The following is a 109493-nucleotide window of genomic DNA, read 5'->3' on the forward strand; positions in this document are numbered from 1 at the left end:
GGCGGTATCCGTAGGCTGGGCGTTTTGGCGAACATCAGCTTACTCGGATTTACCGCCGTTTCTCTATCCTGCCTTTCCCTAAGATCACTTCGCCTTCACGCCAGAATGCGTAGAACCTTTTATTAGAGCCTCTGTGACTGGAATCTGTGCCTAGAACGCCTTTTCGAGATCGAAGCGCGGTACTGGCTCGCCGCGCACTTCCACGGTCTCGGTGAACATGGACAGCGGTCGCACCCACAGGCCGTAGTCGCCGTACAGCGCGCGGTAGACCACCAGTAGCTCTTCGGTTTCGCTGTGATGAGCGACACCGAGCACCTCGTAGCGGTTGCCCTTGTAATGGCTGTAGATGCCGGGAACGGGGAGGGGGTGGATCATCGCGTTGGGCTCCAGTTCAAGGGTTCTTGGCGTTATTGGCTGTCACTCTGGGCGGCTCGTTTGGCCAAGCGTGCCAGCACCCTCGAGGCGGCAACGAAGCCGAAGCCGCCGGTAACGAAGGTGGCCGCGCCCACGCCGGAGGCGCAGTCGAGCCGGGTTGACTCGCCGCTGCCGGGCTTTTGCAGGCAGACTTCGCCATCCGAGCCCGGGTAGACCAGTTGTTCGTCAGAATAGACGCACTCCACGGAGAAGCGGCGCTTGGGATTACGCGAGAAGCCGTAATCCCGGCGCAGGCGAGCTCGCACCTTGGCCAGCAGCGGATCGTGCTCGGTACGCGCGAGATCCGCTACCTTGATACGCGTGGGGTCGGTCTGGCCGCCGGCGGCGCCCGCCACCACGATGGGCGTCTTGCGCCGCCGGCACCAGGCGATCAGCGCGGCCTTGGCCATCACGCTGTCGATAGCATCGACCACGTAGTCGGCATCCACGGGGATGCGCTCGGCCAGGTTGGTCGGGGTGACGAAGGCCGTGTCCGCTACCACCTCGATGCCCGGCTGAATCGCCCGGCAGCGCTCGGCGAGTACGTCTACCTTGGGTCGGCCGATGGTACCGTCGAGAGCCGGGAGCTGACGATTGACGTTTGACACGCAGACATCGTCGAGATCGATCAGGGTGAGCCGGCCAATGCCCGAGCGGGCCAGCGCCTCCACTGTCCAACTGCCCACGCCACCCACGCCTACCACCACGACATGAGCGCGGCGAAAGCGCTCGAGGGCGCGGGTGCCGTAGAGGCGCCGAATGCCACCGAAGCGAAAATCGTAGTCGTCCTGGGGTGGCGGTGCGGCATGCGGTGAGTGTGACGAAACAGTCATGGCAGTGTCGCAAATCTCCGGCTGAAGTGTCAGATGGGAAGCGTGTCGGCTTCGACACGTCGGGCCGAGTCGACCGGCAGGTGGCCGGCCCAGCCGAAGCGCCGGAACAGCGCCTCCATGACGCTGTCCAGGCGACAGCCCACGGCCAGCCGGTAACCCTCGACCGGGTGCTCGAAACTCAGGCCCACGGCGGCCAACAGCAACCGCGGGCAATCCAGGCGCTCGGCGAAGAAGCGGTTGTGGTTGCCCTTGCCGTGCTTGGCGTCGCCGATGATCGGGTAGCCACGCCGCGCGAGGTGGCGGCGGATCTGGTGGCGCCGCCCGGTGAGTGGCAGGACCTCCATCAGCGAATAGCGGCTGGTGGGGTAGCGATCCACTTGGACGGGCAGCTCCACGCTGTCGAGCCGTCTGATCTCGGTGAGAGCCTCCAGCGCGGGCATCTCCGCCTTGGGACGGCTGCCGTCCTCCTCGCGTAGGGCGTAGTCGAGACGCTCATGTTCCGGGCCGGTACCGCGCACCACGGCCAGGTAGCGCTTGCTCGTCTGGCGCTGGGCGAAAGCCTCGCCTAGCCGAGCCGCGGTGGTCGGATCCAGGGCAAAGACCATCACGCCCGAGGTGGGGCGATCGAGGCGGTGCACCGGATAGATACGCTGGCCCAGTTGGTCGCGTAGCCGCTGCAGCAGGAAGACGCTCTCGCCTTGTGCCAGCTTGGAGCGGTGGACCAGCAATCCCGACGGCTTGTGCACGGCCACTAGGTAGTCGTCCCGATATAGAAGGGTCAAGGGTTCCGTCATGGCGGCCCGGGTCGTCTTGCAAGGGGTCGCCATTGTCGCCTTCCGCTACCGTTCTTGTCACCTTGCGTCGAACACTAGCCCGAACGGGAGCCGCAGCGTTCATTCGCTATCCTGGCAATTTCCGCGCAGTTGAATGGCTTCGGCAATGCGCTCGATGCCTTGGCGGTAGGCAGCCTTGCGATAGGAGATTTCCTCTCGCTCGGCACGCTCGAGGACCAACTGGCTCTGGCGCTCCAGGCGCTCGGCCAGCCGCGCGTTGATGTCCTCCTCGGCCCAGCGTTCCCCGCTGCGATTCTGTACCCATTCGTAATAGCTGACGATCACCCCGCCGGTATTGGCCAGCACGTCGGGTAGTACCGGCACGCCGCGCTCCTCGAGGCGCTCATCGGCCTGGCTCGTGACGGGGCCGTTGGCGATTTCCAGTACGGCGCGGGCCTTGACCTGGTCGACGTTATCCTCATGGATCTGGTTCTCCAGCGCCGCGAGGGCGAGGACATCGACTTCGAGGGTGAGCAGTTCGTCGCGCTCGAGTTTGTCCACGTCCTCGGCGATGCATACCGAGTCGTCGCAGTAGACCATGTCGTGCAGGCGCTGGTTGCGGGTCTTCTGCTCCATGATGGGGTCGGGGTCGAGGCCTTCGCGACTGTAGATTGCCCCCTTGGAGTCGGAGACGGCGACGATACGGTAACCCCGCTCATGGGCCAGGCGGGCGAAGTGATAGGCGGCGTTGCCGAAGCCTTGGATGGCCACGGTGGTTTCCTCGGGTTTACGCCGTTCGCGGGCAGCCCACAGGTCCAGCACGTGCAGGGCACCGCGCCCGGTGGCGGCGACACGGCCCAGCGAGCCGCCCAGGGCGGGTGGCTTGCCGGTGATGGCGGCAGGCACCTTGCCGCGGGCCAAGTGGTCGAATTCATCGGCCATCCAGCCCATGACCGTGGCATTGGTATTGACGTCGGGGGCGGGGATGTCGCGGTCGGGCCCCATGATGTCGGCGATGGCGCGTACGTAGCCGCGTGCCAGGCGCTCCAGCTCCAGTTTCGACAGCTGCTTGGGGTCGACCTTGACGCCTCCCTTGCCGCCACCGTAGGGCAGGTCGACTACGGCGCACTTGACCGCCATCCAGAAGCTCAGCGTGGTCACTTCCTCCTGGCTGACCTCCGGGTGGAAGCGAATGCCGCCCTTGGCCGGCCCCAGGATGTTGCTGTACTGCACGCGCCAGCCGGGAAAGACTCTGAGGCTGCCGTCATCCATGCGCACCGGCACACTCATCTGCAGGGACAGGCTGGGCTGCCTCAGGCGTTCCCTGGCATCGCCCTGTACGCCGATGGCGTCGAACACCTCCTCCAGACGGGAACGGGCATCGTCGAACAAGTTGGCATGATCCATTTGCCCAGGCATCGGTTTCCTCCTGATGAACGTGATCCGTCGTTGCCAAGTTCAGCGTAGCAGGCTCGAGTCACGAGAGGTTTACCGTGGGCATCGTCGTGCCCGGCGCTGGCCCCTGTTTCCAAGGATCACATCATGCGGTACTGATTATGCTAGACGATGGTGGATGCGAGCGGATGGCTTCAGCCTGTCGAGCTGTGGCGGTGATAGGTGCGTTACGCTGAAATAGGGTATGGCTCGCATCCAGGGGCGTGAGCGTGTGGCGGGTCTCTCCATTGTGGCGGCTCAGGTTCTGCTAGGTGACGATGGCAGGGCGAGTCGCCATTGCCCGTAGCGCGTCAACCTCACTCGCGCTCGTTGGGCTGGTGCTTACGCGTCGAGCGCCGCCGCTCGCACTCACGACGGCGATGACGGGCCAGGGCGTTGCCGTTTGCCAACTGGGCCAGGAACTCGATCTCTTCGTCACTGAGCGGTTCGCGCTGGTGCCGTGGCATCGGGGTTTCTCCTGTTGAAGCGCTAGGAATCTCCGACGCTAACGATGGATGATGACAGAAGGGTGACGATGTAGGCCGGGCGAGCGTGAAGTGTGCCGAGGTCTTCAGCCTGCCTGTCGCAAGGCGTCGAGCAGTTCACCGTGCCGCCCGGCACGGGCCACCAGCAGGCTCCGCCACTCGGTGGGGTTGGCGTTGCCCTCCAGATCGGTGACGACGAGTCCCGCCTCACGGGCAAAGACGATGCCGGCTGCAACGTCCCACAGATCGAGTCGTGCCCCCTGGGACCAGAAGGCATCGAAACGACCAAGGCCGGTATAGGCAATCTCGAGAGCTGCCGAACCGGGGCTGCGGATCCCTGCTACGGCCGGCATCAGTGCCGTGAGCTGACGTAGGCTGGTGGGGCAGTCGCCCTTGGCATGATAGGGCAGGCAGGTGGCGAGGAGCATCTCGGTCAACGGCCGCGCCGGGGGCGGGTCGACAGGTCGGTCATTCAGGAAGGCCCCTCGACCGTGAACTGCCCACAGCGTCTCGTCGAGCAGCGGCTGGTAGACGACCCCATGGGTCAATCGGTCGTGCTCGCACACGGCGATGGAAACCGAGAAGTGAGGCACCCGGTGCAGGAAGTTGTTGGTGCCGTCCAACGGATCGATGACTACCGTGACGTTGCCGTCCTGGGTTGACGTTGCGCCCGTTTCCTCGCCCAGGAAACCCACCTCGGGGTGAACGCTGCGTACGGTGTCGATGATCGCATGCTCTGCGGCCCGGTCGTAGTCGGTCACGAAGTCCGAGGCGCCCTTGCACTGGAAGTCGATCGTGCCGGCGGCTCGGTAGCCCTCGCGCAGGATCTCGCCGGCCGCCTGAGCGGCTTGCTTTAGCGTGTCGATCAGGGCGGGAGAGGTAACGTCTGTCATGCCGAGCCTCGTGGGTCATGGCCAAAGTCACTATGTTACTGCCGGCAGATGTCGAAAAATTGACGGTGTCTCACATGACTGGTGTCTGTTCCTTTTCATTGGCTTCGGAGGTCAATGACTCTGTCGCAGACGATACCGTCAGTTGGGTACTGGAGGCCGCCAGCGTGGTGAGCGGTACCGCCCTGGCGTTACCGTTCCCTGCTATTCGAGCATAAAGCCCGGCCAGTTCGGTGGCCTTGGCGTCCTCGTGCCAGCCTGCCGCATGAGCCATGGCCCCCTGCGCCAGTTCGCCGCGCAGCGCGTCATCGCCAAGCAGTCGGTTCACCTTGGCGGCGAAGTCGTCGAGATCCTCGTCGGCGATCAGGCAGCCCGAACCGTCCACCAGCACGTCGCGGGTGCCCATCATGGCGGTGGACACAACCGGGGTGCCCAGCGCCATGGCCTCCAGCAACACCAACCCCTGGGTTTCGGTGCGTGAGGCGAAGATGAAGGCATCAGCCGCACGGTAGGCGGCCTGCAGCGGGCCGTTGCGGTCCAGGTAGCCAAGAAAGTGCACGGCGTACTCCATGCCGATCTGCCGTGCCCGGCGTGCCAAGGCTGCTCGGGCCGGTCCTTCGCCGGTAATGATCAGGCGCGTATTGGGGTGCTCGGCCAGCACACGGGGCAGCAGGTCGATCAAAAAGGCAATGTTCTTCTCGAAGGCGAGGCGTCCGACGAACAATAGCAGGCGGGCGTTTTTCGGCAGGTGGTAGCGGTCGCGGAAATCATCGTCCTCGACGGGGTGACGGAAGTGCTCCAGCGCCAACCCGGTGGGGATGACTGCCATGGGCGTCTTGACGCCATAGCCCAGGAGTGTGTCGTGCATGGCATGCGACGGTGCCACCAGCGCTGCCAGCCGGCGGCACTGCCACACCGAGAGGCGCCGGGCGAGGAAGCGCAACCAACGGCTGGGTACGCCGCGAACATAGAGGGGGAGATACTCCTCGAACAGCGTGTGGTAGGTGGCCAGGGCCGGAATGCTTAGCCGCCTTGCTAACGCCACGCCAGCATAGTGGGCGACGAATGGAGTGTGAATGTGCACCAGGTCGAATTGCTCTGCGGCGAGACTCGGCGTCAGCTTCATCACCTCGCGATAGTGCATCATGCGATCTTCGGGGGAGCCTGGAACGCCGCGCGAGGAGATCCTCAGTACGTTCGGCTCATCCACTTGCCCCACGGGATAGCCGGGGCAGACCAGGGTGACGGAATGGCCGAGCCTTTCCAGCGCATCGCGGAAGCTGGCAATCGAGGTGGAGACACCGTTGATGCGGGGAAAGTAGACGTCGGACAACATCAATATGTTCATGGCTTGGCTCGGCATGGCGGTGGCCTCCCCATCCTGCGCGGTCTGAGTGACGTCATGGTGACAGTGTGATGCTCTCTTCCTGCCACGGTGGGAGCGGGTGTTTACGCTCAATGCTTCGGCTAGCCTGTGGAGTATCGGCGTGTTGTCCCTTGTCACTTCGATGAGCCAGGGTGATACGCTTTATTTTCATGTGTCTACAAGGCGGCGAAGTGTCATGAGGGAAATGGAACAGCACGTCTATCAAAGCCTGAGCGAGGCACGGGCGGCACTGGATGCCTTACTGGATGATGGAGAGACCCTACGCACACTTGCCACAGCTGGGCAGCAGCTCAGTAATACGTTTCGTCGTGGTGGACGTGTATTCAGCTGCGGCAACGGCGGCTCCATGTGCGATGCCATGCACTTCGCCGAAGAGTTGTCGGGCCGTTATCGGTTGCATCGCAAGGGGTTGCCAGCGGCTTCCATCAGTGACCCGAGTTACTTGAGCTGTGTCGGTAACGATTATGGCTATGACCGGGTGTTTGCTCGCTACTTGGAGGCCCATGGCCGTGAGGGGGATTGCCTGTTGGCCATCAGCACCAGTGCACGAGTACCAATGTGCTCGCCGTGGCGGATTACGCGAGCCGCCATGGGATCCATGTCATCGCGTTAACCGGTCGTCCCAGCTCTACGCTTGGCGAGCTGTCGGACACTGAGATCTGCACTCCAGCAGGGCAATATGCCGATCGAGTTCAGGAGTTGCATATCCAGGTCATTCACATCCTGATCGAGCTGGTGGAACGGGAGCTGTTTCCTGAAAACTACTGATTTCTCGCTTTTTCACTTGTATGGCTACTTATCGGGGCCATCGAGATGGACATAGCCGCTCTTGGTTGCGCAATGGGTGTCATGCCCTTGTCACTGGAATGACGCAGGCTACGGGGCTTCTTGGAACCCAGGCTTGTGGAGGATGCCATGCACCTTGCCCTGTTCGATCTCGACGATACCTTGCTGGATGGCGATTGCAGCGCGCTCTGGAATGCCTGGATGGTAGAGCGTGGCTGGATTGACTCACCGGGCGAGTTTCTGGCCCATGCACAGGCTATGGATGCGGCCTACCACACTGGCCGCCTGCGTCTGGAGAAGTATCTGTCCTTGACCTTGGCTCCCTTGGCCGGGCGCCATATGAATGAGGTTGATGCCGAGGTGGCGGACTTCGTCGCGGCGCGCATCCTGCCGCGGCTGTTTGCTCAAGGGCGGGTGCGCATCGCCGAACACTGCGCTCGGGGTGAGACGCCGATGATCATTTCCGCTTCGTCGCGGCACCTCGTGGCACCGATTGCTGCCGAGCTGGGTATCGAGGCGGTGATCGCCGTGGAGCCGGCATTGCAGGGAGGGTATTTCACTGGTGGCACTACTGGAATACTTTCCTATCGGGATGGCAAGATTGCTCGTCTCGAGCAGTGGCTGGCGGAAAAGGGCGCTGCCAGCCATCTGACGTTCTATTCCGACTCCCAGAACGACTTGCCGCTACTTGGCCAGGTGGACCGCCCGGTGGCGGTGAACCCCGACGCGGTACTTGCCGAAGTGGCTCGGGTAGAGGGCTGGGAGCGGCTGGACTGGCGCCCGTGTAAGGCACGGGTCGGTTGATTCTGCGTCTCGCTCAGGCACGAACATTCCGCAGCGTCAATCAATGCAGCGATCTTGATCTCGTACTTCCTGGGCACGTTCTCTATTAGTCGATGCCTTGCTGGCTGACAGGGAGTGCCATATGAGTGATGCCTACTATCTGCGCCTCACTGATCATCTGCGTGAGCTGCTCAGCGGCCCGGAGGCCTTCGAAGAGGGGCGCCTGCCCGCCGAGCGGACCCTGGCGGAACGCTTTCGAACCACTCGGGTTACTTTGCGCCAAGCTCTGGCTCAGTTGGAGGGGGAGGGGCTCATCCATCGCAGTAATCGGCGCGGTTGGTTCGTCTCCCCGGCGCGCCTCGACTACGATCCTACCCGGGATGCCGGCTTCAACGACTATGTCCGCGCCCAGGGGCGTCGCCCTCGTACTGAGGTACTGCATACCGATACCCGGCCTCATCGCCCCGCTGCCGAGGCGCTGGGGCTGCCCGTCGACTGTTCCTTTCATCACATTCGCCGGCGTCGCTTCGTCGATGACCGAGCGGTACTGGCAGAGTCGCTTTGGGTGGTGCCGGCACGTGCGCCGGATCTGTTGCAGGGAGATTTTGCGGCCAACTCGCTATGGGGCGAACTGCGCAGTCGATGGGGGTTGACCCTGGCTCATCGCTCTCTGCGTCTCTACTCCGAAGCCTTGGCGGAGCGCGAAGCCGCTGAACTGGGGGTAGCCCCCGGTACCGCGGGGCTCAGTGTGCGCCGCGCCATCTTCGATGCGCAGCGTCGTCCAGTGGAGTATGACGAAGAACATTGGCTGCACGATGCACTGTGCATAACCGTGGAGCTCGAGAACAAGGCTTAGAAATTTGTTTGGCGTCTCCTTGGTCGCGCTTGGCCGTTTCTTCACGCATCCTTCAGGCAACCGTCACTGGGTTGTCATGCGAGGTCGTCAAAGTCTGGTCTATACCAGTTTGGCTTGTTTACCTCAGACCCCCGGAGACCCCCTCATGACCCTGTTCAGCCGATCCTTGCTGGGTGGCACTGTCGCCCTTGCCATGGCCACTGCCGCCCAGGCCGCCACCCAGCTCACCGTCTACACCGCGGTGGAGTCCGACGATCTGCAGAAGTACGCCGAGCGCTTCAACCAAACTCATCCTGACATTCAGATCAACTGGGTGCGTGACTCCACCGGAGTGATCACTGCTCGCCTTCTAGCCGAGAAGGATAATCCCCGTGCCGACGTGATCTGGGGGCTGGCCGCGACCAGCCTGCTGGTGCTGGAGGAAGAGGGGTTGCTGGCGCGCTACGCGCCCAAGGGCGTCGAAGCGCTGGATCCCAAGTTCGTCGATCCGTCCGCCCAGAATGGCCACGATCCGGCTTGGGTCGGCATGGACGCTTGGGTGGCAGCCATTTGCTACAACACCATCGAAGGCGAGCGCCTGGGCGTACCCATGCCCACCACTTGGGAAGACCTCACCCGCCCTGAGTATCAGGGGCAGGTGGTCATGCCTAACCCGAGCTCATCGGGCACCGGCTACCTGGACGTGGCCAGCTGGATGCAGCTATGGGGTGAAGAGGCCGCCTGGGACTATATGGATCGGCTCCACGACAACATTGCTCGCTACACCCACTCCGGTTCGGCGCCCTGCAACCTGGCCGCTTCCGGCGAGGCGGTGGTGGGTATCTCCTTCGCCTTCCGCGGCGCTCGTCTCAAGTCTCAGGGGGCGCCCATCGAGCTGGTCTTCCCCGAGGAGGGGATGGGGTGGGACATGGAGGCGGCCGCCATCGTAGAGGGGGGCGGCAACCGTGAGGCCGCCGAGACGCTGCTTGATTGGGCCGTCTCGCGGGAGGCCAACGAGCTTTACAACGAGGGCTACGCGGTGGTGGCTTACCCCGGCGTGGCTCAGCCCATCGAAAATTACCCTGAGGACATCACCGAACGCATGATCGATGCCGACTTCGCCTGGGCTGCGGTCAACCGCGAGCGTCTCCTCGAAGAGTGGCAGCGCCGCTACGACGGCAAGAGCGAGAGCCGCTGAGTATCGTCGTATCACCTGTCAACGCCCCGGCGTCTGGCGCCGGGGTCAGGAGTATCTTCATGACTACCCTTACCGCGCCCTTGCCCCGCAGGGCAGCCGCAGTGGGGCAGGCCGCAGATACCGAGACGGACATCCATCTCGGTATCTGCGGTCTCACCAAACGCTTCGGCCATTTTACCGCCCTGCACGAGATCGATCTGACCATCCGTGAAGGTGAGTTCGTCTGCTTTCTAGGCCCTTCCGGTTGCGGCAAGACCACCCTGTTGCGGGCCATCGCCGGCCTCTCGCCACAGAGCAGCGGAAGTATCGTCCAGCGTGGCCAAGACATCTCGCACTTGCCACCCCAGGCCCGGGACTTCGGCATTGTCTTCCAGTCCTATGCGCTGTTCCCCAACCTGACGGTGTTCGACAACATAGCCTATGGGCTGCGCAATCAGCGTGACGACCGTCAGGCCATGCGCAAGCGTGTCGATGAGCTCCTGGCTTTGGTTGATTTGACCGGCAGCGAGTCCAAGTACCCGGCGGCGCTATCCGGTGGGCAGCAGCAACGGGTCGCGCTGGCCCGTGCCTTGGCCACCGAACCGGCACTGCTATTGCTCGACGAGCCGCTCTCGGCCCTGGATGCGCGGGTGCGCGTGCACTTGCGGGGGCAGATAAAGGCTCTGCAGGCCCGTCTGGGTGTCACTACCATCATGGTCACCCATGATCAGGAGGAGGCTCTGACCATGGCCGACCGCATCGTGGTGATGAATCATGGTGTGATCGAGCAGGTGGGAACTCCCGCGGAAATCTACCGCCAGCCTGCCAGCGCCTTCGTGGCCGAGTTCATCGGCAGCATGAATTTCCTCACGGTTTTCCCCGAGGATGGGGATGTTCTGCGCCTGGGGAGCCATCTCCTCGACTGCCCCAGACATGACGTTGCCGGGTGTGAGCGGGCCCGGCTGGCCATTCGTCCCGAGGCGGTGGAGCTGTGTGATGCGGAACAGGGATTACGGGCCCGGGTCGAGCATGTCGAGTTCCTCGGTGCCTTCCAGCGGATCAGTTTGACCCTGGAGGAGTGTGGGCAAACGCTGGTTGCGGACATCAATGCTCGGGAGGCCGATGTCTTGATGCCGGGCCAGACGCTTGGGGTTAGATTGCCGCCTCAAGCACTGCGCCTGTTTGCCGATCCGGGAGCGCGGGCATGATGGCTCGTCCCGCGATCCTGACCGGACGCCTCGGCAGCGAAACGCTGGTTCGGTTGGGGGTGCTGCTGTTCGCACTTGTCTTCCTGTCGCTGGGGCTGTTGTTTCCGCTTGCCGCCATGCTGATCAAGAGCGTCCAGGACCGCAGCGGCGACTTCGTCGGTCTGGCCAACTTCGTGCGCTACTTTCAGACGCCAGCCTTGGCGGGCTCCATCGTCAATTCCCTGGTGGTCGCATTGAGCAGTACCGTCATCGTGGTGGGGCTGGCATTCCTTTGTGCCTACGGCATTACCCGCACTTGCATGCCTGGCAAGCGGCTGTTCCGCATGCTGGCCATCCTGCCGATCCTGGCACCATCGCTGCTTCCGGCTATCAGCCTGGTCTATCTGTTTGGCAACCAGGGTTGGTTTCGCGAGGCCCTGATGGGGCAGAGCATCTACGGTCCGATCGGCATCGTCATGGGCATGTGCTTCTGGATATTTCCCCATGCGCTGATGATCCTCACCACCGCACTGTCCACCAGCGACGCGCGACTCTACGAAGCCGCCGAGACATTGGGAACCGCCAAGTGGCGCAGCTTCCTCACCATCATCCTGCCCGGGATTCGCTATGGACTCATCTCCTGCACTTTCGTGGTCTTCACCCTGGCCATCACCGACTTCGGCGTGCCCAAGATCATCGGTGGACAGTTTCACGTGCTGGCCACCGACGTCTATCGGCAGGTGGTAGGGCAGCAGAATTTTCAGATGGGCGCCGTGGTCAGCGTCATCCTGCTGCTGCCGGCGCTGGCCTCCTTCGCGGTGGATCGTTGGGTACAGCGTCGCCAAGTGGCCCAGCTGTCGTCGCGTGCGGTGCCCTGGCAGCCCACTCCCAACCCGCTGAGGGATTGGGTCTTCACTTTGATCTGCTACACGGTGGGGGCGGTGATCCTGACGGTGATCGGCACCGCCATCTATGCCTCCCTGGTTCAGTTCTGGCCCTACAACCTGTCCCTGACCCTGCGCCACTATGCCTTCGAGGGGCTGGCTGGCGGCGGTTGGGCAGCCTGGCTGAACTCCGTGAAGCTCGGCTTCTCGGTGGCGGTGGTTGGTACCCTGGTGATCTTCGTCAACGCCTGGCTGGTGGAGAAGAGCGACGGCTATCGGCCGCTGCGCCAGGGGCTGCACTTGCTGGCCATGCTGCCCATGGCGGTACCGGGCATGGTGTTGGGATTGGCGTACATCTTCTTCTTCAACCAGGCCGGCAACCCCCTCAACTGGCTCTATGGCACCTTGGCGATCCTGGTGCTCAACACCCTGGTGCACTTTTATACCGTCTGCCATCTCACCTCTATCACCGCGCTCAAGCAGCTTGATTCGGAGTTCGAGGCGGTGGGAGCCTCTCTCAAGGTGCCATTCTGGACCACGCTGCGCCGGGTGACCCTGCCAGTCTCGCTCCCAGCAGTGCTGGATGTTTCGGTCTACCTCTTCGTCAACGCCATGACCACGGTCTCGGCGGTGGTGTTCCTGTATACCAGCGACACCCGGTTAGCCTCGGTGGCGGTGATGCACCTGGACGAGGCGGGCTATTTCGCCAGCGCGGCGGCCATGGCAGTGCTGATTTTCTTCACCTCCCTGGGGGTGAAGCTCGTCCATGCGACCCTGAGCCATCTACTGCTGACCCGCGCCCAGCGCTGGCGCCAGGCGGGCTAGGCCCGCCATCCCCAACGCTTTCCCAGATCCACTGGAATAAACCAATGCGCGATGCCATGACCGATCCCTACTTGCTGCCCCCGGGGCCGCTGACTACCAGCGCCACCGTCAAGGCCGCCATGTGCCGCGACTGGGGCTCCTGGGCGGTGGCGGCCTTCCTTCAGGCGCTCGATGAGCATGACGCCGAGGGCGGGGTAAAGGGGTGTCTGGCCCGCGGTGAGCGACCGTGAGCCCGGTTGCCCTGGCTTTGGTGCTGCTCTCGGTTTGCCTGCATGCCGGCTGGAACCTGCTGGGCAAGCGACGTGCGCCGTCGCTGGCTTTCTTCACTCTGGCAATCGCCGCGGGCGGCCTGGTGCTGAGCCCTCTACTGGTCCTGGGACCGCCCCTGGCAAGCTTACCGCCTAGCTTCTGGGGCTGGTTGGCCGCTTCGGGGCTGTGTCAGATGCTTTATATGGGCGGCTTGGCCTGGGCCTACGCCCGGGGAGAGGTGAGCGTGCTCTACCCCCTGGCTCGGGCCCTGCCGGTGGTGCTGGTGCCACTTGTGGCGGTTGGCCTGTTGGGCAGCCAGCGCTTGACCCCCATGGAAGTGGCCGGCATGGGCCTTATCCTGGTTGGTGCTCTCTGCCTGCCGCTGGCCGGAGCACCTCGGCTTGCCAACTACCTGACGCCCGCGCTGGCCTTTGCCCTGTTGGCAGCCCTGGCCACGGTAGGTTACTCGTTGATCGATGCCCGGGCCCTGGCGCTGATGGTCGAAGCAGGCTTCTCGGCGCTGAGTGCCGGGGCGGTCTTCATGGTGCTCCAGGCCTTGGTGACTCCGCTGTGGGCCTTGCCGTTGCTTCTTGCGCTGCCTTCGGAGCAGCGTCAGTTCACACGGCTCTGGAGTGAGGCGCGTGGTGCCATGTTACTTACCGGTCTGATGATTACCGTCACCTATGGCTTGGTGCTGGTGGCCCTGGCGCAGAGCGAGGCGGTCAGCCAGATCGTCGCCCTGCGCCAGCTCTCCATTCCCCTCGGGGTGGTTCTGGGCATTCTGTGGCTCAAGGAGCGTCCGTCCCTGGCCAAGCTGGGAGGTACCGCCATCATGATGGCGGGGCTCTGGTTGGTGGCTCTGGGGTGATCCAGAGGCCAGGTTATTGGAAAACCCTTTTTCGTTAGCCCTTTCCCTCTACACCGTCCGCTTGCCGCTCGCGCTATTGAATGGATGCAGCGCCTCGCGGACGACATGGAACCGCAGCGTTTCGCCCTCGGCCACCGGCGATTGACCGGCGGTGCGGATCACGCTGGGCTGGTCGCTGCCGGCGAGGCGCACGTAGAGATGGCTTTCGGCACCGGCGGCTTCGAACAGCTCCAGGGTCGATTCCACCACCAGGTGGGGCGCGTCCGGCGGCTGAATGCGCAGGTCGTCGGGGCGGATGCCGACGAGATCGGTGTCCGGCGGCAGGTCGTCGAGCAGGCCATTGCCTCTCTCCTTCAAGTACGCCACCGGGATCAGGTTCATCGCCGGCGAGCCGATGAAGGTGGCGACGAAGATCGAGGCCGGGCGGGCGTAGATCTCCATGGGCGTGCCGACCTGTTCGATGCGTCCGCCGTTGAGCACCACCAGGCGGTCGCCCAGGGTCATGGCCTCAAGCTGGTCGTGGGTGACGTAGAGGCTGGTGGTCTTGAGACGGCGCTGGAGCTGCTTGATCTCGACGCGCATCTGCACGCGCAGCTTGGCGTCGAGGTTGGAGAGCGGCTCGTCGAACAGGAACACCTCCGGCTCGCGCACCAGGGCGCGGCCCATGGCGACCCGCTGACGCTGGCCGCCGGAGAGCTGGCGAGGCTTGCGCGGCAGGAACTCCTCGATTTCGAGCATGCGTGCGGCCTCGCGCACCCGGCGTTCGATCTCGTCGCGCTTGAAGCCGCGGTTCTTCAGGCCGTAGGCGAGGTTGTCGTACACCGTCATGTGCGGGTAGAGGGCGTAGTTCTGGAACACCATGGCGATGTCGCGCTGGGCGGGTTCCAGGTCGTTGACCTTGCGCTCGCCGATGGTCAGCTCGCCCTCGGTGATGCTCTCCAACCCCGCCACCATGCGCAACAGGGTGGACTTGCCGCATCCCGAGGGACCCACCAGCACCACGAACTCGCCGTCGGCCACGTCCAGGTCGATGCCCTTCACCGCCTGCACGTCGCCGGCGTAGGTCTTCTTCAGGCCTTCCAGTTTCAAGCGCGCCATCTTATTTCTCCGTTTCCGTCAGGCCCTTCACGAACAGCCGCTGCATGCACAGGATCACCAGCACCGGGGGCAGCGCGGCCATCACCACGGCGGCCATCACCAGGTGCCAGGGGGTATTGCCTTCGTCGGCGGTCATGCTCTGGATACCCATCACGATGGTGTAGTAATCCGGGTCGGTGGTGATCAGCAGTGGCCACAGGTATTGGTTCCAGCCGTAGATGAACATGATCACGAACAGCGCGGCGATGTTGGTGATGGAGAGCGGCAGCAGGATGTCCTTGAAGAACTTGAAGGGGCCGGCGCCGTCCACCCGTGCCGCCTCCAGCATCTCCTCCGGCACCGTCATGAAGAACTGGCGGAACAGGAAGGTGGCGGTGGCCGAGGCGATCAGCGGAATCGACAGCCCGGCGAAGCTGTTGAGCATGCCCAGGTCTGCCACCACGCGGAAGGTGGGGATGATGCGGACCTCCACCGGCAGCATCAGGGTGATGAAGATCAGCCAGAAGAAGAACAGCCGGAACGGAAAGCGGAAATAGACGATGGCGAAGGCCGAGAGCAGCGAGATGGTCAGCTTGCCGATGGTGATCGCCAGCGCCATGATCAGGCTGTTCCAGAGCATCTGGCCGGCGGGCGGGGCGCTCGAGCGGGACAGGCCGCTCTCCCACATCAGGCGGTAGTTGTCCAGGGCGTGGCCGCCCGGCAGCAGCGGCAGGGTGCCGCGCAGGAACTCACCGGGGCCCTGGGTGGAGGCGACGATGGCGACGTAGACCGGAAACAGCACCAGCGCCACGCCGAGGATCAGGATCAGATGGGTAAGCGCATTACCCAAGGGGCGATGTTCGACCATGCCTCTTCCTTCAATAGTTGACGCGCCGCTCGATGAAGCGGAACTGGACCACGGTGAGGGCGATGACGATGATCATCAGGATCACCGACTGGGCGGCGCTGCTGCCGAGGTTCATGCCCACGAAGCCGTCGGCGTAGACCTTGTAGACCAGGATGTTGGTCGCCTGGGCCGGGCCGCCCTGGGTGGTGGCATGGATGACGCCGAAGGTGTCGAACATGGCGTAGACCACGTTGACCACCATCAGGAAGAAGGTGGTGGGCGCCAGCAGCGGGAAGACGATACTCCAGAAGCGCTTGACGGGACCGGCGCCGTCGATGGCGGCGGCCTCGATCAGCGACTGCGGTATCGATTGCAGGCCGGCGAGGAAGAACAGGAAGTTGTAGGCGATCTGTTTCCAGGCGGCGGCGAAGATCACCAGGATCATGGCATCCACGCTGGAGGTACGGTGGTTCCAGCGGTAGCCGAGCATCTCCAGCACATAAGGCAGGATGCCGATGGTGGGGTGGAAGATGAACCACCACAACACCCCGGCGATGGCCGGGGCGATGGCGTAGGGCCACACCAGCAGGGTGGTGTAGAGATTGCGGGAGCGGAGCAGGCGGTTGACGGTCACCGCCAGCAGCAGGGCCACGCCCATCGAGAGCGCCGTGGTGCCTACCGCGAACACCGTGGTGACGCTCAATGAGTTGAGATAGAGCGGGTCGCCGAGCAGGCGGCGGAAGTTGTCCAGGCCGACGAAGGTGGAGCTCAGGCCGAAGGCGTCTTCACGCAACAGCGATTGATAGAGGGCCTGGCCCGCTGGCCAGATGAAGAAGATCAGGGTGACGATAACCTGGGGCGCCAGCAATGCGTAGGGAAGCCAGCGACCGGGGAAGGTCATGCGCTTGGTTTGCATGAAGGACTCATACCCATCCGTTCCAATAAAGAGCGCCGCCCTCGTGGGAGGGCGGCGCAAAGCGTGTTGTTATCGGTTGGCTTGTTCGAAGTCACGCAGCAGGACGTTGCCGCGGCGTACCGCGTCGGCGGTGGCTTGCTCGCCGCTCTTGGCGCCGGTCATCACCGCTTCCATCTCTTCGGAGATGAGGTCGCGGATCTGCACGAAGTTACCGAAACGCAGCCCCTTGGAGTTCTCGGTGGGCGGATTCAGGTTCATCTGCTCGATGGAGATGTCGGCGCCGGGGTTGTCGGCGTAGAAGCCCCGCTCCTCGCTCAGCTCCCAGGCCGCTTGAGTGATCGGCAGGTAGCCGGTGCGCTGGTGCCAGTCGGCCTGCACGTCGGGCTGGGAGAGATACTCGAAGAAGGCGGCCACCGCCTCGTACTCCTCGTCGCTGTGGCCCTGCAGCGCCCACAGGGTGGCGCCGCCGATGATGGAGTTCTGCGGCGCGCCCTCGATATCGGTGTAGTAGGGCAGCATGCCGTAGCCCACCTCGAAGTCGGCATTGGCCAGCACGCCGGCGCGGGAGGCCGAGGAGCCGAAGAACATGGCGCACTCGCCGGCGTAGAACATCGGTGCGGCGTCGTCGCCCGGGCCGGGGCCGCCCCAGCGGAACAGGCCTTCGTCCTGCCATGCCTTGAGATTGTCCCAGTGGCGGGCGACGTGTTCGTTGTCGAAGACGAACTCCGTCTCCAGGCCGCCGAAGCCGTTTTCCAGGGTGCCCAGCGGCAAATCGTGCATGGCGGAGAAATTCTCCAGCATCACCCAGCTCGGCCAGGAGGTGGTGAAGCCGCAGCGGGCGGCGCCGCTGTCGACGATGCGGCGGGAGTACTCCTCCATCTCTTCCCAGGTCGTCGGCGCTCCCTCCAGGCCAGCCTCGGCGAAGATCTCGCGATTGTAGTACATGATCGGCGTGGAGGAGTTGAAGGGGAAGGAGAGCATGTTGCCGCTGGTGTCGGTGTAGTAGCCCACCACCGCCGGCAGGAAGGCCTCACGGTCGAAGGCGCGGCCATGCTCTTCCATCAACCGGTAGATGGGATAGATGGCGCCCTCGGCGGCCATCATGGTGCCGGTGCCGACCTCGAATACCTGCAGGATGTGCGGTTGCTGGCGGGCGCGGAAGGCGGCGATGGCACCGGTCATGGTCTCGGTGTAGTTGCCGCGATAGCTGGGGCGTACCCGGTAGTCGTCCTGGGAGGCGTTGAAGTCCTCGGTGATCTCCACGAGGATGTCGCCCAGTTCGCCGCCCATGGCGTGCCACCATTCGATCTCGGTGGCGGCTTGGGCGGAAAGCGACAGGGTGGTGGCGAGGGCGCCCGATAGGACGGCGATGGAACGAGGCGACATGGAGACTCTCCTAGGCATGATGGTCGCCAACTACGCTAGGCCCGTTGCGTGTCAATCAGGTTTCATGAATGTGAAAAAGCGTTACATTACGTGTCATGGTGCTGTCACCGATGCGTTGCAATCTCTCCATGACGAAACCACGGGGCTGACCATGACGACCTTCGACACAGATGAGTGCGAACTCAGGGCGATCATAGAGGGCGAGCGGCTTACGCCATGCTTTCAACCCATCGTCGATGTCGCCAGGCAGTGCGTGCACGGCTACGAGGCGCTGATCCGTGGTCCCGAAGGCTCCAGGCTGCACTCCCCGTTGGCCCTGTTCGAAGTGGCCATCCAGTCGGGCCTGCTGGTGGAGCTCGATCTGCTGTGCCGTCGCCTGGCGATTGCCGCCTTCGTGCGGCTAGGCTTGCCCGGTAGGCTGTTCCTCAACGTGATGCCGTTGACTATCGTCGAGCGGGACTTCAGCGAGGGGTTGACCCTGGGCTATCTGCGCGACCATGGGCTGGCTCCCAATCGTGTCGTCATCGAACTCACCGAACATCTGCCGATCACCGATTACGTGCTGATGCGCCAGGCGGTGGAGCACTATCGCGACATGGGCTTTCAGGTCGCGCTGGACGATCTGGGGGCCGGCCATTCGAGTCTGCGTCACTGGGCCGAGCTGCGCCCCGACTTCGTCAAGCTCGACCGCCACTTCATCACCGGCATCGATCAGGATCCCGACAAGCGGCAGTTCCTGCGCTCGATTCTCGATGTATCGCGCAGCCTCGGCTGTCAGCTGATAGCGGAAGGCGTGGAAACCGCCGAGGAGTACCGCTCACTATGGGAGCTGGATCGCAGCCTGTCGCTGTTGCAAGGCTACTACTTTGCCCGTCCCAGCCAGACCCCGTCGAGAGATATTGGCCGCTCACTGCCGGTCGGAGCCTCGGCCCGTCACGGACTGGTACGCAGCGCCCACGCCATCATGAAGCCGCTGGTACCGATCGAGCCGCGGATGCCGGTACTGGAGTTGAGCGGGCGGTTTCGTAGCGAGCCGGACCTGCGCTGTGTGGCGGTGGTGGAAAACGACAGGCCGGTCGGTGTGGTGCGGCGCAGCGAGTTCCTGACGCTGTTCACCAATCCCTACAGTCATTCCTTGTTCGCCAGGCGTCTGGTGCGGGACATGTGCGATTCGCGCTTCGTTGTGGCCGTCGATGAAACGCCGCTGACTCTACTCAGCCAGCAGCTCACTGACAGTGCGGATGTGCCCCAGGAGGATTTCGTCATCGTCGACGGCGAGGGCCGCTATCGCGGCATGGGTAATATCGTCGACCTGCTGCGCGAAATCACCGCCATTCAGGTGCGTCAAGCGCGCCATGCCAACCCTCTCACCGGCTTGCCCGGGAACTTGATGATCAACGAGACGCTGGGCGAATGGCTGGAGCATGGCAAGGCCTTCACCGCTGTCTACTGCGATCTCGATAACTTCAAGGCCTATAACGACGCCTACGGCTATGCGCGGGGCGACCGGGTGATCCTGGCGCTGGCTCAACTGCTCGACGAGCAGGTCGGTAAGACAGGGTTTGTCGGTCACGTCGGCGGCGACGACTTCATGCTGCTGCTGGACGATGCCGGTTGGGAGGCGTGCTGTCACCGTATTCTGACAGTATTCGGCGCCATGGCGCCGGACTTCTACGATGCGCAGGATCGTCGAGCCGGCGGAGTACGGGTCGAGAATCGGCAGGGCCGCGTGACGTTCTATCCCTTCGTCAGTCTGTCGCTGGCGGCAAAGCCGGTAAGTGATGGTCGCGGCCGCGACGTTCTGGCGATATCCGAAGATCTTTCCGAGCTCAAGCACCAGGCCAAGCGGCGATCCGGTAACAGCCTTTTCATTGAACGGCGAGGCGGATGAGAACCGGCCCCACGACACGCGAGGCCGGCTGTTGCGTTATTCGGCGCTGAGCGACAGCGTGAAGCTTCCACTCTCGCTGTCGCCGTAGGCCCGGGCGGTGGCGCGGTAGGTGCCCGCCTCCAGGTGAGTGGCGATGCGAGAGTTCATCCCCTCGCCACCGTCATCGTCGCTGAGAAAAAGCCCCGCACCTTCGAGTTCTAGATACGCGTCGAAATCGTTGGATTGTAGATCCAGGCGATAGTTGCCGGCCTCCTCGATCACGATTTCATAGACGTTGCGTTCCCCCGCCTCCAGCCACGCCTGCAGTGCACGACCGCTCTCCAGTTGTCCTTCGCTGACGAGTTCGTCGAGGGCGATGGCGGCGGCATGCAGCTCGAACAGGCCGCTGCCCTGGCCGCTGTGGCTGCGAGCCAGTACGGTGTACTCGCCGGCTTCCAGCGAGCGGATCAGCCGCGCGTTCAGCCCTTCGCCGCCATCGTCGTCGCTGGCAAAGACCCCATCGCCGTGCAGCTCCAAAAAAGCATCGAAGTCGGTGGAAAGCATGTCCAGCGTCACCATCGCCGGCGCCTCGAGAGTGAGCTGGTACTCGAGGCCGTTGCCACTGAACCAGCCGAACAGCGGCTCGTCGACGATCAGTGCACCACTGTTGCGCAGCGTCTCATCGCTGGCCAGCTCATGGAGACCCAGTTCTAGGGTGTAGAGACCGCTGTCCTGTCCGTAGGCGCTGCGGGCGGTGAGGCGATACTCCCCGGGCTCCAGGAAATCGGCGATGCGGGCGTCCAGGTTGCCGGCGCTGTCGTCGTCCTCACGGCGATAGCCATTGGGACCTTCGAGCACCAGGTAGGCGTCTACGTCGCTGGAGCGCATCTCGAACTGATAGAGGCCGCTCTCCTCAATGGTTACGCTAAAGGTATCGCCACCGTCCTGCAGCCAGCCGTCGGCGCGGGAGGGCATGGCCAGCGTATCGCTGGTCGTCAGCTCCATTTCCCGGGTAGTGAGGGTGAAGGGGCCGTAGCTGTGCATGTCCTGACCGCTGACCACCACCATGTATTGGCCGCTCTCGTCGATCCGGCGACGCAGCGAGGTTGCCGACGAGACGTCGTAATACATGGGGCCTGCGCTGGCGGCAAGCAGTTGCAGCTCGGAATCGTAGAGCGAGAGCGTGCCATGCAGAGGGCCGCCGAGCTCGATCTCGATCAGGCTTCCCTCTTCCAAGGGAAGGTGAAAACGCTCGAAGCGGCTGCCATCCTTGCCGTTGAGCTCGCTGGACGAGGTGAGTTCGCTGCGCAGTCGTTCGCCAAGTTGTAAGGCCGGTGTTGAGACGGTGTCGTCCGCTACGGCCTGGTCGACGGCCGGGACGGGGGCGGTCGGGCTATTTGGTACTTGCCAGCCAACGATCAAACCGATGGCGGCGCCGCCTAGGGCGGCAAGGGTAATGGTGGAGGCGCGATTGGCCATGAAAGCGTCCTTGTTCGATGGCAAGCATCGGTAAGAGGGCCCGCGAGGGGTTACATTGCGTAACCATTATATGCCGGGTCTGCGTTGAGGGATATGTGCTGAATAGGCGCTGACTTTGGAGAGCAGAAGGGCGGTTTCTGGCACGGTAATGGCGAGGCGTTGCTTTGGTAACGGGCATCGAGCGGTGGGCATGACGAACGCAGCCTTCGTCAATGGCGTTGGCTAAAGTGGAAAATTTGTGTGTAGGCTAACGGTTTCCATGCCGCTGCCGGAGCCGCTCCATGCCAATCCCGCCATCCACAGCGATGCCTGTCACTTCCCGAGCGGAGGGCTGGTGGGTGCTGGCGGCAACGACCTGGATACAGGTGCTGTGCAGTGGTGGCATGCTGCTGGTGCCTACCTTGGCGCCCCAGATCGCGGCAGCCTTCGGGGTAGCCACGAATCTGGTCGGGCTCCAGGTCAGTCTGCTATATGGCGTGGCGATGCTGGCCTCGCTGCAGTCGGCGGTGGTGGCGCGCCGCCTGGGCGGATGTCGTTCCAGCCAACTGGCGATGGTGCTGGTGATGGTGGGCTGCCTGCTGGCCCTGCTCGGCAGCCCTTTGGCATTACTGGCCATGACGTTTCTGCTGGGTTTGGCCTATGGCATGACCAGTCCCGCGGCGGCGGAGCTGCTGACCCGCTTCACGCCCGCCGAACGGCGCAACCTGGTCTACTCCATCAAGCAGACCGGTGTACCTCTGGGCGGGGTACTGGCCGGCCTGTTGGCTCCGCCGTTGGCGGCCCTTTGGAACTGGCAGGCGGCCTTTCTGGCAGTGGGAGCTGCCTGTCTCGTCACCTTGCTGCTGCTTCAGCTCCGGCGCGCCTTGTGGGATGCAACGCGGGATGCCAGCGTACGCATGCAGGGGGGCGGAAGCCTGACCGTGCTGTACCGCTCCCGGGCCATGCGCTGGCTGGGTGCCACCGGCTTCTGCCTTTCGGCAGCACAGCTTTCGCTGCTCAGCTTTGCGGTGGCTTACATGGTGGAGGAGCTGCTGCTGTCCCTGGTGGCAGCGGGTGCGGTCGTATCGATGGTGCACGTGGCGGGGGTAGCCGGACGTCTGGCTTGGGGTGCTCTGGCGGACCGATTGAGGGCCGGTCTGCCAGTATTGTTCGGCTTGACGGGCGCCATCGCTTTGGTCTTCCTGTTGCTATCGGTACTGAGCGGCGCGCTTCCTACCTGGCTGATCATCGCCCTGATGGTGATCGCCGGTGCCACGGCCGTGGGCTGGAACGGTGTCTACCTGGCCGAGGTGGCCCGGCGCTGCGAGCCGGGAGAGGTGGGCGAAGCTACCGCCGCGGTACTCGTGCTGACCTATATGGGGGTGCTGGTAGGGCCGGCACTGTTCAGCCTGATCGTCTGGCTGAGCGACAGTTACGCCATAGGGTTCCTGCTGCCGACAGCGACTGGTGCACTGGCGGTGATCTGTCTGCTGCGCTGCGTACGCAGCAGCAGGGTGGTGGACGGCGATGCCTGACGACCGTTACCGGCCGATCCACTCCACCAGGCTGGTCCCGCCCAGTGCGTGGCGCTCATGGCGAAGGCGGCAGGTAGCGGCATAGGGAAGATCGAAGGCCAGGATGCGCGAGAGTGGCTGTTCTAGCACCTGGCGCAGCATGGCATTGGTCACGAACAGATGGCAGACCACCAGCAAGTGGCGGCCGGGTGGCGTTTCCACCAGCTCCTGCCAGGCCGCGCCCACGCGCTTGTCGAAGGCCTCGACGCTTTCTCCACCGGGTGGCGACGTCCTGCTGGGGTCGGCCCACAGGGCGGCCTGGAGGTCCATAGCCTGTTCCAGGGCCCGCACCTCGGCATGGGTCTTGCCTTCCCAGGCGCCGAGGTCCATCTCCGCGAGCCTCGGGTCCACCGTCACTGGCAGATCATGGGTCTCGCCCAGCCACAGGGCAAACTCGCGACAGCGGGCCAGCGGCGAGGTAACGATGGCGTCCCACGGCGGAGTGCCTTCGATCAAGAGTTCGTCGGTGGCGCACTGCATCTGCTGCCAGCCCCGCTCACTGAGCGGGTGGTCGGTAGTGCCGCGCAGCATGCGGCCGCCCACCGGCTCGCCGTGGCGGATCAGGTCGAGAGTGGTCACCTCGGCGTCGATAAAGCGCATGGTCGGTTTCCCGTGGCGGTGGATCAGATGATGGCGTGGCGCACCCGGGCGGATATCCACTCCGAGGCGAGCACGGTGACGAAGATCAACACGAAAATGACGCTGACCTGGTTCCAGGCCAGACTGTTGATCGCGGCATTGAGCTGTAGCCCGATGCCCCCGGCGCCCACCAGTCCCAGCACCGTGGATTCGCGGATGTTGATGTCCCAACGATAGACGCTGATGCCGGCGAAGGCGGGCATGATCTGGGGCAGTACGCCGTAGCTCATCACCTGCAGACGCCCGGCGCCGGTGGCGCTGATCGCTTCCACCGGGGTGGGATGGATCTCCTCGATGGCCTCATAGAGCAGCTTGCCGATGAAGCCGATGGAGCGCAGGGCGATGGCGATGATACCGGCGAGCACGCCCGGGCCCAGAATGGTTACCAGCAGCATGGCCCAGATCAGCGAGTTGATGGAGCGCGACGAGACGATGATCACCAGCGCGGCGCTGCGCACCAGCGGGTGTGGTGAGGTATTGCGGGCCGCCAGGAAGGCTACCGGGAAGGCCATGGCGATGCCCAGCAGCGTACCCAGGGTAGCGATGTTGAGGGTATCCCACATCGGCTTCCACAGCCGGTGGGCGTAGCTCCACTGGGGCGGCAGCATGCGGCTGATGAGGTCGCTACCCTGGCGGCCGGCGTCCTCGACGAAGACCCACATGGTGTTGTCGGAGATCACCTTCCAGCACAGCAGGAAGAGGCAGGCGCCGGCCAGCCAGCCGAGATACTGCAGCCACTGGGCGCGGGTGGTGCGCAGGCGCCAGATCGGCGTACCTTGCGAAGTCGTCGAAACGGGCATGGAGATTTCCTATTGCGTCCAGCGGCGAATATGGCTCGATGAGTACTCGCACAACAGCACGATCGCGATAATGATCAAGAGTATTGCCGCCGAGGTGTCGTACTCGTAGCGGCTGATCGAGGTGTTGAGGGTGGCGCCGATGCCGCCCGCCCCGACGATGCCGATCACCGCCGATTCGCGGAAGTTGATGTCCAGGCGATACATCGAGAGCCCGATCAGGCGGGGCATCACCTGCGGCTGCACGGCATGGTTCATGATCTGCCACCAGTTGGCCCCGGTGGCGCGGACTGCCTCCACCTGGCGCCAGTCCAGGTCCTCGATGTCCTCGGCCAACAGCTTGGCCATGAAACCGATGGTGGCGAAGGCCAGGGTGATCATGCCGGCCAGGGGGCCGAAGCCGAACATCACCACGAACAGTATGGCGATGATGATCTCCTGGAAGGTACGCGATACGGTGATGATGCCGCGGCACAGATAGTAGATGGGCCAGGGCGCGATGTTGCGCGCTGCGCCAAGCCCCACCGGGATCGACAGAGCCACGCCGATCACCGTCGAGGTGACGGTCATGGTCAGGCTCTCGAGAATGCCGTCGATGATGTCGCCGCGGCGGCTGATGAAGTCCGGCTGGGTAAAGGCCGCTAGAAAATTGAGGCCGCGGCCGGCTCCTTCGGCGACCCGTGCCCAGTTGACCTCCACCGAGGCCAGCGCCAGCACCAGATAGACGGCAAGACCTAGCGCCAGCCCCCAGCGCAACTGCGGATTCTCGATCAGCGGCAGACGCCGCCACTGGCCTGCCCGGGCCTGCTCCTGGCGGCTCATGAAGCGCCACCGGTGGCCAAGTTGAGGTGAGCGGTGGGCGCCGGCGTGGCGGGCTCGCCCTCCGTTTCTTCCTCTTGAACCCGGGTGTCCCACTCCTCCTCGCCGTAGATAGTGGTCAGGGTCTCGGCATCCAGCTCGCCGGGTTTGCCGTCGAAGACGATCTGGCCGGCGCGCAGGCCGACGATGCGATCGGCGAACTGCTGGGCGAGAGCCACGTCGTGGATGTTGATGATGGCAGCCAGATTGCGCTCGGCACACAGCTCGCGGATCAGGCGCATGATCTGGCGTGAGGTCTTGGGGTCGAGGCTCGCGGTGGGCTCATCCACCAAGAGCAGGCGCGGGCTCTGGATCAGGGCTCGGGCGATACCCACCCGCTGGCGCTGCCCCCCGGAGAGCGCATCGGCGCGTTTGTCCAGGGCGTGCGGCAGGCCGACCCGATCGAGCAGGCGGAAGGCTTCGGCAATGTCTTCCTGCGAGTAGCGACGCGTGAAGCTGCGCCAGAAGCCGACGTAGCCGAGACGGCCAGAGAGCACGTTCTCCATCACCGTGAGACGATCCACCAGGGCGTACTCCTGAAAGATCATGGCCATGGAGCGGCGTGCCCGGCGTAGCGCCGCGCCGGAAAGCCGGGTCAGCTCGGTATCCTCCAGGCGGATGCTGCCGCTGGTGGGTTCCACCAAGCGATTGACGCAGCGAATCAGTGTGCTCTTGCCGGCCCCGGAGGGGCCGATCAGGGCCATGACCTGGCCGCGTGGCAATGTCAGGTCGATGTCGGACAGAGCGCGGTCCCCGGTGGGGTAGCGCTTGGAGACCTGGGATAGAGTCAGCATGGTGCAGCTCCCTTCTTTCATGCACGGAGCAGCCGGGGCGTTTCCCCGGCCACTCGTGTGGTGTCAGGCTGCGATGCGCAGCCGTTCCCGCATCAGTCGCAGTCGTAGGTGACGCCATTGGCGTCGGCGATGGTGCGGATCACCGACCAATGCTCTTCATAGGTGATGGGAATGAACTGAGCTTCCCCGGAGTTGGCGAATTCGGCTTCCAGCGGAGTGCCCGACCAGTCGTAGCTGAAGAAGGCCTCCTGGATCTGCTCCTGGAGTTCCGGCTTCAGGTTGTGAGCAAGGCCGTAGGCGGTGGTGGGAAAGGTTTCGGAGGTATAGATGACCTCGTAGTCGCCTTCGTTGATCACACCGCGGGCCAGCATGCGGTGGGCGACCGAGTTGGCAATGGCGGCGGCGTCGTAGTCACGGTTGATCACGCCGAGGATGGAGTTGTCATGCGAGCCGGAGAAGGCGGTTTCGAAGTCTTCGTCGGCCTCCATGCTGTACTCGCTGCGCAGCAGTGCCGAGGGGGCGCGGAAACCGGAATTGGATGTGGGCGAGGTGAACGCCAACTGACGACCGGCCAGGTCCTCCATGCTTTCGATGCCGCTATCCGGGTGCGTGATGATCTCCATCTCGTAGCCGTAGCTGCCGTCCTCGGCGGCCATGATGGCGAAGGGACGGAAGCCGCCGCAGTTCACTGCCACCGGCACGCCGCCAGTGTTGAAGCCGGCCACATGCAGACGACCAGCACGCAGTGCCTCCTGCTGGGCGGCGTTGGACTGTACCGGGAAGAACTGCACCCGCTTGCCGGTCGCTTCGCCCAGATGATCGAGGAAGTCGGCCCAGACGTCGGCATAGACGGCCGGGTCTTCCACCGGGGTGTAGGCGAACACCAGCGTGCTAGGGTCGACCCACTGAGATTCGTCACTGGGAATGTCGGCAATCATGTCGCCATCGGTATCGGTATAGCGCGAGGAGAGGTCGGCGCTGGCCTGAAACGCCATGGTGGCCAGGACGCCGGTAACGGCGGTACGCAGCAGCAGAGGGGAGAAACGTTGGGACAGCATTGTCGATCACCTGTTTTGCGGAAGGGTAGCGAACTGTTACGGCTGCCATCCTGCTGTCTTGGCATTACGACTTGCGGTCCATTGCGTGACGGTTGGGTGACGGCTCTGTGAATGCGACCTCAACCCGCCAGGTAGAGGCTCATCAGGCCGAAGGCATAGCCGATGGCGGCGCCAGCGGCGACATCGCTGATGTAATGCAGGCCCAGGCCTACGCGCGAAAGGGCGATCAGGGCCGCCAGAGGGACCAGCAGCGGCAACAGCCAGGGGGCATGGGCCGCCGTCATCACGCAGAACATTACCGCGTGCATGGTGTGCCCACTGGGAAAGCTGTAGCGGTCGCGAGCCGGCTCACCGCATTGAATCAGGTTGACGAAGGTGATGAAGGGGCGCTCCCGGCACAGGCGCGTCTTGATCAGGCGATAGATCAGGATAGCGGCGAGCCCAGTCACGGCGTACTGCAGGAAAAAGGCGAGCCCCGCCTGGGGCTGGAGCCACGGTTGGGCGGCGATCAATGCCACCCACAGTGGCCAGTCGCCCAGGCGGCTGGCCAGGCGCAGGGTGGCCAGCCAAGGCGCGTACAGGCTGAGGTTGGCGAAGCGCTGGCACAGCCGCCACTCCAACAGGTCGAGGCGATCAAATACGGCAGGGGCGCGTGGTCTCATGGTCTATCTCCCGGGCCTGTTCTAAGACGGACAGGAACTTGTCTGCAATGGCGGGCCAGCGGCAGGCCTGGCTGCGCAGGTGAGCGGCGCGGCCCATCTGGGCGTAGCGGGCAGGATGCTGACAAAGCGCCACGGCGGCGTCGCGAAACGCTTCGGCGTTGCCGGCGGTCACCGTCACGCCATTGGTGCCGCTGTCGATCAGTTCTGCGGCGGCAGCGTGGCGATAGGCCACCACTGCCAGGCCGCTGGCCATGGCTTCCGGTACCACGTTGCCCCAGGTCTCGGAGAGCGAGGGGAACAGGAACATATCGGCGCTGGCGTAGTGACGAGCCAGGTCTTTAGGCGAGATGAAGCCGGTGAAATGCACTTCCGGCAACGCCTTCTCCAAGGAGCGCCGTGCCGGGCCGTCACCGACGATTACCTGTGCCATGTCGGGGCGGGCACTGCGCATGGCGTGCAGCGTCTCGCGCAGCAGGGTGAGGTTCTTCTCGGCCGCAAGGCGGCCGACATGCAACGCCACCGGACTGTGCTCGTCGACCCCCCAACAGCGACGCAGCTCGGCGCAGCGTAGCCCGGGTGAGAAGCGAGTCTGGTCGATGCCGCGCCCCATCACTTCCAGACGCTCGAAGCCATGGCTGGCCAAGTCATCCGCCTGCTGTCGGGTGGGTACCAGGTTGGCCTGGCAACCGTTGTGAAAGTGGCGCAGCCCACGCATCAGCAGCGGGGCGAGCCAGGGTACACCGTAATCGCCGCAATAATGGTCGAAATTGGTGTGCCAGCCGGCCACCAGCGGAATGCCCAGGCGTCTGGCCACACGCCGCGCCGACCAGCCCAGCGGTCCTTGCGTGGCCAGGTAAACCACGTCGGGGCGCTGAGCCTGCCATAGGCGCTGGATACGACGACCGGCCGGTATGCCGATACGCACGGCACGGTAGCCGGGAATTGACATGCCACGCACTCGCAACTCGGCCTGTATGCCCGGGGTGGGCTCTGAAGCGCTACCGTCTGCCGGCTGCGGGCGGATGAGCTGCAGTGCCATGCCGCGTGCCTGCAGCTCGTGGCTCAGTTGAGTCAGGGTGTGGGCCACGCCGTTGATTTCCGGTGCCCAAGTCTCGCTGACAAGACAGATACGCATGGAATCCTCGCCATCGTGAGCATGATAGCGAGAATGTCAGACGTGTATGACGAACTGGGGTCTTGGATATGATGAAAGCATGACAGCGTATGGAATCGGTACGGGTGTGTGGCGCTGTTTTACTTCACGTTGATTCCATGTTGTTCGATCACCCCTATCCCTTTTTGGTCATACCATAATGTTACCCGGGCACAATCGCCGATGGAAAATTCCCCGAGTCTCAGGATGTCGCGGAACAATAGACGAAATACGCCTCCATGAGTCACTAAGGCTATCTCTCCTTTCGAGCCGTCGTTAAATAGCCTTTCGAAAGCGGCCGTCACCCGCTGTTTGAAGTCGCGATAAGATTCTGCGCCCGTGACAGTATCCTCCAGGCCTTTTAGCTTGGCGACTTCTTGTGGGTGATGCTGTTGCGCCTCATGCTTGGTCATGCCTGACAAGATGCCGTAGCGGTTACATTCCCTGAATTCCGGGAGGACACCACGTGGCACGTCAAGGCAGTCCGCAATGATGTCTGCCGTCTCCAGCGCGCGGTTGAGGGAGCTCGAATAGACCATCGACAACGGTGAATTGTTCAAGTCCTGCGCAACTTGCCGGCTCTGCTCTTTGCCGAGATCGGTCAGATAGTCGTCGTAGGCGCCCCCAAATCTGTTCTCGATGTCTCCTGTTGTCTGGCCGTGACGGATCAGATGCAAGGTTGAACCGTTCAATGGTTGCGGCATGCCCATCAACTCCTGATTAGAGAATCTTTCCTATTGCCATGTCTCAGCGACCGGATCTGCCGCTCGCCTCAACCGGCAATCGGCAGACGTTTTCTGCTGAATACGGTCAGCGCCACCAGCAGCGCCGTGGTGGTGAAGATCGCCACGGCACTCATCGCCATGCCGACTCCTGGAGAGCCCTGCTCGAACTGACCGAAGACGAAGGTCGAGACCGTGCGCATACCGGCCGGCGCCACCATCAGCGAGGCCACCAGTTCGCGGGAGGCGATGGCGAACACCAGTAGCATGGAGACGATCAAACTCGGCGCCAGGGCGGGCAGCAGAATGCGGCGGAAGGCGGTGAAGAAACCGGCGCCACAGACCCGTGCGGCGGCCTCGAGGCTCTCACCCATCTGGCGGAAGGCCGCCGAGGCGTAGCGTACCGGGTAGGGCAGCAGCAGGCAGGCATAGGCGAGCAGCAGCATGGCGCCGGTATTGTAGATCTGGATTGGCCACCAGCTCTGGTTCCAGGCCAGGATCAAGCCCACCGCGACCACGATGCCGGGCATGGTATTGGGCAGTAGCGAGAGCAGATCGAGCAGCCCTTTGCCGCGCAACTGGGCGCGTACCACCAGATAGCCGACGAGAGCCCCTAGTATGCCGGTGAGCATGGCGGCACCGATGGCCAGGCTCAGGCTGGTGGAAAGTGCCTGCAGCGCACCGCCGCGGTTGGCCAGCAATGCCTCGAAGTGGCGCAGTGAAACATTCTCCAGGGTCAACCCGCCGGAGAGGGTGCCGGTGAAGGCGGTGGCCAGCACGGCAAGGATCGGCACGCCCACCGAGATCAGTCCGACCAGCCCGAAGAGTGCCAGCACCGGCCAGCGCCAGAGTCCGAGTTCGATGCTCTCCGGGGCTGCAGGCTTGCCTGTCTGGCTGATGAAGGAGCGTCGTGTCACCAGCCAGTGCTGCAGGTAGAAGGCGGCCATGGCCAGCATTACCAGAAGCAGAGACAACACCGCAGCCCCCGGGATGTCGATGGGCCAGTCGGAGAAGCGCTCATGAATGGCGGTGACCAGAACCTCGTAGCCAGCTTGTGCACCCAGCGTTGCCGGTGTCCCGAACTCCTCGATGGTCAGGGCGAAAACCAGCAGCAGGCTGGCCGCGATGCCGGGAGTGGAGAGCGGCAGCGTGATGCGCCAGAAGGCGCGCCAGGGACCGGCGCCGCTGACCCGGGCAGCGGCGGCATAGCGACTGCCGACGCTCATCATGGTGCGCGAGACAGCGAAATAGACGACTGGGAAGACGTTGAGCCCCATCACGAAGACGATGCCGGAAAACGAAAACAGAAATGCGCCGCCGGGAAGTCCAGTGAGCTGCTCGGCATAGCCCCGAGGCTGCAGCGTCAGCATCCAGGAGAGTGCCGCGATATAGGGCGGGATCATGAAGGGGATCAGGAATATCAGATCCCAGGCAGCACCGCCAGGTACTCGGGTCAGGGCCCGCAGTGCGCCCAGGGGAATGGCCAGAAGGGCGCAGACGACCACCACGGCTAGGCCCAGGCGCAGGGTGTTGCCAAGCAGCCCGAGCAGCGCCGGATCGGAGAGTAGCGGAGCGAAAAGAGTGAAGGCACCGCTTAACTCGCCCCGCGACCAGCCGGGGAAGATGGCCTGCAGCATCACGTAGAGTAGCGGCAACCCCACCAGCAGCAGCAGGGCCATCGCCGTCAGCAGCATGATGGCGCCTGCCCCGTTGATTCGGGGCAGGCGCCAGGCAATACGCTCAGACATCAACTGCCCGTGGCCTCGCGGAAGCGCTGCAGGATGGCATCGCGCTGAGCATTCATCGCCTCACTGTCCACTTCGATCAGGGTCAGCTCCTCGATGGTGGGACGCAGCGCCTCGATGTCGGTGCGGGCCGGCATCAGGTAGCGCTCGGCGACCCGCGCCTGCCCCTGTTCGGAGAGCACGAAGTCGACGAATTGCTCGGCCTCGCTGGGCATGTCGGTGGAGGCGAGAATCATCATCGGGCGAGGGGCGATGACCGTACCGCTGCTCGGAAAGATCACCTCGATGGCCTCGCCATCGGCCTGTTGGCCAAGCGAGATGTAGTCCACTGCACCGAAGACCACCGACTTGGCGCCCTGCAGCACCGGGTTGAGGGCGCGGGCGTTGGGGCCGGGCACGATCATGCCGTTATCGGAGAGTTCTTCGACAAGAGACCAAGTGGCTTCATCGCCCATGGCAGTGAGCAGGCCCGTGATCAATTCGAAGGCGGCTCCCGACTGCGCGGGGTCGGGCATCGTCACCTGGTCGCGGTAGGCCGCATCGGTGAGATCGCTCCAGTCGCCTGGTTGGGGGACGTCGCTGTCGCGATTCCACACGAGCGCCAGAGCCGAAACGCCTTGGGCGACGTAGTGTTCGGTCTTGAGGAAGTCAGGTACCGTCTCGGCATTGGGCGAGAGATAGGGGTGCAGCAGGTTCTGCTCATGCAGCGATTTTGCACTGTCCCAGGAGGCGGAGATCACCACGTCAGCCAGCGGATTGGATTGCTCTGACTCCAGCCGCGCCATGACCTGGCCGGTCGTGCTCTGGAAGACGTTGACCTCAATGCCGGTCTCTTCGGTGAAATCCGCGGCGAGATGCTCGATCAGTGCGCCAGGGCCGGCGGAATAGACGGTCAGGGCGTTGGCCGAGGCCAGGCCGGGCAGGGCGACAAGACAGACACCCAAGGCAAGGGGTTTCAAGATATGCATGGCGGACTCCAGATTACAGCGATGGTCGAGGTGGATCAGGCAATGGCGCTAGCGGTCACGCTGGCGCCTGGTACCAGGTCGAGCAGATGAGCGCCGTCACGCCACGCGCGCAGGGCACTGATGTCGATGTCGACGCCGGCCTGGCAACCACGCTCCGGGGCGTGAGGCGCATGCAGCTTGAGCGTGGCGCCATCGGCAAGGGTTAGTTGTAGCGACAGGTGCTCGCCCTGAAACAGGCGGCCGCTAAGATGACCGCGCAGTTGGCCCTCGTGGGGGGCACAGAGCCGCAGCGCGCGGCGCGGCAGCAGTAGCGTGACCGTGCCACGGTACCCGCAGGCGGCCGCCAATGGCAGGCAGGTATCGGCGATCACCAGGCCCTCGGTCTCGAGCCGACCCTCGAGAAGGGTGCCGGCATCGACGAAGGCGGCGATCTCCGGCGTGGCCGGGGTATGAAAGAGTGCCTCCGGCGAGTCGATCTGCTGTAGGCGACCCTGCTGCAGCACGGCGACCCGGTCGGCCAAGGCGAAGGCCTCATGCTGGTCATGGGTGACAAAGACTGCGGTCAGGCCGAGTTCCTCTATCAGGCTGCGGATCTCCAGCGCCAGGTTTTCGCGCAGGCCCTTGTCGAGGTTGGAAAGCGGCTCGTCCATTAGCAGCAGGCGCGGTTTGGCCACGATGGCCCGGGCCAGCGCGACTCGCTGTTGCTGGCCCCCCGAGAGAGCACCGGGAGTGCGCTCGGCGAAATCGGCAAGCCCCACCAGCTCAAGCGCCCATTCCACCTGGGGGCGACGGGCGTTGGCCTTCACCCCCTGCATTTCAAGCGGAAACGCCACGTTCTGGTACACGCTCATGTGTGGCCAGAGGGCGTAATCCTGAAAGACCATGCCCAGTCGGCGATCATCGGGACTCAAATGGCGGCCCGGTGCCGCGACGCATTCACCGTCGAGAAGAATCTCGCCTTCATTCGCTTCGGAGAGGCCGGCGATGCAACGCAGCAGTGTGGTCTTGCCGCAACCGGAAGGGCCGAGCAGGGCGAGTACCTGGCCTCTGTGCAGCATGAGATCTATGCCGTCGAGCGCCACGACTTGGCCGAAACGTTTATGCAGGCGGTCGATCCGGAGCGCAGGGGTGGGCATGACGCAGCCTCTCTGAAAAAGTCCAGATTAAAGAGGAGTGATGACAGCGGGATGACAATCGTCCTGGGGCGCCTCTTCCAGTGACGCTGCAACGGGACGAGGAAACCGTCAGGCAGCCCCTGAGAGCAAGGCAAGGCCGCTCGAGGCGGCCTTGCCTTGCTGGGTACTTCTCGGGATCAGATTACCCGCTTGCGAATCCAGGCGCTGACCTGCTCCACGCCGATGACCACCACCAAGATGGAGAGGATCACGGTGAGTGCCTGGTCGTAACGGAACAGATTCATGGCGGCGGAGAGCTCCACGCCGATGCCGCCAGCGCCGACCAGGCCCAGCACCACGGCACTGCGCACGGCCTTTTCCACCGAGAACAGGCTGGTGGCCACGAAGGAGGGGGTGCATTCGGGCAGGATGGCGCCGCATACCACCCCGCTGCGCGAGGCGCCGGTAGCGGCCAGTGCCTGACCGGGGCCGGGGTCTACCTCCTCGATGCGTTCCGAGAAGAAGCGTGCGCAGAAACCGATGGTGTCCATGACGATAGCGAGGATGCCGGCCAGCGGCCCGAGCCCCACCGCGACCACGAAGATCAGTGCCCATACGAGGTCCGGCACGGTTCGCAGGGTGGCGACGATGTTACGTGCCACCACCCGGACCAGCGGGTGCGGGCTGGTGTTGCGCGCGCACAGCAAGGCCATGGGCAGACTCAGGATCACCCCGAACACCACGCCGACGATGGCCATCTGGAAGGTTTCCAGCATGGCGATGGCGATCACGTCCCAGCGATCGAAGTTCGGTGGCATCGCTTCACCGAAGAAAGTGCCGAGATTGATGACGCCGCGGAGTAGCCGGTCCGGATGGATGTTGGCACTGGTGAAGCCGCTGATGAAGAAGGCCGCAAACGCCAGCAGCAGGATGAAGGCGATGGGAGAGGGGCGCTCAAGCCTGGGCGGCGCGCTGTAGCGGTGAGATAACTCGCTCATCTGTGTCAGCTTCCTGGGGCGTGTCGGTGTGGTAGAGCGTCGTGATGTCGGCGTCACTGATGGCATCGGTCGGGCGGTCGAAGGCGAGAGTGCCGGCTTTGAGCCCGATCAGCCGCTCGCCGAACGCCCGGGCCAGCTCGATCTGATGCAGCACGCAGAGCACCGTCATCCCGCGCTCACGCACCACCGACCACAATAGCTCCATGACCTCCTGGCCGGCCTTGGGGTCGAGGCTGGCTACCGGCTCGTCGGCCAGCACGATCTCGGCGTCCTGCATCAGCATGCGAGCGATGGCCACGCGCTGCTGCTGGCCGCCGGAAAGGGTGTCGGTGCGACGCGCCGCCAGATGGGCGAGGCCTACCCGGTCGAGAGCCTCCATGGCCGCCAGGCGGGACTCACGACTGGCGGTGAGGGCGTGGCTGGCCAGGAGGCCGCGGCGCCCCATCAGACCGAACAGCACGTTTTGCAGCACTGAGAGGTTGCCGACCATGTTGAATTTTTGGAAGACGCAGCCGATGCGTTGGCGTAGCGTCCGTAGTTCGCGGCGTGAAGCGCGGGCCAGGTCGACGCCATCCAACACCAAGCGCCCCGACGTGGGGCGCTCCAGGCCAGTGAGACACTTCATCAGCGTCGACTTGCCGCAACCGTTGTGGCCGAGAATCACCACTCCCTCCCCTGGGGACACCGAGAAGGAGAGGCCATTGAGGGCCTGAGTGCCATCGGGGTAGACCTTTGCCAGGTCCTGGATGGTCAGTTGCATGACAAAACCTTCAGTCGGAGAGGCCGAGCAGGGCGTAGGAGTCGCGGACCACGTCATACTCGGCATCGTCCACGCGCACCATCTCGGCGCCGATGTACTTGTCGCGTTCGCCAGGGGCGAGAATCGCCTGCAGCAGGCCGTCAGGATCGTTCATGAAGGCCTCCTGAATCTCGGCCACGCAGTCGGCAGAGATATGCGGGCCGGCCACCATGGGGTCGCCCGGCATGTCCTGGCCGCGGGCGATGATGCGGTAATTCTCCTCGCCGTGCTGCTCCGCGAAGGGGGCGAAGTCGCGTACGCCTGTGCCCACCGCGTCGACTTCGCCCGAGGCCAGTGCCTGCATGCGGGCACCATCGAGCAGCGTGATCTGCAGGTCCCGATCGATGTCCAGGCCAGCCTGGTGCAGCATGTGGCTGGGCATGATGTGGCCGGTGGTAGAGCCATGATCCTTCATGGCGACGTGCTTGCCGCGCAGGTCTTCCAGTGTCTCGATGCCGCTGTCGGTGGGGGCGATGAACACCGAGTAGTACTCGGAGCGCACGATGGCGGTGACCGGCTTAATGCCTTCGACACGCTCTGCCATCAGCACGTATTCGGAGGGGCCAGCCAGCACGATGTCGACCTGCTCGAAGCGCAGGGCGTTGATGGCGGTGGTGCGGCTGCCTACCGGGAAGAACTCGACCTCGACGCCGAGACGTGACTCGACTTCGTCGACGAACTCCTGGTAGGCGCGCTGCAGCTCTTCAGTGCCCTCGATACCGGTATCGGCGAAGCGCAGGGTAGTGGGGCAGGACTCGGCGGCCTGAACCTGAGTAGCGCCGGCCATGGCAATGGCGGCGGCCAGGGAGAGCAGGGGACGAAGCATGACGGACCTCATGGAAGTAGTCGGGGCGTATGGCTCTGGATGCGCTACTACCCTGCCAAGTCCATGTGACAGATCGACGGCAATCTTATGATGGTCTCGTGACGGCGAGGTGACGCTCGCCATGTCGCCGAACTACAGCGCGGCCCACCATGGTCGGCTCGCGCGGCCGGCGAGAATTGGCGAAGCTGGTGGCCTATGCTGCCCGGAGTCTGCCATGAAGCATTCGCCTGCCTATCGCCTCGCCGCCACCATCCTGCACGGCTTCGACGAGTATCGTACCCGCTTCAAGGTAATCACCGCTGATGCCAGCCGGCGTTTTCGCGATGCTGCCTGGCGCGAGGCTCAGCAGGCCTCGGCCGAACGTATCGACCTCTACGAGGAGAAGGTCGGCGAGACTCTGGGACGGCTTAAGCGGGCCCTGGACGAGGACGACCTGACCCACTGCGAGTGCTGGCGCGAGGCCCGCAATCATTACGCCGAGTTGATCAGCGAACGGCTCGATTACGAGCTCGCCGAGACTTATTTCAATTCGCTGTTCTGCTCGATCTTTCACCACCGCCACATCCGCAACGACTGGATGTTCGTCTACAGTTCGCGGGACGCTGCGGCCCATCACTCGGGGCTGGAGCCCTGCCGTCGCATGACCGTCAAGGGCGATTGGGCGGCGTCGATCCGCTGGGCGCTGGCCGAGGCCCCCTTCGAGACGCCGTACGAGGACCTGGAGCGTGACGTGCGGCTGGGTGCCGAGTTCCTGCGCAATCATCTGCCCCGGACGATCCTCGACGCGCCGAATGCCGAGGTCGAGCTGCTCAAGAGCGTGTTCTATCGCAACAAGGGCGCCTACCTGGTGGGGCGGATTCGCGGCGATGGTGCCCAGGTGCCGCTGGTGCTGCCGATCCTGCACGACCAGGGCGAGGGGCTGCACCTGGATACCGTGCTGATCGAATCAGACGAGGTATCGATCATCTTCTCCTTTACCCGCGCCTACTTTCAGGTCGACGTCCAGGTGCCGGGTGAGTTCGTCGACTACCTGCAGCAACTCATGCCCGACAAGCCGGAGGGCGAACTTTATTCGGCGATCGGCTTCTTCAAGCACGGCAAGACTGAGTTCTTCCGCGCTCTCAATCGCCAGGTGGCCAAGCGCGAGGATCAGTTCATCATCGCCCCGGGGGTACGCGGCATGGTCATGGCGGTGTTCGTGCTGCCCTCGTTTCGCACCGTGTTCAAGATCATCAAGGACCGCTTCGACCCCTCCAAGGAGATGACCCACGGCACCGTGCGCGAGAAGTACCGACTGGTGAAGCGCCACGACCGGGTCGGGCGCATGGCCGATACCCAGGAATTCTCCAACTTCATCGCACGCAAGGACCACTTTGCCCCGGAATGCCTCGAGCACCTGCTCGAGGTGGCGCCCTCCACTGTGTACCTCAGGGGTGACAAGGTGATCATCAAGCACTGCTACACCGAGCGCATGATGACTCCGCTCAACCTCTATCTGGAACAGATCGGCGAGGAGGAGACCCAGGCGGTGCTCAAGGACTACGGCAACGCCATCAAGCAAATGGCCGCAGCCAATATCTTTCCCGGCGACATGCTGCTGAAGAACTTCGGCGTTACTCGCCATGGCCGGGTGATCTTCTACGACTACGATGAGGTGGGCTACCTCACCGAATGCAACTTCCGCCACATTCCCGAACCGATGTACCCGGAGCAGGAGTTATCCGGCGAGCCTTGGTACTCGGTGGGGCCTAATGATATTTTCCCCGAGGAGTTCGGGCCCTTTCTGTTCGCCGACCTCAAGCTGCGCAAGCTCTTCTATCAGCTCCACCCCGAGCTGTTCGACGCCGACTACTGGAAGAGCGTGCAACAGGCGATCCGCGATGGGCGAGTGATCGACGTCTACCCCTATCGCAACAAGCAGCGCTTCAGCGCCAGCGAGGTCTATTAGGCCGAGCGCATTTCAACGACATGAGGAGGCTCATGGCTGACGACAGGCGGCCTCATCTGGTGGTTTTCAGCGGCTCGGGCATCAGTGCCGAGAGCGGCATCCAGACCTTTCGTGCCGGTGATGGCCTGTGGGCCGAGCACCCCATCGAGGAGGTCGCCACGCCCGAGGCCTGGCGCCGCGACCCCGCTCGTGTATTAGGCTTCTACAACCTGCGCCGTGAGCAGGTGCGCCGGGCACGCCCCAACGCCGCGCACAAGGCGCTGGCGGATCTCGAGCGGCAGGGCTTTCGGGTCAGCATCATTACCCAGAACATCGACGACCTGCACGAGCGCGCCGGCTCGCGTAGCGTGCTGCACCTGCATGGCGAAATTCTCAAGGCGCGCTCCACGGTGGATGCCCGCATGCAGTATCCGCTGCCCCGCGGTGGGATCGAGCTGGGTGACATCTGTGACAAGGGCAGCCAACTGCGCCCCGACGTGGTGTGGTTCGGCGAGAGCGTGCCTTATTTCGGCGAGGCTTGTGCGCTCGTCGCCGAGGCCGATCTGCTGCTGGTAGTGGGCACATCGCTTGCCGTAATGCCCGCGGCCTCGCTGCTCGAACACACGCCGCTGGATGCGCCCAGCGTGCTGGTCGACCCTGAAGCCGAGACACTGGCTCCGCCCGGCGTGACCCGCATCAGCCAGCCCGCCGGCAAGGGTGTGCCGGCACTGACGCGCCACTGGCAGCGCGAGGGGAGGCTGTGGGTGCCGGAAACTCTGCTGGGATGAGGGCCAGGATGCTAGAATGCCGCCCCCGCTGCCCCTGGATACGTAATGATGCTGGATGAGACTGGCCAGGCCGACCTTGCCGAGCATGACTCCACCACCGGGTTGGGCCAGGGGCCCGCTCCCGGTCTCTTTCATGACCCCGCAACTGGTCATCCACGCCCGCCGCGGCGTGAGTTCAAGGCGCGCGGCAGTTTTACCGAGCGCTGCCCCGGCTGTAACCTCCCGGTGCTCAACTGTCTCTGTCCCTACCAGGCCAGCACCGAGAGCGAGGCGCGGGTGTGGCTGATCACGCATCCGCTCGAGCACCTCAAGCCGACCAATACCGGACGCCTGATCCGCGACGTGCTGCCGGATACCGAGGTATTCACCTGGTACCGCACGGCACCGGACGAGCGCCTGCTGGCCTTGCTTGAGGACCCGCGCTTCGCGCCTTTCGTGATCTTTCCCGATGACCAGCCCGACTATGCCGGGCGGGTCGTGGGCATGGACGCAGTCGGCGAGGTCAAGGCCAGCGGCAGAACGCCGGTATTCATCCTGCTGGACGGCACCTGGCGACAGGCGCGGCGGATCTTCCGCAAGAGCCCCTACCTCGACCGGCTGCCGGTGCTGCCGCTGGCTACCTCGCGGTTGACCCGCTACCAGTTGCGCAAGCCCGCTTCCCAAGCCCATCTTTGCACCGCCGAGGTGGCCGCCGAACTGCTGCGCCAGAGTGGCGACACCACGGCGGCCCAAGTGCTGGACGACTATTTCGACGCCTTCAACGTCAGCTATGCTGCCAGCCGGCGCTACGAGAAGATCGAGCAGCCGACGCCGGCGATGCGTCGGCTGCTGGCATATCGTGACGACGACCGCTAGCAGGCCTCCTGCGTGCGCACGCAGGCGCGCCCCGCCCGCTTGGCTTGGTACATTGCCTGATCGGCACGCTGCACCAGCCGCCTGGAACTGTCGCCGGGCTGGCAAGCAGCGACACCGAAGCTGGCGGTAACCTGACCCACGGGGGCGATAGGGCTCTGAGCGAGGGCGTGGCACACGCGCCAAGCCAGTTCCTGCGCTTGGGTTAGATCGCAGCCGGGCACTACGGCGATGAATTCCTCGCCGCCCCAGCGTCCGAGATGGTCGCTGTTGCGCAGATGCGACTGGGCCTCCTGGGCCACCTGATGCAGTACCTGATCGCCTACCTCATGCCCATGGCTATCGTTGATCGCTTTGAAGCGATCGATATCGAACAGCAGTACTGCCAGGGGGCTGCCATTCCGGCAGGCCGCCGCCAGCTCGGTCTCGAGCACCTGTTCGATACGGTGACGATTGGCCACCTGTGTCAGCGGGTCGGTATAGGCGAGCCGTTGAAGCCGGGTGTTGCGCTCATGCAGCAGCCGGTAACGGTCCTGGGTCTGCTGCTTTTCGTGCAGCAGTGCCCGGCGTAGCGTGGCCACCTGAGTGAGCTGAAGCAGCAGGTGTCGCAAGGGCGGTGACAGATGACGCGGCTGACGGTCCCGACATACCACCAGGCTGCGGCCCGGAGTGGCCTCGTGTAAGTCGAGTATGAGCGCCGCGCGGGCCTGCCGGCCGCTCAGCCAGTTGCGTAGCTTCGGAGGAGGCAGGCATAGCGGGCAGCCGGACAGATCGGGAAGCGGGCCGGGCGAACCGAACAGTTCGGCTGGCTTCGCCTGGCCATCGACCAGCATGAGCGGTACGCGGGCGCTGCGATCCACGGTGCAGGGAACGGATTCGATGGGAATGCCCTTCTGCTCCAGGCGCAGGTCGTGTCCGTCGTGGTCCTGGCCGAGCAGGGTGCATGATGCAAAGCCGGTCAGCACGTGGAGAGCCTGCAGGAGCTGGGCGTAGAGCTCGCTGGTGCTGCTGGCGCGAGCGATACGCGTTCCCCATGTGTAGCCGAGCCCTGGCAGGTCGTGGCCTGTCTCCTCCTCCTGCGGTTCGACTTCGAGAATCACGTGTCGCCCTGTCGCGTGGAGAGAGAGATAGAGCGGCTGCAAGGTGCCGTTCCCGGAAGAGATCGTGATACCGGGTGCCCCCCTGGCCAACGCCCGGGCCAGGGCCGTTACGGTATCGGCTCCCAGCACTTGTTCGGGCGGACGGCCAAGCGCCTCGGCAGGAGATAGCCCGAAGAAACGGGACAGATTGCTGCTGGCCAGGCACACGCTCTGCCAGTCGTTGTCGAAAGCAAGGAGACAACCATGCGGCTGGACCGTGGCATCAGTGTGCGGCACCGTCGGGCAGACGCTCGCATCATCGAGTTCCTCATCAAGCGAGTCCGGCATGGGATTCCCTGTTGTGTGTTACGGCAGCCAAGTTGGCTGCCGACCCTCCTGTTGCATGCCATGTCATCCGGACGGTCGGCATGGCCCAGAGGGTACCCTGACGTAAAGGAAGTAAACCATTTGTTGTCGTTTAAAAGCAACCTGAGGTTTAACTGTGGGGATGGCGCGCGCGGCACATTTGGCCGATGAATGAGAAGATTGCGTTTGCCGAACGGCTAGTCGCCGCCATGCGTGCTGCCGGCTACGAGCCGCGGCCAGCCGTGCTGGAGCGCGAATTCAACCTGCGCTACTGGGGAAAGCCCGTCACGCTACAAGGCGTGCGGCGTTGGCTATGCGGCGAGACCCTGCCTCAGCAGGAAAAATTACAGGTGCTGGCTGAATGGCTGGGAGTCGAGCCGCAGGCGCTGCGTTTTGGCGATGACGGCAAGAGCCGGATAGGCGAGACGCGCGGTGATTGGGAGTTGCCGATCAGCGCCGAAGAGCGCCGCGTGCTGCGGCGCTACCTGGCCCTGCCGGTGGAGCAGCGCAAGGTGGTGGCTCAGGTCATCGAAGCGTTCTCCCTCGCCGAACGCAGCGACTCGAAAGAACGCCAGGCCAGCTATGCGGTGAAGCGCGACGAGGAAGGCGAGGAGGGAGGCGGTTAGCCCCCGCTCCCCAACAATGCTCCGGCGATGCGGAAGCCTGCCACCCAAGTGCCGGCGGCGGAACCCAGGGTGGCGAACAGGAACACCAGCAACGTGCGCGAGACGCGGTTGCGCCACCAGCCCTTCAGCTCGGTGACATCGTGGCGCAGCATCGAAAAATCCTGCACCTTGGGTTTGCGCATCCATAGTTCGACCCCGGCGGCAACGAAGCCGGCGCCGATGGTGGGGTTGAGCGAAGTCAGCGGCGCGGCGAACATGGTGGCCACGACGGTGAGCGGGTGGGCCAGGGCGATCAGCGTGGCCAGCCCCGAGAGCACACCGTTGATCAGAAACCACTCTGCGACCAGTTGCCAACCGAGTTCGGTATTGCGCGAGAAGCCAATGGCGAACCCGGTCAATACCAGCGCCGTGATCAGCCATGGCAGGGCGCGCCACAGTTTCGACGGCGGCGGCGTGGCTTCCAGGGCTCGACGTTCCACTTCCGGCTCGGCGGGCAGGGGGGCGTCGAAGTGCTCGACCATACCCTTCATGTGCCCGGCGCCGATCACTACCAGCACGTTGCGGTAGCGCCCGGGAGGCGCCTGCTCCGCCAGACGCAGCACCATGTAGCGGTCGCGTTCGGAGATCAGCGGGGCGTAGAGCGCTTCCGATTCGGCGGCGAACTCGCTGAAAGTCGATTCCAGCACGTCTCCTTCCTTGAGTCGCTCGATCTCTTCGGGTTTGATCTCCTGGCGCGACATCACGCTGCCGAGCAGTCCGGTGAACAGCGACATGCGCTGCCACCACGGCACGCTGTGGTAGATGCGCTTGAGCGTGATGCCGACGTCGCGGTCGATCAGCAGCAGCGGCAGCTCATGGTCACGCGCCTCTTCCAGAGCCGCGCGCATCTCGGCGCCCGGTTCGATACCGGACTGCTCGGCCACGCGCTGCTGGAAGGCGCCCAGCGCCAGGTTGGCGGCAACCATGCCGGCCTTGCCCTGGCGGAAGATCTCGAACAGATCCTGCTGGGCCAGAGCGTCCGGGTTGCTGAGGTTGTGGTGGCGCGCATCGCACAGCTCGATGGCGACGGCGTCGAACTCGCCGGAGCGGATCAGCCGACGCACGTCCTCGGCGCTCTGGGCCGAAACGTGCGCGGTGCCCAGCAGGGTATAACGGGTGCCGCCCACCTCGACGACGCGATGGGGGCCGCTGAAGGCGCCTTCCTGGCGCGGGTCGGTCACGGGTTCCTGGGAGTCGGTCATGAACGCTCGGGTCGCAAGGGATGAAGACCCGATTATCCACGAAGCTCGCTGACGGGCCAAACCAGAAGCGTTCGTCAATGCTTCGCCGTAGCTTCCTGTGGAAGGGCTGATTTAGGTCGCGAGCGCAGCAATAAATCAGTACTACCACTACTACTTGCGCCAAAAGGCGGGCGTAAACAGTACCAGCACGGTAAAGATTTCCAGGCGGCCGAGCAGCATGGCCACTACCAGGATCCACTTGGCGAGCTGGGGAAGTTCGCCGTAGTTCTCGGACGCCTCGCCGAGGGCAGGGCCGAGATTGTTGAGCGTTGAGGCCACCGTCGACCAGGCGGTGACCTGATCGACCCCGGTGGCCATCACGCCCACCAGCATCAGGAAGAACAGCATCAGGTAGGCCGAGAAGAAGCCCCACACTGCCTGGGCGATGCCGTCGGGGACGCTCACCTTGCCCACTTTTACCGCAATCACCGCGCTGGGATGGATCAGCCGCATCACCTCGCGCATGCCCTGCTTGAGGATCAGGATGATACGGATCACCTTCATGCCGCCACCGGTGGAGCCGGAGCAGCCGCCGACGAAAGCGGCCATGAACAGCAGGAAGGGCAGTGCGCCCGGCCAAGCCGAGAAGTCGTCCACGCCGAAGCCGGAGGTCGTGGCGATCGAAACCGCTTCGAACAGCCCGTGTCGCAACCCGCGTTCGGTGTCGTGGGTGCCGGTCAGCCACAGCGAGACCACGGCGATGACGGCGAGCCCGGCGAGGAAGAGCAGCAGGAAGCGGGCCTCGGGGTCTTGCAGATAGTGCTTCAACTGACGGCCGCGCCAGGCCAGGAAGTGAAGACTGAAACTCATGGCCGAGACGATCAGGAAGAACATGCAGATCAGCTCGATCAGGACGCTGTCGAAATGGCCGATGCTGGCGTCGTAGGTGGAAAACCCGCCGATGGCCACGGTGGAGAAACTGTGCCCGAGAGCATCGAACCAGTTCATGCCGGCGGCCATGTAGGCCAGGAAGCAGGTCAACGTCAGTGCCGCATAGATGTACCACAGCGCCTTGGCCGTTTCGGTGATGCGAGGGGTCAGCTTGGAGTCCTTCAGCGGCCCCGGGATCTCGGTGCGATAGAGCGCCATGCCGCCGACCCCGAGCGTGGGCAGGATCGCCACCGCCAGCACCACTATCCCCATGCCGCCGAGCCACTGCAACTGCTGGCGGTAGTAGAGCACCGACTCGGGCAGGAACTCGATGCCGGTGATCACGCTGGCGCCGGTGGTGGTCAGCCCCGAGAAGGATTCGAATACCGCATCGGTGGGGCTCAGGGCGGCATCGCCGGTGAGCATGAAAGGCAGCGAACCGAACAGCCCCAGCACGCTCCAGAACAGCGCGGCAATGAGAAAGCCGTCGCGAATGCGTAGCTCCTTGTGAGCGTTGCGGTTGGGCAGGTAGATCACCATGCCGGTCAGCACGGTGATCAGGATGGCGATGATGAACGCCTGCCACTGCTCGTCGCCGAACAGCAGCGAGACCAGAACTGGCGGCAGCATGGTCAGACTGAACATCATCAGCAGCAGGCCGAGGATGCGCAGGATGACTCGCAGGCTCATCGGGCGGCGTTCCTTGCGTCGCGAAGTATCATGTGACCAGGCATCAGAAGAAGGTCAGGCCGACCTGGAACAGGCGCTCGACGTCGCGAATGCGCCGCTTGTCGATCACGAACAGAATCAGGTGATCGCCGGTTTCCACCACCACGTCATCATGGGCGATCAGCACCTCCTTGCCGCGCACGATGGCGCCGATGGTGGTGCCGCGAGGCAGGTCGATCTCACCGATGGCGCGTCCCACCACCTTGGACGATTGCGTGTCGCCATGGGCAATCGCCTCGATCGCCTCCGCCGCGCCGCGGCGCAGCGAGTGCACGTTGACGATGTCGCCGCGGCGCACATGGGTCAGCAGACTGCCGATGGTGGCCTGCTGCGGTGAGATGGCGATGTCGATCTCGCCGCCCTGCACCAGATCCACATAGGCGGCGTTGTTGATCAGCGTCAGCACCTTCTTGGCACCCATTCGCTTGGCCAGCATCGATGACATGATGTTGACCTCGTCGTCGTTGGTCAGCGCACAGAAGATATCGCACTCCTCGATGTTTTCCTCCTCCAGCAGGCGCTTGTTGGTCGCGCTGCCGTGCAGGACCACGGTGCGGTTGAGACGCTCGGAGAGGACGGTACAGCGCTCCAGGCCGTGTTCGATGATCTTGACCTGGTGGCTGTGTTCGAGATGTTCGGCGAGTCGCTCGCCGATGTTGCCGCCACCGGCGATCACCACCCGGCGGAAGTTGCGGTCGACCCGGCGCAGCTCGCTCATCACCGCGCGGATGTCGCGTCTGGCGGCGATGAAGAAGACCTCGTCATCGGCCTCGATCACGGTATCGCCATGTGGGATGATCGGTCGGTTGCGGCGGTAGATGGCCGCCACCCTGGTGTCGACGCTGGGCATGTGGCGGCGCAGGAAGCCGAGGTCCTGGCCCACCAGCGGGCCGCCGTAGTAGGCCTTGACCGCCACCAACTGCACCAGGCCGCCGGCGAATTCCAGTACCTGCAGCGCGCCGGGATGCTCGATCAAACGGCGAATATGATCGGTGACTACCTGTTCGGGACTGATGAGCACGTCGATGGGCACTGCGTCGTGGGCGAACAGCCCCTTGCGGGTCAGGTAGGCGGTGGCGCGCACTCGGGCGATCTTGGTCGGCGTGCGGAACAGCGTGTGGGCGACCTGACAAGCGATCATGTTGACTTCGTCCTGGCTGGTCACCGCGATTAGCATGTCGGCGTCTTCGCAGCCGGCCTGGCGTAGCACCACCGGATAGGAGGCGGGGCCGGTCACGGTACGGATATCGAGGCGGGTGTGCAGCTCGCGCAGACGCTCGCCGTCGACATCCACGACGGTGATGTCATTCTCCTCACGGGCCAGGTGCTCGGCCAGCGTGCCGCCGACCTGACCGGCGCCCAGGATGATGATCTTCATATGCTATCGGGCCTTCGAACGACTCTGCGACGCCGATATGGCGCCGCAGCATCCGTGGCTAGCATAAACCAGCCGAAGGTGATGTAACAGGTTCACGCGGCAAGGCCGTTGTCAGTCGAGAGTGAAGCCCACCTTGAGGGTGACCTGCCAATGACCGACGCGGCCATTCTCGATGTGTCCGCGGGTATCCACGACCTCGAACCAGCGCATGCCGTGAAGGGATTGGGAAGCCTTGTCGAGGGCGCGCTGGATGGCGTCCTCGATGCCTTTCTCCGAAGAGCCGGTCAGCTCGATGTGCTTGTAGACGTGGTCGCTCATGGGGGCTCCTTGCTCAGTGAACGAATGATGGGGGCCGGGTCAGCCCCGCTTCCTCAGTCTGGCATAAAAGAAGCCGTCATGACTCTCGGGTTCCGGTAACAGTTGTCGTCCTGGTCCGGTCAAACGTCCCCAGTTCACTTCCTCGGGTGTAGTGACCGCGGCATTGCCGGTGCGTTCGAGGAAGGCGCGCACCTGCTCGTCGTTTTCCTCGCGCAGTACCGAGCAGGTCGCATAGAGCAGCGTGCCGCCTGGGCGCAGCAGTGGCCACAGGTTGTCGAGCAGGTGCGCCTGCAGCTCGGCCAGTTTGGCGATATCGGAAGGGCGCCGCAGCCGCTTGATGTCGGGGTGGCGACGGATCACGCCGGTGCCGGAGCAGGGAGCGTCGAGCAGAATGGCATCGAAGGGCGTGCCGTCCCACCAGTCGCGCTGTGTGGCATCAGCATGTACCAGCGTGGCCGAAAGGCCGAGACGTTCCAGCGTCTCCTCGACCCGGGCCAGGCGTACGGCATCGCTGTCGAGTGCCAGCAGCTCGATGTCGAACAGCTCGAGCAGATGGGCCGTCTTGCCGCCGGGGGCGCAGCAGGCATCCAGCACGCGACCGCCGGGGCGCGGTGCCAGGGCCGGCCCGAGCAACTCGGCGGCGAGCTGTGCGGCTTCGTCCTGCACGCTGACGTCACCCTCGGCGAAACCGGGTAGCGCCTGGACGTCGCAGGGTTTCTCCAGTACCAGCCCATCGGGAGAGTGCGCACACAGGCGTGCTTCGATACCGCTGACCTGAAGCCTGGCCAGGTAGGCTTCGCGGTCGCCGTGCCGGCGATTGATGCGCAGGGTCATGGGGCCGGGCTGGTTGTTGGCCTCGGCAATGGCTTGCCAGTCGCTGGGCCAGGCCTGGCGCAGGGCCTTGAGCAACCAGCGCGGATGCAGCAGCGCTACGGCGGGATCCTGATCGACCTCGGCCTGCAGTGCAGTGGATTCCCGGGTCAACCGGCGCAGACAGCCGTTGAGTACTCGGGTCGCCCACTCCTTGCCCAACTGGCGGGCGGCGCCGGCGGTTTCGCCCACTGCGGCGTGCGCCGGGATGCGTAGGTAGAGCAATTGGTAAATGCCCAGCAGCAGCAGAGCCTGGATGTCGGCGTCGCGAGCCTTGAACGGGCTTTTCAATAGGCGATCGGCCAGCGCCTCGAGGCGCGGCAGGGTGCGACACACGCCGTAGCACATCGCCTTGAACAGTGCCCTGTCGCGTATCACTACCTGGTGATCGTCCAGCTCACTGAGCGATCCCTTGCCGGTGATGACGGGCACCAGGGCTCGTGCGGCGCTGACGCGCACCGCCTGACCGCCGTCCTGGACGCTCTTGCCGGCACGGGTGGATGGGGTGGAACGATGCATCAGACGCTCTCCTCGTTCGCACTGCCCAGGCGGCTGCCGGCTCGCAGGCGTTCGCTACGAGCATTGAGCAGGTCGCGGGCCGGCAGTGGCTTGCCGCCTGGCAACTGGGCGCGCGTCACGCGCAGCACTTCGTTGCCCTGCGGGCCGCAGGCGATGCGCAGGGCGTCGGCTTCGGGCTCAAGCAGGGTGCCCGGTATCACGGCGGGTTCGCCCTCGTGGCGTGGAGCCGCCTCGGCCATCAACAAACGCAGGCGTTCATCGCCGCAGGCGCACCAGGCGACCGGCCAGGGGTTGAAGGCGCGCACCTTGGCGGCCAGTTCGACGGCGGGGCGGGAGAAGTCCAGCTCGGCCTCGGTCTTGGAGAGCTTGGCGGCATAGGTCACGCCCTCCGCCGGCTGTGGCGTGGCGGCAAGCCCCTTGCCTGCCAGTGAGTCCAGTGCCTCGACCAGCGCCTCGCCTCCGAGTTCGGCCAGGATGTCGTGCAGCTCGCCGCCGGTGGTGGCAGCGGTGATCGGTGTGCGTCTTGCCAGCAGCATGTCGCCGGTGTCGAGCCCGGCGTCCATCTGCATGATGGTCACGCCGCTCTCGCCGTCGCCGGCCTCGATGGCTCGCTGGATCGGGGCGGCACCACGCCAGCGTGGCAGCAGCGAGGCATGAACGTTGAGACAGCCGAGCCGGGGGGTGTCGAGCACTGCCTGCGGTAGAATCAGCCCGTAGGCCACCACCACCATGATGTCGGCGTCGAAGGCGGCCAGCTCGGCCTGCACCTCGGCGCTCTTCAGCGTCTCGGGCTGAAGGATCGGCAGCCTGTGCTCGAGGGCGAGCGATTTGACGGGGCTGGCAGTCAGTTTGCGGCCCCTGCCGGCCGGGCGGTCGGGCTGGGTATACACGGCGACGACCTGATGCCGGCTATCCCACAGGGCTCTCAGACTGGCCGCGGCAAAATCAGGGGTGCCGGCGAAGATGACGCGCAGAGATCGGGACATGTTTCGAGCCTTGCCAGTGGACGATTGCCCTCATCATAACGGAGGCAAACCACAACGACGAAGGCCGACGCAGGACGTCGGCCTTCTGAAGCGTATCGTGAGGTGAATCAGGCGGACTGCATCAGCTTGTGGCGCTTCTGCATCTTCTTCAGCACGCGGTCGCGCTTGAGCGGCGAGAGATAGTCGACGAACAGCACACCCTCGAGATGATCGCATTCATGCTGGATGCAGTGGGCCAGCAGGCCGTCGGCCTCGAGTTCGTAAGGTTTGCCGTCGCGGTCCAGTGCCTTGAGATTGACCTTGAGCGCGCGCGGTACCTCGGCGTAGTACTCGGGAATCGACAGGCAGCCCTCGGACATCAGCTCGCGTTCTTCGCCAATGGGCGTGTACTCGGGGTTGATCAGCACGAGGGGGCTGGCCCGCTCTTCGCTGACATCCATGACGATCACGCGCCGGTGAACGTCCACCTGGGTGGCGGCCAGCCCGATGCCGGAAGCGTCGTACATGGTCTCGAGCATGTCATCGACCAGCCGGCGCACCTCGTCATCAACCGTCTCGACCGGCGCTGCCTTGGTGCGCAGCCGCTCGTCGGGAAATTCGAGGATAGTCAATTTGGCCATGGCGTTGGAACCACCGTTTATGCTGTCATTCGGAACTTGCCCCTATATTCTAGGGGGTGGCAAGCCAGGGGGAAACCGCTGGCACGCGTTATCAATTCGATAGCATTGGACTATAACACGGCATGCCAGTTCCCGGTGGGGTGAAGCGTGCCGAGTAGGACATCTCGGACAAGGGAGTGGGGGATGGTGGGGAATGCGCAGCGGCGCCAAGGCAGTGCTTGGAACGGAGGGTGGATCTGGCTTGGTGGCTTCGTGCTGCTGATGACGACAAACATGGCCCAGGCCCAGGGGAACGTGGCGCTTTCCCCCGAGATGCAGCGCGTCCCGGCACACGAGGCGGTGGAGCCGATTCCACTGGATGCCGTACGCCATTTCCTGCGCGACCACCGCGTGGTTGATGACCCGGCGGCGTTGGATGAGTTGGCCTACGTGGTGGCCGGTCACGATCGGCGTATCATCAGCGGCCCCGGCGACCGCATCTATGCCCGTGGTGAGCTGCAGCACGGACAGCGCTATGGTCTTTACCGCGTTGGCGACCGTTACAGCAATGCCGCGACAGGCGAGATCCTGGGACTCGAACTGATCGGCATCGGCCAGGCCCTGGTCGAGCGTAGCGTGAACGGTATCGCCGTGATCGAGATCCTGTCCGCCAGCCAGGAGGTGCGCAACGACGATATCCTGCTGCCGCTGGAAGAGCGGGAGTTGGTCAGCGAGTTCATGCCCCGTGCACCGGACCGCGACGTCGACGGGACCATCCTCGCCGTACCGGGTGGGGTACGCTTCATTGGCCGGCTGCAGGTAGTGGCGCTGGACCGGGGGCGGCGTGACGGTCTCGAAACGGGGCATGTGCTTGAGGTCGAGCAGCAGGGCGAGCGCGTCATCGACCCCCGAACCGGTGAGTCGCTGCGCCTGCCGGGCACGGATGCCGGATTGATCATGGTGTTCCGGCCCTTCGAGAAGATGAGCTATGGACTGGTGATGCAGGCGAGCCGCACGCTGGAGGTCGGCGATCGCATTCTCAATTCTCGTCGCGGGATGGCATTGCGATGAGTACCGCGCAGCAAATGCCGACTCAGCGCGACTGGCTGGCGCTGATACGGCTGCCGGGCATGGGCACGGCTCGGCTGGCCGAGATGGTGGCTGCCGCCCCGGACTGGCCCGAAGGGTGGTTGGGTTGCCTGCCACGTCAGGCAGCGACGATGCTGCGCCTGTGGCTCGACCATCCTGCCCGCAGCCCGTTGCTCCAGGCAGTCGAAGCCGACCTGGCCTGGCTGACGGCTGCGCCCGGGCGCCATCTGCTCCACCCGGGCCACTCTGCCTGGCCGGCACTGCTGGAGCAGATCGGCGATCCGCCGCTGGTGCTTTGGGCGCTGGGCGACCTGGCTGCCCTTCGGCCGCCCAAGCTTGCCATCGTCGGCTCGCGTCGGCCCACTCGTGAGGGATTGGCCAACGCCGCCGCTTTCGGTCGCGAGCTGGCCAGTCGCGACTGGTGCGTCGTCAGCGGCTTGGCGCTGGGTGTCGACGGGGCGGCGCAGCAGGCCGCGCTGGAGACCGGCGGGCGCAGCGTGGCGGTACTCGGCTGCGGTGTCGACGTGATCTACCCGCCGCGCCATGCGCGCCTCTACCAGCAACTGCTCGAGCGAGGCGGGCTGATCCTCTCGGAGCATCCGCCCGGGACTCGCGCACGGGCGGGTTTCTTTCCCCGTCGCAACCGCATCGTCACCGGCATTTCGTTGGGTGTGCTGGTGGTGGAGGCTGCCGAGAAGAGCGGCTCGCTGGTCAGCGCACGGCTGGCCATGGAGCAAAACCGCGAGGTTTTTGCGCTGCCCGGCTCGATCCACAATCCCCAGGCCAGGGGGTGTTTGAAACTGATTCGTGATGGTGCCGTACTGGTGCGTCATGTCGACGACATGCTCGAGGAACTGAGCCAGTGGGCGGTATCGGTCGCCCCGTTCGCCTCGGTCGAGAGATCGGATCACGTGAATGACGTTGGCGATCCGCTACTGCGCTGGCTCAGCGACGCGCCCTCACCGCTCGATGCGCTGGTAAACCTGACTGGCTTGAGCGTGCCCGATTGCCAGCGACGGTTGCTGGAGCTTGAACTCGAGGGGCGTGCCGCTCAAGCGCCCGGCGGCTGGGTACGTCTGCCTGAGAACGCCCAGGCGTGCTAGCATGACGACCCTCTCACGGGCTGCCGTGGCAAGGCGATGGCACCTCAATTGACGAATCAGCAGGCAGGAGAGCCATGACCGTGGCCGAATCACTCGATGCCGCCGTTGCTGCGCTGCGTGCCGGGGGCGTGATTGCCTATCCTACCGAGGGCGTATGGGGCTTGGGCTGCGACCCCGATAACGACGAGGCCGTGGCGCATTTGCTGCGTCTCAAGGAACGCGACCCTGCCAAGGGGTTGATCCTGGTGGCGGCATCCATCGAGCAGTTCGGCCCCTGGCTCGAGGGGCTGGCGCCGGAGTTGCATGCCCCGCTGGTGACCAGTTGGCCGGGTCCCAATACCTGGCTGGTCCCGGACAATGGCCGTACCCACCCGCTGGTGCGTGGTGCGCACGACTGCGTGGCGCTGCGCGTCAGTGCTCATCCCGACGTGGCGGCTCTGTGCCGGGCCTTCGGTGGGCCGGTCGTTTCGACCTCGGCCAACAAGGCCAGCGAGCCCTCGGCCATGAGCGCCGCGGAGGTCCGCGAGATCTTCGGCGATGAACTCGACGCCATCGTCGAGGGTGAGCTGGGCGGGCATGACAAGCCCAGCACTATTCGTGATCTGATCAGCGGCCAGGTGCTGCGCGCCTGACCGGTAACGCTGCCGAATGGCCGTGCCTGGCCATTCGGCAATGAACGGCGACATGAGCGGGGAGTGACATGGCGCGAGCCAATCTCGAAACGGTGAAGAGCTATCTTCTCGACCTCCAGGATCGGCTGTGTGCCGGCCTGGCCGGGGAGGATGGCGGTGCCGGCTTTCGCGAGGAGAGCTGGCAGCGCGAAGCGGGAGGGGGAGGGCGCTCGCGGGTGATCGAGCACGGCCGGGTATTCGAGAAAGGCGGGGTCAATTTCTCCCACGTCTACGGCGACCAACTGCCGCCCTCGGCCACGGCGGCACGGCCCCAGCTTGCCGGGCGTGGCTTCCATGCGGTGGGGGTCTCCTGGGTGCTGCATCCCGAGAACCCCCACGTGCCGACCAGTCACGGCAACGTGCGCTTCTTCATTGCCGAGAAGGAGGGCGAGGCGCCGGTGTGGTGGTTCGGTGGCGGCTTCGATCTCACCCCCTACTATCCGGTACACGAGGACGTGGTGCACTGGCACCGGGTGGCCCGTGACGCCTGCGCCCCCTTTGGCGCAGAGGTCTACCCGCGTTTCAAGGCGTGGTGCGACGAGTATTTCTACCTCAAGCATCGCGAGGAGACCCGCGGCGTGGGTGGGTTGTTCTTCGATGACTTCAACGAGTGGGGCTTCGATACCAGCTTCGCCTTCCAGCGTGCGGTGGGAGATGCCTTCCTCGATGCCTACCTTCCCATCGTACGGCGCCGGCGCGATACACCATGGAGCGAACATGAGCGCGACTTCCAGCTCTACCGCCGCGGACGCTACGTGGAATTCAATCTGGTGTGGGACCGCGGCACCCTGTTCGGGTTGCAGAGCGGTGGACGCACCGAATCGATTCTGATGTCGATGCCACCATTGGCGCGCTGGGAGTATGGCTGGACGCCCGAACCGGGCAGCGCCGAAGAGGTGCTGTATCGGGAGTATCTACACCCCCGCGACTGGCTGGGGGAAAGCGCTGACTAAGCATCTGCGCGACCGAATCGCTGCGTTACGCGGTGCCGAAGCGTCGGACCGTCGCAATCCTCACCTATAACCCATAGGCTCCGGTTGCTGCGCTCCGGGCGCCTTGCGCTTCATGTCGCTCGATAGCTATTCAGACGCTTCCCCATGTATGAGGAATCTCTTCATGACTGACCGTTACTGCGTCTTTGGCAACCCCATCTCGCACTCGAAGTCGCCGGCGATCCACGCCGCCTTCGCCGCGCAGACGGGAGAGGCAATCGAATATACCGCCATCGCGGCGCCACTTGACGACTTTACCGGCGCCTGGCGCAGGTTCACGGCCGAAGGTGGGCGGGGGGGCAACGTTACCGTGCCGTTCAAGGAGGAGGCCTTCCGCCTCTGCGACACCCCGAGCCAGCGCGCCCGTCGGGCCGGCGCGGTGAACACGCTGTTGCTGGGCAAGAACGGTCTTACATACGGCGACACCACCGATGGCATCGGCCTAGTGCGCGACCTGACGCGCCACGGAGTGAACCTGGCCGGTGCTCGTATCCTGGTGCTGGGAGCCGGTGGGGCGGTGCGTGGCGTGCTGGAGCCGCTGCTGGCCGCCGGGCCGGCGAGCCTGTTGATCGCCAACCGCACCGCCGAGAAGGCCGAGGCACTGGCTGCCGACTTCGGAGATCTCGGCACGATTAGTGGCGGCGGCTTCGGCGCTGTGGTCGGCCCCTTCGACCTGGTGATCAACGGCACCAGCGCCAGCCTGGCCGGCGACCTGCCACCGTTGCCTGACGACCTGTTCGCCGAGGGCGCCACCGCTTACGACATGATGTACGGCGCCGAACTCACCGTTTTCCTGCACTGGGCCGCCGAACACGGTGCCCGCTCTATCGACGGTCTCGGCATGCTGGTGGAGCAGGCCGCGGAATCGTTCTTCCTGTGGCGCAATAGGCGTCCGGAGACGGAGCCGGTGCTGGCCGAGCTGCGCCGCTCGCTGTAGGCAGCATGCCCGTTTCGACCTTGTGCTGGCATCTTGCGCGGCGTCCGGAGGGTATCCCTGAAACCTCCGATTTCGTACTACGTGAGATGCCGCTGCCACCGCTCCTGCAAGGCCAGGTGGAACTCGAAGTGCACGGGCTCTCCGTGGACCCCTATATGCGTACCCGCATGCAGCCCGAAGGCTACGGCTATCTGGCCAAGTGGGGGCCGGGAACGCCGCTCTCCGCCTGGGGGCTTGCCCGTATCCGGCGTAGCCGTGGGCGCTGGCGGGAGGGCGACTGGGTGGTGGGTCACCTGCCGGTAGCCGATCGGGTGCACTTGAGGGTACCCAAGCCGGATGCCCTGTTGCCGCTCTGCCTACCCGCCATGACCCCGCTCCCCGAGCGTTGGCTCCACGAACACGGCATGACCGGTTTCACTGCCTGGCTGGGCATGCGTCACTATGGCCGGCCGCAGCCCGGCGAGACGGTGTTGGTGTCGGCGGCTGCCGGCGCAGTAGGGCAGTTTGGCCGTCCAATTGGCCCATCGGGCCGGCGCCCGAGTGATAGCGAGTGCCGGCAGCGCCGCCAAGCGTACCTGGCTGCGCGAGAGACTGGGCGTGGCGGCGACTCTCGACGATCGTGATCCGGAAGGCTTTGCCGAGGCCTTGGCCGAAGCGGCCCCGGAGGGAATCGACCTGGATTTCGAGAGTCTGGGTGGGGCCGTCTTCGAGGCGGCCATCGAGCGGCTGCGACCCTGCGGGCGGGTGGTACTGTGTGGCTTGATCAGCCAGTATCACGACCCCGAACCGCGCCGGGCGCCGCCCAACCTTGCCCGCCTGCAAGCGATCGGAGGACGGCTCGTGCCCTTCGTGGTGCCGGGCCATGAGCCCGAGCATTGGGCCCGCTTCCAGGCCGAGATGGCTGGGCTCGATCCGGTGGCGCCGCTTGATGTACTCCACGGTCTCGAGGCCTGGCCCCGCGCCTTCTGCGGGCTCTTTACCGGCAAGGGCATCGGCAAGCGGGTGGTATGGCTCATGCCCGCCCGTTGCGAAGATTGACGAAGTAGGCGTCTGAGCCTATCTGCCCTCCCTTGAGGGCGATCTCGAGCCCGTCGAAGGTTGGGTCGTCGCTGTAGGCACGACACAGCGGCGAACCGGGGGTCTCCGGCAGTGGCAGGCGGGTCGTCAGGGCGTGGATGTTAAGCTCGCGCAGGGCGTGGCTCGAGGTATCCCCTCCGGCGATGGCGACCCGGCGCAGCCCGTGAATCTCGACCAACCGGCGCAGCAGTTGGCCCAACGAGCGCCCAATGCGATGACGTGCCTGCGGGTCCCCCTGTGTCACCGCCGAGGCATTCGTCTCCGGTCCCATGGCGGTATGCACGATAACGCTCATGCCATCGGCCAGGGCGTCACCGGCCGCTTCCAGTACCGCCTGCATGACGCCTTCCCCATGTTCGTCACCGATCAGGCCGGCTACGTCCAGGCCAATGGCGCGAAAGCCGTTGGCTTCGGCCCAGCGGATCTGGCGGGCGGTGACCTCAGAACAGCTACCCGAGACCACGGCGAGCTGATCCACCGCGCCCGGCGGCGTGAAGGAAGGCACCGTGGCCGGAACCCGCTGCTGCCGGCGCCAGGCTTCGAGCAGTGCGTATTCGACGCCGGATGAGCCCACCACGTAGCTGCCTCGGGGCTGGCGGGTACGCCATAGCTGGTGTCCAACCTCGGCCTGATGTCGGGTGTCGAGTACATCGTAGAGCAGCACTTGATGGCCTGCGCTCAGTCGGTCGATGCGCTCATCGATATCCGGCTGCGCAAGACACAGCAGGTCTGCCAAGCCGATGGAGAGTTCGGTCTGGCCAGCCAGGTGGCGGCGCAGGTCGGCCTCTCCCATGGGAGTGACCGGATGGCGGCTCATCACCGGATGCCGGTCGAGGCGGTGCACGTCGCCCTGGAACATGGCGAAGTGTTGGCCGAAGACGGTATAGCGTTTCAGCTGCGGCGCTCCCACCACCAGCGGCACGCATGACTGGCCGAACAGCGCCCGGCCGATCTCCAGGGCGCGGCCGATGTTTCCCACGCCTGGTGCGCTGTCGAAGGTCGAGCAGACCTTGTAGTGACAGAGGTCGGCCCCGAGCGAGCGCAGCCAGGCGAGGGCGTGATGTAGGTGGTCATCCATCCACTCGGGCGTCTCGCTGCGGCTGGTGCCGGCCAGCCCGATCGCTTGGCAATCGGCGAAGCATGCCAATTGCTCGGCGCTGGGCGGGTCGAGGAACAGCACGGTGGCAATGCCACCGAGGCTCAGGGCCTCCATGACGTCGGTGGAGCCGGTCAGGTCATCGCCGTAGTACGACAGCAGCAGGGAAGAAGGCATCAGCGGAAGGTCTCCATGGCCTGGGCGAGTTCGATGTGATCACGCGAATAGATTTCCGGGGCGATGCCGGCTGCGGCCGCTTCCCAGGCCTGGCGCAGGCTGGCTACCCCGCCGGCGATGCCGCCAGGGTGGGCCATGATGCCGCCGCCGCAGCAGTAGATCAGGTCACTGTTGCCCAGGGCGGCATGGGTATCTGCCACCTGGACGGCGCTCTGCCCCGACGAGAAGACCGGCATCACCGTGTAGTCCGGCGCGGACGCTCCGAACAGCGGAGCCTGGCACGCCTGGGCACTGGCGATGACGCTATCATCTTCCTCGCTGAACTTGTTGCGCAGGCCGTTGACGTGGATGTGGTCGACGCCGGCCAGGCGCCACAGCTTGTGGTAGGCAGCGAAACCGATGCCGATATGCGGCGAGCGGCTGTACAACCCCCAGCCGGCCCGGTGACCATGCAGGGCGACCTGGCAGTGGCGGCGCAACTGGGCGACGCCGGCCAGGCCGACGCTGTTGATCGCCACCATGACGCAGGTGCCGCCAGCGGCGACCACGTAGTCGTGATGCGCGCGCATCTCGTCGATGTCGCCGCTGATATTGAAGGCGTACATGACCTTCTTCCCGGTGCGCTCGGCATGGGCGTTGATCAGCGGCATGATCGCATCGACCCGCGCCTTGAGCGGGCTGTGGGGGCCGTTTGCCTGGAGTTCGTCATCCTTGATGAAGTCGATGCCGCCCTCGATCAGCTGCTCGACCATCTCGGCGGTCTGCTCGGGCGTCAGGCCGACGCTCGGCTTGATGATGGTGCCGATCAGTGGCCCCAGCTCCACGCCGCTGAGCCGACGCGTCCCCGCGGTGCCGAACTGGGGGCCTGGATAGGCGTCGGCGAAGGCCGGGGGTAGCTCGAGATCGAGCAGCCTGAGCCCCGAGAACTCCTTCAGCTCGAAGAGATTACCGGCTACCGTCGAGACCAGGTTGAGCAACGACGGGCCGAAGTTCTCGAGAGGCCAGGAGAGTTCGACGAGGGCGCGCTGGTAACCGTGTCGGACTGTTGGAGTCAGGTCGGCACGCATCGGCAGCGAGGGGCGATCGACGACTTCCAAGTGTTGAATGGACTCGACCCGGGCACCGTGCGCCGTGCGCAGTGCATCGGTTTCGCTGGCCAGACGGGTAAAGGTGCCCGAAGACTGTTCACCCGCCATCACCTGGGCGGCATGCTCGAGGTCACAAGGGGTTTCGACGAAATAGCGGGCGTGGATTCTGGCGCTCATCGTGAGGCTCCGGTGGTAGGGGACATGGCTCAATAGAGCAGGTCGCGCAGCAGCAGTGAGATCGACGGCACGTAGGTGATCAGCATCAGGCAGGTGATGATGGTCAGTACCGGCGGCAGCAGGTAGCGGAAGAGTTGTTCCACCGGCAGCTTGGCGACCTGGGCGGCGGCGAACAGGTTGACGCCGAGCGGGGGTGTGAACATGCCGAGGGCCAGGTTGACCACGATGATGATGCCGAAATGCACCGGGTCGATGCCGAAGCCGATGGCGATGGGGGCCAGGATCGGCGCCAGAATCAGGATGGCGGCGGAGGTCTCGATGAACATCCCCACCACCAGCAGCAACATGTTGATCGCCAGCAGGAAGGTATAGCGGTTGTCGAAGGCGCTCTGGGCCCAGGCGCCGATATCCGAGGCCAGCCCTGAGCGCCCGATGACGAAGCTCAGGGCCGAGGCCGCGGCAATGATCAGCATCACGGCACCCGCGGACAAGGCGCTCTCGCGGAAGATCCTCGGCAGGTCCTGCAGGGTGATGGTACGGTAGACCACCATACCCAATAACAATCCGTAGGCCACTGCCACGGCTGAGGCTTCGGTGGGTGTGAAGATGCCGCCATATATCCCTCCGATGATGATGACCGGCATCAGCAGGGCGAGAAAGGCGCGGCGAAAGGCGGGCCAGATGGGGCTGCGCAGTTCGCCGTCCCGTGTGCCGTAACCCTTGATGCGACACCAGATCGCGATCATCAGGATCAGTGCCGCGCCGATCAGCAACCCGGGGCCGAAGCCGGCCATGAACAACTGGGTGATCGAGGTCTCGGTGCTGACGCCATACAGGATCAGCGGCACCGAAGGGGGAATGATGATGCCGAGTTCCGCTGAGGAAGCCTGGACCGAAGCGGCCATGGGCGGTGGATAGCCCCGTTGCACCATGGCAGGAATCAGAATGGCGCCAATGGCGAACGTCGTGGCCACGCTGGAACCGGATATTGCCGCGAAGAGCATGCAGGTGACCACGCAGGTGCAGGCCAGCCCCCCCTGAATGCCACCGATGAGAGAGCGAGCGAATTCCACCATGCGCGCGGCGATGCCGCCATTGCTCATGATGTTACCGGCGAGAATGAAGAAGGGCACGGCCATCAATGGAAAGCTGTCGAGCCCGACGAACATTCTCTGTGGTACGACCTGCAGCGGGACGTTGGTGAAGAAGTAGAGGCCGGCGGCGGCGGCCAGGGCGATGGCAACGGCGATGGGGACCGACAGGGCGAAAAGCCCGACCAGCACGGAGCCGATGGCAAAGTTCATGGGTGTTCTCCTGCTTGCCGCTCACCAATGGCTTGGGCGTGCCGGGCGCGGCGGTGTTCCAGCTCCCGTGCGAGTTGGCGGGCGATGACGGCAATGGCGGCAACGGCGCAGCCCACGGGGATGGCGGCGTAGAACCATGACATGGAAATCTCGAGCATGGCGATCTGTTGGCGGGAGACCCTCACCGTGATGAGGTAGCCTTGCCAGACCAGCAGGCTCAGCAGAGTGAGCACCGCGGCGCATACCAGGCGGTGACCATGGATGCGCAAAGGTTCGGGAAGGCGTGAAATAAACAGTCCGATGGCGATCATGGCGCCATGCCAGAAGGCCGCGGCACTGACCAGGAAGACACTCCAGATGATCAGACCTCGAGCGAGAATTTCCGACCAGGAGGCAGGGTTGCCGAGAATGAAGCGGGTGAAGACCTGATAGAAGACCAGGCCCACGGCAATGGCCAGCAGGAGAGCGGCAAGATTATGGGTAAGCCTGACCAATCCCTGTGCCAGGGCACTGAAGAGAGAGAACATGAGGGCGCTCCTCGTCATTCAGGAGAAGGCGCCTCCTGGGAGCCTGCCGGACGTGACGCTGGTCGTCGAATCGACAGGCTCCTGGATGAGGCGCTCGGTCAGGAGTCACTGGGTATTGCGGATGCGCTCCAGTAGGTCGCCATTGAACTCACCAGCGAAACGGTCGTAGACGGGCTGTACGGCGGCGCGGAACTGCTCGTAGTCGATCTCTTCGATCACCTGCATGCCGTTCTCGCGTAGCAGCTCGACGCCCTCGGCTTCGATGCGCGCGACCGATTCGCGGGAGGCTTGGGCTGCCGCCTGTGCCGCCTGGCGGAACCAGTCCTGCTGTTCCTCGCTTAGGCCATCCCAGTAGATTTGGGACATGACCACGGCGGTCGGTGAGTAGACGTGGCCGGTCAAGGTCAGGTAATCCTGGATTTCCCAAATGTTGTTGACGGTCAGGATCGGAGTGGGGTTCTCCTGCCCGTCGATGGTGCCCTGTTGCAGGGCGGTAATTACTTCGGTCCATGATAGTGGGGCGGGTGCCGCACCCAGCTCGCGGAAGGTTTCCAGATGTACTCGGTTCTCCATGGTACGGATCTTCATGCCCTGTAGGTCTTCGGGTGTCTCGACAGGACGGACGCTGTTGGTCAAATGACGGAAACCGTTCTCGGCCCAGGCCAGGCCGATCAATCCCTCGCTCTCGAATTCGGCCAGCAGCTCCTGGCCGATTTCACCATCGAGAACGGCATGGGCGTGCTCGTAGTTACGAAACAGGAAGGGGAAATCCAAGGCATAAATCTCGGGAATGAAGTTGCCGATGGGCCCTGTCGAGGTCAGAGTCAATTCGACGGAACCGATCTGCAAGCCTTCCAAGACATCGCGCTCTCCTCCCATGGCGCTAGCAGGCTGAAGCACGATCTTGAATTCTCCGTCGCTGAGACGTTCGATCTCCTCGGCGAAGGCGCGACCGGCATCGCCATAATGGGAGTTCAGTGGCGGGGTGAAGGCCAGGTTCATCTCCTGGGCGGCGAGGGCTAGACCGCCCGGTATCAGGGGCAGGGCAAGCGTTGCGATAGCTGTCTTTTTGAGGAAGTGAGTCTTCATTGGTTGGCTCCATATCATTGTCATTGTGCTGGGTGGGACTGGAGGGTGGCCTCAGGTGATACGGCGAATGCTTTCGGCGATTTCGTCGGGCTCGAAGACCCGCTTCCAGTCATCGCGCATCAGCTGGGGCTTGGCATTCTCAATGGCTTTGTTGCAGGCATCCGAGAACACCCCGGGCTGCTCCTCGAAGATTACGGCGGCAAGGATGTTCATATGGCCGAGCAGGAAGTCGCGAGCGCACTGCTTGTCCACACCGCGCGCCACGACTTCGTCCATGGCCTCACGCATCACCGCCAGTAGAGTGGCGCAGACGGTTTCCGACAGGCCCGGCTCGAGTAGTGCCATCTGCTCCACCGAAACCTTGTGCGCACGCACCACGGGGGCATAGATGATCTTTGCTACCTCTTCGCCGAGAGCGAACATCTCCTCAGGTCCCTGCATCAGGGCGCTGACGATATGCTGCTTGGCCAAATGGCCACCAAAGAAATCGCGTTTGGCTTGTGGATCAGTCTCGTCATTGAAGATCGGCGGGTGACAGGGGTGAGTTACGAAATAGGCCAGGTCGTCGCGTTCCGGCAGATGGCCGGCGAAAGGAGCGGCGGCATCAAGGGTAACCACCATGGTTCCGCTGGCCATCAGCGGTGAGAGGTCCTCGGCGATGCGGCCGACCAGATTGTCAGGAACCGCCAGGATCACCACCTCGGCACCGGGAACGGCTTGATCGACTTCCACGCAGTGAATGCCGAGGCCTTGGGCAAGACGTTCCCGCCCGGCGTCACTGACTTCCACGTGGCTAACTTTGTAATCGGATCGTTGCAGGTTACTGGCGAGGCGATAGCCCATCTTTCCACCGGCACCGATCAGCGCAATTCTGGTCATGTGAGGCTCCAGGATGAAATGAGTGGCCGCTGTCAAATGCGGCAAGGGGAGGACAGGCCGTGCATCGATACCAGTTTGCCTGCCAACTGGTATAATGACATAATATCAATACCAGTTGGTCAAATACTGCTTTAGTCGCATTTGAGCGCTAGTGGCAGGTATCGATAGACTTGCCAACGTGCCTGGCACCGCTGGATTCCATCTGGATTGGCTGCTCGTCCAGGGTTTGCGAGGAGAAGACTCATGCACCTAACACCCAAAATCGCCCGGCGTAAGCTGTCCGACGAAGTCTTTGATCGCCTCTATGAGTTGATCGAGTCCGGGCAGTACCGTCCAGGCGATATGCTGCCCTCGGAGCGTGAGCTGATGGATACATACGGAGTGGGCCGGCCGGCGATCCGAGAGGCGATGCAGTCGCTTGATAGGATCGGCCTGGTTGAGATCAACCATGGCCAACGCCCCAGGGTGCTACAGCCCACAGCGATGGGGCTCATCTCACAGATAGACCTGACGGCGCGTCATATGCTGGCCAGCTCACCGCAGGCGCTGGAACAGTTGAAGGAGGCGCGAACTTTCTTCGAGTTGGGCATGGTGGACAAGGCGGCACGCCAGGCGACGTCTGAGAATGTGGCGAGGTTGCGTGAGCTGGTGGGAGAGCAGCGACGTCACCTGAATAAGGATGCCGCCGCTTTCGTGCAGGCCGACATGGCTTTCCATACGGCGATCGCTGCCATGACGCGCAACCCCATTTTCACTGCTACCAGTCAGGCAATGCTGGGTTGGCTCGCTCGGTTTCATGCCGGCATTCTGCACTGGGAAGGTAATGAAGAAACTACGCTGATGGAGCATGAACGGATCATCGACCGTATCGAAGCGGGTGAGTCCGATCAGGCAGTCACGGAAATGAAGAAGCACCTCGAACGGGCTAGAGCGCTCTACACAACCAACAATTGACAAGTCGACAGTAGCAGTCCCCTCGAGCCTGCCTTCAGCGCCTTTTGACGTACAGCCCCAACATGCACATTACCATGCCGGCTACCGACAGCAGCATGCCGCCGTTGACCAGCCAGGGCTGACGCTCGATCCAGGGTACGAAGGGCTGGGGCGACTCGCGGCATATGCCCGCCAGGTAATCCCAGTAGCCGCCCTGGATCAGGGTGCATTCACGCACGCTACTGAGTTCCCAGAAATAGATGCCCATCAGTATGAAGAGAGGCAGGATCAACAGCAGCAGTCCGAGTCGTAGCATCAGCATTCCAAAGTCGAAATAATGTGCAGCAATCAATCAGCGTTTCCCTAGGGGCGCGGGCAGTTGGGCTGCCTCCCCGCCTGCCGTGCCTGCTCGTAGCGGGCCATGGCGTTGTCCATCTCGGCTTGCAAGCCCTGCATGCGCTGGCCATGGCTGGGGTGGGTAGACATCCAGGCCGGTGGGCGGGCACCGCCCTGAGCACTCATGTTGTCCCACAATTCCAGGCTGGCACGCGGGTCGAAGCCGGCTTCGGCCATCAGCCGCAGGCCGATGATGTCGGCTTCGCTCTCGTGACGGCGCGAGAAGGGTAGCAGGATGCCATACTGGGCGCCTAGGCCCAGCGCGCCCATCAGTTGTTCACCCCCTGGTCCCCGCATGCCGGCGGCCGACGATAGCACCGACAGAGCGAGCTGTGTCGAAGTCTGGGTCGAGACGCGTTCGTTGGCATGGCGGGCAAGCACGTGACCGACCTCGTGGCCAATGACCGCAGCGAGCTGATCCTGACTGACGGCCACGTCGAACAGCCCGGTATTGACCCCCATGTAGCCGCCGGGCAGGGCGAAGGCGTTGGCCTGCTCCGACTCGAACACATGGATCTGCCAGTCCTGGTTACGCTCTTGCTCCGGCAGCACGGTGATGATGGCACTGGCCACGCACTGGGCGTAGCGCTGTTGGGCCTGACCGGCTGAGGGGAGATCCTGCTGGTATTGATCGTAAGCCTCGCGGCCCATCTGGTTGAGCTGCGCATCGGACATCAGCGTGAACTGCTGGCGACCGGTCGGCGAGGTGGTACAGGCGGTAATGGTGAGGGCCAGGGTGGCCACGGCAGCACAGCGAATCCAGCGCATCTTCAGATACCTCGTTCGTTCAGATCCCTTGAGACCCTGGACGGGGGGGGCGGTTCGCCACAAGATACCTTGAACCGTAACAAGGTCAACATCAAACCGAGCAAGAGAACCCCAAGGAGATGCCAATGGATGTCGAGCTGAGCAGGCGACTGAGCCGCCTGCTGGATCACGTGGAGCACTGGCTGCCGCCTGCGCCGCAGGAGGTCGACTGGGAACGCGACGTGGCCGCCCTGTGGCAGCGTCATGTCTTGGGAGGGCGGCTGCTGCCGGTGCCGCCACGGGACAGCCTGGCTTTGGACGACCTGCTGGGGATCGAGCGCCAGAAACTGGCGCTGGTCGACAACACGCGCGCCTTCCTGCGGGGGCTGCCGGCCAACCACGCTTTGCTGTGGGGCTCGCGCGGCAGCGGCAAGTCGTCGCTGATCCGTGCCATGCTCAACAGCCTGGCGTCGGAGGGGTTGCGCCTGGTACAGGTCGACCGCCATGACCTGGCCGGTCTGCCCATGCTGGTCGAGCAGTTGCGCCGGCAACCGCATCGCTTCGTGGTCTATTGCGACGATCTTTCCTTCGAGGGGCATGACGACGCCTACAAGGCGCTCAAGAGCGTGCTTGACGGCGCGCTCACCGGACCGCCGCCCAACGTGCTGCTTTACGCCACTTCGAACCGTCGCCACCTGCTGCCTGAGTCCATGGCCGACAACGAGGGCTCGCGCCTGGTGGGGGAGGAGCTACACCACGGCGACGCGGTGGAGGAGAAGATTTCTCTCTCCGACCGCTTCGGCTTATGGCTCGGTTTCTACCCCTTCAACCAGGACACCTATCTCGAGGCCTGCTGCCACTGGGTGACGCAGCTCGGTAGCGAGCAGGATTGGGGCGCCGAGGCGCGTGCCGAAGCGATCCGCTATGCCACCCTGCGTGGCGGCCGCAGCGGTCGCGGTGCTTGGCAGTTCGCCTGCCAGTGGGTCGGACGCCGACGGCTGCATGAGTCGGCTTGATCAGCGCTGTGGAGTCAGCTCTCCGCCCTGTCCCACGGCAAAGCGCAGGGTCGGGGTCCACAGCCCGGCTGGTAGCGTCACGCCCAGGCCTCGCAGGCTGCCCGGCGTGATGGCCAGTTCGCTGCCCGTGGGGAGTTCGCCCTGGCTGGCCAACTGGGCGGCGAGTTCCACCATGGGCGCCAGGCGCCGAGTGTCAGTGGCCAGCACGTCGAAGGCCACCGGCAGGCGCAGCTTGGTGTCGTCGCCGGAGGTCAGGGCTACGTCCTGCTGGTAGTTGCCGCTGACCGGCTCTGCACCGGGCACGTCCAGGGTCCAGCGAAAACCCGACATCTCCACCGCCGGCATGCCGACGGGCAGTGACAGGCCCATGGCCAGGGTGGCCTGAACCGGCAGGCTACCCATGCTCAGGCTCGAGGCCGCCAATGACGCAATGTCACTGGTGTCGAGACCGGCCTGAATCGAGTAGGGGCCGATGCGCACGTCCTCCACGCCCAGGGAGGTCACTGCCAGGCGGAAGGCGAACAGACCAGTCTGGGGCAGGGCGAGACAACCGCTGAGCAGCATGGCGAGACCAAGCGGGACGAACGAGCGCCGACGATGGCGCGGTACGACGAACGAGAGCACCCGATTCAGGAACATCCTCTCCTCCTGTTGGACGAGGCAGATCGGTAAACGGAGTAGATGACAAGTTCGGCCAGGGGGGCCATCGGTAGGATCATGGCCCGGCCTTTGCAGCCGGGCATCTTGGACAAGGGTCAGCGACGTTTGTTGCGTGCGGCACGAGTGCGCCCCAGCTCGCGCTGCTTGGCTTTCTCCCGGTCGCTGGCGCCGGCCAGCGGGTCGTAGGGATTCCTGCCGGAGCGAAATTCGAAGCGGATCGGCGTGCCCTTGACCTTGAGCACCTTGCGGAAGGTGTTGGTCAGGAAACGCTTGTAGGCTTCGGGCAGGGCCTCGGTCTGGTTGCCGTGGACCACGATGATCGGCGGATTGCTGCCGCCCTGGTGGGCCATGCGCAGCTTGATCCGGCGGCCATGCACCAGCGGCGGCGGGTGCTGGCTCACGGCGTCCTGCAGCAGGGTGGTGAGCCGGTTGGTCGACCAGTGGCTGTTGGCCGAGGCGAAGGCGCGCTCGATGGAGGGGTAGAGATCGCCCACGCCGGTGCCATGCAGCGCTGAGATGAAGTGCAGGTCGGCATAGTCGGCGAAGCCCAGGCGACGCTTGATCTCGGCGCGCATCTTCTCCTTGGCTTCGCTCTCCAGGCCGTCCCACTTGTTGACGGCCAGCACCAGGGCGCGGCCGGTGGTCAGCACGTAGTCGAGCAGGTGCAGATCCTGTTCCACCAGCCCGCTGCGAGCATCGAGCACCATGACCGCGACGTGGCACTCCTTGATCGCCTCCAGGGTCTTGATGATCGAAAACTTCTCGGCGATCTCGCGGACATTCTTGCGCCGCCGTATGCCGGCGGTATCCACCAGCACATAGGGCTTGCCACGTCGCTCGAAGGGAATCTCGATGGCATCGCGCGTGGTGCCGGCCTCGTCGAAGACCACGACCCGCTCCTCACCGAGCAGGCGGTTGACCAGCGTCGACTTGCCGACGTTGGGGCGGCCGATGACGCCGATGCGGATGCCTTTGGTGCCGGTGTCCACGGGAATGCTTTCGTCCCGCTCGGGGAAGGGGGCAAGTACCTCTTCGATCAGCGTGGTGACGTTGCGACCGTGGGCGGCGGCGATGGGGTGTGGGTCGCCCATGCCGAGTTGCCAGAAGTCGGCCATGGCCGAATGCTCTTCCAGGCCGTCGGTTTTGTTGACCACCAGCCAGGTTTTCTTCTGGTTGACCCGCAGGTGGTTGGCAATCGCTTCGTCGGCCACGTGGAGACCGGCACGGGCATCGACCAGGAACAGCACGATGTCGGCTTCGTCGATGGCGGCCAGAGACTGTTCGGCCATGGCCGCGTCGATGCCTTCCTCGTCGCCGCTGATGCCGCCAGTGTCGATCACTGTGTAGGCCTTGCCGCCGAGCGCCCCGTTACCGTACTTGCGGTCGCGGGTGAGCCCGGGGAAGTCTGCCACCAGCGCGTCGCGCGAGCGGGTCAGGCGGTTGAACAGGGTCGACTTGCCCACGTTGGGGCGGCCGACCAGGGCGATCACGGGTGTCATCGTTTGATTTCCAGGGCCTCCAGGCGGCCGTCGTTGGCCAGCACGTAGATGCGGCGGAAGTCGGTGACGGGACGTAGGCTGATGCCGGAGCTGTCGACCCGGGTGCGGGCAGTGAAGCGTCCGTTCTGGATATCGAGCAGGTGCAGGTAGCCCTCGAAATCGCCCAGCACCAGGTTGCCGTCGGCAAAGGCCGGTGAGGTCAGCCAGCGTCCCTCGAGGTCACGGTTGCGCCATACTTCCTCGCCGGTGCGGGCGTCGAAGGCGATGACGTGGCTGGCTTCATTGACGGTGAACAGGCGGTCGCCGACCAGTACCGGGGTCTGGTAGCTGGAGTGCTCGCGCTCCCACAGGATCTCGCCGCTGGGCGCTTCCAGGGCGGCCAGACGACCGTTATAGCTGGTCACGAACAGCCGGCCATCGGGCGTGAGTACCGGCTGGCCACCGAGGTCGACCATGCGGTCGATCTCGCTACGCCCGCGAGGCACGGCGATGCGCCTTTCCCACAGCGGCTGGCCGCTGCGGTTGTCCAGCGTGACCAGGCGGCCATTGGCGAAACCGGCAAAGGTGACCGGATCGATCACTGTGGGGGTGCCGGTGCCGCGGAGGGTCAGGGCGGGCTCGGTGGTGGTGTGCACCCAGCGCTCGCGGCCGGTCTGCCGGTCAAGCGCGGTGACCACGCCGTCGACGCTCTGGACCACGAGCAGTTGCTGGTTGGGCTGCGGTGCAGCGAGGACTTCGCTGGAGACGCGCGTGCGCCAGCTGACGTCGCCGTTGGATTGGTTCAGTGCCAGCACCTCGCCGTTACGGGTGCCGAGGTAGACCTGCCCGGCCACGGCGGTCAGGCCGCTGGACACGCCGACGCCAAGGTCGGTTTGCCAGCGACGCTCACCGCTCTGCGCGTCGAAGGCCATGACCCGGCCGCGCTCGTCGGCGGCATAGATCACTCCGTTGTCGAGCGAGGGTGCGATGGGGTAGGTTGCCCGGCCGAGGCCTTGGCCGACCCGCTGGCGCCAGTCGGTGTCGAGTTCGGCCTGGGCCTCGAAGCGCTGCAGCTGCTTGGGGCTGTAGCGCGGCTCCGCCTTGTTGGCGCAGCCGGCCAGCAGGCCGAGAGCCAGGATTCCCACCAGGGCGAGGGCGGATTTGCGAGCATTCATCGTCTTCATAGCGTGGCCTCTTCGACACCCAGGTCGTCGAGCTTGAGCTGGACGCCATAGATCGGCTGGTTACGTTGTTCGGCGACCGCGAGGGCCTCCTGCCAGGCCTGGCGGGCTTCGTCGTCGCGACCCAGGGCGCGCAGGGCATCGCCGCGCACATCGGCTTGCTGGGCGGCCAGGGCGGCGGGTACGTCACGTGCCAGCGTCTCGAGTGCGCCATCGGCATCGCCGTCGGCCACTTGCAGTCGGGCCAGGCGCAGTCGTGCCAGACCCTGCACGTAGTCGCGTCCGCTGGATTCGATCACGCTCTCGAGCACCTGACGGGCTTCGCTCAGATCGCCCTCCTCGACGGCGAGACGGGCATCGATCAGGCGCGCCAGGTCGGCGTACAGCGTACGACCATGATTGTCGGTGATCTCGACCACCAGGCTGCGGGCCTCGTCGACGTTACCGCCGTCGGCCAGGTTGATCAGGTGCTGATAGCGCATGGAGGCGGCTTCCGCCTGGTTGTCCTGATAATTCTGCCAGGCGTTCCAGCCCACCACGCCGGCGATGGCGATGGCAACGCCGGCAATCAGCGAGGTGCCATTCTCCTTCCACCAGCGCTTGATGGCTTCCAGCTGCTCTTCTTCGGTTCTCAGCTCCGCCACGGGCGGTCTCCTTTACACGGCAAAATGCGGTTCGGTCAGGCGTGCTCGCTGCCCACCAGATCGGCCAGGGTCTTGGCCAGGGCGTCCTGGGTCAGGTTCAGCTGGTCGCGCTCTTCGCGCAGGAACTTCAGCGTCACGCGACCCTGGGCCAGCTCGTCTTCGCCCAGCAGCAGCGCCAGCCGGGCGCCGCTCTTGTCGGCCTTCTTGATGCGGCTCTTGAAGCTGCCGCCGCCGCAATGCAGCTGCAGGCGCAGTGCGGGCAGCTCGCTTCTCACCCTTTCGGCCAGCAGCATGGCCTGGGCGGTGGCGACATCATCCATGGGCAGCACGTAGAGGTCCAGCTCGCCCAAGGCGGCCTCGGGCACCAGTTCCAGGGTCTCGAGCAGCAGGATCAGCCGCTCGATGCCCATGGCGAAGCCCACCGCCGGGGTCGGCTTGCCGCCGAGCTGCTCGACCAGGCCGTCGTAGCGGCCGCCGGCACACACGGTGCCCTGGCTGCCCAGCGCGGTGGTGGTCCACTCGAACACGGTGCGGCAGTAATAGTCGAGGCCGCGCACCAGACGTGGGTTGATCACGTAGTCGATGCCGGCGGCCTCGAGCAGGGCGGTGAGCCCCTCGAAATGCTCGCGCGAGGCGTCGTCGAGGTGGCCCATCAGCCGCGGCGCGTCGGCCAGCATTGCCGCCATGTCCGGGTTCTTGGAATCGAGGATGCGCAGCGGGTTGCTCGACAGGCGGCGCAGGGAGTCCTCGTCGAGCTGGTCGCGATGCTGCTCGAAGTAGGCCACCAGCTTGTCGCGGTAAGCGGCACGAGCCTCGTTGGAGCCAAGTGAGTTGAGCTCCAGGGTGACGTGCTCGATGAGGCCCAGCTCCTTCCACAACCGTGCCGACAGCATGATCACCTCGGCATCGATGTCCGGCCCCTCCAGGCCGAAGGCTTCCAGGCCGACCTGATGAAACTGCCGGTAGCGGCCCTTCTGCGGACGCTCGTGGCGGAACATCGGGCCCTGGTACCACAGCCGCTGGGTCTGGTTGTGCAGCAAGCCGTGCTCCATGGCGGCACGCACGCAACTGGCCGTGCCTTCGGGACGCAGGGTCAGGCTGTCGCCGTTGCGGTCCTCGAAGGTGTACATTTCCTTTTCGACGATGTCGGTGACTTCGCCGATGGAGCGCGCGAACAGGGCGGTCTGCTCGACGATGGGCGTGCGGATCTCGGCATAGCCGTAGCGCTTCATCAGCGCCTGGACGGTGCTCTCGAAGTACTGCCACAGGGCGGACTGGCCCGGCAACAGGTCGTTCATGCCGCGAATGGCCTGGATCTTCTTCTTGGTGCTGTCGGACTTGCTCAACTGCTGCTCCTTGATGGTCGACGACGAATCAGGCCCCGCGGGCGATGACGTCCTTCTCGGCCGCTTCCTTCTCGCGTACCTTCTCGCGAATCAGACGCTCCAGGTCGTCGACCAGATGGTCGTTGGTCAGCTTGGTGGCAGGCTTGCCGTCGATGTAGATCAGATTGTTGGGAGTGCCACCGGTCAGACCGATGTCGCTCTCCTTGGCCTCGCCAGGGCCGTTCACCACGCAGCCGATCACCGAGACGTCAAGCGGTGTCATGATGTCCTCGAGGCGCTCCTCAAGGGCGTTCATGGTACCGATCACGTCGAAGTTCTGGCGCGAGCAGCTGGGGCAGGCGATGAAGTTGATGCCCTTGCTGCGTAGGCGCAGGCTCTTGAGCATGTCGTAGCCGACCTTGATCTCTTCCACCGGATCGGCGGCGAGCGAGACGCGGATGGTATCGCCAATGCCGTCCATCAGCAGCATGCCCAGGCCGATGGAGGACTTGACGGTCCCCGAGCGCAGCCCGCCAGCTTCGGTGATACCCAGGTGGAGCGGCTGTTCGATCAGCTTGGCCAACTGGCGGTAGGCGGCCACGGCCATGAACACGTCGCTGGCCTTGACGCTGACCTTGTACTCCTGGAAATCGAGGCGGTCGAGGTGATCGATGTGGCGCATCGCCGACTCCACCAGCGCCTCCGGCGTAGGCTCGCCGTACTTGCGCTGCAGCTCCTTCTCCAGCGAGCCGGCGTTGACGCCGATGCGGATCGGGATGCCGTTGTCGCGGGCGGCGCCGACCACGGCGCGTACACGCTCCTCCTTGCCGATGTTGCCGGGGTTGATGCGCAGGCAGTCGACGCCGAGTTCGGCGACGCGCAGGGCGATCTTGTAGTCGAAATGGATATCGGCCACCAGCGGCACGCTCACCTGCTGCTTGATGCGGCCGAAGGCTTCGGCGGCGTCCATGGTCGGCACCGAGACGCGTACGATATCGGTACCGGCAGCCTCCAGGCGCTGGATCTGGGCCACGGTGGCGGCGACGTCCAGGGTGTCGGTGTTGGTCATGCTCTGCACCGAGATCGGGGCATCGCCCCCGACCGGTACCTGGCCGACGTGGATCTGGCGCGACTTGCGGCGCACGATAGGTGATGGGGAATGCATAGGCATCACTCTCCCAGGGTGAAACGGGCGACGTTATTGGCCCCGGCGCGAGCGCCCAGGTCGATGCGTTCGCCGGCCCAGCTCAACTCAACGCCAGTGGCATTGCCGATGGTCAGGCGGAACGGGGGCTCCCCTTCGACGGTCGCCGTGGTGCCGGGTTCCTGAAGACCGACGAAAACGCGCCGATTGTTGGCGTCGAAAATCTCGGTCCAGGACTGTTCGTTGAAGGTCAACTGCAGCACCGTGCGCTCGGTGGGCGGTGCCACCTCGGCGACTTCCGGCTCGTCCTCAGCGACGATCGGCTGCTCGACGGGCGCCTCGACGCTGGCCTCGTCCTCCATGATCGGCTCTTCCTCGCTCATGCCCGCGATCAGTTCGGCGCCGGCGGGATCGACCTCTCTGGGCGGTGCGGTTGCGCCTTCGATCGGATCGACGCCTTCCTGCGGTACCGGCGGCAATGCTTCCTCGACCTCGGGCCGCGGCTCCTCCTCGATGGTAGTGGTGCCATCCAGCGTTTCCACCGAAACCGGGCCGCTCTCGTCGACGGCCGGCGGCTCATTGCCGTCGCGGCTCTGCCACCACACCAGGGTAAGACCGATCAGGCCGGCAATGACCAGCAGGGTGACCAGCTTGAACAGCCAGGCGCCGATGCGCGACGGCGGTCGAGTGACCTGCACCGGCGTCACGCGCTGTTCGCTCTCCTGACTGCCGAAGCGTGCCGAGTAAGCCTGCAGTATGGGGCGGTCGTCGATGCCCAGCAGGCGAGCATAGGCGCGCAGGTAACCGCGGCGGTAGGTGGCCACCGGTACCTGCTCGTAGTTGTCCTCCTCCATGCCGATGACGACGGCAGGCCGAAGGTTCAGGGCGGTGGCAACCTCTTCGCGAGACAGTCCTTGCGCTTCACGCTCACGGCGAAGCAGCTCCCCTGGGGAGGCCGCGGATGCGAAGTCGATGGCATCGATGTCATGGTTGTCGCTCATGGCTGAGCATCCTTCGTCTAGAGTCGTTGATCAAGGTGCACCACGCGGGGTATCAGCGCCGGGAGTGGCGGGCATGTTCGGGGCGCTGACGGCAATCTGCCGGGCCAGTACCTGGGCGTCCGGCGTCATGCCGGCGAGCCCTACGAATATTTCCAACTGCTGTCGAGCGCGTTCTGGGTTGCCCTGCTCCAGCTCGAGTTCAGCCAGGGAGAGATAGCTTCTCGGGTTGCGTGGGTCGAGGCTGCGGGCGCGTTCCAGACTCTGCCTCGCCTTGGCCGTTTCACCGAGGCCCTGCTGGCACTGGCCGAGATTGGCGAACAACTGGGCCCGGTTGGCATAGCCGGTATCCTGGGAAGCGACTTCGAGCTGCTCACAGGCTTGCCTCACCTGGCCCTGCTCGTAGAGAAACACGGCATAGTTGTTGCGCGCCCGGCTGTTGCCGGGCGCGGTCTGGATGGCCTTCCTGAACATCTCGTCGGCGCGCTCCCGCTCGCCCTGGCGCTGGTAGACGATGGCCATCGCCTGCAATGCCTCGGGGTGGTCGGGCGTGCGTTCCAGGGCACGGTTGAGGGCCGCCATGGCGCGCGGCAGGTTGCCGCGCTCGAGATAGGCCATGCCTAAGTCGGTAAAGGCCTCGGTCGGATCCATGTCGGCCTGCTGCTCGGGCTGACTGGCGCACCCGGCAAGCCATAACGCAGCGACCGCCATCGCGACCAGCGGCATGCGTCGGCTTGGCAGATGGGGGAAGCGCGTCATGGCATCCTCATGGTCGGGCCTGTCGGGCTGTGGTTGTGTTGCTTGCCTAGCCCCCGAGCGGCGCTGGCCAGGGGCGAGAAAAAAGCCTGTCCATCAAAGCGCCGTGGCGTGTTGAAGTCAAGGCGACACCCCGCTTCAGTCGGCGTCGATCTGGATCGAGCGGATATAACGCTCGTGGCGGCGTGTGCGGTCCTTCACTCGGCCTACCAATTGGCCACAGGCGGCATCGATGTCGTCACCGCGGGTGCTGCGGATCGGCGCCGTGTAGCCCAGCTCGTAAAGCCATTGTTGGAAGCGCATGACTTGGTTGCGCGAAGGCTTCTCGTAACCCGAGTGGGGGAACGGGTTGAACGGGATCAGGTTGATCTTGCACGGCAACTCGCGCAGCAGCTCGGCCAGCTGCTTGGCATGCTCCTGCTGGTCGTTGACGTCCTTGATCACCGTGTACTCGACGGTCACCATGCGCGTGTCGTCACACTTGGCCAGGTAGCGATGGCAGGCGTCCAGCAGGGTGCGGATATTGTACTTGCGGTTGAGCGGTACCAGCTCGTTGCGCAGCGCGTCGGTGGCCGCATGCAGCGAGATGGCCAGGCTCACGTCGAGTTCGTCGCCGAGCTTGTCGAGCATCGGCACCACGCCCGAGGTCGACAGGGTCACGCGGCGCTTGGATAGCCCGTAGCCGTTGTCGTCGAGCATCAGCTTCATCGCCGGTACGACATTGTCGTAATTCAGCAGCGGCTCGCCCATGCCCATCATCACCACGTTGGTGACCGGGCGGTTGGCGGTATCCTTGCGCGGGCCCACGCTGCGCTGTGCGACCCACACCTGGCCGATGATCTCGGCGGCGGTAAGGTTGCGCTGGAAACCCTGCTTGCCGGTGGAGCAGAAGCTGCAGTCGAGCGAGCAACCCACCTGGGACGATACGCACAGGGTGCGGCGCTTGCCGTTGTCGGCCGGAATCAGCACCGTCTCAACGTAGCTGCCATCTTCCACCTCCAGCACCCACTTGCGGGTTCCGTCGCTGGAAGTACCTTCATAGATCACGCCGGGGCCGCGAATTTCGGCCACTTCGGCGAGTCGTTGGCGCAGCGCCTTGGAGAGGTTGGTCATGGCTTCGAAGTCGTCGCAGCCCTCGTGATGAATCCACTTCATCACCTGGGCAGCACGGAACTTCTTCTCGCCGATGGAGAGGAAGAAGTCTTCCATCTCCTCACGAGTCATGCCGAGCAGATTGGTACGTTGGGCGGTGGTGGTGGTCATGGCATCACGTAGATCGGGGCGGGACGAGAGCGGGGGCTGAAGTGCCCCCGCGAAATACACGGTTGGCCGGAGCCTTAACGTGAATGGATCTCGTCGGCGCCAAAGAAGTAGGCCACTTCGCGCTCGGCGGAGGCCGGTGAGTCAGAGCCGTGCACGGCGTTGGCGTCGATGGTCTCGGCGAAGTCGGCGCGGATGGTGCCCGGCGCGGCTTCCTTGGGGTTGGTGGCGCCCATCAGCTCACGGTTCTTGGCGATGGCATCCTCGCCTTGCAGAACCTGCACCACCACCGGGCCGGAGGTCATGAAGCCCACCAGGTCCTTGAAGAAGGGGCGCTCCTTGTGCTCGGCGTAGAAACCGCCGGCCTTCTCTTCGGAAAGGTGCAGCATCTTGGCAGCCACGACCTTGAGGCCGGCCTTCTCGAAGCGAGCGATGATCTCGCCAATGGCGTTCTTGGCGACGGCATCGGGCTTGATGATGGAAAGGGTACGTTCGGTTGCCATGGGGCTCTCCGTTGTGATGGGCTTCGGTTCGAATGGCGATAGCGCCACGCCGCACCCGCTCCCGGCTGGGGTAGGTACGGCGCGGCGCTAAGGAAATTCACGGACTCTCGCTGCCACCGGCCTCGAGCGGCCGGCAGAGCGCTGCAGCGGCGCTGTCGATAATGGGCGCAGAGTATACCGCTGTCGGCGGGCGTTGAACAATCGCCACCCGTGTGGCGGCCTTACAGTCACACGGTGAAGCTCTCTCCGCATCCACACTGGTCCTTCACGTTGGGATTGTTGAAGCGAAAGAAGCGGTTGAGCCCCTCCGAGACATAATCGACCTCGCTGCCGTCGAGCATCGGTAATGCCTCGGGGGAGACGAAGACGGTGACGCCATGGTCCTCGAAGACTACGTCGTCATTGGCGGCCTCGTCGGCGAAGTCGAGTACGTAGCTGTAGCCCGAGCAGCCGCTGGGCTTGACCGAGACCCGCAGGCCCAGACCGTGCCCGCGCTCCTCGAGCACGCGCTGGATCTGCTCGGCGGCGGCGTTGGTGATGGATAGTTGCGCCATGTTCGTTCTCCTGCAGCGAAGGTGGCTGGACAGCGATCGGCTGTGCGCGAAGCCGGCTAGTATCGCAGGCCCGGGAGGGCGTGGTGGATGGCCTCGAGCGCCGCATCGATGTCGGCTTCGGTCGTGAAGCGGCCGAAGCTGAAGCGAAGCGAAGCCAGCGCCAGCGGGCGCGGCACGCCGATACCCTTCAATACATAGGATGGCTCGACACTGGCGGAATTGCATGCCGACCCGGTCGACAGGGCAATGCTGCGCAGCGCCATCAGCAGCGATTCGCCATCCACGCCCTCGAAGGCCAGGTTGAGAATGTTGGGCACCGCCACTTCGATGGCGGTATTGCGGTGTATCCCGTCCAGGTCCGACAGCCCATCGAGCAGCCGGTTCCTCAGCGCCATGATACGTGCCTGGTCGTCCTTGCCCTCGGTGCTGGCCAGACTGAAGGCTTCGCCCATGCCGACGATCTGATGGGTGGCCAGGGTACCGGAGCGCATGCCGCGCTCGTGACCGCCGCCATGGATCAGCGGCTCGATGCGGATGTCCGGGCTGCGCCTGACATACAGGGCACCGATGCCCTTGGGGCCGTAGGCCTTGTGGCCAGAGAGCGACATCAGGTCGATACCCAGGCGGCCCACGTCAAGGTCGATGCGTCCTACGCCTTGGGCCGCATCGACGTGAAATGCCGCGCCGCCGGCATGGGCCACCTCAGCCAGGGCGGCCAGGTCATGAATGCAGCCCAGTTCGTTGTTGACCGCCATCAGCGATACCAGCAACGTGTCGGGGCGCATCGCCTCGCGCAGTTGTGCGGGGGTGACACGGCCATCGGCACCCGGGGTCAGCCAGGTTACCTCGAAGCCTTCTCGTTCGAGGGCGGCGGCGGTGTCCACCACCGCCTTGTGCTCGATGGCGGATGTCACCAGGTGACGGCCGCGCTCGCGGTTGGCCCGCATGAAGCCGATCAGGGCGAGATTGTCGGCTTCGGTAGCGCCACTGGTCCAGACGATCTCGCGCGGGTCGGCGGCGATCATGTCGGCCACCTGGCGGCGCGCGCTCTCTACCGCCTGTTCTGCCTGCCAGCCGAGCATATGGCTGCGCGAGGCGGGGTTGGCGTAGGTGCCGTCCAGGGTGAGAAAGCGCTGCATGACCTCGGCGACACGGGGGTCGACCGGGGTAGTGGCGGCATAGTCGAGGTAGACGAGGGCGCTCATGGTCTCGCGGAAATCTCCAATCTGTTCCTCGACCGGTGTCAGGGCGAGGAGGTCAGGATGGTGTTGTCTTCGTGGCGGCTGCGCTGGCGCGCGGCGATGCGGCGCACATCGCCGTGTTCGACCAACTGGCCGAGGGTAATGCCGTCGAGGAAGCCGCGGATCTGCTCGGAGAGATCGCACCACAAGTGGTGGGTCAGGCAGGTATCGCCCTGCTGACAGTCCGACAGTCCCTGGCAGCGAGTGGCGTCGACCGATTCGTCGACGGCGTCGATCACCCGTGATACCGAGATCTCGGCGGCAGGTTTCGCGAGCAGGTAGCCGCCACCCGGGCCGCGCACGCTATTGACCAGCCCAGCGCGACGCAGGCGGGCGAAGAGCTGCTCCAGATAAGGCAGCGAGATTTCCTGACGCCGCGAGATATCGGCCAGGCAGATGGGACCCCTGTCGGCGTTCAGGGCCAGATCGAGCATGGCAGTGACGGCGTAGCGTCCCTTGGTGGTCAAACGCATGGCAGGCTCTTCTGGCGCATCGGGAAGCGTACCTCGACACTGCGAACAGGCCGGTAGGTCAGCGAGCGCTCGCCGCTGGCGGCGAGCCGTCGTCTTAGTAGGACACCATTATGGTAAAGCCTGACTGCTAAGGTCAACCATTCCCCCGAGGAGGTTCGGATCTGCCTTGATCCCGGTCATGTTCGGCGCCGGAAGCGGTGGATGTCGGGCCGCAGCAGGAGTCGACGTCGGACAGGATATCGGCGAAGTCCTCATCGCGCAGCTCCGGCAGCTTGCCCTCGCGGTAGCTGGCATCGAGCTTGCGCAGCGTGCCGCACATGCGCTCGATACGCTCGTCCACGGCATGCATGTGGTCGAGCATCGCCTGAATCGAGCGTGCCACCGGGTCGGGCATGTCCTCGCTCACGCCGTAGGCATCGAAGCCGAACTTGCGCCGCATCGCCTCGCGACGCTCGGGATCGACTTCCAGTACCTCGGCAACGTCCGGATCGGCGCGCTTGACGATCTTGCCGGGAATGCCGACCACCGTGGCGCCGGCAGGCACTTCCTTGGTCACCACCGCATTGGAGCCGACCTTGGCCCCTGCGCCGACGGTGAACGGGCCGAGAATCTTGGCTCCGGCGCCGACGATGACGCCGTCTTCCAGCGTCGGGTGGCGCTTGCCCTTGTGCCAGCTGGTGCCGCCTAGCGTCACACCCTGGTAGAGCGTGACGTCGTCGCCGACCTCGGCGGTCTCGCCGATGACCACGCCCATGCCGTGGTCGATGAAGAAGCGCCGGCCGATCTTGGCCCCGGGATGGATCTCGATCCCGGTAAGCCAGCGCGAGAAGGTCGACAGCGTGCGGGCCAGCCACTTGAGCTGTTTCTGCCACAGCCAGTGGGCGAGGCGATGGAGCAGCAGTGCGTGCAACCCCGGATAGTTGGTGAGCACTTCCAGGAAGTTGCGTGCCGCCGGGTCGCGGGCGAATACGCTATTGATGTCCTCGCGCAGTCGTTGAAACATGCAGCGGTCCTTGGTGACGGAGAGGCGGCCTGGGCGGCGGGAAAACCTTCATGTAACGGTAGTTTGACCATATGGGGACGCAGCGGGCAACGTTCAAGGCGTCTACCGTTCGGAGTCCGAACGGCTGGCGCTGCTGTCCGTTCCACCGTTGCGACACTCCCGCTCCTTGGCGCTCGCCTCCAGGATATCCGTCCCTGGCGTGGCGGCGCACTTCTCCGTGGCCGACAGGATGCCGCGCAGGATGTTGAGTTCCATACGCTCCGGCCGGGCACGCAGGGTGAAGCGGCGCAGCCGGGCCATCAACTGGCGCGGCAGGGCTGGATCATGGAAGCCGATGGCGACCAGGGTGCGCTCGAGGTGGGCGAAGTAGTGTTCCAGCTCCTCGTGGCTGGCCAGCGGTTGTTGCGGCTCCTCGTCCTGCGCGGGTTCATCGCTGCTGGCTTCGAGTGACGCCAGACGGCACTCGTAGGCCAGCACCTGAACCGCGGCGGCCAGATTGAGTGAGCTGAAGCCGGGGTTGGTGGGGATGTGCACGTGAGCGTGGCAGCGCTGCAGCTCGGTATTCGAAAGCCCGCTGTCCTCGCGGCCGAATACCAGCGCCACCCGTGAGTCGGGTCCGGACAATTCCTGCGGCAGGCGCTCGCCCAGGGTACGGGGGGTGATCATCGGCCACGGCAGGGTGCGCGAGCGGGCACTGGCCCCCACGGCAAGCGTGCAATCGGCCACGGCCTCCTCGAGAGTGGCCACGAGGCGTGCCGCGTGAACGATGTGGTCGGCTCCGGAGGCCCGCGAGATGCTCTCGCTGGTCAGTGGTTCGCAGCGCGGTGCGACCAGGGCCAGATCGGCGAGCCCCATGTTGTGCATGGCGCGGGCGGTGGCGCCGATATTGCCAGGATGGCTGGTGCCGATCAGCACGATGCGAATGCGGTCGAGCATGGGAACTGCCTCTGCCGGTGACGGGTGATTCCGGAAAAGGCCAAGTCTACCATGCCCTCCGGCGGCGATGGCGCGGGGCCGGGAGTTCTGCTAGGATGCGCGCCACGCGTTCGACCGAGCTCCTCGTACGATACGGACTCCATGTCGAACTAGCCTGTTCTTTAACATCACCGACGCTCCAAGGCCCGATCATGCATCCGATGGTCCAATTCGCCCTGCGCGCCACGCGCAGCGCCGCCGAACAGTTCTTGCGCATCCGTGAGCGTATCGAGAACGCTCATGAGGAACACAACCTCGAGCGTCTGCTCGAGGACACCGCCCGCAATGCCGAAACACTGATCGCTCGTCAGCTCAACCGCGGTTATCCCCAGCATGGGGTTGCTGGCCGCTTCACGCCTTACCGCGCCGGAGAAGGCGAAGGTCAGGATATCGAATGGCGCATCGAGCCTTTTCACGGTTACTCCAGCCTCGGCGTGGCCGGCAGTGGCTTTGCCCTTTCGCTGGTGTGTCTGGCGAAGGGACGCCCGGAGCACGCGGTGGTGATCTGCCCCTTCAGCGATGACGAATACCTGGCCAGCCGCGGCCGTGGTGCCCAGCACAACGGCAAGCGTATCCGCGTGCCCAAGGCCAGCACCATTCTCGGTGCGCGAGTGGCCATGAGCCTGCCCGAGAGCTGGCAGCGCTCGCGCCACCTGCCCGCCTACCTGACCCTCGTTCAGCAGCTCGGTCCCCAGGTCGAGACCCAACTGGCCAGCGGCAGCGGCCTGCTCGACATGGCCGAGTTGGCCGCGGGGCGCGCCGATGCCGCCTTCGTGCTGGGGCTGGAGGACCAGGATCGCCTGGTCGGTACACTGTTGCTCAAGGAGGCCGGGGCGCTGATGGGTACGCCCGACGGCCAGCCCAGCATGGAGACCGAGGGCCAGCTGATGGCCGCCGGCCCGCGCCTGTACAAGGCCCTGGTGCAGCAGCTCAAACCCCATTTCTGAGTGCCAATTCGGCCGCGAACGCAACCGCCCCCGCAGCGCTGCTGCGGGGGCGGTTGCGTTCAGGCGGCCATTCATCAGCTTTTCTCAGTGCAGCCCCGCCCAACTGCCCTAAGCATCGGCCGGTTGTCGGCTTGCCCATGCCGATTGGGCGCCGGGCTGCCGTCTGGCTGCATGGTGGACGGATCAACCGTTCAATTACTGAAGCATCCCCTGTTTAGGGTATGCTCTCAGGCGGCTCCATCCATGCTATCGAGGAACACCAACATGCTTCTCAAAGGTCGTGGGAACGCTACTTGCTTGCACCGTGCGGTGTTGTCGCCGTCGGTTCGGACGACCAGGCCGCCTGCCACTGGCCTGGCTGAGGTCCTGCCTCCATGGGAATAGCCGTTTACCATCACTGGCGTTACGGCAGCCGTGAGGGGGCGTCATGACCCTGCGTTCCGTCTTCAAGGGCTGGATCAACCGCTACTTCTCCGACGAGGAAGCGGTAATTCTGCTGGTGCTGCTGGTGCTTGGCTTCGCCGCGGTGATCTTCCTCGGGCATATGCTGGCACCCTTCCTCACCGCCCTGGTGATCGCCTTCCTGCTGCAGGGGGCGGTGACCTGGTTGCAGCGGCGCCATGTGCCGCACCTGCTGGCGGTAAGCCTGGTGTTCCTGGGCTTCATCGGCATGCTGCTGGCGCTGGCCTTCATCCTGATGCCGCTGATCTGGAACCAGTTGGTAGGGCTGGTGCAGGAGACGCCGCGCATGTTCGCCAGCGGCCAGCATCTGCTCGACGACCTCCAGGAGCGCTATCCCCAACTGGTCACACCGGACCAGATCCAGAACTGGATCGGCGTGGCGGGGCGCGAGATGACCCAGTTCGGCCAGCGCGCCCTGACCCTGTCGCTGGCATCGCTCGGCAACGTGCTGTCCCTGATCATCTACCTGGTGCTGGTGCCGATCCTGGTGTTCTTCCTGCTCAAGGATCGGGCGGCGCTGACGGGCTTCGCGCTTTCGCTGCTGCCCCAGAAGCGTACCCTGATGACCCGCATCTGGCAGGAGATGGACGACCAGATCGCCAACTACGTGCGTGGCAAGGTCATCGAGATCGTCATCGTCAGCACCGTCTCCATCTTCACCTTCGCCTTCTTCGGCCTGCCCTATTCGGTGCTGCTGGCGGTGCTGGTGGGCTTCTCGGTGCTGGTGCCCTACATCGGGGCGGCGGTGGCCACCCTGCCGGTGGCGGCGGTGGCGGGCTTCCACTTTGGCATGACCAACGAGTTCGTCTATGTGCTGATCGCCTATGGGGTGATCCAGGCGCTGGACGGCAATGTCCTGGCTCCGATCCTCTTCTCGGAGACCAACAACATCCATCCGGTGTCGATCATCGTGGCGGTGCTGTTCTTCGGCGGGATCTGGGGCTTCTGGGGCGTTTTCTTCGCCATCCCGTTGGCCACCCTGCTCAAGGCGCTGGTCTTCGCCTGGCCGAGAGGGATGCAGCGACACGGTCGAGAGGTGCCGGCTTAGGCTTTGGCGGAGGATTGCCCCCTGTGGTGGTGCCTTCGCCGGCCCTTGCCTCGCCGGTGGGAACCTCTTGCGTTTGGCGAACGGTCCTGTGATGGCACGGCTCTGCTATGGGTTCCTGCATGTAATTCAGTAAGTTGCGCTTGTCTGGGTGGCGCCGGTAGCGTAGTTTTAAACGGCTGGAGTCGACGCAACGTGCCCGAGAACGGAGTCGCCGCACCCTGGCTCATGCTCGTGACGCCGACCGGAGCTTGCCTTCGGTACTGTCCCTCACCTGCACAGGTTTGTGGCTCGCGGCCATCGGCTGCTGACAAGACGCTTAGATTCATGCTTGCCCGAGACCGAGAGCCATGCTGCTACTGTCCCTGATCCTCGTTCCTTTCGTCGGCAGTGCGATTGCCGCCCTGATGCCCGCCAATGCCCGTAATCGGGAGGCATGGCTGGCCGGGGGCGTGGCGCTGTTCGGCCTGCTCACGACGCTCTTCCTGTACGCCCAGACCGGCAGCGGTGAGGCGGTGCGCTTCCATGCCACCTGGCTGCCCGGTTACGGCCTGGACTTCATGCTGCGCATGGATGGACTGGCCTGGCTGTTCGCAATGCTGATTCTGGGCATTGGCCTGCTGGTGGTGATCTATGCGCGCTACTACATGTCGCCGGCAGACCCGGTACCGCGTTTCTTCTCTTTCCTGCTGGCCTTCATGGGCTCGATGTTGGGGGTCGTGCTCTCCGGCAACCTGATTCAACTGGTGATATTCTGGGAGCTGACCAGCGTGACTTCGTTTCTGCTGATCGGCTACTGGCACCATCGGGCCGATGCCCGGCGCGGGGCGCGGATGGCTTTCACCGTCACTGCGACGGGCGGGCTATGTCTTCTGGTCGGGGTGCTGCTGCTCGGCCACATCGCCGGCAGCTATTCGCTGGACGTGGTGTTGGCCTCGGGCGATGTGGTGCGAGAGCACCCCTGGTACCTGCCGACCCTGGTGCTGATCGCTCTGGGCGCCCTGACCAAGAGCGCCCAGTTCCCCTTCCATTTCTGGCTGCCACATGCCATGGCGGCGCCTACGCCGGTATCGGCCTTCCTGCACTCCGCCACCATGGTCAAGGCCGGGGTCTTCCTGCTGATGCGCCTGTGGCCGACACTGTCGGGGACACCGGAGTGGACCTGGATCATCGCTGGGGCAGGCCTGTGTACGCTGCTGATCGGCGCCTTCGTGGCCATCTTCCAGCACGATCTCAAGGGGCTGCTGGCCTATTCGACCATCAGCCACCTGGGGCTGATCACCGTGCTGCTGGGCATCGGCTCGCCGCTGGCGGTGGTGGCGGCGATCTTCCATACCCTCAACCACGCTACCTTCAAGGCGTCGCTGTTCATGGCCGCGGGGATCATCGACCACGAGAGCGGCACCCGGGATATGAGAAAGCTACGCGGCCTCTATCGTGCGCTGCCCTATACGGCGACGCTGGCTATCGTGGCCAGCGCGGCCATGGCGGGCGTGCCGCTGCTCAACGGTTTCCTGTCCAAGGAGATGTTCTTCGCCGAGACGCTGCTGGTGGGCGGGCCGGAGAACTGGGGCATGTCGTTGGCGGCGATCCTGATGGGGATCTTCAGCGTCGCCTACTCGCTGCGCTTCATCCACGTGTTCTTCGGCCCGCTGGCGGCCGACCTGCCCAAGGCGCCGCATGAGCCGCCCAGGTGGATGCGCTTTCCGGTGGAGTTCCTGGTGCTCTGCTGCCTGGTGGTGGGTGTGGCGCCCGGGTGGAGTGTCGGCCGCCTGCTCAACAACGCCGTGCTCTCGGTGCTTGGTGCCCAGGCGCCGGAGTATGACCTGGCGGTGTGGCACGGTTTCAACCTGCCCTTGTTGATGAGCGTGCTGGCCTTGGTAGGCGGCGTGACCTTCTACACCCTGCTGCGTCGGCGCTACGACCTGATTCACTCCGACCGGGTGCCGTTGTTGCATCGCTTCAACGGCAAGGAGGCCTATGAGAGCACCATGCTGCGTCTGACCTCGACGGCCGCGTCTCTGGAGACGCTGCTCAGTACCCGGCGCCTGCAGCCGCAACTGGTGCTGATGATGGTCCTGCTGGTGGCGGTGCCGCTGCTGCTGGTCAGGCCGCTGTCGCTGCTGGCATTTTCCTCCGGCGGTGAGTTCTCTCCGCTGTTCGCCGGGCTGTGGGTGATCGGCTGCGCCTGCGCCATCGGGGCCGCCTGGCAGGCCAAGTACCACCGCCTGGCGGCCCTGAGCCTGGTCGGTGGCACTGGCATCGTCACGAGTATGACCTTCCTGTGGTTGTCGGCGCCGGACCTGGCGCTGACCCAACTGATGGTGGAAACCGTGACGACGGTGCTGATCTTGCTGGGCCTGCGCTGGCTGCCGGCGCGGATCGCGCCGCGCGAGCTGAATCTCCGGGCGCCACGCAGCGCCTGGGTGCGCCGTTCCCGGGACATGGCGATCGCCGTGTCGGCCGGACTCGGCATGAGTGCGCTCAGCTATGCGGTGCTGGTGCGCCCGGCGTCCCCGGGAGGCATCTCTGATTTCTTCCTGACCCGCGCGCTGTCGGAGGGCGGTGGCAGCAACGTCGTCAACGTGCTGCTGGTGGATTTCCGCAGCTTCGACACGCTAGGCGAGATCGCCGTGCTGGCGATCGTGGCGCTGACGGTGTATGCCCTGCTGCGGCGTTTCCGGCCGGCGCCCGAGAGCGTGCCGATTCCCGCCCAGCAGGCCAACAGCGTCGATCCGGCCGCCGGCCAGACGCCGGCCCAGCAGGTCGAGAGCGGCTATCTGCAGGTGCCCAGCGTCTATCTGCGCCTGCTGTTCCCGATCATGCTGGTCATCGCGGCCTACTTCTTCCTGCGGGGTCACAACCTGCCCGGAGGCGGCTTCGTCGCCGGCCTGACCTTCGCCGTGGCGATCATCGTGCAGTACATGCTCGCCGGCACGGCCTGGGTGGAGACGCATCTGCGCCTGCAGTCGAACCGCTGGATCGCCTTCGGCCTGATCGCGGCGTGCGCGACGGGGCTGGGCGCGTGGGCGTTCGGCCATCCCTTCCTGACCAGCCACACCGCCCACGTCACCCTGCCGCTCGTGGGGGAGATCCATTTGCCCAGCGCCTTTGTCTTCGATCTGGGGGTCTTCGCCGTGGTAGTCGGTGCGACCATCCTGATCCTGGTGGCCCTGGCCCATCAGTCGGTGCGTAGCCACCGGCTGCCGGCGGGCAGCGTGCCGCCCCGTGCAACCGGCAAGGAGATCAAGTAAATGGAAGCCGTCATCGCGATCTCCATCGGCGTGCTGTTCGGCTCGGGGGTGTGGCTGGTCCTGCGTCCCCGGACCTTCCAGGTGATCACCGGCCTGCTGCTGATCTCCTATGCGGTCAACCTGTTCATCTTCATCATGGGACGCCTGTGGCTAGATCGACCCCCACTGACGCTGGAGGACGGGCTGGTCGACGGACTGGTCGATGCCGGCCTCTACGCCGATCCGTTGCCCCAGGCGCTGGTGCTCACCGCCATCGTGATCGGCTTTGCGACCACCGCCCTTTATCTGGTGGTGATGATCGGCTCCCGGGGGCTGACGGGCACCGACCACGTCGATGGCAAGGAGTCGAGTAAATGAGCCTGCCTTGGATGCAGCATCTGATCCTGGCGCCCGTGTTGTTGCCATTGCTGTGCGGTGCCCTGCTGGTGCTGATCAGCGAACGTCACCACGAACGGAAGTTCCTGATCGACCTGGTCGGCGTTCTGGGCCTGCTGGTGGTGTCGCTGGTGCTGGTGCATCTGTCGGACAGCGAGCACTGGCCCGGCGGTGTTGGCGTCTACCTTGCCGCCAATTGGGCGGCTCCCTTCGGCATCGTGCTGCTGGTGGACCGCCTGACCGCGGTCATGCTGCTGCTCAGCTCCGGATTGGCGCTGGCATCGCTGGTGTTCGCCATGACGCGCTGGAGCCGGATCGGGGTGCACTTCCACTCGCTGTTCCAGTTCCTGCTGATGGGCATCAACGGGGCCTTCCTGACCAACGATCTGTTCAACCTGTTCGTCTTCTTCGAGGTGATGCTGGCGGCCTCCTACGGCCTGGTGCTGCACGGCTACAACAGCATGCGTATCCGTGCCGGGATGCAGTACATCGTGATCAATCTGGTGGCGTCGTTCTTCTTCCTGATCGGGGTGGCGCTGATTTACGCCGCGGCCGGGACGCTGAACATGGCGGACCTGGCGGGCCGTGTCTCCGGCCTGGATGCCGACGAACTGGTGCTGCTGAAGCTGGGCATGACCGTCCTGGCGCTGGCCTTCCTGACCAAGAGCGCCATGTGGCCGCTGGGGTTCTGGTTGCCGACCACCTATGCTGCTGCCTCTCCGCCCGTGGCGGCGATGATGGTGTTGATGACCAAGATCGGCGTCTATGTGGTACTGCGGCTCTGGCTGCTGGTGTTCTCCGACGGAGCGGCGGCGGGGTTCGGCTTCGATGCCCTGCTGTGGGGCGGCCTGGCGACGCTCGCCTTCGGCACCATCGGACTCCTGGCCAGCCAGGACTCGGGGCGTATGGCGGGCTACGCCGCGGTCATCTCATCCGGCACGCTGCTGGCGGTGGTCGGCTATGGGCAACCGTCGCTGATCGGGGTGGCGCTGTTCTATCTGATCGGCTCGACCCTGGCGGTGGCGGCGTTCCTGCTGCTGATCGAACTGATCGAGCGGATCAGGACACCCAGCGCCGCCATGCTGGCGCTGACCATGGAGGCCTTCGCCGTGGAGGATGCGCCCGACGAGCCGGTGGGGGTGGCGATTCCGGGGGCCCTGGCTTTCCTGGGACTGGCCTTTGCCGGCTGTGCGCTGGTCATCACGGGGTTGCCCCCCCTGTCGGGGTTCATTGCCAAGTTCGGCCTGTTCCACGCCCTGCTCAATCCCGGGCCGGGCGAGGCGCTCGGTCGCATCACCTGGGTACTGCTGACGCTGGTGGTGCTCTCGGGCCTCGCGGGCATCATATCGCTGATGCGCTTCGGGGTACGTACCTTCTGGGCCGCCAAGGACGTGACGCCGCCTCGCCTTCAGCTCACGGAAGTGGCGCCGATCAGCCTGCTGCTGCTGCTGTGCGTGCTGTTGACCGTACAGGCCGGCCCGGCCATGGATTACCTGGAACGCAGCGCGGAGGCCCTGCACCGGTCCGAGGCCTACGTCGAACGGGTGCTGTCGGAGCCCGTCGTGTCCAGGATCATCGAGGGGGATCGCCCATGAGCCGCTGGTTCCCGTCACCGCCACTGTCCGTGGCACTGTTGGTCATGTGGTTGCTGCTCAACCAGAGCCTGGCACCGGGCCACCTGCTGCTCGGTGCGCTGCTGGCCGTCGTCGTGCCGCTGTGGGCCAAGCCGCTGCGACCGATGGCGGCAGTACGCTTCAAGAAACCGATAGTGATGGCGCGGCTGCTCGGCATGGCGCTGGTGGAGATCGTGCGCTCCTGCTTCAACGTCAGCCGCATCATCCTGTTCACTAGGCCTGACGGACTCAACTCCCAGTTCATTCGGGTACCGCTGGATCTGAAGCATCCGCACGGCCTGGCGCTGCTATCGTGCCTGATCAACTCGACCCCGGGCACCGTGTGGGTGGAGATCCTGCCGGACTCCCACGACCTGGCGCTGCACGTCTTTGATCTGCACGACGAGGCATGGTGGATCGACACCATCAAGACGCGCTACGAGCAGCCGTTGATCGAGATCTTCGAATAGGGGGAGGTTCCCATGATGACGCTCTTGTTCCTGGCCATCGACTTCACCCTGCTGTGCACCGTACTGGCGATGCTGCTGTGCATGGTTCGCCTGCTGCGGGGACCCGCCGCCCAGGATCGCGTGCTGGCGCTGGATACCCTGTGGATGTGCGCGATGCTGCTGGCACTGGCATTGGGTATCCGCTTCGGCAGCCTGATCTATTTCGAGGCGGCCATGCTGATCGCCTTGACGGGCTTCGTGTCGACCGTGGCCCTGGCCAAATTCCTGATGCGAGGCGAGGTGATCGAATGAACCAGGGAATCGAAACCCTCCCGGTGTGGGTGAGTCTGCCGGTGACGGCGCTGCTGGTGCTGGGCAGCCTCATCGTGCTGATCGGCGCCCTGGGTCTGGTGCGGCTGCCGAACTTCTATCAGCGCATTCATGGCCCGGCGATCACCATCACGCTGGGTACCGGCTGCATCCTGATCGCGTCGATGATCTATTTCACCGCGCTGCAGTCGCGCCTGGTGATCCACGAGTTGCTGATCACGGCCTTCGTGTTCCTGACGGCGCCGGTAGTGGCCATGCTGATCATGCGCACCGCAGTCTATCGGGACCTGCGCGCTGCCAAGCGTGATCGCGAGCCGGAGTCGGACGAGACCTACCCGTGTCCCCGCAAGAAGTGAGCCGGCGCCTCCGGTGGGGCAGGCGGTGGGCGGCCTGTCTTTTCCACGCATGGCAGAAGCACACGCAAGCAACGGGCCCCGGTGGACAGGGAGGCGGCCGGGGCCCGAGTTCGTGCGGTTGCCATGTCCGCGGCTCATGCTCGGAGGGTCAGGGCAATTCTTCTTCGGCCTCGACGTCCTCTTTCTTCGGCGGAATCAGGTCCTTGCGTTCCAGTTTCACGATGAGCAGCAGGGCGGCTGCCACGTAGATGGAGGAGAAGGTACCCACTACCACGCCGAGGATCAGTGCGATGGAGAAGTAGTGGATCATGTCGCCGCCCAGCAGCAGCAGCGCCATCAGTACCAGCAGGGTGGTACCAGACGTCGCCAGCGTGCGTGACAGGGTGAGGTTGATCGCTTCGTTGAAGATCGCCGGCATGTCGTCGATGCGCGAGGTGCGGATGGTCTCGCGAATACGGTCGTAAACGACGATGGTGTCGTTGAGCGAATAACCGATCACCGCCAGCAGTGCCGCCATCACGGTGAGATCGAAGTCGAATTGAAATAGCGAGAAGATGCCGACCACGATGATCACGTCGTGAAACAGGGCCAGCACGGCGCCGATGGCGAACTTGTATTGGAAGCGGAAGGCCACGTAGACCATCACGACGGCCATGGCCAGCAGCAACCCGAGGCCGCTCTGGTCGCGCAGTTGCTCGCCGACCTGGGCGCCGACGAACTCGGCGCGCACCAGTTGCACGGTATCGCCTTCGGCGCGCAGCAGGCCGACAACCTGTTCGCCGACGTCGGGCTCGAAGGCCTGTTGCAGGCGGATCAGTACCTCGGTGGAGGCGCCGAAGGTCTGCACCGAGACGTCGCGGAATGCGGCGGCCTCCAGAGTCTGGCGCACGGCGTCGAGCGAGGGCGCCACGGCGTAGCGTACCTCGACCAGGGTGCCGCCGGTGAAGTCCAGCCCCAGGTTGAGCTGCTGGAACAGCAGCGAGACGATCGACGCCAGGATCAGCAGGCCGGAGACTGCGAAGGCGATCCGGCGTTTGCCCATGAAGTCGAACTGTCGGTTGACGAGGGTCTTCATAACCACCTCATGTTGGTAAGCCTTAGATCCAGAGCTTCTTGACCGGTTTGCCGCCGTAGACGAGGTTCACCATGGCACGAGTCACCAGCAGGGCGGTGAACAGCGAGGTGATGATCCCCAGCGACAGGGTCACGGCGAAGCCCTTGACCGGGCCGGTGCCGATCGAGAACAGGATGACCGCCACCAGCAGGGTGGTGATGTTGGCGTCGACGATGGAGCTGAAGGCGCGCTCGTAGCCGGCATGAATCGCCTGCTGAACCGACAAGCCGTTGCGCAGTTCTTCGCGTATTCGTTCGAAGATCAGCACGTTGGCATCCACTGCCATGCCCAGCGTCAGCACGATGCCGGCGATGCCCGGCAGCGTCAGGGTGGCGCCGAGCAGCGACATGGCGGCGATCAGCAGGGTCAGGTTCAGCGCCAGCGCCACGTTGGCGAAGATGCCGAAGACCTTGTAGCGAATCAGCATGAACAGCACGACCAACAGCAGGCCGATCTGCACCGACATCACGCCGCGGGCGATGTTCTCGGCACCCAGGCTCGGGCCGATGGTACGCTCCTGAACGAAGTAGATCGGTGCCGCCAGCGAGCCGGAGCGCAGCAGCAGAGCCAGCTCGGCCGCCTCGGTGGGCGAGTCGAGCCCGGTGATGCGGAAACTGTTGCCTAGTGCACTCTGGATGGTGGCCAGGCTGATCAGGCCGCGTTCGGTATAGGGCTCGCGTACCGTGACTTCCTCGCCATCTTCCATCACCACGCGATCACGGGTCTTGTGCTCGATGAACAGCACCGCCATGTTGCGCCCGATGTTGGTGCGGGTGGCACGGTTCATCAGCGTTCCGCCGGTGCCGTCCAGGTTGATGTTGACCTGGGGGCGGCCGTTCTCGTCGAAGCTACGGTTGGCACTGGAGACGCTGTCGCCGGTGATGATCACGTCGCGCATCAAGTCGGCGGTGCGACTCGGGTTGTTGCGGAAGGCGAAGGACTCGGTCTCGGCGTCCGGCGTATCCGGGCGAGCCTCGAGACGGAACTCCAGGTTGGCGGTGGCACCCACCACGCGCTTGGCGGCCACGGTGTCCTGCACTCCGGGCAGCTCCACCACGATACGATCCGGTCCTTGGCGCTGTACCAGCGGTTCCGCCACGCCCAACTCGTCCACCCGGTTGCGCAGGGTGGTGAGGTTCTGGTTGATGGCGTAGTCCTGGATCTCCGCCACGGCCTGGTCGGTCAGCGTCATCACCAGCAGCGAGGCGCGGCCCTCCTGCTCGCTGGCGTAGTCGAAGTCGCGGAATTCGCGGGCGATCAGGCGACGGGCGGTGTCGCGATCCTCATCGCTGGTAAAGACGATGGAGAGCGCACGGCCCTCAATATCGGTGCCACGGTAGCGGATGCGTTCGCTGCGCAATTGCTCGCGAATGGCGCTGGCGTTGACTTCCAGGCGCTGGGTCACCGCGGCTTCCATGTCGACTTCGAGCAGGAAGTGCACGCCGCCGCGCAGGTCCAGGCCCAGGGTCATGGGCGAGGCGGCCAGGTTCTGCAGCCAGGCGGGGGTCGATTCCGCCAGGTTGAGGGCGACCACGAAGTCATTGCCGAGCTCCTCGGCAACCAGGTCGCGGGTATGCAGTTGATGGTCGGCATCGTCGAGGCGGATCAGCACGCTGGCTTCCTCGCGCTCTACGGCCTTGATGCCGATGCCGGCATCGCGCAGCGTGTGTTGAACGCGTTCGAGCTGTGCGTCGTCGAGGGGGGAGTCACCCTGGACGCTGCTGATCTGTACCGCCGGGTCCTCGGGGTAGAGGTTGGGCAAGGAGTAGATCAGGCCGCCGAGCAGCACGATGAGTATCAGCAGATACTTCCACAAGGGATAACGGTTGAGCATGGGAGCCCTGCCTAGGTTGCGTAAAAAAGGCTACGGGACGGCAGCGCGACCGTATGTCCCGCTCCGCCAGGAGCGAAGGACACCGGCCGCCATGCGACCCTCGCCGTCACCCGGCTCGAGGAGGAGCCACCGGCAAGGGCGAGGAGCATCGACGTCAGATGGACTTGATGGTGCCCTTGGGCAACACGTTGGCCACGGCGTTCTTCTGTACGTTGACCTCGGTGTTGTCGGCGATCTCCAGGGTAAGGAACTCGTCGCCCACCTTGGTGATCCGGCCCACCAGGCCGCCACCGATCACCACCTCGTCGCCCTTGGACAGCCCGCCGACCAGCTCGCGATGCTGCTTGGCCCGCTTGGCCTGGGGGCGCCACAGCAGGAAGTAGAAGATCAGCACGAAGCCGACCAGCATGACGATCTGGGCAATACCGCCACCTGCGGCGCCGGCGTCCTGGGCCATGGCCGGGGAGATGAAGAAGTCCAGCATGAGAAGCGTATCTCCTGAAAGGTAAGTTAAGTCGCGAATGAGAGTGTCGCTGCCGGCCGCTGCCACCACGGAGCTGGCGGCCGGTCAATTCAATCCGGTGCGTCGGGTACCGGCAGCCCCCGCTGCGCATAGTAGCCTGCCACGAAGTCAGCCAATGTACCCGCTTCGATGGCACCGCGCAAACTGGCCATCAGGCGCTGATAATAACGCAAGTTGTGGATGGTATTGAGCATCGAGCCGAGCATTTCGCCGCAGCGGTCCAGGTGGTGCAGGTAGCCGCGGGAGAAGTTCTGGCAGGTGTAGCAGTCGCAGTCCTCTTCCAGCGGGCGGGTGTCGTGGCGATGCTTGGCATTGCGGATCTTGATCGTGCCCTCGGCGGTGAACAGGTGGCCGTTGCGCGCATTGCGAGTGGGCATGACGCAGTCGAACATGTCGACGCCGCGGCGTACGCCTTCCACCAGGTCCTCGGGCTTGCCGACTCCCATTAGGTAGCGCGGGTACTCTTCGGGCATCCATTCGGGCAGATAGTTCAGTACCCCGATCATCTCCTCCTTGGGCTCGCCCACGGAGAGGCCGCCGATGGCCAGGCCGTCGAAGCCGATCTCGAGCAGGCCTTCCAGCGAGCGGCGGCGTAGTTCGGGGTACATGCCGCCCTGGATGATGCCGAACAGCGCCGAGGGCGAGCTGCCATGGGCATCCCGCGAACGCTTGGCCCAGCGCAGCGAGCGTTCCATGGAGAGTTCGGCTTCCTTCTCGGTGGCCGGGTAGGGCGTGCACTCGTCGAAGATCATTACCACGTCGGAGCCCAGCGAGCGTTGCACCGCCATCGACTCCTCGGGGCCCATGAACACCTTGGCGCCGTCCACCGGCGAGCGGAAGTGCACGCCCTCCTCGGTGATCTTGCGCATCTCGCCCAGCGAGAAGACCTGGAAGCCGCCGGAGTCGGTGAGAATGGGCTTGTGCCACTGGGCGAAGTCGTGCAGGTCGCCGTGGGCCTCGATCACCTCGGTGCCTGGGCGCAGCCACAAGTGGAAGGTATTGCCGAGGATGATCTCGGCGCCGATCTCTGCTACCGAAGCGGGCGTCATGCCCTTGACGGTGCCGTAGGTGCCCACCGGCATGAAGGCCGGTGTCTCCACCGTGCCGCGGGGAAAGGTGAGGCGGCCACGGCGCGCCCGGCCATCGCTGGCCAGTTGCTGGAAGGACATGAAGCATTCGTTGCGCATGGGGTTCTCTTCTTTCGGCAAGACATCGGTGTGGTGGACGTCTCGCGGGTCAGCCATTCTTGGGGGGCAGGAACGTTTCGGCTCAGGAGCGCTTGCGGGTCAACAGCATGGCATCGCCATAGCTGAAGAAGGCATAGCGCTCGGCCACGGCCTCGCGATAGGCCGCCATGATTGTCTCGTAGCCGGCGAACGAGGAAACCAGCATCAGCAGGGTCGACTCGGGCAGGTGGAAGTTGGTGATCAGCGCATCCACGCAGCGCCACTCGTAGCCAGGATAGATGAAGATGTCGGTCTCGCCGCTGTAGGGCGCGATTCTGCCATCGGTGCTCTGCCGGCACGCGCTCTCCAGGCAGCGCACGCTGGTGGTGCCTACCGCGATCACGCGGCGCCCCGCTGCCTGGGCGGCGCGCACTTTGTCGCAGGCCGCTTCATCCACCTCGATCCATTCGCTGTGCATCTGGTGCTCGCGAATGTTGTCGGCACGCACCGGTTGGAAGGTGCCGGCGCCCACGTGCAGGGTGACGAAGGCACTTTCGACGCCCTTCGCCGCCAAGCGTTCGAGCAGAGGCTCGTCGAAGTGAAGGCCGGCGGTGGGGGCGGCCACGGCGCCGTCGCGACGGGCATAGACTGTCTGGTAGCGGTCGCGGTCGGCGAGTTCGTCGGCGCGGTCGATGTAGGGCGGCAGCGGCATGTGGCCGTGGCGCTCCAGCAGCTCGATCAGCGGCGTCTCGCCGAGGAAACGCAGTTCGAACAGCGCCTCGCGGCGGCCCTCGACCACGGCGCGAACGTCCCCTTCGAAGATCAGCTCGGTGCCGGGCTTGGGCGACTTGCTGGAGCGAATGTGGGCCAGGCCGCGGTGTGCGTCCAGCGGACGCTCCAGCAGCATCTCCACCTTGCCGCCGCTGGCCTTGTGGCCGTGCAGTCGCGCCGGGATCACCCGGGTGTCGTTGAACACCAGCAGGTCGCCGGGCTCGAGCAGCTCCAGCAGGTTGGTGAAACGATGATGGGCCAGCTCGCCGCTCTCGCCGTTCACACATAGCAGGCGACAGTCGCTGCGCCGCTCGGACGGGTAGCGGGCGATCAGCTCCTCGGGAAGCTCGTAATGAAAGTCGGCGCGCTGCATGCAGGTTGGGTCCGCATTGGTCATCGAGAGGATTCGTGCACGGCGGCTGGCGAGCCGCCGGAACAGCGGGCAAGGATACCGAAAATCGCTCTGCACGTCAGGCCTGGCGATTGACCTGCCGCACCGGCCACGTATAATGCTTCGCGCGTTGCCGGCGTGGCGGAATTGGTAGACGCAGCGGATTCAAAATCCGCCGGGTGCAAGCCCTTGTCGGTTCGAGTCCGACCGCCGGTACCAGCTTGAGAAGTATTGAAAAACAGCCGCTTACGAGCGGCTGTTTGCGTTTCTGGCTCTCCACAATCGGTGATGTTGTTGATCGGGGGCACCAAGAAGCGCTAGCAAGCCGACATTGAGCAGGCCAAGGCGTTTCTGGATCACCGAAGGAGAACCCAGAGATGAGAAGCCACGACGAGGCCGTGATCGAAATGCTGCGCAGCGACCCGGAGATGGCCGTTGACTACCTGCGCACTGCGTTCGATGAGCTGGACGAAGAGGGCGGGGAGTCTGCCTTTCTGATGGCGTTGCGCCACGTGGTGGAGGCCCAAGGTGATATGGCCGTCATTGCCGAACGCGCCAAGGTCTCACGCGAGAGTCTTTATCGGGCGCTATCACCCAAGGGCAATCCCACCCTGCGTACCATGACGGCCGTCATCAAGGCGACCGGTATCCACTTCCACGACCTGACACATCCCGTATCCTGAATTACCCAAACCACCTGGCCAGCGTGGCCTTGGCCTTCTCCCGGTGCTTGTCGTTGACGTGGGCGGCGACGATGGCCAGCGCGCCGGCCAGTACGCCCATGTCGTCGGTGTAGCCGAGGATGGGGGTGAGATCGGGGATGGCGTCGATGGGCGAGATGAAATAGCCCAGCGCACCATAGATGGCTGTCTTCGCCCAGAGAGGCGTGTTGGGGTCCTGAGCCGAGTAGTACATTTTCAGTGCCGGCTCCAGGGTCTTCTTTCCGGCCCGACGAGCACTGAAGGAGAGCTTGTCCCAGAAGCTTTCCTCGGAATAATACGTCTCGTTGGCTTCCAGGGTGGCCTCGAGGGGGCTGGGTTCGCCGGCGTTGCGAAGGGGGGCGGCTGCAGGCATGGGGATCTCGGCACGAAATTGACTTGGTTCTTCGACCTTGCCCGACGCCTTGCGTTCACCGGGATGTCGCGCGACGGAGCAGGCAAGCCCCGTGGACATGCTTGGACGGGCTGCGGTGCGCTATTTCCGCTTTTCTTGATGTAGCTCCCTATCCGCTGCATGCTGAGACCTATACTCGGTATTGAGGACTGCGCAATGGGTGTGAAAGGGTTCGCCTGGGTGCTGCTGGCGCTGGGATTGATAATGGCAGCGTACGGCTGGCAGGAGTGGAATCCGGTGGCGTTCGTGGGAGTGGCACTGGCCGCGGTGGGTATCGTGGTGCTGGCCACATCGGGGCGTCGCCCAGGCGGCTGAGTGCTCGCGCAGGTATCTCCAGGCCTGACATTCCCCGGGCTTGGGCTTATGATAGTGAGAGCCACAGTCCTTCTCCCCGTTCTCGGGGCGAAGGGCTGTTTTTGTTGTATGGCCGGCAGCGTACTGCCGGTGCCAAGGAGGTCGTATGTCGTCCCGTCCCCCCATCATCATCAACCGCTTGGATGCGGAGCGGCTGCAGCGCCTGATCGATCAGGCCAATGACAAGGATCGCTTCGTTGCCGATTGCCTGGAAGAGGAGCTCGAGCGCGGCGAGGTGATCGATCCCGCAGACATCCCGACGGACGTGGTCAGCATGAACAGTCAGGTGCAGTTCACCGATCTGGCCCGTAACCGGCAGATGATACGCACGCTGGTTTATCCCCATGCGCTGGCGAGCACCGAGGACGGTATCTCGGTGATGGCGCCGATCGGCGCCGGGCTCATCGGCTTGCGCATCGGTGATGAGATCGACTGGCCACTGCCGGATGGCAGCAAGACGCGCCTGCGTATCGATGCGATCCTATGGCAACCCGAGCGGGAAGGTCAGTTCCATCGCTGAGCCGACGCCGGTCACGTCGAACCGTAGAGGAGCAGGGAATGCCGCTTTCCTTATGGATGTCACTGGTCGCCGTGTGTGCCATGGGAGCGATGTCGCCGGGGCCGAGCCTGGCCCTGGTGCTGCGCCACACGCTCGGCGGCGGGCGGATGCCAGGCATCGTCGCGGCGCTTTCCCATGCCCTCGGGGTAGGCTTCTACGCCCTGCTCACGGTGCTCGGGCTGGGGGCATTGATCGTGCGCTTCCCCACGCTGTTCCAGGCGATCACCTGGGGCGGGGCGGCCTACCTGGCCTGGCTCGGGATCAAGGCGCTGCGCGCCGGCAGGGCGGCGGCGCTGGAAGCCTCCGGCGTGGTCACCACGCGTCGCCAGGCGGCCCGCGAGGGGATGCTGGTGGCGCTGGGCAACCCCAAGCTGATCCTGTTCTTCGTGGCCCTGCTGAGCCAGTTCGTCACGCCGGACATGTCGCTGTTGGCCAAGGCGCTGATCGTACTCACGGCGATGATCATCGACGGGGGCTGGTACGTGCTGGTGGCGGTTTCGCTGACGCATTCGCGCGTCCTGCCCTGGCTGCAGGTGCGGGCGCACTGGATACACCGCATCACCGGCGTGATGCTGCTGGCTCTTGCGCTGCGGGTGGTGATCGGCCCGCTCGGTTGAGGAGCAGCGTTGACAAGCGAGCCAGCGACGCAAAACCGACGCCGAAGTCGTCTACCGCCACCTCCATGCCGCTCACGTGTAGGGCTTTGGCCTGTCACGACCGGTGCCTGCCGAGGAGATTCCGGCGCTGGCGTCCGCTCAATCACCGATTCGTGCCAGGATCGCCGCCAGCGGCGAGCCGGCCGGCAATACGCCATAGGCGGGACTGGCCTCCACCCCCAGCCGCGAGCGGCAGAAGGTCTCGGCCACCTCGCCGGGAGCATGGCGCAGCAACAGCGCGGCTTGCATGCCTTGGGCCAGGCGCTGAGCCAGCCAGCGGGCACGTGGTTCGAGTTCTTCGGCAGGTAGCGCCAGGTCATGCTCGAGCCCGGCCAGGGCCAGATCGAGGTCCTGCTGCATGCCCTGGGCCGCGCGTAGCTCGTCGCGCAGGGCTTCGATCGATTCTGGGTGGCGCGTCAGTACTCGCAGCAGGTCCAGGCAGATCACGTTGCCCGAGCCCTCCCAGATCGAATTGACCGGCGCCTCGCGGTAGAGCCGTGCCAGGGGCGTCTCCTCCACGTAGCCGATGCCGCCCAGGCACTCCATGGCCTCGGCCATGAATCCCGGTCCGCGCTTGTTGTGCCAGTACTTGGCCAGCGTCGGCAGCACCCGAGCCAGGGCAGTCTCGTGGGGTTCGCCACGAGCGTCACCGTCGAAGGCGCGGGCAGCGCGCAGCACGAGCGCCAGGCCGGCTTCCACCTCCAGCGCGAGATCGGCGAGCACCGCCTGCATCAGCGGCTGCTCCGCGAGTGGCCGGCCGAAGGCGTGGCGCTGGCGCACGTGGCGCCATGCTTCATCCAGCGCCTGGCGCATCATGCCAACCGGCGCGGTGGCGGCATCGAGCCGGGTCTGCTGCACCATGTTGATGATGGTGGCCACGCCGCGGCCGGGCTCGCCGACGCGCACGGCCCAGGCGCCGCGATACTCGATCTCGGCGGAGGCGTTGGCGCGGTTGCCGCATTTCTCCTTGAGCCGCTGGATCTCGATGGCGTTGCGCTCGCCATCCGGCGTGAAGCGCGGCGCCAGGAAGCAGGTCAGTCCCTCGTCGGTCTGGGCCAGGGTAAGGAAGGCATCCGACATCGGCGCACTGCAGAACCACTTGTGGCCGGCCAGCCGCCAGCCCTCGCCGTCGCGCTCGGCGCGGGTGGTGTTGCGGTGCACGTCGCTGCCGCCCTGTTTCTCGGTCATGGCCATGCCGAAGGTGAGGCCGTGTTTCTCCCCAGCGGGCAGGGCGCGGGGGTCGTAGGCGCTGGCCAGCAGGCCCGGGGCCCATTCGCCTTCGACCTCGGGGCTGCGACGCAGTACCGGCATGGCGGCATGGGTCATGGTCACCGGGCAGCAGAAGCCCGGCTCGGCCTGGGTCAGCAGGTAAAGGGCGGCGATATGGGCCTGGTGCCCGCCGTTTCCCTCTTCGTGCCAGGCCACGGCGTGCCAGCCGCCCTCCAATGCCAGGCGCATCAGCTCGTGGTAGGCCGGGTGATAGCGCACCTCGTCCAGGCGGCGGCCGTGGCGATCGAACAGGCACAGCTCCGGCGAGTGGCGATTGGCGGCCTCGCCGAACTCCTGGACGCGTACGCTGCCCGTTTCGCGGCCCAGCGGTACCAGACGTTCGGCCACCCAGGCCGGGGCCTCGCGCTGCAGCGCTTCACGCAGCGGCAGGTCACCGGCCAGCAGGTCCCGGTCGCTGGCGGGTTCGGGCTGGTTGGTCACATCATGAGTGGCCAGGCGGCTACGGGGGGCGTAATGGCGCATGTCACCTGTCCTCGTATGTGTTTTCCCGGAGGGAGTCCTATCGCAGCATGGCCAGTCGTACGAGAGTGGTCAACGCCGCGGGCGTGACGAGGGTGGCGCTTCCCGGTAGGCTGGGAGGCTGGCGCGGGACGGCTAAAGGTTGGGTTGCCCTGGTGCATGGAGTGGTGCTACGTGTAAAACGTGGCGTGGTGAAAGGTGACAGCGAGGCGGGCAAAGCATGGCCATCCACGAACACGAATGCCGCACCTTCCGCGGCGAGCCCTTCAACCTGCGTGCCCTGCAGGGGCAGGTGCTGTTGATCGTGAACGTGGCCAGCCGCTGCGGCTTCACGCCTCAGTTGGGAGAGCTGGAGCGTCTCTATCGCCGCCACCGCGACCGTGGCTTCACCGTGCTCGCCTTTCCGTGCAATCAGTTCGCCCGTCAGTCGCCGGAAACGGCCCTGGATTTCTGCGCCTTCAGCTCGAGCCAGTATGGCGCCACTTTTCCGGTCATGGAGAAGGTCAAGGTCAACGGCAAAGGAGCGCATCCGCTCTTCGTCGAACTCAAGCGCGAGGCGCCGGGGGTGCTGCACACCAAGGTAATTAAATGGAATTTCACCAAGTTCCTGGTGGCGCGAGACGGCAGGGTGTTGCGGCGCTTCGCACCGCGGGCGAGCGGCCAAGAGCTGGAGCGTGAGCTGGAACAGGCACTGGATGAGTACTTCCAATCCAATTCAGGAATGCGGTGACTCGCCGCGCTCCATCATCACGCGAGCCATCAGTTCGTTCCAGCGATGCCGGGTCATCATCGTGGTCAGTCCCGAGAACAGCGCCCAGGTCTTGCGTCGCCACCCCTTGAGCCGCAGATTGTGCGACACCAGCTGCTGCATCAGCCGGTAGTCGTCAAAATCGCGCCACTTGCCGGCGATCGACATCTGGTTACGTGCCAGTACCGGGGCCAGCTCGAGACGAAAGATCCACTCCAGTTCGTGCAGGCTCAGGTCGTGGCGCTGGATCACCTCCACCATACGGGCGAAGTCGCGCTCACTGGGCTCTCGGTCCAGCCATAGCGGGGCCAGCGCCAGCCACAGCTCGCCACGTTCATCCACCAAGCTCTGTGCATTCATCGTGCTTTCCTGTGCGGGGCTGGGGTTGCATCGTGCCCCAGCTGCCGGCATCGCTCAAGTGCGGACAGATGGAGGCGTGGCCGCTAGAATGTCGCCACTGCTCATTCGTATCGATCCGGCGCCTGCGTGGCGTTGGCACACCAATAACGAGGTATGTCGTGATCATCAAACCCAAGGTTCGCGGTTTCATCTGTACCACCACTCATCCGGTCGGCTGCGAGAAGAACGTGCTCGAGCAGATCGAGGCGACCCGTGCGCGCTCATTCGACAAGGCTAATGGGCCGAAGAAGGTGCTGGTGGTCGGTGCTTCCAGCGGTTATGGCCTGGCGGCGCGCATTACCGCGGCGTTCGGCTACGGTGCCGATACCCTGGGCGTGTTCTTCGAGAAGCCCGGCAGCGAGAAGAAGCCCGGCACCGCCGGCTGGTACAACGCCGCTGCCTTCGACAAGTTCGCCAAGGCCGAGGGGCTCTACAGCAAGTCGATCAACGGCGACGCCTTTTCCCACGAAGCGCGCGAGAAAGCCATCGAATTGATCAAGCAAGGCATGGGGCAGGTCGACCTGGTGGTCTACTCCCTGGCCTCGCCGGTGCGCAAGCTGCCCGATTCGGGTGAGCTGAAGCGCTCCAGCCTCAAGCCGATCGGCGAGACCTATCGCGCCACCGCCATCGACACCAACAAGGACACCATCATCGAAGCCGAGGTCGAGCCCGCCACCGAGCAGGAGGTCGAGGACACCAAGGCAGTGATGGGCGGCGAGGACTGGGAGTTGTGGATCGGTGCCCTGGACAAGGCCGGCGTTCTCGCTCCCGGTGCCCGCAGCGTGGCGTTCAGCTATATCGGCACCGAGATCACCTGGCCGATCTACTGGCACGGCGCCCTGGGCAAGGCCAAGGAGGACCTCGACCGTGCCGCCGGCGAGATCGACGCCAGGCTCAAGGCCACCGGCGGCGGTGCCAACGTGGCGGTGCTCAAGTCGGTGGTGACCCAGGCCAGTGCGGCGATCCCGGTCATGCCGCTCTACATCGCCATGGTCTACAAGGTGATGAAGGAGAAGGGCCTGCACGAGGGCACCATCGAGCAGCTCAACCGCCTGTTCGGCGAGCGCCTCTATTCATCTCAAGGGCAGGGAGGACAACTCATCACCGACGAGGCCGGCCGCCTGCGTCTGGACGACTGGGAGCTGCGCGACGACGTGCAGCAGGCGTGCAAGAACTTGTGGCCCCAGGTGACCACCGAGAACCTGTTCCAGATCACCGACTATGCTGGTTACAAGCATGACTTCCTGAAATTGTTCGGTTTCGAGCGCGATGACGTCGACTACGATGCCGATGTGAACCCGGATGTGGATTTCGATGTCGTGACGTTATAGGCCCGTCATTGCGGAACCCGGTTTCCGACGGGCGAATCCAGTGCCAATGGAGGTGCCTCATGGATACCCGGGAGAGCAAGACGCCGCAAGAAGAGTACGAGCATCTCAGGGAAGTGAGAATGCCCGAGGACTACGAGCACCCCGAGCCCGATGCCGAGCAGCCGGAAGCCCAGCGGCCGGCGAAGGGCTGGCACTGGTTGCTGTTGGCGGTGGCCGTTGTCACCGGGCTGTTCCTGGCCTACCGGTTGATGTCGGTGGCCTGGCTCTGACGTTTTTCTCATGCCTCACGGTACACCCCGTAGCGGTTCAAGCTACGGGGTGTCGCTGATTCGGGTATTGCCGATGCTGCCGATCAAGTACCATTTCTGCTCCGCTTCGGCGTATGGCGCTGTGCAATGCCCGATATTTCGCCTCCCCCTTACCACAAGGCCGACTCCCGCTGGGTCGGTGTGCTGACGTTGCCGGGCTTTTCCCTGCTGGCGCAGGCCTGCGCGCTGGAGCCGCTGATGGTGGTCAACCAACTGGCCGGTCAGCGGCTCTATCGTCTCCAGGCGTTCACTGTCGCAGGCAAGGAAGTGGCCAGCATGGCCGATATCAGCCAGGCGGCCGGGACGCCCTTCGAGCTGGCTTCCAGCGAGCTGGACATGCTGATCGTGTGCGCCCCGAGCCCGCTGCCCGCCATGCACGAGAGCGCCCTGCTCGGGCATTTGCGGCTGCTGGGACGCAGCGGCGTGGTGCTGGTCGGGGTCGGTGGAGGAACCGAGTTGCTGGCTCGTGCCGGCGTGCTGGACGGTTACCGCGCCACCTTGCCCTGGCAGCGCTTCGCCGCCTTCACCCGCGCCTTCCCCCGCGTGCGTCTCACCCAGCAGTTGTTCGAGATCGACCGCGACCGCCTCACCTGCGGCGGCGGCACCGCGGCGATGGACATGATGATGACCCTGATCGCTTCCCATCATGGCAACGAGTTGGCCGAACGCGTTTCCGAGCACTTCGTGCTGGAGCGGGTACGCATGGCCGACGAGCCGCAACAGGTACCGCTGCGCTCCCGGTTGGGCCATGCCCCTGCGTCGCTGGTGGATGCGGTGATGCTGATGGAGGCTAACATCGAGGAGCCCCTGACCACCCATGAGTTGGCCGAGCACCTGGGCATCTCGCGCCGTCAGCTCGAGCGGCTGTTCAAGAAATACCTGCAGGCGGTACCCGGTCGCTATTACCTCGACCTGCGCCTGAAGGAGGCGCGCCGGCTGCTGCGCGAGAGCGACCTGCCCGCCGGCGAGATTGCCATGAAGACGGGCTTCTCCTCTCCTGCCCATTTCTCCACTGCCTATCGCAATCATTTCGGGGCTACCCCGCGCGAAGAACGCCTCTAAGGAAACACTGTACAAATGCCTGCGCGAGCGAATCGCTGCGTTACGCGGTGCGCGGAATCCTCACATATACCCCATATGCTCCGGTTGACTCGAAACCTTCGGTTTCTCGCTCCTTCGGAGCCAGCCTACGGCTGTTTGTCGCTTCGCTCGGTACTGTGCTCCGTGCGCCTTGCGACCCACAGGGATGTGGGAAGTGCGTTGGTTCGTCGGGAACGGACCTAGCCGCTTCATCTCGCTCGCCGATTTGTTCAGCGCTTCCCTAAGCCTTTATTTACAAGTCGGGGTCCCATTGGTGAAAGCCGGCCGGCGCGTCGCTCCTTATACTCGACTGACATCACTGCGTTGCTATCACCCCCTTGCAGGAATGGAGACCGAGATGAGCCATACCCCGACCCGCGCCGACTTCGACCAGTACATGGTGCCCAACTACTCCCCCCAGAAGGTCATTCCGGTGCGCGGCGAGGGTAGCCGGCTGTGGGACCAGGAGGGGCGCGAATACATCGATTTCGCCGGAGGCATCGCCGTGAACTCCCTGGGCCACTGCCACCCGGTGCTGGTCAAGGCCCTCACTGAGCAGGGCAACAAGCTTTGGCATCTCTCCAACGTCTACACCAACGAGCCCTCGCTCAAGCTGGCCAAGACCCTGGTGGAGCGTACCTTCGCCGACAAGGCCTATTTCTGCTCCTCGGGTGGCGAGGCCAACGAGGCGGCATTGAAGCTGGCGCGGCGTTGGGCGCACGACAACTTCGGCGAGCACAAGCATCGCATCGTGTCGTTCTATCAGTCGTTCCATGGGCGTACTTTCTTTACCGTCAGCGTCGGCGGCCAGCCCAAGTACTCCCAGGGCTTCGGTCCCGTGCCGGGCGGCATCGTCCACGGCGAATTCAACGACCTCGACAGCGTGCGCGAGCTGATCAATGACGACACCTGTGCCGTGATGGTCGAGCCGATGCAGGGCGAGGGCGGCATCACGCCGGCTACCCAGGAGTTCCTGCAGGGGCTGCGCGACCTGTGCGACGCCCACGATGCGCTGCTGATTTTCGACGAGGTGCAGACCGGCGTGGGGCGTACCGGCTCGCTCTATGCCTACATGGAGTACGGTATCGAGCCGGATATCCTCACCAGTGCCAAGGCCCTGGGCGGTGGCTTCCCCATCGGCGCCATGCTGACTACCGACCGGGTCGCCCCGGCGCTGGCCATCGGCACCCACGGCTCCACCTACGGCGGCAACGCCCTGGCCTCGGCTGTGGCCCTGGCTGCGGTGGAGCACATCGACACGCCGGAAGTGCTCGGTGGCGTCAAGCAGCGCCATGACCTGTTCCGCGAGCATCTCGAGGCGATCAACCGCAAGCATGGGGTATTCAAGGAGATCCGCGGCATGGGGCTGCTGATCGGCGCCGAGATGACGCCCGAGTACGAAGGCCGGGCCAAGGACATCCTGCCGCTGGCTATCGAGGAGGGCGTGATGGCCCTGATTGCCGGTCCCAACGTGCTGCGCATGGCGCCGTCGCTGGTGATCCCCGAGGCCGACATCGCCGAGGGCATGGCGCGGCTGGAGCGTGTCATCGAGCGGCTGGTGGCGGCCGGGTGAAGGCTGGCCGAGCCATGCGCGACACCGCCAATCGACCAGGAGATCCCACCATGATGGTCGTACGCCCCGTTCGGCCGGCCGACCTGCCGGCCCTGGAGCGGTTGGCAGGCTTGGCTACGCCGAGCCTGACCAACCTGCCGGCCCATCGCGACCGCCTCGAAGAGCGCATTGCGCGCTCGCGGCAGTCGTTCGGGCGCGAGGTGGACTTTCCCGGCGACGAGCACTACACCTTCGTGCTCGAGGATCTCGAGCGCGACGAGGTCGTAGGCACGGCCACCCTGCGCGCCGAGGCCGGGGCGCGGGAGGCCTACTACACCTACCGCCAGGAGACCCTGATCCACGCCTCGCAGCAGCTCAACGTGCGTCGCGAGGTGCAGACCCTGTCGCTCTCCCACGAGGTCTCTGAGACCACCCAACTATGCGCCCTGTCACTGGATCCGCGCTATCGCGGCACCAGCGCCGAGAGCCTGCTGCGCCGCGCGCGGCTGATGTTCATCGCCCAGTACCCCGAGCGTTTCGCCGAGGTGCTGGCGATGGCGTTTCCGGGCTATCTCGACGAGCAGGGCGAGTCGCCGTTCTGGAACAGCGTGGGGCGCCACTTCTTCGTGCGCGACTACCATGACATCAACTACCTCGCCGGGGTGCGCTCGAAGAGCTTCATCGCCGAGGTGATGCCGCAGTTTCCGCTCTACCTGGCGCTGCTCACGCCCCAGGCGCGGGCCGCCATCGGTCGCGAGCACCCCGCTCACGAGGCGGCCATGGCCGAAATGCTGGCCGAGGGCTTCATGCGCTCGCGCCATGTCGATCTGTTCGACGCGGGGCCGGTGATCAAGGGCGAGCGCGACCGCCTGCACACCTTTCGCCATGCCGCCTGGCATCCGGTACGGGTGCGGCCGGCCCATGCGCTGCCCGACGCCGAGCCGGCGCTGATCGCCAACCAGCGTCTGGCCGACTTCCGCTGCGTGGTGGCCCGCTACGCGCTGTCGCCAACCGGCCAGTTGATGCTATCGCCGGAGCATGCCGAGCTACTCGGCGTGGAAGAGGGGCGGGCGGTACTGGCTGCGCCGCTGGCGCTGCCGTCCTCCGGCGAGGACGAACCGGGTTTCGACGAGGGGGAGCTGTGATGCGTATTCGACCGATTGCCGAGGGCGACCTGGACGAACTGCAGAAGATCGCCCGCGAAACCGGGGTTGGCTTCACCTCGCTGCCCGACAACCGCGAGTTCCTGAGCGACAAGATCGCCGCCGCGGTCGCTGCCTTCGAGCAGCGCACGCCAGCCGACCGGCGCAACTACTTCTTCGTGCTCGAGGACGAGGCGAGCGGTGAACTGGCCGGCTGTTGCGCCATCGAGGGCCAGGTGGGGCGCGAGGTGCCGTTCTATCACTATCGCCTGGGCACACTGGCCCATTCGTCGGTGCAGCTCGACCTGCATCGCACCATCGACACCCTGTTCCTCAGCTCCGACCACACCGGCGACGCCGAGGTGGCCTCGCTGTTCCTGCGGCCGCAATACCGCGGCAAGGAGCGCTCGCACCAGCGCAATGGGGCGCTGCTGTCGATGATGCGCTGGCTGTTCATGGCCGAGTTTCGCGATCAGTTTCCCGACAAGGTGCTGGCCGAGATGCGCGGCGTATTCGACGAGCGCGGCAAGAGCCCGTTCTGGGAGTGCCTGGGCAGCCATTTCTTTCCCATGGACTTCGCCGAGGCCGACCGCCTCACCGGGCTGGGCCAGAAGAGCTTCATCGGCGAGCTGATGCCCAAGTTCCCGATCTATACGCCGTTTCTCTCCGACGAGGCGCGAGCCTGTATCGGTCAGGTCCACCGCGACACCCGCCCGGCGCTGGCCATGCTCAAGCAGGAGGGGCTGCGTTGGGAAGGTTACATCGACATCTTCGATGGCGGACCGACGGTAGAGGCTTACATTGATGACGTACGCGCGGTGCGCAAGTCGCGCTGCTGCCGGGTCGAGATCCGTGCCGGCGACGAGCCGCCCCTCGCACGCCCGCGCTGGCTGGCGGCGAGTACGGTGATGGCCGACTTCTGCGCCGCCTGGGTGTCTCACGGCCCCGACGAGGAGGGCACCCTCACCCTGAGCGAAGCGGAGGCGCAGCGGCTGGGCGTGGTAGCCGGTGATTCTCTGCGCGTACTGGATACCGAGGAGACTTCATGAAAGCGATGCAACAGCTGATGATCGGCGGCAACTGGCAGCCGGGCGAGGCAACGCGCTTCACCAAGCGCGACCCGGTGTCCGGCGAGACCCTGTGGCAGGGCGCGGCAGCCAGCGATGGCCAGGTGGCGGCGGCGGTAGAGGCCGCTCGCGGCGCCTTCCCGGGCTGGGCCCGGCTCGGCTTCGCCGAGCGCCTGAGCGTGGTGGAGCGCTTCCGCGAGCTGCTCGAAGCGCACCGCGAGGATCTGGCCCGCGCCATTGCCGGCGAGACCGGCAAACCGCTGTGGGAGGCGCGTACCGAGGTGGGCGCGATGATCGGCAAGGTGGCGATCTCGGCGCGTGCCTACCAGGAGCGCACCGGCGAGCGCAGCCGCGACGTCGGCGATACCACCGCCGTGCTGCGTCATCGCCCGCATGGCGTGATGGCGGTGTTCGGCCCCTACAACTTTCCCGGTCACCTGCCCAACGGACACATGGTACCGGCGCTGCTGGCCGGCAACACGGTGGTGTTCAAGCCCAGCGAGCAGACCCTGCTGACCGCCGATTTGACCCTGCAGTGCTGGCAGCAGGCGGGCCTGCCCGCCGGAGTGATCAACCTAGTGCAGGGCGCCGCTCCGGTGGGCCAGGCACTCTCCTCGCACCCGGGCATCGACGGCCTGCTGTTCACTGGCAGCGCTCGCGTGGGTGACCTGCTCAATCGCCAGTTCGCCGACCAGATGGAGAAGATTCTCGCCCTGGAACTCGGCGGCAACAACCCACTGGTGGTCAAGGACGTGCACGACCAGGACGCCGCGGTACTCACCATCCTGCAATCGGCCTTCCTCTCCGGTGGGCAGCGCTGCACCTGTGCCCGGCGGCTGATCGTGCCCGAGGGCCAGGTCGGCGACCATCTGCTCGATGCCCTGGTCGACGCCATCGCCCGCCTGCGGGTGGCGGGACAGTTCGAGGAGCCGGCGCCGTTCTACGGCGGTCTGGTCAGCCAGGAGGCGGCCCAGGGGCTGCTCAAGGCCCAGGACGAGCTGGAGGCGCTGGGTGGCGTGGTGTTGTCGCGCATGGAGTGCCTGCAGGAAGGCACCAGCCTGCTGTCGCCGGCACTGATCGACGTCACCGGACTCGACGTGCCCGACGAGGAGCACTTCGGCCCGCTGCTCAAGGTCTATCGCTACCACGACTGGGACGAGGCCCTGCGGCTCGCCAACGATACCCGCTATGGCCTGGCCGCCGGGATGATCGGCGGCGAGCGCACCGACTGGGACGACTTCCTGCTGCGCATCCGTGCCGGCATCGTCAACTGGAACCGTCAGACCACCGGCGCTTCCGGCGATGCGCCCTTCGGCGGTGTGGGCATCAGCGGCAATCATCGCCCCAGTGCTTATTATGCGGCGGATTACTGCGCCTATCCGGTGGCCTCGATGGAGGCCGAGACTCTGAGCCTGCCCGACAGTCTGCCTCCCGGAGTGGTGTTATGAACCAAACGACGAACGCCGGCTACCGGGAAATCAACTTCGACGGCCTGGTGGGCCCGACCCACAACTACTCGGGGCTGGCCCACGGCAACGTGGCCTCGATGAGCCACGGCGGGCTGGTTTCCAATCCCCGTGAGGCGGCGCTGCAGGGGCTGGCCAAGATGAAGGCGCTGATGGATGCCGGGTTCGACCAGGGCGTGCTGCCGCCCCAGCAACGTCCCGATCTCGGCGCGCTGCGCTCGCTCGGCTTTACCGGCAGCAACCGCGAGGTGCTGGCGCGGGCGGCCGCTGAGGCGCCCCAGGTGCTGCGCGCGGTGTGTTCGGCCTCGAGCATGTGGACGGCCAACGCGGCTACCGTGACGCCGAGCCGCGACGCGCCGGATGGACGGGTGCACTTCACACCGGCCAACCTGCAATCGAGCTTTCACCGCTACCTGGAGCCGGAGACCACTGGACGGGTGCTGTCGGCGATCTTCCGTGACGAGGCGCACTTCGCCCATCATCCGGCGCTGCCGGCTACGCCGGCTTTCTCCGACGAGGGCGCGGCCAACCATACGCGGCTGTGTGGCGAGCACGGCGAGGCTGGCGTACATCTCTACGTCTATGGCCGCCAAGCCTTCGGCGGGGATCCTGCCCATGAGCCCAAGCGCTTTCCCGCACGCCAGACGCTGGAAGCGAGCCAGGCGGTGGCACGCCAGCATGGGCTGGCCGCGGCGCAGACGGTGTTCGCCCAGCAGTACCCCGAGGCCATCGATGCCGGCGTGTTCCACAATGACGTGATTGCAGTGGGCAACGGGCCGGTGCTGCTCTACCACGAGATGGCCTTCCTCGATGAGCAGGCAACGCTGGATGAGCTACGCGCCAAGATGGCCACGCCGCTGATTCCGGTGCGCGTGCCCAGCGAGGCGATGAGCTTGGATGACGCCGTGGCCTCCTATCTGTTCAACTCGCAGTTGCTGAGCAACTCCGACGGCAGCATGACCCTGGTGGTGCCCGGCGAGTGCCAGGAGCGCGAGGCGGTGTGGCGCACTATCCAGGATCATCTGCTGGCCGGCCACAATCCCATCGGTGAAGTGATCGTCAAGGACGTCAAGCAGAGCATGCGCAACGGCGGTGGCCCCGCCTGCCTGCGCCTGCGAGTGCTGCTCTCTGCCGAGGAGCGCGCCGCGCTGACCGGTCGAGTGCTGCTCACCAATGAGCTGCACGACGAGCTTGCCGCCTGGGTGGAACGTCACTACCGCGACTGCCTGGCGCCCGACGACCTGGCCGACCCGCAGTTGGCCGACGAGACCCTCACTGCACTGGACGAGCTCACTCGCATCCTGCAAATTGGTTCGGTCTACCCTTTCCAGTTGAGATAAGGACACCATGCGCGGGATCACCATCGTACGCTTGAGCCCCGACTCAGATCACCTCGCCACCGTAGCAAGCTGGACCTATGCCGAGTGGGGGCACCTGCACCCGAACAGCACCGCCAACTCCTACCGTGAGGCCTTGCGCCGGGAGTGCGGCGACGGCGGCGTGCCGTCGGTGTTCGTGGCCATGCAGGGCGACCAGCCGGTGGGGACGGCGGCGCTATTGGCCGAGGACATGGACAGCCGCCGCGAACTCACGCCCTGGCTGGCCTCGGTGTTCGTACTGCCGGAGTGGCGTGGGCAGGGCATCGCCTCGACGTTGATCCGACGGGTAGAACAGGAAGCCGCCGACTGTGGCATCCGCCAATTCTACCTGTTCACGCCCGACCAGCAGGCGCTCTACCGCCGGCTTGGCTGGCAGGACCACGAGGACCTGTGCTACCGGGGAGAGAAGGTCACCATCATGCTGCGCCAGCTCGAGGCATGACGGCGGCCTCGCCGCTGGCGCTGTATCGCGAGGCAGTGGAGCGCCAGGGCTTTGCCCCTGACGAGGCCCAGCGGGCCGCTGCCGCGCGGCTCGACACCTGCTTTCAGGTGCTGCACGGAGAGGGCGCCTCGTCAGAGAGCCGGGCCGTACCTGGTGTCTACCTGTGGGGCCCGGTAGGCCGCGGCAAGACCTGGCTGATGGATGGCTTCCACCGCCACCTTCGTGTGCCTGCCCGGCGCCTGCACTTCCATCATTTCATGCGCTGGGTGCACCAGCGCCAGTTCCAACTGAGCGGTACCGCCGATCCTCTCATTGCGCTGGCCCGTGAGTTGGCGTCCGAGGTTCGTGTGCTCTGCCTCGATGAGCTGCTCGTCAGCGACATCGCCGACGCCATGCTGCTTGGCCGCCTGCTGCAGGCGCTCTTCGAGCACGGCGTGGTGCTGGTGTGCACCTCCAATCAGGCACCGAGTCAGCTCTATGCCGATGGCTTCAACCGCGAGCGCTTTCTGCCTGCCGTCGCCGCCATCGAACGCTGCATGGAAGTGGTGGAGCTGGACGGCGGCTTCGATCACCGCCTGCACCCCGGTCGGGCGTGCCAGCGCTATTGGGTAGCGGAGCCCGGTCGGCCGAGCGCCCTCACCAGAGTTTTCGAGCGCCTGAGCGAGAGGCAGCCGACGAGCAACGAGCCCGTCGAGCTGGGCCACCGTCGCATTGCGGTGGAGCGGCGCAGTCAGCGAGTGGTGTGGTGTCGTTACGCCGAGCTGTG

112 protein-coding genes and 1 tRNA gene (1 of these 113 running past the window's edge) are annotated in these 109493 nt (G+C 64.8%); 48 read left to right on the top strand and 65 right to left on the bottom strand.

Annotated elements, in window-relative coordinates:
• Positions 1-150 precede the first annotated feature (150 nt).
• From HOP51_RS12380 to HOP51_RS12410, 7 genes are all read right to left on the bottom strand, one after another.
• Positions 151-375: a DUF1653 domain-containing protein gene (locus HOP51_RS12380; protein ID WP_234274210.1), complete on the bottom strand. Its 225-nt coding sequence runs from the start codon at positions 373-375 to the stop codon at positions 151-153.
• Positions 376-407: 32 nt separating this feature from the next.
• Positions 408-1247: a tRNA cyclic N6-threonylcarbamoyladenosine(37) synthase TcdA gene (gene tcdA / locus HOP51_RS12385; protein WP_234274211.1), complete on the bottom strand. Its 840-nt coding sequence runs from the start codon at positions 1245-1247 to the stop codon at positions 408-410.
• A 29-nt stretch (positions 1248-1276) separates the two neighbouring features.
• Positions 1277-2041, bottom strand: coding sequence for a pseudouridine synthase (locus HOP51_RS12390; protein WP_234274414.1), 765 nt, complete (start codon positions 2039-2041; stop codon positions 1277-1279).
• Positions 2042-2140: 99 nt separating this feature from the next.
• Complete coding sequence (locus tag HOP51_RS12395) at positions 2141-3439, bottom strand: Glu/Leu/Phe/Val family dehydrogenase (RefSeq protein WP_234274212.1); 1299 nt, start codon at positions 3437-3439, stop codon at positions 2141-2143.
• 332 nt (positions 3440-3771) lie between these two features.
• Positions 3772-3921 (bottom strand): hypothetical protein, encoded by a 150-nt coding sequence (locus HOP51_RS12400; protein ID WP_234274213.1) that lies wholly within the window; start codon positions 3919-3921, stop codon positions 3772-3774.
• 104 nt (positions 3922-4025) lie between these two features.
• Positions 4026-4832 (bottom strand): inositol monophosphatase family protein, encoded by an 807-nt coding sequence (locus HOP51_RS12405; RefSeq protein WP_234274214.1) that lies wholly within the window; start codon positions 4830-4832, stop codon positions 4026-4028.
• A 70-nt stretch (positions 4833-4902) separates the two neighbouring features.
• Positions 4903-6177, bottom strand: a complete 1275-nt coding sequence (locus HOP51_RS12410; RefSeq protein WP_234274215.1) for a glycosyltransferase — start codon at positions 6175-6177, stop codon at positions 4903-4905.
• A 223-nt stretch (positions 6178-6400) separates the two neighbouring features.
• On the opposite strand from HOP51_RS12410, the gene HOP51_RS12415 reads away from it, so the two are divergent.
• The 9 genes from HOP51_RS12415 (at position 6401) to HOP51_RS12455 (ending at position 13810) form a co-directional block, all read left to right on the top strand.
• The gene (locus HOP51_RS12415; protein ID WP_234274216.1) at positions 6401-6829 is read left to right on the top strand and encodes an SIS domain-containing protein; all 429 of its coding nucleotides are present in this window, start codon (positions 6401-6403) and stop codon (positions 6827-6829) included.
• On the top strand, positions 6775-6984 hold the full coding sequence (locus tag HOP51_RS12420; RefSeq protein ID WP_234274422.1) for a phosphoheptose isomerase family protein: 210 nt from the start codon (positions 6775-6777) through the stop codon (positions 6982-6984). Before HOP51_RS12415 ends, HOP51_RS12420 begins: the two co-directional genes overlap by 55 nt.
• A 147-nt stretch (positions 6985-7131) precedes the next feature.
• Positions 7132-7806 (top strand): HAD family hydrolase, encoded by a 675-nt coding sequence (locus HOP51_RS12425; protein WP_234274217.1) that lies wholly within the window; start codon positions 7132-7134, stop codon positions 7804-7806.
• 121 nt (positions 7807-7927) lie between these two features.
• Positions 7928-8641: a UTRA domain-containing protein gene (locus HOP51_RS12430; RefSeq protein WP_234274218.1), complete on the top strand. Its 714-nt coding sequence runs from the start codon at positions 7928-7930 to the stop codon at positions 8639-8641.
• A gap of 145 nt (positions 8642-8786) precedes the next feature.
• Positions 8787-9818 carry a putative 2-aminoethylphosphonate ABC transporter substrate-binding protein gene (locus tag HOP51_RS12435; RefSeq protein ID WP_234274219.1) on the top strand — a complete coding sequence of 344 codons (1032 nt, stop codon included), beginning with the start codon at positions 8787-8789 and terminating at the stop codon, positions 9816-9818.
• Positions 9819-9877: 59 nt separating this feature from the next.
• The gene (locus HOP51_RS12440; RefSeq protein WP_234274220.1) at positions 9878-11005 is read left to right on the top strand and encodes a putative 2-aminoethylphosphonate ABC transporter ATP-binding protein; all 1128 of its coding nucleotides are present in this window, start codon (positions 9878-9880) and stop codon (positions 11003-11005) included.
• Entirely contained in the window at positions 11002-12693 is a 1692-nt protein-coding gene (locus HOP51_RS12445; RefSeq protein ID WP_234274221.1) for a putative 2-aminoethylphosphonate ABC transporter permease subunit, read from the top strand. The genes HOP51_RS12440 and HOP51_RS12445 overlap by 4 nt, the downstream gene beginning before the upstream one ends.
• Positions 12694-12737: 44 nt before the next feature.
• A complete protein-coding gene (locus HOP51_RS12450; protein ID WP_234274222.1) occupies positions 12738-12923 on the top strand; it encodes a hypothetical protein in 186 nt (61 codons plus the stop codon).
• Positions 12920-13810 carry an EamA family transporter gene (locus tag HOP51_RS12455; protein ID WP_234274223.1) on the top strand — a complete coding sequence of 297 codons (891 nt, stop codon included), beginning with the start codon at positions 12920-12922 and terminating at the stop codon, positions 13808-13810. The genes HOP51_RS12450 and HOP51_RS12455 overlap by 4 nt, the downstream gene beginning before the upstream one ends.
• Before the next feature lie 48 nt (positions 13811-13858).
• Here the strand turns inward: HOP51_RS12455 and HOP51_RS12460 are convergent, their stop codons facing one another.
• The 4 genes from HOP51_RS12460 to ugpB form a co-directional block, all read right to left on the bottom strand.
• Positions 13859-14908: a sn-glycerol-3-phosphate import ATP-binding protein UgpC gene (locus tag HOP51_RS12460; protein ID WP_234274224.1), complete on the bottom strand. Its 1050-nt coding sequence runs from the start codon at positions 14906-14908 to the stop codon at positions 13859-13861.
• Position 14909: 1 nt separating this feature from the next.
• Positions 14910-15755 (bottom strand): sn-glycerol-3-phosphate ABC transporter permease UgpE, encoded by an 846-nt coding sequence (ugpE, locus tag HOP51_RS12465; RefSeq protein ID WP_234274225.1) that lies wholly within the window; start codon positions 15753-15755, stop codon positions 14910-14912.
• A gap of 10 nt (positions 15756-15765) precedes the next feature.
• On the bottom strand, positions 15766-16650 hold the full coding sequence (ugpA, locus tag HOP51_RS12470; RefSeq protein ID WP_234274226.1) for a sn-glycerol-3-phosphate ABC transporter permease UgpA: 885 nt from the start codon (positions 16648-16650) through the stop codon (positions 15766-15768).
• A gap of 69 nt (positions 16651-16719) precedes the next feature.
• Positions 16720-18036, bottom strand: a complete 1317-nt coding sequence (gene ugpB / locus HOP51_RS12475) for a sn-glycerol-3-phosphate ABC transporter substrate-binding protein UgpB (protein ID WP_234274227.1) — start codon at positions 18034-18036, stop codon at positions 16720-16722.
• A 151-nt stretch (positions 18037-18187) separates the two neighbouring features.
• Between ugpB and HOP51_RS12480 the strand changes: the two genes are divergently transcribed.
• Positions 18188-19927, top strand: coding sequence for a bifunctional diguanylate cyclase/phosphodiesterase (locus tag HOP51_RS12480; protein ID WP_234274228.1), 1740 nt, complete (start codon positions 18188-18190; stop codon positions 19925-19927).
• 36 nt (positions 19928-19963) lie between these two features.
• Here HOP51_RS12480 and HOP51_RS12485 read toward each other — a convergent pair whose 3' ends face one another.
• A complete protein-coding gene (locus HOP51_RS12485; protein ID WP_234274229.1) occupies positions 19964-21385 on the bottom strand; it encodes a hypothetical protein in 1422 nt (473 codons plus the stop codon).
• Between the two features lie 281 nt (positions 21386-21666).
• On the opposite strand from HOP51_RS12485, the gene HOP51_RS12490 reads away from it, so the two are divergent.
• A complete protein-coding gene (locus HOP51_RS12490) occupies positions 21667-22899 on the top strand; it encodes an MFS transporter (RefSeq protein WP_234274230.1) in 1233 nt (410 codons plus the stop codon).
• Positions 22900-22905: 6 nt separating this feature from the next.
• Here the strand turns inward: HOP51_RS12490 and HOP51_RS12495 are convergent, their stop codons facing one another.
• The 14 genes from HOP51_RS12495 to HOP51_RS12560 form a co-directional block, all read right to left on the bottom strand.
• Entirely contained in the window at positions 22906-23538 is a 633-nt protein-coding gene (locus HOP51_RS12495; RefSeq protein WP_234274231.1) for a histidine phosphatase family protein, read from the bottom strand.
• Positions 23539-23561: 23 nt separating this feature from the next.
• Positions 23562-24377 (bottom strand): phosphonate ABC transporter, permease protein PhnE, encoded by an 816-nt coding sequence (gene phnE / locus HOP51_RS12500; protein WP_234274232.1) that lies wholly within the window; start codon positions 24375-24377, stop codon positions 23562-23564.
• A gap of 9 nt (positions 24378-24386) precedes the next feature.
• Entirely contained in the window at positions 24387-25196 is an 810-nt protein-coding gene (gene phnE, locus HOP51_RS12505; protein WP_234274233.1) for a phosphonate ABC transporter, permease protein PhnE, read from the bottom strand.
• Positions 25193-26026 carry a phosphonate ABC transporter ATP-binding protein gene (gene phnC / locus HOP51_RS12510; protein ID WP_234274234.1) on the bottom strand — a complete coding sequence of 278 codons (834 nt, stop codon included), beginning with the start codon at positions 26024-26026 and terminating at the stop codon, positions 25193-25195. The genes phnE (HOP51_RS12505) and phnC (HOP51_RS12510) overlap by 4 nt, the downstream gene beginning before the upstream one ends.
• 92 nt (positions 26027-26118) lie before the next feature.
• Complete coding sequence (gene phnD / locus HOP51_RS12515) at positions 26119-27021, bottom strand: phosphate/phosphite/phosphonate ABC transporter substrate-binding protein (RefSeq protein WP_234274415.1); 903 nt, start codon at positions 27019-27021, stop codon at positions 26119-26121.
• Positions 27022-27203: 182 nt separating this feature from the next.
• The gene (locus HOP51_RS12520; protein WP_234274235.1) at positions 27204-27746 is read right to left on the bottom strand and encodes a phosphatase PAP2 family protein; all 543 of its coding nucleotides are present in this window, start codon (positions 27744-27746) and stop codon (positions 27204-27206) included.
• A complete protein-coding gene (locus HOP51_RS12525) occupies positions 27718-28881 on the bottom strand; it encodes a glycosyltransferase family 4 protein (protein ID WP_234274236.1) in 1164 nt (387 codons plus the stop codon). The genes HOP51_RS12520 and HOP51_RS12525 overlap by 29 nt, the downstream gene beginning before the upstream one ends.
• A gap of 119 nt (positions 28882-29000) precedes the next feature.
• Positions 29001-29603 (bottom strand): histidine phosphatase family protein, encoded by a 603-nt coding sequence (locus HOP51_RS12530; RefSeq protein WP_234274237.1) that lies wholly within the window; start codon positions 29601-29603, stop codon positions 29001-29003.
• A 68-nt stretch (positions 29604-29671) separates the two neighbouring features.
• Positions 29672-31369: an ABC transporter permease gene (locus HOP51_RS12535; RefSeq protein WP_234274238.1), complete on the bottom strand. Its 1698-nt coding sequence runs from the start codon at positions 31367-31369 to the stop codon at positions 29672-29674.
• Positions 31369-32334, bottom strand: a complete 966-nt coding sequence (locus HOP51_RS12540; protein WP_234274239.1) for an ABC transporter substrate-binding protein — start codon at positions 32332-32334, stop codon at positions 31369-31371. Before HOP51_RS12540 ends, HOP51_RS12535 begins: the two co-directional genes overlap by 1 nt.
• 35 nt (positions 32335-32369) lie before the next feature.
• A complete protein-coding gene (locus tag HOP51_RS12545; RefSeq protein WP_234274240.1) occupies positions 32370-33470 on the bottom strand; it encodes an ABC transporter ATP-binding protein in 1101 nt (366 codons plus the stop codon).
• Positions 33471-33646: 176 nt separating this feature from the next.
• Positions 33647-34447, bottom strand: a complete 801-nt coding sequence (gene phnE / locus HOP51_RS12550) for a phosphonate ABC transporter, permease protein PhnE (RefSeq protein WP_234274241.1) — start codon at positions 34445-34447, stop codon at positions 33647-33649.
• On the bottom strand, positions 34404-35207 hold the full coding sequence (gene phnC, locus HOP51_RS12555; RefSeq protein ID WP_234274242.1) for a phosphonate ABC transporter ATP-binding protein: 804 nt from the start codon (positions 35205-35207) through the stop codon (positions 34404-34406). The genes phnE (HOP51_RS12550) and phnC (HOP51_RS12555) overlap by 44 nt, the downstream gene beginning before the upstream one ends.
• Before the next feature lie 10 nt (positions 35208-35217).
• The gene (locus HOP51_RS12560; protein ID WP_234274243.1) at positions 35218-36072 is read right to left on the bottom strand and encodes a phosphate/phosphite/phosphonate ABC transporter substrate-binding protein; all 855 of its coding nucleotides are present in this window, start codon (positions 36070-36072) and stop codon (positions 35218-35220) included.
• Positions 36073-36286: 214 nt separating this feature from the next.
• Between HOP51_RS12560 and aceK the strand changes: the two genes are divergently transcribed.
• The 3 genes from aceK to HOP51_RS12575 are packed head-to-tail and all read left to right on the top strand — an operon-like array spanning position 36287 to position 39642.
• On the top strand, positions 36287-38020 hold the full coding sequence (gene aceK, locus HOP51_RS12565; RefSeq protein ID WP_234274244.1) for a bifunctional isocitrate dehydrogenase kinase/phosphatase: 1734 nt from the start codon (positions 36287-36289) through the stop codon (positions 38018-38020).
• 32 nt (positions 38021-38052) lie between these two features.
• Positions 38053-38787 (top strand): SIR2 family NAD-dependent protein deacylase, encoded by a 735-nt coding sequence (locus tag HOP51_RS12570; RefSeq protein ID WP_234274245.1) that lies wholly within the window; start codon positions 38053-38055, stop codon positions 38785-38787.
• Between the two features lie 48 nt (positions 38788-38835).
• On the top strand, positions 38836-39642 hold the full coding sequence (locus tag HOP51_RS12575) for a tRNA-uridine aminocarboxypropyltransferase (RefSeq protein WP_234274246.1): 807 nt from the start codon (positions 38836-38838) through the stop codon (positions 39640-39642).
• On the opposite strand, the gene HOP51_RS12580 is transcribed toward HOP51_RS12575, so the two are convergent.
• Entirely contained in the window at positions 39639-41066 is a 1428-nt protein-coding gene (locus HOP51_RS12580; RefSeq protein WP_234274247.1) for a sensor domain-containing diguanylate cyclase, read from the bottom strand. The two genes, HOP51_RS12575 and HOP51_RS12580, sit on opposite strands and share 4 nt — an antisense overlap.
• Positions 41067-41251: 185 nt before the next feature.
• On the opposite strand from HOP51_RS12580, the gene HOP51_RS12585 reads away from it, so the two are divergent.
• Positions 41252-41710, top strand: coding sequence for a transcriptional regulator (locus HOP51_RS12585; protein WP_234274248.1), 459 nt, complete (start codon positions 41252-41254; stop codon positions 41708-41710).
• Here HOP51_RS12585 and HOP51_RS12590 read toward each other — a convergent pair.
• The 7 genes from HOP51_RS12590 to def form a co-directional block, all read right to left on the bottom strand.
• Entirely contained in the window at positions 41707-42951 is a 1245-nt protein-coding gene (locus tag HOP51_RS12590) for a TraB/GumN family protein (RefSeq protein WP_234274249.1), read from the bottom strand. The genes HOP51_RS12585 and HOP51_RS12590 overlap by 4 nt on opposite strands.
• A 150-nt stretch (positions 42952-43101) precedes the next feature.
• Positions 43102-44550 carry a TrkH family potassium uptake protein gene (locus HOP51_RS12595; protein ID WP_234274250.1) on the bottom strand — a complete coding sequence of 483 codons (1449 nt, stop codon included), beginning with the start codon at positions 44548-44550 and terminating at the stop codon, positions 43102-43104.
• A gap of 43 nt (positions 44551-44593) precedes the next feature.
• A complete protein-coding gene (gene trkA, locus HOP51_RS12600) occupies positions 44594-45967 on the bottom strand; it encodes a Trk system potassium transporter TrkA (protein WP_234274251.1) in 1374 nt (457 codons plus the stop codon).
• Positions 45968-46078: 111 nt separating this feature from the next.
• Positions 46079-46285 carry a dodecin gene (locus HOP51_RS12605; protein ID WP_159554621.1) on the bottom strand — a complete coding sequence of 69 codons (207 nt, stop codon included), beginning with the start codon at positions 46283-46285 and terminating at the stop codon, positions 46079-46081.
• Between the two features lie 39 nt (positions 46286-46324).
• Positions 46325-47674, bottom strand: a complete 1350-nt coding sequence (rsmB, locus tag HOP51_RS12610; protein WP_234274252.1) for a 16S rRNA (cytosine(967)-C(5))-methyltransferase RsmB — start codon at positions 47672-47674, stop codon at positions 46325-46327.
• On the bottom strand, positions 47674-48660 hold the full coding sequence (gene fmt / locus HOP51_RS12615; RefSeq protein ID WP_234274253.1) for a methionyl-tRNA formyltransferase: 987 nt from the start codon (positions 48658-48660) through the stop codon (positions 47674-47676). Before fmt ends, rsmB begins: the two co-directional genes overlap by 1 nt.
• A 107-nt stretch (positions 48661-48767) precedes the next feature.
• Positions 48768-49280, bottom strand: coding sequence for a peptide deformylase (def, locus tag HOP51_RS12620; protein ID WP_234274254.1), 513 nt, complete (start codon positions 49278-49280; stop codon positions 48768-48770).
• A gap of 183 nt (positions 49281-49463) precedes the next feature.
• Between def and HOP51_RS12625 the strand changes: the two genes are divergently transcribed.
• From HOP51_RS12625 to HOP51_RS12655, 7 genes are all read left to right on the top strand, one after another.
• On the top strand, positions 49464-50330 hold the full coding sequence (locus HOP51_RS12625; RefSeq protein WP_234274255.1) for a peptidoglycan-binding protein: 867 nt from the start codon (positions 49464-49466) through the stop codon (positions 50328-50330).
• The gene (gene dprA, locus HOP51_RS12630; protein ID WP_234274256.1) at positions 50327-51451 is read left to right on the top strand and encodes a DNA-processing protein DprA; all 1125 of its coding nucleotides are present in this window, start codon (positions 50327-50329) and stop codon (positions 51449-51451) included. The genes HOP51_RS12625 and dprA overlap by 4 nt, the downstream gene beginning before the upstream one ends.
• A 74-nt stretch (positions 51452-51525) precedes the next feature.
• Positions 51526-52083 carry an L-threonylcarbamoyladenylate synthase gene (locus HOP51_RS12635; protein WP_234274258.1) on the top strand — a complete coding sequence of 186 codons (558 nt, stop codon included), beginning with the start codon at positions 51526-51528 and terminating at the stop codon, positions 52081-52083.
• Positions 52084-52151: 68 nt separating this feature from the next.
• On the top strand, positions 52152-53075 hold the full coding sequence (gene hemF, locus HOP51_RS12640) for an oxygen-dependent coproporphyrinogen oxidase (protein WP_234274259.1): 924 nt from the start codon (positions 52152-52154) through the stop codon (positions 53073-53075).
• 163 nt (positions 53076-53238) lie between these two features.
• The gene (gene aroE / locus HOP51_RS12645; RefSeq protein ID WP_234274261.1) at positions 53239-54051 is read left to right on the top strand and encodes a shikimate dehydrogenase; all 813 of its coding nucleotides are present in this window, start codon (positions 53239-53241) and stop codon (positions 54049-54051) included.
• Positions 54052-54056: 5 nt separating this feature from the next.
• A complete protein-coding gene (locus HOP51_RS12650) occupies positions 54057-54674 on the top strand; it encodes an MDR/zinc-dependent alcohol dehydrogenase-like family protein (protein WP_234274262.1) in 618 nt (205 codons plus the stop codon).
• Positions 54592-55089 carry a zinc-binding dehydrogenase gene (locus HOP51_RS12655; protein WP_234274263.1) on the top strand — a complete coding sequence of 166 codons (498 nt, stop codon included), beginning with the start codon at positions 54592-54594 and terminating at the stop codon, positions 55087-55089. The genes HOP51_RS12650 and HOP51_RS12655 overlap by 83 nt, the downstream gene beginning before the upstream one ends.
• Here the strand turns inward: HOP51_RS12655 and HOP51_RS12660 are convergent.
• The 6 genes from HOP51_RS12660 to HOP51_RS12685 form a co-directional block, all read right to left on the bottom strand.
• Positions 55064-56401, bottom strand: coding sequence for a four-carbon acid sugar kinase family protein (locus HOP51_RS12660; protein WP_234274264.1), 1338 nt, complete (start codon positions 56399-56401; stop codon positions 55064-55066). The genes HOP51_RS12655 and HOP51_RS12660 overlap by 26 nt on opposite strands.
• The gene (locus tag HOP51_RS12665) at positions 56401-57666 is read right to left on the bottom strand and encodes a ribulose-bisphosphate carboxylase large subunit family protein (protein ID WP_234274265.1); all 1266 of its coding nucleotides are present in this window, start codon (positions 57664-57666) and stop codon (positions 56401-56403) included. Before HOP51_RS12665 ends, HOP51_RS12660 begins: the two co-directional genes overlap by 1 nt.
• 29 nt (positions 57667-57695) lie before the next feature.
• Positions 57696-58970, bottom strand: coding sequence for a TRAP transporter large permease (locus HOP51_RS12670; RefSeq protein ID WP_234274266.1), 1275 nt, complete (start codon positions 58968-58970; stop codon positions 57696-57698).
• Complete coding sequence (locus HOP51_RS12675; protein WP_234274267.1) at positions 58967-59497, bottom strand: TRAP transporter small permease; 531 nt, start codon at positions 59495-59497, stop codon at positions 58967-58969. Before HOP51_RS12675 ends, HOP51_RS12670 begins: the two co-directional genes overlap by 4 nt.
• A 105-nt stretch (positions 59498-59602) precedes the next feature.
• Positions 59603-60586 (bottom strand): TRAP transporter substrate-binding protein, encoded by a 984-nt coding sequence (locus tag HOP51_RS12680; protein WP_234274268.1) that lies wholly within the window; start codon positions 60584-60586, stop codon positions 59603-59605.
• Between the two features lie 51 nt (positions 60587-60637).
• Positions 60638-61465 (bottom strand): phosphogluconate dehydrogenase C-terminal domain-containing protein, encoded by an 828-nt coding sequence (locus tag HOP51_RS12685; RefSeq protein ID WP_234274269.1) that lies wholly within the window; start codon positions 61463-61465, stop codon positions 60638-60640.
• 243 nt (positions 61466-61708) lie between these two features.
• On the opposite strand from HOP51_RS12685, the gene nanR reads away from it, so the two are divergent.
• Positions 61709-62419 carry a transcriptional regulator NanR gene (gene nanR, locus HOP51_RS12690; RefSeq protein ID WP_234274270.1) on the top strand — a complete coding sequence of 237 codons (711 nt, stop codon included), beginning with the start codon at positions 61709-61711 and terminating at the stop codon, positions 62417-62419.
• Between the two features lie 34 nt (positions 62420-62453).
• Here nanR and HOP51_RS12695 read toward each other — a convergent pair whose 3' ends face one another.
• Positions 62454-62714 (bottom strand): hypothetical protein, encoded by a 261-nt coding sequence (locus tag HOP51_RS12695; protein ID WP_234274271.1) that lies wholly within the window; start codon positions 62712-62714, stop codon positions 62454-62456.
• Between the two features lie 47 nt (positions 62715-62761).
• Positions 62762-63562, bottom strand: a complete 801-nt coding sequence (locus HOP51_RS12700; protein ID WP_234274272.1) for a M48 family metallopeptidase — start codon at positions 63560-63562, stop codon at positions 62762-62764.
• Positions 63563-63687: 125 nt separating this feature from the next.
• Between HOP51_RS12700 and HOP51_RS12705 the strand changes: the two genes are divergently transcribed.
• The gene (locus tag HOP51_RS12705; RefSeq protein ID WP_234274273.1) at positions 63688-64557 is read left to right on the top strand and encodes an ATP-binding protein; all 870 of its coding nucleotides are present in this window, start codon (positions 63688-63690) and stop codon (positions 64555-64557) included.
• Here HOP51_RS12705 and HOP51_RS12710 read toward each other — a convergent pair whose 3' ends face one another.
• From HOP51_RS12710 to HOP51_RS12780, 15 genes are all read right to left on the bottom strand, one after another.
• Positions 64558-65196: a hypothetical protein gene (locus HOP51_RS12710; RefSeq protein ID WP_234274274.1), complete on the bottom strand. Its 639-nt coding sequence runs from the start codon at positions 65194-65196 to the stop codon at positions 64558-64560. It lies immediately after the preceding gene.
• A gap of 116 nt (positions 65197-65312) precedes the next feature.
• A complete protein-coding gene (gene der, locus HOP51_RS12715; protein ID WP_159554598.1) occupies positions 65313-66716 on the bottom strand; it encodes a ribosome biogenesis GTPase Der in 1404 nt (467 codons plus the stop codon).
• Entirely contained in the window at positions 66713-67879 is a 1167-nt protein-coding gene (gene bamB / locus HOP51_RS12720; protein WP_234274275.1) for an outer membrane protein assembly factor BamB, read from the bottom strand. Before bamB ends, der begins: the two co-directional genes overlap by 4 nt.
• Positions 67876-68520 carry a YfgM family protein gene (locus tag HOP51_RS12725; RefSeq protein ID WP_159554594.1) on the bottom strand — a complete coding sequence of 215 codons (645 nt, stop codon included), beginning with the start codon at positions 68518-68520 and terminating at the stop codon, positions 67876-67878. The genes bamB and HOP51_RS12725 overlap by 4 nt, the downstream gene beginning before the upstream one ends.
• A 35-nt stretch (positions 68521-68555) precedes the next feature.
• Complete coding sequence (hisS, locus tag HOP51_RS12730; RefSeq protein ID WP_267957730.1) at positions 68556-69866, bottom strand: histidine--tRNA ligase; 1311 nt, start codon at positions 69864-69866, stop codon at positions 68556-68558.
• Positions 69867-69894: 28 nt separating this feature from the next.
• Positions 69895-71010: a flavodoxin-dependent (E)-4-hydroxy-3-methylbut-2-enyl-diphosphate synthase gene (ispG, locus tag HOP51_RS12735; RefSeq protein ID WP_234274276.1), complete on the bottom strand. Its 1116-nt coding sequence runs from the start codon at positions 71008-71010 to the stop codon at positions 69895-69897.
• Between the two features lie 5 nt (positions 71011-71015).
• The gene (locus HOP51_RS12740) at positions 71016-71990 is read right to left on the bottom strand and encodes a RodZ domain-containing protein (RefSeq protein ID WP_234274277.1); all 975 of its coding nucleotides are present in this window, start codon (positions 71988-71990) and stop codon (positions 71016-71018) included.
• Between the two features lie 30 nt (positions 71991-72020).
• Positions 72021-72746: a type IV pilus biogenesis/stability protein PilW gene (gene pilW / locus HOP51_RS12745; protein WP_234274278.1), complete on the bottom strand. Its 726-nt coding sequence runs from the start codon at positions 72744-72746 to the stop codon at positions 72021-72023.
• Positions 72747-72881: 135 nt separating this feature from the next.
• Complete coding sequence (gene rlmN, locus HOP51_RS12750) at positions 72882-74006, bottom strand: 23S rRNA (adenine(2503)-C(2))-methyltransferase RlmN (RefSeq protein WP_234274279.1); 1125 nt, start codon at positions 74004-74006, stop codon at positions 72882-72884.
• Between the two features lie 74 nt (positions 74007-74080).
• Entirely contained in the window at positions 74081-74506 is a 426-nt protein-coding gene (gene ndk, locus HOP51_RS12755) for a nucleoside-diphosphate kinase (RefSeq protein ID WP_234274280.1), read from the bottom strand.
• Between the two features lie 227 nt (positions 74507-74733).
• The gene (locus tag HOP51_RS12760; protein ID WP_234274281.1) at positions 74734-75060 is read right to left on the bottom strand and encodes a HesB/IscA family protein; all 327 of its coding nucleotides are present in this window, start codon (positions 75058-75060) and stop codon (positions 74734-74736) included.
• Between the two features lie 56 nt (positions 75061-75116).
• Positions 75117-76265, bottom strand: a complete 1149-nt coding sequence (locus HOP51_RS12765; protein ID WP_234274282.1) for an aminotransferase class V-fold PLP-dependent enzyme — start codon at positions 76263-76265, stop codon at positions 75117-75119.
• 38 nt (positions 76266-76303) lie between these two features.
• The gene (gene iscR / locus HOP51_RS12770; RefSeq protein WP_234274283.1) at positions 76304-76774 is read right to left on the bottom strand and encodes a Fe-S cluster assembly transcriptional regulator IscR; all 471 of its coding nucleotides are present in this window, start codon (positions 76772-76774) and stop codon (positions 76304-76306) included.
• Between the two features lie 133 nt (positions 76775-76907).
• Positions 76908-77777: a serine O-acetyltransferase gene (cysE, locus tag HOP51_RS12775; RefSeq protein WP_234274284.1), complete on the bottom strand. Its 870-nt coding sequence runs from the start codon at positions 77775-77777 to the stop codon at positions 76908-76910.
• Positions 77778-77879: 102 nt separating this feature from the next.
• A complete protein-coding gene (locus tag HOP51_RS12780; protein WP_234274285.1) occupies positions 77880-78713 on the bottom strand; it encodes an RNA methyltransferase in 834 nt (277 codons plus the stop codon).
• A 191-nt stretch (positions 78714-78904) separates the two neighbouring features.
• Here HOP51_RS12780 and HOP51_RS12785 point away from each other — a divergent pair, with 191 nt between their 5' ends.
• The 8 genes from HOP51_RS12785 to HOP51_RS12820 all read left to right on the top strand — a co-directional run bounded on the left by HOP51_RS12785 (position 78905) and on the right by HOP51_RS12820 (position 87583).
• Positions 78905-79699 (top strand): inositol monophosphatase family protein, encoded by a 795-nt coding sequence (locus HOP51_RS12785; RefSeq protein ID WP_234274286.1) that lies wholly within the window; start codon positions 78905-78907, stop codon positions 79697-79699.
• A 427-nt stretch (positions 79700-80126) separates the two neighbouring features.
• Positions 80127-81209: an AI-2E family transporter gene (locus HOP51_RS12790; RefSeq protein ID WP_234274287.1), complete on the top strand. Its 1083-nt coding sequence runs from the start codon at positions 80127-80129 to the stop codon at positions 81207-81209.
• Between the two features lie 347 nt (positions 81210-81556).
• A complete protein-coding gene (locus HOP51_RS12795) occupies positions 81557-84460 on the top strand; it encodes a monovalent cation/H+ antiporter subunit A (RefSeq protein WP_234274288.1) in 2904 nt (967 codons plus the stop codon).
• Complete coding sequence (locus tag HOP51_RS12800) at positions 84461-84817, top strand: Na+/H+ antiporter subunit C (protein ID WP_234274289.1); 357 nt, start codon at positions 84461-84463, stop codon at positions 84815-84817.
• Positions 84814-86430, top strand: coding sequence for a monovalent cation/H+ antiporter subunit D (locus tag HOP51_RS12805; protein WP_234274290.1), 1617 nt, complete (start codon positions 84814-84816; stop codon positions 86428-86430). The genes HOP51_RS12800 and HOP51_RS12805 overlap by 4 nt, the downstream gene beginning before the upstream one ends.
• Entirely contained in the window at positions 86427-86918 is a 492-nt protein-coding gene (locus HOP51_RS12810; protein ID WP_234274291.1) for a Na+/H+ antiporter subunit E, read from the top strand. The genes HOP51_RS12805 and HOP51_RS12810 overlap by 4 nt, the downstream gene beginning before the upstream one ends.
• Positions 86919-86930: 12 nt before the next feature.
• Positions 86931-87209 (top strand): K+/H+ antiporter subunit F, encoded by a 279-nt coding sequence (locus tag HOP51_RS12815; protein ID WP_234274292.1) that lies wholly within the window; start codon positions 86931-86933, stop codon positions 87207-87209.
• Positions 87206-87583 carry a Na+/H+ antiporter subunit G gene (locus HOP51_RS12820; RefSeq protein WP_234274293.1) on the top strand — a complete coding sequence of 126 codons (378 nt, stop codon included), beginning with the start codon at positions 87206-87208 and terminating at the stop codon, positions 87581-87583. Before HOP51_RS12815 ends, HOP51_RS12820 begins: the two co-directional genes overlap by 4 nt.
• A gap of 148 nt (positions 87584-87731) precedes the next feature.
• Here HOP51_RS12820 and secF read toward each other — a convergent pair whose 3' ends face one another.
• From secF to queA, 5 genes are all read right to left on the bottom strand, one after another.
• The gene (gene secF, locus HOP51_RS12825) at positions 87732-88658 is read right to left on the bottom strand and encodes a protein translocase subunit SecF (RefSeq protein WP_234274294.1); all 927 of its coding nucleotides are present in this window, start codon (positions 88656-88658) and stop codon (positions 87732-87734) included.
• A gap of 22 nt (positions 88659-88680) precedes the next feature.
• Positions 88681-90531 (bottom strand): protein translocase subunit SecD, encoded by a 1851-nt coding sequence (gene secD, locus HOP51_RS12830; protein ID WP_234274295.1) that lies wholly within the window; start codon positions 90529-90531, stop codon positions 88681-88683.
• A 154-nt stretch (positions 90532-90685) separates the two neighbouring features.
• On the bottom strand, positions 90686-91015 hold the full coding sequence (gene yajC, locus HOP51_RS12835; protein ID WP_159554570.1) for a preprotein translocase subunit YajC: 330 nt from the start codon (positions 91013-91015) through the stop codon (positions 90686-90688).
• An 89-nt stretch (positions 91016-91104) separates the two neighbouring features.
• Positions 91105-92223 (bottom strand): tRNA guanosine(34) transglycosylase Tgt, encoded by a 1119-nt coding sequence (tgt, locus tag HOP51_RS12840; RefSeq protein WP_455423587.1) that lies wholly within the window; start codon positions 92221-92223, stop codon positions 91105-91107.
• Between the two features lie 100 nt (positions 92224-92323).
• Entirely contained in the window at positions 92324-93364 is a 1041-nt protein-coding gene (queA, locus tag HOP51_RS12845) for a tRNA preQ1(34) S-adenosylmethionine ribosyltransferase-isomerase QueA (RefSeq protein ID WP_234274417.1), read from the bottom strand.
• Between the two features lie 150 nt (positions 93365-93514).
• Here queA and HOP51_RS12850 point away from each other — a divergent pair.
• Together HOP51_RS12850 and HOP51_RS12855 are read left to right on the top strand one after the other, a co-directional pair.
• Positions 93515-93601: transfer RNA gene (locus HOP51_RS12850), tRNA-Leu, on the top strand.
• 158 nt (positions 93602-93759) lie between these two features.
• The gene (locus HOP51_RS12855; protein WP_234274297.1) at positions 93760-94065 is read left to right on the top strand and encodes an addiction module antidote protein; all 306 of its coding nucleotides are present in this window, start codon (positions 93760-93762) and stop codon (positions 94063-94065) included.
• A 1-nt stretch (position 94066) separates the two neighbouring features.
• On the opposite strand, the gene HOP51_RS12860 is transcribed toward HOP51_RS12855, so the two are convergent.
• Positions 94067-94456: a YkvA family protein gene (locus HOP51_RS12860; RefSeq protein WP_234274298.1), complete on the bottom strand. Its 390-nt coding sequence runs from the start codon at positions 94454-94456 to the stop codon at positions 94067-94069.
• A gap of 195 nt (positions 94457-94651) precedes the next feature.
• Between HOP51_RS12860 and HOP51_RS12865 the strand changes: the two genes are divergently transcribed.
• From HOP51_RS12865 to HOP51_RS12875, 3 genes are all read left to right on the top strand, one after another.
• Complete coding sequence (locus tag HOP51_RS12865; protein ID WP_234274299.1) at positions 94652-94810, top strand: hypothetical protein; 159 nt, start codon at positions 94652-94654, stop codon at positions 94808-94810.
• Positions 94811-94955: 145 nt separating this feature from the next.
• Positions 94956-95369, top strand: a complete 414-nt coding sequence (gene rnk / locus HOP51_RS12870; protein ID WP_234274300.1) for a nucleoside diphosphate kinase regulator — start codon at positions 94956-94958, stop codon at positions 95367-95369.
• 38 nt (positions 95370-95407) lie between these two features.
• Positions 95408-96025 carry a LysE family translocator gene (locus HOP51_RS12875; protein ID WP_234274301.1) on the top strand — a complete coding sequence of 206 codons (618 nt, stop codon included), beginning with the start codon at positions 95408-95410 and terminating at the stop codon, positions 96023-96025.
• Between the two features lie 138 nt (positions 96026-96163).
• Here the strand turns inward: HOP51_RS12875 and HOP51_RS12880 are convergent, their stop codons facing one another.
• Positions 96164-97816, bottom strand: a complete 1653-nt coding sequence (locus tag HOP51_RS12880; protein WP_234274302.1) for an acyl-CoA dehydrogenase family protein — start codon at positions 97814-97816, stop codon at positions 96164-96166.
• A 217-nt stretch (positions 97817-98033) separates the two neighbouring features.
• Between HOP51_RS12880 and HOP51_RS12885 the strand changes: the two genes are divergently transcribed.
• Positions 98034-98543, top strand: coding sequence for a glutathione peroxidase (locus HOP51_RS12885; RefSeq protein WP_234274303.1), 510 nt, complete (start codon positions 98034-98036; stop codon positions 98541-98543).
• Here HOP51_RS12885 and HOP51_RS12890 read toward each other — a convergent pair.
• Positions 98529-98921, bottom strand: coding sequence for a DUF7079 family protein (locus tag HOP51_RS12890; protein WP_234274304.1), 393 nt, complete (start codon positions 98919-98921; stop codon positions 98529-98531). The genes HOP51_RS12885 and HOP51_RS12890 overlap by 15 nt on opposite strands.
• A gap of 158 nt (positions 98922-99079) precedes the next feature.
• Between HOP51_RS12890 and fabV the strand changes: the two genes are divergently transcribed.
• The 10 genes from fabV to zapE form a co-directional block, all read left to right on the top strand.
• Positions 99080-100291, top strand: coding sequence for an enoyl-ACP reductase FabV (gene fabV, locus HOP51_RS12895; protein ID WP_234274305.1), 1212 nt, complete (start codon positions 99080-99082; stop codon positions 100289-100291).
• A 59-nt stretch (positions 100292-100350) separates the two neighbouring features.
• The gene (locus tag HOP51_RS12900; RefSeq protein WP_159554526.1) at positions 100351-100560 is read left to right on the top strand and encodes a hypothetical protein; all 210 of its coding nucleotides are present in this window, start codon (positions 100351-100353) and stop codon (positions 100558-100560) included.
• A 126-nt stretch (positions 100561-100686) separates the two neighbouring features.
• The gene (locus tag HOP51_RS12905; RefSeq protein WP_234274306.1) at positions 100687-101661 is read left to right on the top strand and encodes a GlxA family transcriptional regulator; all 975 of its coding nucleotides are present in this window, start codon (positions 100687-100689) and stop codon (positions 101659-101661) included.
• A gap of 376 nt (positions 101662-102037) precedes the next feature.
• A complete protein-coding gene (locus tag HOP51_RS12910; RefSeq protein ID WP_234274307.1) occupies positions 102038-103252 on the top strand; it encodes an aspartate aminotransferase family protein in 1215 nt (404 codons plus the stop codon).
• Between the two features lie 50 nt (positions 103253-103302).
• Positions 103303-104376 (top strand): arginine N-succinyltransferase, encoded by a 1074-nt coding sequence (locus HOP51_RS12915; RefSeq protein ID WP_234274308.1) that lies wholly within the window; start codon positions 103303-103305, stop codon positions 104374-104376.
• Positions 104376-105422, top strand: a complete 1047-nt coding sequence (astA, locus tag HOP51_RS12920; RefSeq protein ID WP_234274309.1) for an arginine N-succinyltransferase — start codon at positions 104376-104378, stop codon at positions 105420-105422. The genes HOP51_RS12915 and astA overlap by 1 nt, the downstream gene beginning before the upstream one ends.
• Positions 105419-106888: a succinylglutamate-semialdehyde dehydrogenase gene (astD, locus tag HOP51_RS12925; RefSeq protein ID WP_234274310.1), complete on the top strand. Its 1470-nt coding sequence runs from the start codon at positions 105419-105421 to the stop codon at positions 106886-106888. Before astA ends, astD begins: the two co-directional genes overlap by 4 nt.
• A complete protein-coding gene (gene astB / locus HOP51_RS12930) occupies positions 106885-108246 on the top strand; it encodes an N-succinylarginine dihydrolase (RefSeq protein WP_234274311.1) in 1362 nt (453 codons plus the stop codon). Before astD ends, astB begins: the two co-directional genes overlap by 4 nt.
• A 7-nt stretch (positions 108247-108253) precedes the next feature.
• Entirely contained in the window at positions 108254-108727 is a 474-nt protein-coding gene (locus HOP51_RS12935) for a GNAT family N-acetyltransferase (protein ID WP_234274312.1), read from the top strand.
• Positions 108724-109493, top strand: partial view of a cell division protein ZapE gene (zapE, locus tag HOP51_RS12940; protein WP_234274313.1) — the 5' portion only. Its footprint extends 367 nt past the window's final position; 770 of the gene's 1137 nt are visible here — the first part of the coding sequence; its start codon is at positions 108724-108726; its stop codon lies off the right edge, out of view. Before HOP51_RS12935 ends, zapE begins: the two co-directional genes overlap by 4 nt.

It is taken from the genome of Billgrantia zhangzhouensis (assembly GCF_021404465.1).
GTDB lineage: Bacteria > Pseudomonadota > Gammaproteobacteria > Pseudomonadales > Halomonadaceae > Halomonas > Halomonas zhangzhouensis.

What these genes read in the sequence shown, in the direction of transcription:
- HOP51_RS12380 (WP_234274210.1), bottom strand. Translation starts at nt 375, where the DNA reads ATGATCCACCCCCTCCCCGTTCCCGGCATCTACAGCCATTACAAGGGC.
- tcdA (WP_234274211.1), bottom strand. Translation starts at nt 1,247, where the DNA reads ATGACTGTTTCGTCACACTCACCGCATGCCGCACCGCCACCCCAGGAC.
- HOP51_RS12390 (WP_234274414.1), bottom strand. Translation starts at nt 2,041, where the DNA reads ATGACGGAACCCTTGACCCTTCTATATCGGGACGACTACCTAGTGGCC.
- HOP51_RS12395 (WP_234274212.1), bottom strand. Translation starts at nt 3,439, where the DNA reads ATGCCTGGGCAAATGGATCATGCCAACTTGTTCGACGATGCCCGTTCC.
- HOP51_RS12400 (WP_234274213.1), bottom strand. Translation starts at nt 3,921, where the DNA reads ATGCCACGGCACCAGCGCGAACCGCTCAGTGACGAAGAGATCGAGTTC.
- HOP51_RS12405 (WP_234274214.1), bottom strand. Translation starts at nt 4,832, where the DNA reads ATGACAGACGTTACCTCTCCCGCCCTGATCGACACGCTAAAGCAAGCC.
- HOP51_RS12410 (WP_234274215.1), bottom strand. Translation starts at nt 6,177, where the DNA reads ATGAACATATTGATGTTGTCCGACGTCTACTTTCCCCGCATCAACGGT.
- HOP51_RS12415 (WP_234274216.1), top strand. Translation starts at nt 6,401, where the DNA reads ATGGAACAGCACGTCTATCAAAGCCTGAGCGAGGCACGGGCGGCACTG.
- HOP51_RS12425 (WP_234274217.1), top strand. Translation starts at nt 7,132, where the DNA reads ATGCACCTTGCCCTGTTCGATCTCGACGATACCTTGCTGGATGGCGAT.
- HOP51_RS12430 (WP_234274218.1), top strand. Translation starts at nt 7,928, where the DNA reads ATGAGTGATGCCTACTATCTGCGCCTCACTGATCATCTGCGTGAGCTG.
- HOP51_RS12435 (WP_234274219.1), top strand. Translation starts at nt 8,787, where the DNA reads ATGACCCTGTTCAGCCGATCCTTGCTGGGTGGCACTGTCGCCCTTGCC.
- HOP51_RS12440 (WP_234274220.1), top strand. Translation starts at nt 9,878, where the DNA reads ATGACTACCCTTACCGCGCCCTTGCCCCGCAGGGCAGCCGCAGTGGGG.
- HOP51_RS12445 (WP_234274221.1), top strand. Translation starts at nt 11,002, where the DNA reads ATGATGGCTCGTCCCGCGATCCTGACCGGACGCCTCGGCAGCGAAACG.
- HOP51_RS12450 (WP_234274222.1), top strand. Translation starts at nt 12,738, where the DNA reads ATGCGCGATGCCATGACCGATCCCTACTTGCTGCCCCCGGGGCCGCTG.
- HOP51_RS12460 (WP_234274224.1), bottom strand. Translation starts at nt 14,908, where the DNA reads ATGGCGCGCTTGAAACTGGAAGGCCTGAAGAAGACCTACGCCGGCGAC.
- ugpE (WP_234274225.1), bottom strand. Translation starts at nt 15,755, where the DNA reads ATGGTCGAACATCGCCCCTTGGGTAATGCGCTTACCCATCTGATCCTG.
- ugpA (WP_234274226.1), bottom strand. Translation starts at nt 16,650, where the DNA reads ATGCAAACCAAGCGCATGACCTTCCCCGGTCGCTGGCTTCCCTACGCA.
- ugpB (WP_234274227.1), bottom strand. Translation starts at nt 18,036, where the DNA reads ATGTCGCCTCGTTCCATCGCCGTCCTATCGGGCGCCCTCGCCACCACC.
- HOP51_RS12480 (WP_234274228.1), top strand. Translation starts at nt 18,188, where the DNA reads ATGACGACCTTCGACACAGATGAGTGCGAACTCAGGGCGATCATAGAG.
- HOP51_RS12485 (WP_234274229.1), bottom strand. Translation starts at nt 21,385, where the DNA reads ATGGCCAATCGCGCCTCCACCATTACCCTTGCCGCCCTAGGCGGCGCC.
- HOP51_RS12490 (WP_234274230.1), top strand. Translation starts at nt 21,667, where the DNA reads ATGCCAATCCCGCCATCCACAGCGATGCCTGTCACTTCCCGAGCGGAG.
- HOP51_RS12495 (WP_234274231.1), bottom strand. Translation starts at nt 23,538, where the DNA reads ATGCGCTTTATCGACGCCGAGGTGACCACTCTCGACCTGATCCGCCAC.
- phnE (WP_234274232.1), bottom strand. Translation starts at nt 24,377, where the DNA reads ATGCCCGTTTCGACGACTTCGCAAGGTACGCCGATCTGGCGCCTGCGC.
- phnE (WP_234274233.1), bottom strand. Translation starts at nt 25,196, where the DNA reads ATGAGCCGCCAGGAGCAGGCCCGGGCAGGCCAGTGGCGGCGTCTGCCG.
- phnC (WP_234274234.1), bottom strand. Translation starts at nt 26,026, where the DNA reads ATGCTGACTCTATCCCAGGTCTCCAAGCGCTACCCCACCGGGGACCGC.
- phnD (WP_234274415.1), bottom strand. Translation starts at nt 27,021, where the DNA reads ATGGCGTTTCAGGCCAGCGCCGACCTCTCCTCGCGCTATACCGATACC.
- HOP51_RS12520 (WP_234274235.1), bottom strand. Translation starts at nt 27,746, where the DNA reads ATGAGACCACGCGCCCCTGCCGTATTTGATCGCCTCGACCTGTTGGAG.
- HOP51_RS12525 (WP_234274236.1), bottom strand. Translation starts at nt 28,881, where the DNA reads ATGCGTATCTGTCTTGTCAGCGAGACTTGGGCACCGGAAATCAACGGC.
- HOP51_RS12530 (WP_234274237.1), bottom strand. Translation starts at nt 29,603, where the DNA reads ATGCCGCAACCATTGAACGGTTCAACCTTGCATCTGATCCGTCACGGC.
- HOP51_RS12535 (WP_234274238.1), bottom strand. Translation starts at nt 31,369, where the DNA reads ATGTCTGAGCGTATTGCCTGGCGCCTGCCCCGAATCAACGGGGCAGGC.
- HOP51_RS12540 (WP_234274239.1), bottom strand. Translation starts at nt 32,334, where the DNA reads ATGCATATCTTGAAACCCCTTGCCTTGGGTGTCTGTCTTGTCGCCCTG.
- HOP51_RS12545 (WP_234274240.1), bottom strand. Translation starts at nt 33,470, where the DNA reads ATGCCCACCCCTGCGCTCCGGATCGACCGCCTGCATAAACGTTTCGGC.
- phnE (WP_234274241.1), bottom strand. Translation starts at nt 34,447, where the DNA reads ATGAGCGAGTTATCTCACCGCTACAGCGCGCCGCCCAGGCTTGAGCGC.
- phnC (WP_234274242.1), bottom strand. Translation starts at nt 35,207, where the DNA reads ATGCAACTGACCATCCAGGACCTGGCAAAGGTCTACCCCGATGGCACT.
- HOP51_RS12560 (WP_234274243.1), bottom strand. Translation starts at nt 36,072, where the DNA reads ATGCTTCGTCCCCTGCTCTCCCTGGCCGCCGCCATTGCCATGGCCGGC.
- aceK (WP_234274244.1), top strand. Translation starts at nt 36,287, where the DNA reads ATGAAGCATTCGCCTGCCTATCGCCTCGCCGCCACCATCCTGCACGGC.
- HOP51_RS12570 (WP_234274245.1), top strand. Translation starts at nt 38,053, where the DNA reads ATGGCTGACGACAGGCGGCCTCATCTGGTGGTTTTCAGCGGCTCGGGC.
- HOP51_RS12575 (WP_234274246.1), top strand. Translation starts at nt 38,836, where the DNA reads ATGCTGGATGAGACTGGCCAGGCCGACCTTGCCGAGCATGACTCCACC.
- HOP51_RS12580 (WP_234274247.1), bottom strand. Translation starts at nt 41,066, where the DNA reads ATGCCGGACTCGCTTGATGAGGAACTCGATGATGCGAGCGTCTGCCCG.
- HOP51_RS12585 (WP_234274248.1), top strand. Translation starts at nt 41,252, where the DNA reads ATGAATGAGAAGATTGCGTTTGCCGAACGGCTAGTCGCCGCCATGCGT.
- HOP51_RS12590 (WP_234274249.1), bottom strand. Translation starts at nt 42,951, where the DNA reads ATGACCGACTCCCAGGAACCCGTGACCGACCCGCGCCAGGAAGGCGCC.
- HOP51_RS12595 (WP_234274250.1), bottom strand. Translation starts at nt 44,550, where the DNA reads ATGAGCCTGCGAGTCATCCTGCGCATCCTCGGCCTGCTGCTGATGATG.
- trkA (WP_234274251.1), bottom strand. Translation starts at nt 45,967, where the DNA reads ATGAAGATCATCATCCTGGGCGCCGGTCAGGTCGGCGGCACGCTGGCC.
- HOP51_RS12605 (WP_159554621.1), bottom strand. Translation starts at nt 46,285, where the DNA reads ATGAGCGACCACGTCTACAAGCACATCGAGCTGACCGGCTCTTCGGAG.
- rsmB (WP_234274252.1), bottom strand. Translation starts at nt 47,674, where the DNA reads ATGCATCGTTCCACCCCATCCACCCGTGCCGGCAAGAGCGTCCAGGAC.
- fmt (WP_234274253.1), bottom strand. Translation starts at nt 48,660, where the DNA reads ATGTCCCGATCTCTGCGCGTCATCTTCGCCGGCACCCCTGATTTTGCC.
- def (WP_234274254.1), bottom strand. Translation starts at nt 49,280, where the DNA reads ATGGCCAAATTGACTATCCTCGAATTTCCCGACGAGCGGCTGCGCACC.
- HOP51_RS12625 (WP_234274255.1), top strand. Translation starts at nt 49,464, where the DNA reads ATGGTGGGGAATGCGCAGCGGCGCCAAGGCAGTGCTTGGAACGGAGGG.
- dprA (WP_234274256.1), top strand. Translation starts at nt 50,327, where the DNA reads ATGAGTACCGCGCAGCAAATGCCGACTCAGCGCGACTGGCTGGCGCTG.
- HOP51_RS12635 (WP_234274258.1), top strand. Translation starts at nt 51,526, where the DNA reads ATGACCGTGGCCGAATCACTCGATGCCGCCGTTGCTGCGCTGCGTGCC.
- hemF (WP_234274259.1), top strand. Translation starts at nt 52,152, where the DNA reads ATGGCGCGAGCCAATCTCGAAACGGTGAAGAGCTATCTTCTCGACCTC.
- aroE (WP_234274261.1), top strand. Translation starts at nt 53,239, where the DNA reads ATGACTGACCGTTACTGCGTCTTTGGCAACCCCATCTCGCACTCGAAG.
- HOP51_RS12650 (WP_234274262.1), top strand. Translation starts at nt 54,057, where the DNA reads ATGCCCGTTTCGACCTTGTGCTGGCATCTTGCGCGGCGTCCGGAGGGT.
- HOP51_RS12660 (WP_234274264.1), bottom strand. Translation starts at nt 56,401, where the DNA reads ATGCCTTCTTCCCTGCTGCTGTCGTACTACGGCGATGACCTGACCGGC.
- HOP51_RS12665 (WP_234274265.1), bottom strand. Translation starts at nt 57,666, where the DNA reads ATGAGCGCCAGAATCCACGCCCGCTATTTCGTCGAAACCCCTTGTGAC.
- HOP51_RS12670 (WP_234274266.1), bottom strand. Translation starts at nt 58,970, where the DNA reads ATGAACTTTGCCATCGGCTCCGTGCTGGTCGGGCTTTTCGCCCTGTCG.
- HOP51_RS12675 (WP_234274267.1), bottom strand. Translation starts at nt 59,497, where the DNA reads ATGTTCTCTCTCTTCAGTGCCCTGGCACAGGGATTGGTCAGGCTTACC.
- HOP51_RS12680 (WP_234274268.1), bottom strand. Translation starts at nt 60,586, where the DNA reads ATGAAGACTCACTTCCTCAAAAAGACAGCTATCGCAACGCTTGCCCTG.
- HOP51_RS12685 (WP_234274269.1), bottom strand. Translation starts at nt 61,465, where the DNA reads ATGACCAGAATTGCGCTGATCGGTGCCGGTGGAAAGATGGGCTATCGC.
- nanR (WP_234274270.1), top strand. Translation starts at nt 61,709, where the DNA reads ATGCACCTAACACCCAAAATCGCCCGGCGTAAGCTGTCCGACGAAGTC.
- HOP51_RS12695 (WP_234274271.1), bottom strand. Translation starts at nt 62,714, where the DNA reads ATGCTACGACTCGGACTGCTGCTGTTGATCCTGCCTCTCTTCATACTG.
- HOP51_RS12700 (WP_234274272.1), bottom strand. Translation starts at nt 63,562, where the DNA reads ATGCGCTGGATTCGCTGTGCTGCCGTGGCCACCCTGGCCCTCACCATT.
- HOP51_RS12705 (WP_234274273.1), top strand. Translation starts at nt 63,688, where the DNA reads ATGGATGTCGAGCTGAGCAGGCGACTGAGCCGCCTGCTGGATCACGTG.
- HOP51_RS12710 (WP_234274274.1), bottom strand. Translation starts at nt 65,196, where the DNA reads ATGTTCCTGAATCGGGTGCTCTCGTTCGTCGTACCGCGCCATCGTCGG.
- der (WP_159554598.1), bottom strand. Translation starts at nt 66,716, where the DNA reads ATGACACCCGTGATCGCCCTGGTCGGCCGCCCCAACGTGGGCAAGTCG.
- bamB (WP_234274275.1), bottom strand. Translation starts at nt 67,879, where the DNA reads ATGAAGACGATGAATGCTCGCAAATCCGCCCTCGCCCTGGTGGGAATC.
- ispG (WP_234274276.1), bottom strand. Translation starts at nt 71,010, where the DNA reads ATGCATTCCCCATCACCTATCGTGCGCCGCAAGTCGCGCCAGATCCAC.
- HOP51_RS12740 (WP_234274277.1), bottom strand. Translation starts at nt 71,990, where the DNA reads ATGAGCGACAACCATGACATCGATGCCATCGACTTCGCATCCGCGGCC.
- pilW (WP_234274278.1), bottom strand. Translation starts at nt 72,746, where the DNA reads ATGACGCGCTTCCCCCATCTGCCAAGCCGACGCATGCCGCTGGTCGCG.
- rlmN (WP_234274279.1), bottom strand. Translation starts at nt 74,006, where the DNA reads ATGACCACCACCACCGCCCAACGTACCAATCTGCTCGGCATGACTCGT.
- ndk (WP_234274280.1), bottom strand. Translation starts at nt 74,506, where the DNA reads ATGGCAACCGAACGTACCCTTTCCATCATCAAGCCCGATGCCGTCGCC.
- HOP51_RS12760 (WP_234274281.1), bottom strand. Translation starts at nt 75,060, where the DNA reads ATGGCGCAACTATCCATCACCAACGCCGCCGCCGAGCAGATCCAGCGC.
- HOP51_RS12765 (WP_234274282.1), bottom strand. Translation starts at nt 76,265, where the DNA reads ATGAGCGCCCTCGTCTACCTCGACTATGCCGCCACTACCCCGGTCGAC.
- iscR (WP_234274283.1), bottom strand. Translation starts at nt 76,774, where the DNA reads ATGCGTTTGACCACCAAGGGACGCTACGCCGTCACTGCCATGCTCGAT.
- cysE (WP_234274284.1), bottom strand. Translation starts at nt 77,777, where the DNA reads ATGTTTCAACGACTGCGCGAGGACATCAATAGCGTATTCGCCCGCGAC.
- HOP51_RS12780 (WP_234274285.1), bottom strand. Translation starts at nt 78,713, where the DNA reads ATGCTCGACCGCATTCGCATCGTGCTGATCGGCACCAGCCATCCTGGC.
- HOP51_RS12785 (WP_234274286.1), top strand. Translation starts at nt 78,905, where the DNA reads ATGCATCCGATGGTCCAATTCGCCCTGCGCGCCACGCGCAGCGCCGCC.
- HOP51_RS12790 (WP_234274287.1), top strand. Translation starts at nt 80,127, where the DNA reads ATGACCCTGCGTTCCGTCTTCAAGGGCTGGATCAACCGCTACTTCTCC.
- HOP51_RS12795 (WP_234274288.1), top strand. Translation starts at nt 81,557, where the DNA reads ATGCTGCTACTGTCCCTGATCCTCGTTCCTTTCGTCGGCAGTGCGATT.
- HOP51_RS12800 (WP_234274289.1), top strand. Translation starts at nt 84,461, where the DNA reads ATGGAAGCCGTCATCGCGATCTCCATCGGCGTGCTGTTCGGCTCGGGG.
- HOP51_RS12805 (WP_234274290.1), top strand. Translation starts at nt 84,814, where the DNA reads ATGAGCCTGCCTTGGATGCAGCATCTGATCCTGGCGCCCGTGTTGTTG.
- HOP51_RS12810 (WP_234274291.1), top strand. Translation starts at nt 86,427, where the DNA reads ATGAGCCGCTGGTTCCCGTCACCGCCACTGTCCGTGGCACTGTTGGTC.
- HOP51_RS12815 (WP_234274292.1), top strand. Translation starts at nt 86,931, where the DNA reads ATGATGACGCTCTTGTTCCTGGCCATCGACTTCACCCTGCTGTGCACC.
- HOP51_RS12820 (WP_234274293.1), top strand. Translation starts at nt 87,206, where the DNA reads ATGAACCAGGGAATCGAAACCCTCCCGGTGTGGGTGAGTCTGCCGGTG.
- secF (WP_234274294.1), bottom strand. Translation starts at nt 88,658, where the DNA reads ATGAAGACCCTCGTCAACCGACAGTTCGACTTCATGGGCAAACGCCGG.
- secD (WP_234274295.1), bottom strand. Translation starts at nt 90,531, where the DNA reads ATGCTCAACCGTTATCCCTTGTGGAAGTATCTGCTGATACTCATCGTG.
- yajC (WP_159554570.1), bottom strand. Translation starts at nt 91,015, where the DNA reads ATGCTGGACTTCTTCATCTCCCCGGCCATGGCCCAGGACGCCGGCGCC.
- tgt (WP_455423587.1), bottom strand. Translation starts at nt 92,223, where the DNA reads ATGTCCTTCCAGCAACTGGCCAGCGATGGCCGGGCGCGCCGTGGCCGC.
- queA (WP_234274417.1), bottom strand. Translation starts at nt 93,364, where the DNA reads ATGCAGCGCGCCGACTTTCATTACGAGCTTCCCGAGGAGCTGATCGCC.
- HOP51_RS12855 (WP_234274297.1), top strand. Translation starts at nt 93,760, where the DNA reads ATGAGAAGCCACGACGAGGCCGTGATCGAAATGCTGCGCAGCGACCCG.
- HOP51_RS12860 (WP_234274298.1), bottom strand. Translation starts at nt 94,456, where the DNA reads ATGCCTGCAGCCGCCCCCCTTCGCAACGCCGGCGAACCCAGCCCCCTC.
- HOP51_RS12865 (WP_234274299.1), top strand. Translation starts at nt 94,652, where the DNA reads ATGGGTGTGAAAGGGTTCGCCTGGGTGCTGCTGGCGCTGGGATTGATA.
- rnk (WP_234274300.1), top strand. Translation starts at nt 94,956, where the DNA reads ATGTCGTCCCGTCCCCCCATCATCATCAACCGCTTGGATGCGGAGCGG.
- HOP51_RS12875 (WP_234274301.1), top strand. Translation starts at nt 95,408, where the DNA reads ATGCCGCTTTCCTTATGGATGTCACTGGTCGCCGTGTGTGCCATGGGA.
- HOP51_RS12880 (WP_234274302.1), bottom strand. Translation starts at nt 97,816, where the DNA reads ATGCGCCATTACGCCCCCCGTAGCCGCCTGGCCACTCATGATGTGACC.
- HOP51_RS12885 (WP_234274303.1), top strand. Translation starts at nt 98,034, where the DNA reads ATGGCCATCCACGAACACGAATGCCGCACCTTCCGCGGCGAGCCCTTC.
- HOP51_RS12890 (WP_234274304.1), bottom strand. Translation starts at nt 98,921, where the DNA reads ATGAATGCACAGAGCTTGGTGGATGAACGTGGCGAGCTGTGGCTGGCG.
- HOP51_RS12900 (WP_159554526.1), top strand. Translation starts at nt 100,351, where the DNA reads ATGGATACCCGGGAGAGCAAGACGCCGCAAGAAGAGTACGAGCATCTC.
- HOP51_RS12905 (WP_234274306.1), top strand. Translation starts at nt 100,687, where the DNA reads ATGCCCGATATTTCGCCTCCCCCTTACCACAAGGCCGACTCCCGCTGG.
- HOP51_RS12910 (WP_234274307.1), top strand. Translation starts at nt 102,038, where the DNA reads ATGAGCCATACCCCGACCCGCGCCGACTTCGACCAGTACATGGTGCCC.
- HOP51_RS12915 (WP_234274308.1), top strand. Translation starts at nt 103,303, where the DNA reads ATGATGGTCGTACGCCCCGTTCGGCCGGCCGACCTGCCGGCCCTGGAG.
- astA (WP_234274309.1), top strand. Translation starts at nt 104,376, where the DNA reads ATGCGTATTCGACCGATTGCCGAGGGCGACCTGGACGAACTGCAGAAG.
- astD (WP_234274310.1), top strand. Translation starts at nt 105,419, where the DNA reads ATGAAAGCGATGCAACAGCTGATGATCGGCGGCAACTGGCAGCCGGGC.
- astB (WP_234274311.1), top strand. Translation starts at nt 106,885, where the DNA reads ATGAACCAAACGACGAACGCCGGCTACCGGGAAATCAACTTCGACGGC.
- HOP51_RS12935 (WP_234274312.1), top strand. Translation starts at nt 108,254, where the DNA reads ATGCGCGGGATCACCATCGTACGCTTGAGCCCCGACTCAGATCACCTC.